The sequence below is a fragment of the Pantoea sp. GM01 genome (assembly GCF_000282675.1).
Lineage (GTDB): Bacteria > Pseudomonadota > Gammaproteobacteria > Enterobacterales > Enterobacteriaceae > Pantoea > Pantoea nemavictus.
Genome location: NZ_AKIU01000005.1, coordinates 1 through 115343, shown reverse-complemented (window position 1 = coordinate 115343; position 115343 = coordinate 1). Strand labels below are relative to the sequence as shown.

Below are 115343 nucleotides of genomic sequence, written 5' to 3'. Positions count from 1 at the left end.
TTACGTGTGCAGGCTGTCGTTTACCGTGGCCAAGAGCGCCCTGGTGGATCTCGGTATTTCACCCTCTGAGCTGGGCATGATCGGCTCCGCGCTATTTTTCAGCTACGCCATCGGCAAGCTGGTTAACGGGTTTATTGCCGACCACGCAAATGTGGTGCGCTTTATGAGCCTAGGTCTGCTGCTCAGCGCAGGCATGAACCTGATGATGGGCATGACCACCAACGCCATGCTGCTGGCCGTCTTCTGGGGCATCAACGGCTGGGCACAGTCGATGGGTGTGGGGCCGTGTGCGGTATCGCTGGCGCGCTGGTACGGCACGAAAGAGCGCGGGACTTTCTACTCGATATGGTCGACTGCCCACAACATCGGTGAGGCCATGACCTACATGGTGATCGCCGCGGTAATTGCCGGATACGGCTGGCACATGGGCTATCTCTCCACTGCCGCGCTGGGCGCAGCAGGCGTGGTGATCATGCTGCTGTTTATGCGTGACTCGCCGCAGAGCAGCGGTTTCCCGTCCATTCATGAAATCAGCAACGAACCTCTGGAAGAACACGAGGCAAAAAGCTCCATTCTGAAAAACCAGCTCTTCGCGCTGCGCAACCCGGCGCTTTGGACGCTGGCGCTGGCCTCAGCCTTTATGTACATCGATCGCTACGGCGTTAACTCCTGGGGCATTTTCTTCCTGCAGCAGGGCAAGGGCTACAGCACCGTGGAGGCCTCGGCTATCATCGGCGTCAATGCCATCGCGGGCATTGTCGGCACCATCCTGGCAGGCGTGCTGTCGGACCGTTTTTTTGCAAAGAACCGCAGCATTATGGCGGGTTTCATCAGCCTGATTAACACCGGTGGCTTTGCGCTGATGCTTTGGTCGCCTCACAGCTACTACACCGACATCATCTCCATGGTCATCTTTGGTGCCACCATCGGTGCGCTGACCTGCTTCCTCGGCGGCCTGCTAGCCGTGGACATTTCATCCCGTAAAGCGGCGGGCGCAGCTTTAGGTACCATAGGCATCGTCAGCTATGCTGGCGCCGGATTTGGCGAGTTTCTCACCGGCATCATCATCGACAAAACGTCGGTGATTGAGAACGGTAAAAAAATCTACGATTTTCACACGTTGTCCCTGTTCTGGGTGGCAGCCGGTCTCGTTTCCGCGCTATTGTGCTTTGTCACCGCCGTAATGGTGGCGAGACGCAGCGCCAGCGAACACCGCACCCTTTCTACCTCTTAATCAGCTCAATAAGGAAGACATTATGATGCCACGCAGACATCAGGTCGCCGCACGCCTGTTCATTGCCGGCGCACTGTGGTTGTGCGCTTCACAGGCGCATGCGGAAGCACAGTATCAGCTGGAGAAAGTCGTCGAGCTCAGCCGGCACGGCATTCGCCCGCCCACGCCGGGCAACCGTAAGGATATCGAAGCGGCCACACATCGCGCCTGGACGACCTGGACCACGCACGACGGAGAGCTCACCGGTCATGGCTACGCTGCCGTGGCGAACAAAGGGCGCTGGGAAGGCGAACATTATCGCGGGCTCGGCCTGCTGGCCGCCGGCTGCCCCCAGCCACAGGATGTATATGTGCGGGCCAGCCCGCTGCAGCGTACCCGAGCAACCGCACATGCCCTGGTTGACGGGGCTTTTCCCGGCTGCGGCGTGGAGGTCCATAGGGTGGAAGGGGATGACGATCCACTGTTCCAGACGGAAGCGTTTCCCGCCACCAATACCGACCCGGCAAAACAGTTCGCAGCAGTTAAAGCTAAGGCAGGGGATTTAACCGCACGTCAGCAGGTATTACAGCCAGCGGTGCAGGCGCTTAAACGTGCAGTCTGCAGCCCAAATGCTGAGTGCTCGTACTTCGACAAGCCCTGGCAGATTAAACAGAGTAAGACTGGTAAAGCCTCAATCGACGGCCTGAGCGTGCTGGCGAACATGGTTGAAACCCTGCGACTTGGTTGGAATGAAAATCTGCCGCTGAGCCAACTGGCGTGGGGCAATGTGACCTCATCTGCGCAGATTACGGCAGTACTACCATTGCTCACTGCGAATTACGACCTGAGTAACGATGTCATGTATACCGCGCAGAAACGAGGTTCGATACTGCTTAACACCATGCTGCAGGGCGTTGAGCAGGGTATATCCGGGACGTCGGATAAACTGCCGGATACGCGTTGGTTGCTCCTGGTAGCCCACGATACCAACATCGCCATGGTGCGTACTCTGATGAACTTTACCTGGACCCTTTCGGGCTACACGCGTGGCAACATTCCGCCGGGCAGCAGCCTGGTGTTTGAGCGCTGGCGCGATACGAAAAGCGGCGAGCGGTTCCTTCACGTCTATTTCCAGGGGCAGAGCCTGGATGACCTGCGACGCCTGCAGGCGATCGATAAGGAACATCCCTTGCTGCGGGAAGAGTGGCGTCAGTCTGGTTGCCGGATAACAGAAGTGGGGACGCTGTGTCCGATGAAGACGGCGCTGAAATCGCTTGGCAGGAATCTGGACTCCGCTTCCATCACGCCGGTAGGCTATCTGTAAGTCATTAGCCGGATGCGGTCAGACAGATATTCTGTCTGACCGTTGTAACCAGGACGCATATCAGATCTGAAATATTCCGGCTAAGCATCCAAACCTCATCATGTACCTGCTTTTCAGCTACTTTCTTTATATTGCGAGTCTTAAGGGAAAAGAGGTGCATGATACTGAAGTTAACGGAAGTTGAGCTCGTCGCACTGGTAGGCAGGCGTTTCGCATCAACTGGAGACTTTGCCGGGGCCAGCGTCACGACAATTCTGGAGGTCAGAATTCAGAATGGCAGGCAACTGGTTGTCCACGAGCTTTACGGTAGACAACGTAAAACGCCCCTCACGGTATTTATGCTCAGATTTCCCTACGCGTTGTCCTGAACACAGCTTGTTTTTTGTACCGGCATGCAATTGCCGTTTGAGGCGTGATGGGCTGCGTGTTTCACATCCAAAAATGCCGGTGCGGACCCTGAAAAGAACCCGCCAGAAGACGGGCTAAATAAATCAGTACAGAAATTCTCGTTTGCAACAGCGTAGCTGTATGTGCACCACGATATTACCCTGCCCAGGGTGGAATTTATATTTACCTTTTGTTACTGGTCATAGGAGTTATCTATAACCAGCGCTTCCGCTTACGCTGCCAGACTAATGCCATCAGAAGGGCAGGCAGGCTCCCCGATGAACAGGGATGAAATTGAAGACCGCTCGGGTTAGGATCGGTAGTTAAATCTGAATATCAACGAAAAATAATCAAAATATGGATACCTCAAACCTCTACGTCGATCACCTTGCCTGGTGCGGACTAGTCGCACTGAACATGGCGCGACAGGCCGGATCCGTCACTTCCGCAGCGCAGGAAAACCTCTTTTTATGCAGATGGCTGGCGACGGCAGAAAAGAAGCGTCTGTTCCGGCGTGAACTGGCTAATGACATACGCTGGCTACTCAGGGAGGGTCGGGAAAAAGGGCTTCGCGCGGATCTTCCGGGCAAGCTGGAATATCTCTGGCGGGCAAGCAGCGGCGATTTGCTGGCGCAGAATGATTTATTCCGCCTCCAGCACGTGATGCAAGCCATTACGCTGACGGGTATTAATTACGGCGTTCTCACGGAGTCTGAATGGGAAGGGCGCCATGCTGTAAAACTTAGCCTTAAAGTGCCGGGGCTATTTTTAAGAAAAAACGATCTGGAAACCGGATTTGATGACGATGGTCGTCAGATTAACCCTCTCGCTGTACGCATCACCGCCGACCTTAATGCCGTGGATGCGCTGCTGAAGCGCGCAGGATGGCAGCGTCACGCCATAACAACGGATCCGCAACGGCATCATTTAATGACATGTTCTCAGTAAAGTTTAGAGACGAACCCACGCGTTGCTGCGGCAAACCGTTAATCACTCCAGAGGCGACTTGACCACAAATGATGGAGTGACCCCTCTTCTGTAGATATTCACTGTCCTCACGACGAGGCTTTTTCGAAGGCCTCTTGACTGACGCCTCCCAGGGGACAGTGGCGTTGGGACCGTTTGTAGAACACTTCGATATAATCAAAGATATCAGCCCGGGCCATGTTCCGGGTTTTATATATCCGCATTCTGATGCGCTCTTCTTTTAGCGATCTGGTTCACGATATTGATGAAGCCAGCAAAATCCTGCCCGCTTCTTTCAACGCCGTCGTTCTGCTGGATAGAGTAACGCCTCCTAAGTGCCGTCTGTCATCCTAATGCGTGGGAGGCCTAAACGTTGTGAACTCTGTCTTCCACATGCCATGGTCGATAAATATGTAGCTCAATTCAGCAGGTGACATAGTTTTAGCAAGGGAGAAGAAATTTCTTTCTCGAAAAGATTTGCAGACATTTTTGTTTTATTACAGTGAGAAGTATGCGACTTGCTCTAATCAGAATGTCGGATGTTAAAGCGACAGGATAGAGGTACGAAGCATTTATTAACTTGTGGAGGCTTAAATTGAAAGCACTATTCAACTGTAAACAGAGGGTGGATTTTTAGGTCGAGCTCCTAATAACTTGCACGGTACAAATTGAATGAAATTGCATGCACTTAACCTGTGCATCCACTGCGTTGAATTGGAACACCGTGAGTTATTGTAGTGCAATAATTAAATGTGAGCCGAAAAATAAGGCTACATGAACATTGCAGATTGGAAAGTTTAAATAAGAAGGTCTAGTTACATGCTGTGTATACACTATCTTAAGGATAAAGGACAATTGAATAACTTTGTTATCATGATAAGACTTTGTGGCATAAGACTTGCTTAATAAAAGTTGATTAGCTTTTAGCTAATCAACTACTTCATTAAACAACATATTCCAAACGGTCTAATTATGACTCACTTCACTTTAAAACAGCTTAAGTATTTTGTCACTGTAGTTGAAACCGAGAGCATCGCTGAGGCTTCACGAGAATTGCACATTGCTCAACCTTCGATTTCCGTGGCGATTAAAAATTTGGAAGATGCCTTTGAGCAGCAACTCTTTATCCGTCACCATGCGCAGGGTGTGTCGCTCACTTCCAGCGGGCGCCGTTTCTATGAAAAAGCGCGTGAGTTACTGCGATTGTCTTATGAATTTGAACAAAGTTCGCGCGCCGATAATGAACTGGTCTGCGGTACCGTTGCGGTTGGCTGCTATGAGTCTGCTGCGCCGCTCTACATGCCGCGTTTGATAGCCGGCTTTAAAAAACTTTATCCAGAAATCACTATTCAACTGTATGACGGTGAGCAACATGAGCTGATGCACGGTCTGCATCGTGGGCGTTTTGATGTGGCATTTCTCTATGATCTAGAGCTGGGTAATGTTATTAAAAAAGAAGCCCTTAATGCGCCACACAAACCCTATGCATTGCTACCTGCCGCACATCCGTTAGCGCAAAAAAATAACGTAACACTACAAGAACTGGCTCGAGAGCCCATGATTTTGCTTGATGCAGTACCGAGTAAGAACTATTTCATCAGCATTTTTAAAGAGAATGGTTACAACCCTGAAGTCGCATATAGCTCGCCTTCAATTGAAATGGTGCGCTGCATGGTGGGCCAAGGCTTAGGTTTTTCAGTGCTGGTTACACGCCCTTATTCAGATATCACCTATGACGGCCAGCGGCTGGTTCAGCTGGATATTGTGGATGAGATGGCTGCTTCCACCTTAATTATGGCCTATCTACAAAACAATGAACCTACTCGACCGACACGGCTGTTCATGGATTATTGTCGCAGCATAGAATTATCTACAGCACCTATGGTTTGATGATTCTCATAAAGGGGTTTACTGGCGATGAATTAGCGAGCCACGGTGTTTTTTATTTCAATCACAACTTTCACCTTGTTCATTAAACCCTATTAATTTTCTATTCAGACGCCAGATTTATAATATTTTACCGCGTTCGTCCGCTCAAATAATCTTAAGCACTTCTTAATGAGTGAAATCCTGGCGCAATGCAGGAAGAAGGACGTGGAAATGACAACATCAGTGACTGAAACAGATACGTTAATCGTTGGCGCGGGTCAGGCGGGAGTCGCCATGAGCGAACACCTGACGCACCTCGGTATTCCGCATATTGTCGTGGAAAAAGATCGCATTGCTGAATCCTGGCGCAGCCGCCGTTGGGATTCACTTGTTGCTAACGGTCCAGCCTGGCACGACCGCTTTCCCGGCTTAGAGTTTCCTGACTGCTCGCCTGACAGCTTTGTGGGTAAAGAACAGGTGGCTGATTACTTCGCCAGCTATGCCGAAAAATATCAGGCACCTGTGCGTACTGGCGTTGAGGTGTTGAGCGCAGAGCGCAATACGGGTCACGCCGGATTCCGGGTGGAAACTTCTGCAGGGGTTTTCAATGTTCAGCGGATTGTGGCTGCAACGGGGCCTTTCCAGCGTCCGGTGATCCCTCCCATTGCGCCGCAAAATAGCGCGCTTTTCCAGATTCACTCTGCCGAATACAAAAATCCGCAGCAGCTTCCACAGGGTGGGGTGTTAGTGGTTGGCGCAGGTTCTTCTGGTGTGCAGATTGCAGACGAATTGCAGCGCGCAGGGAAGGACGTTTGGCTGTCGGTAGGAGCACACGACAGGCCTCCACGCGCCTATCGTAACCGTGATTTCTGTTGGTGGCTTGGGGTTCTGGGATTATGGGATGCAGCCGCAAATCAGCCGGGTAAAGAGCACGTCACTATTGCGGTAAGTGGAGCGCGTGGGGGACACACAGTGGATTTCCGCCGTCTGGCGCAGCAAGGGGTAAATCTGGTTGGACTGACGCAGAGTTTTAACGATAAGTACGTATCGTTCGGCGACGATCTCGCTCAAAACATAGCCAATGGAGATGCCAATTATTTATCATTACTGGATGCCGCTGATGCTTACATCCAACGTAATGGTCTTGATTTGCCTCCCGAACCGCAGGCGCGTGAGTTTTTGCCTGATCCGGCTTGTATCACCGACCCTACGCTGTCACTCAATCTCGCTGAAGCGGGCATTACCAGCATTATCTGGGCAACGGGGTATGTGGCAGATTACAGCTGGCTCAAGGTAAATGCATTTAATGAGCAACAGCGTCCTCTGCACCACCGTGGAGTTTCAAGCGAACCGGGCGTTTACTTCCTTGGCTTACCTTGGTTATCGCGTCGCGGATCGACATTTATCTGGGGTGTGTGGCATGACGCTAAATTCATAGCCGATCAGATCGCTATTCAGCGCCAGTATCAGCAATACCAAACTTCGCACGACTTTTAATTCACGGAGCCGCTATGCCCACTCATAAACGTATTCGCATGTTTAATACTAAAGAAACCTATCCTAACCAGTCTCTGGACAACGATCTTTGTCAGGCGGTGCGCGCCGGTAATACGGTCTATGTTCGCGGCCAGGTTGGAACCGATTTTAACGGTAACCTAGTGGGTCTGGGCGACCCAGGTGCCCAGGCTGAACAGGCGATGAAAAACCTTAAGCAGCTGCTGGAAGAAGCAGGAAGCGATTTGAGCCACGTGGTAAAAACGACGACTTACATCATTGACCCACGATATCGCGAACCCGTCTATAAGGAGGTAGGTAAATGGTTAAAAGGTGTCTTTCCTATCTCCACAGGATTGGTGGTCTCTGCGCTGGCACAGCCACAATGGTTAATGGAGATAGATGTGATCGCTGTTATTCCAGATGAGTGGAATAGCAAGGAGAAGCCATGACAATTTCGATTGCAGCGCGTTGTCCTGAGAGTGGGCAGCTGGGTATTGCTATTAGCTCTTCAAGCATTGCTGTAGGGGCTCGTTGTCCGTGGCTTGTGGCAGGCATTGGTGCTGTTTCCAGTCAAAATATTACGTTACCCGCGTTAGGGCAGCAAATCCTTGCGTTACTTGAAGCGGGTTCAACACCGCAGCAAGCCATGAAAAGTGCCCTGGCAGAAGATCGTTTCAGCGAGTATCGCCAAGTGACCGTTATCGATGCCAATGGCAGCATCATGGCATTCAGTGGTCAGAAAACACTGGGAATTCATCACGTGGTGCAGGGTGTAGATTGTGTGGCAGCAGGCAATATGTTGAAGGAATCATCGGTGATTACGGCAATGGTTACAGCCTTTGAGTCATCGAGTGGTGAGCTGACAAGCCGTCTGGTGACCGCCTTACAAGCGGGTATTGATGCTGGCGGTGAAGCGGGTCCGGTGCATTCAGCTGCGGTAAAAGTAGTGGACGATTATACATGGCCACTAGTAGATCTGCGTGTTGACTGGGCCGAAGAAGATCCGGTAGCCGTTTTAGCTAAGCTGTGGCAGGCTTATGAACCGCAAATGCAGGCCTATGTAACAAGGGCTCTGGATCCGCGCGAAGCCCCAAGTTACGGCGTCCCAGGTGATGATTAACGCGGCGCGTGACATTCTGGCGACGCTGCTGGCATTTGACACCACCAGCCGAGAATCTAATCTGGCGTTAATTGGCTGGATTGAGAATTTCCTAGACCAACGTGGTGTGTCGACAGTGCGAATTACCAATGCCGAGGGCACCAAGGCTAATCTTTACGCACGTATCGGGCCTGAGGGGGATGGTGGTGTGATGCTCTCTGGTCATACTGATGTGGTTCCGGTTGATGGACAAGACTGGCAAGTGCCGCCGTTCGCACTCACCGAGCGCGACGGCCGATTCTACGGGCGCGGATGTGCGGATATGAAAGGATTTCTGGCCTGCGTTTTGGCTTCGCTTGATAACTTTCTGGCGATGCCTCTACGCATGCCATTGCATCTTGCCTTTTCATATGATGAGGAAGTGGGCTGCCTCGGCGTACGCAGTATGATCGAATTGCTCCAGGCATCTAGCGAAAAACCTGCGCTGTGTATTATTGGTGAACCAACCGAGATGCAACCGGTTTATGGTCACAAAGGAAAAGTGGCGATGCGTTGTCAGATACATGGACGCGCCTGCCATTCTGCGTATGCTCCTGATGGCGTCAATGCTATTGAGTTTGCAGCCAAGATGATCAACCACTTGAATGAAAGTCGTGCGCATCTGGCGCTGCAGAAGGATACACGTTTTGACCCACCTTTCAGCACCCTTCAAATCGGCGTGATTCAGGGCGGTAGTGCATTAAATATTGTGCCACAGTATTGTCAGTTTGATTTTGAGATTCGCCATCTACCAGATATCAATATTGATGGCGTGTTGGATGAAGCGCAACGCTATGCACAGCAGCACCTTTTACCGTCAATGCGCGGCGTGGCAGAGGAGAGCGCTATTCATTTTACGCCGCTAAGCCGCTACCCTGGCTTACTCACCGATCCGCAGTCTCAGTTTGCACAGTGGTTATCACAATGGAGCGGCTGCAATCAATTCTCCACCGTTGCTTTTGGCACTGAAGGCGGGTTGTTTGATGAGGCAGGCATCGCCACAATGATTTGCGGACCGGGTAGCATGGAACAAGGACACAAACCTGATGAATTTGTGGCTGTTGAACAAATCGATAAATGCATTCAGATGTTATCAAAACTTGCAGAATGGATGTTGATAAAATAATTACAAGTGAGAAAATTGTAAGTCATTAAATTATATATCAATTATAATAGTACGCCGTATTATGTCAGCTTGAATTATTTACCCTGACGCCATATACAGGGAATTAAGCTGTTCTGAACTTCGCGGCTTCAGGATAAGGGCAGTGAAGATGATTCATGCACCGCCACTCATTAGCTTTCTTCATAGCTTCGAGATGGTAACAGGGGCAACTATAGGTCAAACTCTAATCGGAACCTAAACTAGTCCACGGAAACCGCACTGCGCAAACTGATCTCTGTATCCAGCTTTTGCATTGCACTACCAAAACTCAGCCTCCCTGCAGCTGTGTCAGCAAATTGGTACATATTTAGGTGGCGATCATCGCTAGTTTGAATGAATTTGTCCTTCTGTAAGCTGCTATTATTAATAAATACATCTAACCCACCAACACATTACACTGGGCCATGATAGCGCACCGCTTCAATCAATTTCGAGAACGCCGCGGTGTGCTGTTTGCGGCTGGGATAATACAAATAGTAACCACTAAAGGATTCGCACCAGTCGGTCAATACGCACTGCAACAGACCTCCATCGATATATTTCTGCACGGCATCTTCAGGTGCATAGACAATTCCCATACCGCTAAGTGCTGCTTCAATTCGCGAACTGAGGTTGTTGAAAATAAGCTGCCCCTCAACTTTAACGCGAATATCTTTTTTATCTTTGGTGAACTCCCAGCTATACAACCCACCCAATGTCGGCAAGCGCATATTGATACAGTTGTGATGCTGCAACTCATACGGTGTTTCAGGAATACCGTGATTTCTAAAATACTCGGGCGTCGCAACCACCAGCATTCTCCAGTCAGGGCCGATGCGCACCGCCACCATATCCTTTTCAACCTGCTCGCCTAATCTCACCCCTGCATCAAAACGCCCGCTAACGATGTCGTTTAACGTGTTATCAACAGAGAGTTCAATATTCACTTCGGGGTATTCCTGAAGATAAGGCTTAATTAATGGCCAAAGCGTGGAGTGCAGCGCATGTTCACCGGCGGTAATCCGGATATTGCCCGAGGTCCGCGTCTGGTGTTCGGTCAAAGCCACCAGCGCCTTTTCAATATCTGACATCAAGGGCGCAATATTCCGGATAAGTTGTTCGCCGGCTTCCGTAGGTGCCACACTACGGGTGGTGCGCGTCAACAGCCGCGTCTTAAGCCGCTCTTCCAGGCCGCGCATGGCATGGCTTAGCGCGGATTGAGAGACACCCAATTTGGCGGCAGCACGGGTAAAACTGCGTTCTCGGGCGACCATCACCAGATACACCAGATCGCTGAAATTTTCTCTTAGCATCGCCTACTCACATCTCTGTCCGGGTTCAATGAAACTATCATAAGCAAGCTGAAACATATGTGGCTATTTCACATATCGCTTCTCACCGCAGTCGTTCACTTTGAAGTGGATCACTCTATAGCATCTGTACTACCGACTTGTTCACTTTATGATGCATTACTCATGAAAGAATCTCATAAAGCCTATCTGATTTCATATGCTAATAATCTGTATCTTGTAATGTTACTCTTAATTCAGTCGCAAGAGATGTCGTTCACTGGCGAGATAGATTCGAAAGCACACCATACCGTCTTTATAGCTTATCCGCTCAGTTAAACGGAGCGCCGGGCATTCTATTGCTTTCAATTGTTTCGCCTTTACTTTGACTAAGAATAGAACGGGTGAAATTATGGATCGTTATGAGAAAATTGTTTATGAACTGGCCGAGTGGATTAAAGCTAACATTCATTCTCCGTTAAAAATAGAACAGGTTGCCGAGCGCGCAGGCTACTCCAAATGGCATCTGCAAAGAATGTTTCATCGTATTATGCACGTCAGCCTTGGCCACTATATTCGTGACCGAAAGCTGGAATCTGCAGCCAAAGACTTGCTGCGTAGCCACGAGACGGTTATCGATATTTCAGTGAAATATGGTTATGACTCACAACAGTCATTCACCCGATCCTTTGTGCGAAAATATAACCTCCCGCCTGCCAGATTTCGTCGATTAAATATGCAACACCTCACTATACCAATATAATTTCACTTACAAGGGATCTCAGTAATGCCGATTAAATGGGCGCTAACCCCCAGTGCGCTATTCTGTTCATTTATTGCATTGACGCTTTCAGGTTGTGATAACTCGACGGGCAGTGAAATGCCGGCGAAAAATGCGCCCCAGGTAAACGTTGTTACGCTACACACCCAATCCCTGCCGGTTACCACCGAACTTCCCGGACGTACTTCTGCCTTTCGCGTGGCAGAAGTACGTCCGCAGGTTTCAGGTTTGGTATTAAAGCGTGCATTTACCGAAGGCAGTGATGTAACCGCCGGACAAAAGCTATATCAAATCGATCCCGCTCCTTTTCAGGCAGCTTATGACAATGCGCGCGCCGCACTGGCGGAATCCGAAGCCAACGCCCGCATGGCGCAAGCCACACTGCAGCGTTATCGCCCCTTAGCCGGCACGCAATACATCAGCCGTCAGGATCTGGACCAGGCGGAAGCCACTGCAGCACAGACGCGCGCTAACGTAGACTCGGCAAAGGCAGCACTCAACAGTGCGCGCATCAACCTCAACTGGAGCAGCATTGCGGCTCCCATTGCAGGGCGCATTGGCCGTTCTTCCGTTACCGAAGGAGCACTGGTGCAAAATGGCCAGACGGATGCACTGGCGACCGTGCAACAACTCGATCCTTTGTACGTTGATGTCACTCAATCCAGCCAGGATTTCCTCCGGTTGCAGCAGGAGCTGGCTTCAGGTCAGTTGCAGCAAAACAACGGCAAAGCGCTGGTGCACGTGATCCTGACCGATGGTTCCGTTTATCCACAACAGGGCACCTTAGCCTTCTCTGATGTCACTGTGGATCAGACCACTGGCTCAATCACCCTACGCGCCATCGTACCCAACCCGGATCACGCCTTGCTGCCTGGCATGTTTGTTCGCGCCCGACTCGACGAGGGCACCAATCCACAGGCCATTCTGATCCCGCAACAGGCAGTTACGCGCACGCCACGTGGCGATGCCACCACTCTGGTGGTGAGTCCTGACAATAAAGTGGAAGTTCGCAGTCTATCGGTCTCACAAACCGAAGGCGATCAATGGCTGGTGACGGGCGGTGTTAAGGCCGGGGAACGGGTGATTGTCTCGGGCATTCAGCGCGCGCAGCCCGGTCAACGTGTCGCCCCGGTTGATATGACTGCCAATGCTGCTGCACAAGGAACTGCTCACTGATGTCCAAATTCTTTATTAACCGCCCGATTTTTGCCTGGGTGCTGGCCATTATTGTCATGCTGGCAGGGGCTATTTCCATCATGCGATTGTCGGTGGAGCAATATCCTGACGTCGCACCGACCGCTATTCAGATCCGCGTAACTTATCCCGGCGCCGATGCCACTACTCTGCAAAATACTGTCACCCAGGTGATCGAACAGAATATGAGTGGGCTGGACGGGCTGATGTATATGTCATCGACCAGCGATTCATCCGGCACGCTGGAACTGAAACTCTCCTTCGAAAATGGCACCGATGCGGATATCGCTCAGGTACAGGTGCAAAACAAACTGCAGCTGGCGACACCGCTGCTACCGCAGGAGGTTCAGCAACAGGGGATTACCGTGCGTAAATCCTCCAGCACCTTCTTCCTGGTACCGGCATTTGTCGATGAAACCGGCAAAATGAGCATGGAAGATATCGCCGATTACGTTGGCTCGAATATCAAAGATCCGCTCAGTCGTATCAGCGGCGTCGGTGATTCCACGCTGTTCGGCTCGCAATATGCTATGCGTATCTGGCTCGATCCCAATAAGCTGAATAACTACCAGCTGACGCCGGTGGATGTGATGAGCATGATCGAATCACAAAACGCGCAGATTGCTGCCGGGCAGTTAGGTGGTGCGCCGCCGGTGAAAGGCCAGCAGCTGAATGCCTCTATCATCGCGCAGACGCGGCTCACCTCACCGGAAGAGTTCGGCAATATTCTGTTAAAAGTGAATGCAGACGGATCGCAGGTGCGGTTGCATGATGTGGCGCGTATCGAGCGAGGCGGCGAAAACTATAACTTTGTGGTGAAGGTGAACGGCAAACCGGCCTCAGCGCTGGGGATCCAGCTGGCCACCGGTGCCAACGCGCTGGATACCGCCAAAGCCATCCGGGCCAAAATCGCGCAGCTTCAGCCCTATTTCCCTCAGGGTATGAAGGTGGTGTATCCGTACGACACCACGCCATTTATCAACATCTCGATTCATGAGGTGGTGAAGACGCTCGCCGAAGCCATCATCCTGGTGTTTCTGGTGATGTATCTGTTCCTGCAGAGTTTCCGCGCCACGCTGATCCCGACCATTGCCGTACCCGTAGTGTTACTGGGCACCTTCGGCATTCTCAGCATGTTTGGCTATTCGATTAACACCCTGACCATGTTCGGCATGGTGCTGGCAATCGGGCTACTTGTCGATGATGCCATTGTGGTGGTTGAAAACGTTGAGCGCGTGATGGCTGAGGAAGGCCTCAAACCCAAGGCGGCCACGCGTAAATCGATGGAGCAGATTCAGGGCGCGCTGGTCGGCATTGCGCTGGTGCTCTCCGCCGTGTTTGTTCCCATGGCCTTTTTCGGCGGCAGTACTGGCGTTATCTATCGCCAGTTCTCAGTCACCATCGTTTCTGCCATGGCGCTCTCGGTGCTGGTGGCATTAATTCTCACCCCGGCGTTATGCGTCACCATCCTCAAACCGGTTAAGCCGGGTCAACACGGCCATCAGCGCGGATTTTTTGGCTGGTTCAACCGTAAATTTGATCAAAGCGCGGAGCATTACACCTCTTCCGTGGGCCGCATGGTGCATAAGTCAGGCCGCTATTTGCTGATATACGGCGTGATTGTGGTGGGGATGGCGGTGTTGTTTATGCGCCTGCCCACCTCATTCCTACCGGCTGAAGATCAGGGCGTCTTCGCGACGCAGGCGATTCTGCCAGCGGGTGCGACGCAGGAACGCACGCAAAAGGTGCTCGACCAGATTAATGACTATTACCTGACACAGGAAAAAGCCAACGTTGAAAACGTGCTTACCGTTAACGGTTTTGGCTTTGCCGGACGCGGCCAGAATGTCGGCATCGCGTTTATCGGCCTGAAGGACTGGGAACAGCGCACCGGGGCGGAGAATAAAGTCGATGCCATTGTCAGCCGCGCCACACAGGCTTTTTCCAGCATCGTCGATGGTACGGTCGTCGCGTTCAACCTGCCGCCAATTATTGCGCTGGGTAATGCCACGGGATTTGATTTTGAACTGATTGACCAGGCAAACCTCGGCCATGACAAACTGATTGAAGCCCGTAATAAGCTGCTGGATCTGGCGCGGCAGCATCCCGATGTCCTGACCGCCGTGCGTCCCAACGGCATGGAAGATAACCCGCAATACAAAATTAATATCGATCAGGAAAAAGCCACCGCGCTTGGCGTAACGCTGGACGATATCAACGCCACGCTGAGTGCCGCATGGGGTGGCAGCTACGTGAATGATTTTATCGATCACGGCAGGGTGAAAAAAGTCTACGTGATGAGTGATGCACCCTATCGCATGATGCCGAAAGACATGGGCGACTGGTACGTGCGCGCCAGCAACGGGAAAATGGTGCCCTTCTCCAGCTTCTCAACCGCGCAATGGGTTTATGGCTCACCGCGTCTGGAGCGTTACAACGGTTTATCTTCGGTAGAGATCCTCGGACAGCCCGCGGCGGGACGTAGTTCCGGTGAAGCCATGGCGCTGATGGAGCAACTCGCTTCTCAGTTACCTGACGGCATCGGCTATGACTGGACAGGCATGTCTTACCAAGAACGTCTTTCCGGCGATCAGGCTCCTGCGCTGTATGCGTTGTCGTTAATCGTGGTGTTCCTGTGCCTCGCCGCGCTGTATGAGAGCTGGTCCATTCCCTTCTCGGTGATGCTGGTGGTGCCGCTGGGTGTGGTCGGTGCGCTGGCCGCGACGACGCTCAGAGGCCTAAGCAATGATGTCTACTTCGTGGTCGGCCTGCTTACCACCATTGGCCTGGCAGCGAAGAACGCGATTCTGATCGTGGAATTCGCCAAGGATCTGACGGAGAAAGAGGGTAAAGGCATCATCGAAGCCACCCTTGAAGCCTCACGCATGCGCTTACGCCCGATATTGATGACGTCGCTGGCTTTCATTCTCGGTGTACTTCCTTTGGCCATTAGCACCGGTGCGGGTTCAGGCGCACAGAATGCTGTAGGTACTGGCGTAATTGGCGGCATGGTAGCAGCCACACTTTTGGCGATTTATTTTGTACCAGTCTTTTTTGTCGTGGTGCGCAGCCGCTTTAGTGGGAAAACAAATGATGAAGATGATGAGGACGACCAATAAGAGTTAGCTAAATATTATTTTGATGAATTAGTCAGCTTTTGTAGAAAAATCAAAGCCAGCTTTATAAAAGCTGGCGATATTTCGTTATAAAAGCGCTCGCAATTTAATGAATATTGCTCATAGGTGCATTCTGAACTCAGTAGTAATAATCGTCGTATTGGTTTGTTAAAGTGAACTGACTAATGATTACCGAAATGAGGAACATGACATGTTGAAAATTATTGCAAACGGCTCGGTACCTTCAAACAAAGGTCCGGAACAGTATTTTACTGGAACAGTAAGAATTGATGCACCTTTCAGTGGTACAGAATCCTCTCGAGTTGGCGGTGCCACAGTGACTTTTGAACCGGGAGCACGTACGGCATGGCACACGCATCCACTTGGACAAACGCTCATTATTACACACGGCCAGGGCTGGATTCAGTGTGAAGGTGAAGATACTGTCGTGATGAATCAGGGCGATATCATTTTCATCCCTGAAGGTATCAAACATTGGCATGGTGCTACACGGGATAATTCCATGACACACATTGCTATTGCTGAATCATTAAACGGCAGTCCCGTTGAATGGCTGGAAAAAGTGACCGATGAGCAATACAAAGTCAATTTAACGAAGTAAAAAAATACGCCTAAATCATAGCAACCCAGTGGTTATTGATTAAATAATAAATGTTTATATCCAAGGCCTTTCCAAAGTGGCCTTGGCTCAAGTTGTTCACCGATAATGTTTTTGTAACCTCTCTGGCGATTAAACACCTAAACTCCTGAAACTGACAGTTCTGTTATCTTCAGGTCAGCTTAGTGACAGCTTTCTTAATTACAATTCTAAAACCAGAAGAAATGCCCCCTTAATTTTATTGCTCTAGTGGCAGTGGGGTGGCAACGACTGTTTGAGAGGATTACATGAATATTGTTCTATCCAATTTAATTTTGGTGATGATGTTAGGCACAACTTTTATTTTTAGCAACGTCTCAGCGGCGTCGCCGAGTTCGCAAAATCGTGCTGCAACTGAGACACATGATCAAAAGGAGAATCTCTTGGATAGGCAAAAACCGATTATATTAGTAGTGGGTGCGAGTGGCAGTATCGGCCAACCCGTCGTTGAGCAAGCCTATAGAAAAGGCTATGAAACCCGAGCTCTTGTCAGAGATCCTAAGCAGGCCAGATTGTTTCCCGAAGGTGTCGAAGTTGTAGTGGGTGATTTAACCCGTCCTGAAACGCTTCATGAAGCCGTTATCGGTGTCACTGGTATTATTTTTACGCACGGCATTAGTGGAAACGATCCAAAGGGTGCGGAGCAGGTAAACTATGGAGCGGTACGTAACATCCTTAGTGTGCTTAAAGCGCCAGCGAGAATAGCCCTGATGACAACTGTGGGCGTGACGAAACCGACGGTTGGACACGACTGGAAACGTCGTGGAGAAAGGCTTGTCCGTGCAAGTGGTTTGCCATACACCATTGTTCGGCCCGGTTGGTTTGACTATAACGACAGCGATCAGCATCAGCTGGTTTTACGCCAGGGAGATACTCATTGGACTGGTTCACCATCAGATGGTGTTGTCTCGCGCAGCCAGATTGCCCAAGTTCTTGTTGAGTCACTCACATCTTCATCGGCAAATCATAAAACGTTTGAGTTAGTTGCTGAAAAGGGGCCAGCCCAAACAAATCTGGATCCTTTATTCGCTGCTTTACCCGCTGATCCAGCAGAGCAAATAGACGCAATTAACGACAGAGATAATTTACCTTTGAAAGAAGAGCCAAAAAATGTTTTGCGCGACATTGATTTGGTTCGCGAACAGTTTAAAAAATAAGATCTTTACTCTAAATTACATTTAAACAGGGTAATGAATAATTACCCTTCTTACAGTTTAATTTTGACTTTAAACTTCAGCCTGAACGTGAGGAATACAAAGCATTATGACCTCATTCATTACACTTTTTAATAAAAATAAATCAATGAGGATAGCTGACAATTTCCTTAAAAGCATTGTACGTATAAATCCTGGTGAAGGCAGGGCGTTGCTTTGGTCATGGTTGTATATTTTTTCGCTTTTTTTAGCTTACTACGTACTTAGACCTATTCGCGAAGAAATGGGCGTTGCTGGAGGAGTGAAAAATTTACCTTGGTTATTTAGCGGAACATTGATTGCAATGATTCTGATTAACCCCATATTTGCTTTGGTAGTGAAACATTGGCCTAGAGAAAAATTCATTGCCATTAGTTACCGTTTTTTTATGTTTAATATCGTTATTTTTATTCTGCTTCTTTCGTTTGTCACATCAGAGCAGCGTGTATGGATAGGGCGTGCATTTTTTATATGGGTGTCAGTTTTCAACCTCTTCGTTATTTCTGTTTTTTGGTCTTTTGTAGTCGATATTTTTTCCGCAGATCAAGCTAAACGCCTCTTCGCTTTCTTGGCTTCCGGTGCCACGGTAGGAGGAATAGTAGGTTCTTCAATAACTTCTGTTCTGGTTGAGATTATTGGCCAGAATTGGCTTTTGGTTCTTTCAATCATTCTTTTAGAATTTGCAGTTTTTGCGGCTCGTCGATTGTCATCAATAAGCGATTCCTTCAAACTCCCTATTGAACAAGAAGAAGCACACCGACCATTAAAAGGCAGTCTTTTTTCCGGAATAATTCACACTTTCAGATCACCCTACCTATTGGGGATCGCTATATTCATTCTATGCTATGCCATTACTTCAACAATCCTCTATTTTCAGCAGGCTACAATTGCAGCTCAAAATTTTACTGATTCTTCTTCTCGTACAGCATTCTTCGCCAGTATTAATCTCTGGATAAATGGCATCACGTTAGTTATTCAACTCTTTCTTACGGGCCGAATTATTGCCTGGATTGGAATTGCATTTACCTTATGTGCAATGCCGTTGTTGAGCATTTTAGGTTTTTCTGGTTTAGCTGCGTTCCCCAGCATCGGTATTTTCATCGTTTTTCAGGTCGCTCGTAGCGTAAGTAATTATGCGCTAACTCGTCCTGCTCGTGAGGTGCTTTTTAGTGCTGTCTCGCGCGAAGATAGATATAAGACTAAAAACTTTATTGATACCGTTGTTTATCGCACGGGTGATCAGGTTGCGGCTTGGAGCTATGCCGGAATGCTTGCTGTTGGGTTGAGTTTGACGGGTATCGCTGTAGTAGCTATACCCTTATCAGCAGCATGGCTTTTGTTGGGGCTTTGGCTAGGCCAGCGTCAGGAAAAATGGCAACGTCATAGCAGTAAAGAAGATTTGGTAGAAGCGTTACATGATTAATTAATGTGGCTCATAGCCCCTATCTCAAAACGCGTATTATCTCAAAATTATCTGCATGATACTTTTGAAGATTAGTGTCCGTAAGCCTGAATCGCTGGCATTCATAAATTTAGATTAAAAATATCGCCAGTGATTTTATCAATAACCCATCAAAAACTTAGAAGAACGATTAACATTTTTTTGGAGCATGGTGCGATGGATATTCCCGACATTCAGTTTTCAAGACGCCGTTTTATGGCGGGTGCAGGCGCGCTAATTATCGGAGCCTGGCTTCCTGCAAAAGCGGTTCGAGCGGCTGCAATTACTGCCAATGAACCTCACGCTGTGAATGGGATAGCTGAAAAATTTAGTGCGAATGCTTTTGTGCAAATAGGCGCTGATGACATCGTCACTGTACTCAGCAAGCATACTGAAGTTGGCCAGGGTATTTATACCGCCATGGCGACACTCATTGCGGAAGAACTGGACGCTGACTGGTTAAATGTTCGGGTAATTGCGGCTCCCGTAGACACGAATGTTTATAAAAATCTTAAAATGGGTATTCAAGGGACTGGCGGGTCCAGCGCCGTTGCTAATGCTTACGAGCAGATGCGCCAAATGGGTGCGATTGCCCGTATTATGCTGATTAACGCAGCGGCGCACGAATGGAAAGTGCCCGCTAACGAGATTACCGTTGATAATGGAGTGATTCACCATATTAACAGCAGTCGCTCAGAACGCTTTGGCCATTTTGCCAAGCTTGCCTCTACGCTTAATCCTCCTTCCCTGGATGATATTCACCTAAAATCCGCCGCTGATTTTAAATTAATCGGTAAAGTTGGCGGTACACACCGGGTTGATTCAGACGCGAAGACAAATGGTAGTGCTTATTTCTCTCAGGATATCCAAGAGAAAAATATGCTGACCGTGATAATTAAAAAACCTCCTTACTTTGGCGCAACATTAAAGTCATTTGATGCCAGCGATTCTTTAGAAATTCCGGGAGTTGTAGCGGTTAAGTCTACGGAATCTGGCGTAGCGGTATATGCCCGTTCATCATGGGCTGCGATTCGTGGCCGGGATAAATTACACACTGAATGGGACGAATCTGCTGCAGAAAAACGCAGCACAGATGCACTGTTTACAGAATTTAGAGAAAAAGCCAAATTGCCTGGCGCAGTGGCCGCGCAGCGTGGAAATCCAGATCACATCTTCAATGACATAAATTTAGATAAGGTAATTGAAGCGGAATATACCTTCCCGTGGCTGGCTCATGCACCAATGGAGCCTCTCGCTGCCTATATGCTTTGGGATGGTGAGAGCGTTCAGGCCAAATATGGCTGCCAAATTCAAACGCTCGACCAAAAACAGTTATGCGAATACTTCCAGCTTCCTCCGGAAAAGGTGCATATCGAGACCATTCTGGCTGGCGGCAGTTTCGGAAGGCGTATCGACCTTGGTAATAAAGTGATCGGTCCTGATCTTGCGCTTGACTTATCTGCTGTCGCGAAAGCAATAGGCCCAGGGCAGGGAGTGAAACTTATCTCCACCCGCGAAGACGATTTAACCGGCGGTTGGTATCGGCCGATGGTGTTGCATCGCTTTCGAGCCGCGATTAAAGATAACAAAATTATCGCGTGGACAAATACCATTGCAGGGCATTCATTTACTGTAAACAGCGCCTTTGCAGCAATGATCAAAGATGGCGTTGACCGCACCATGGTGGAGGGAGCCAAGGAGACACCCTATACCTTTGACCATTTTCGCTGCGATGCCCATATTATTCCAAGCAAAGTTCCCGTCACCTCATTGCGCTCAGTTGGTAGTACGCATACCGGTCACGCGGTTGAAAGTTTTATCGATCAATTGTTGCATGAAACCGGCCAGGATCCTGTAGAGGGAAGGCTTGCTCTAATGAAAAATGCACCGCGTGAAGCAGGCGTGCTTCGCGCCGTAGCTAAAGCTGCTAACTGGACTGGTTCTGTGGCTTCCGAAGGCAGAATGCGTGGCGTTGGCGTGGCGAAAGCATTTGGAACAAGTGTGGCGCAGATTGCCGAAGTCTCCATTGGTCCCGGCGGCGTGCCAAAAGTTCATAAAGTCTGGTGTGCAGTAGATTGCGGTATCGCAGTTAATCCTGATGTCATCAAGGCGCAAATTGAAGGCGGTATCGGTTACGGCCTCAGTATTGCGCTTTACGGCAATATTTCGATGAAAGATGGCCGTATAGAACAAACAAATTTCAACAGTTATCGTCCTCTGCGTATTCATGATATGCCTGAAATAGAGGTTGTCATCGTTCCGTCTTCTGAGGCCCCTAGCGGCGTTGGCGAACTTGGTGTACCCGTTATAGCCCCCGCGGTAGGGAATGCACTGGCTTTGCTTGGCCGACCACGCAGCAGCTTAAGTCTTCCTTTCCATCGTATTGGCTCATCGACGTCGCAACCACCTAAGGCATAACCATGACAACACTAACCATCAACAATCAGTCTGTTCAGTTTGATGATGACGAACAGATGCCTCTCCTGTGGTTTCTTCGTGATGAGGCAGGCTTAACTGGCACTAAATTTGGCTGCGGGATTGCCATGTGCGGCGCGTGTACAGTCCACCTTGATGGTCTTCCGGTCAGGGCATGTCAGACAACCGTTGCAGCGGCTAAAGGAAAACATATCACGACGATTGAAGGCATTGGAGAAACCTCGGTCGGTCTGGCGGTGAGGAAAGCGTGGATGGATCTTGATGTAGTGCAGTGCGGATACTGTCAGTCAGGACAAATTATGTCAGCCACGGCTTTGCTCTCACAAAAAGCCAATCCCGACGATAGCGATATTGATGCAGCGATGAGCGGCAACATATGCCGCTGCGCGACCTATGCACGTATTCGCGCGGCAATTCATCAGGCAGCGACAAATATGTCTGAGGAGGCCAAAGGATGAAACCAGTCGTAAAGCGATCGCTCGGCGTACTTAGTCTACTGATAGTGGCAGGACTCATTTATTGCACATATCAGTTTCTCAAGCCTGAAGGGGATGAATCCTCAGCCCCCATAGCTGGCGCGCCAGCATCAATGACCAGCAAAATTGAGCGCGGTGAATATCTGGCAAAAGCTGCCGATTGCGTTGCCTGCCATACCGCACCCGGTGGCAAACCTTTTGCCGGTGGATTCCGTTTCAACCTGCCATTCGGGGCTATTTATGGAACTAATATTACGGCGGACAGAGAAACAGGTATCGGCAACTGGAGCGATGATCAATTTGTTGCAGCAGTAAGACAAGGTATAAGCCCACATGGCAATCTTTATCCGGCCATGCCTTACACCTCTTACACGGGTATGAGTCGGGACGATGTCCTGGCAATAAAAGCATGGTTGTTCAGCTTGCCACCTGTAAAGCAGGCCAACCGCACCAACGAGCTCTCTTTCCCCTTTAATCAGCGCTGGGGAATGAAATTCTGGAACTTGGCCTTTTTTGATAACCACCGTTTTACTCCGGTTACCAGCGAAGATGATGAGTTAAACAGGGGAGCCTATCTGGCTGGTCCATTAGGGCACTGTGCTGAATGCCATACTCCGAGAAACCTTGGATTTGGACTCAACAATAGCAAGCATCTGAGCGGTGAAGTTGTACAAGGCTGGTTTGCAGGTAATATCACGCCAGATCAGGACACCGGCATTGGCACGTGGAGCGATGCTCAACTTTCACAATTCCTGGCGACGGGGCATGCCGAAGGCAGAAGTAGTGCTTCTGGCCCGATGGCAGAAGTTGTGCAAAACAGCACGCAATTCCTGACTCCAGAAGATAATGTGGCGTTAGTAAAGTATTTACGTCATATCACTCCGATCAAATCGGACATCAGTGCCAAAGTAAACTTAGAGCCTGAAGGTGCAAGTCATTCAAACGCTATATTGCCGTCTTCGCAGACGCAATCGCAGGGACAGCAGCTTTTTGCCGGTGATTGTAGTGGCTGTCATTTGTGGAATGGTAATGGACGTCAGACGCCTTATGCGTCGTTAAAAGGCAGCACGGCAGTCAACGACCCGCAGGGAAGAAGCATTGTGCAGGCTATTCTGCGTGGCACCCATCTGAATGTTAAAGACCAGACGCTGATAATGCCGGACTTTGGGGATAAATACTCAGATGAGGAAGTATCAGCAGTAGCTAACTATGTATTACTGCAGTTTGGTGGCAAACAAGGGACAGTCACTGCCAAACAAGTCGCTGAACAGCGTAAAAATTAAGAGTCGAACAAAGTGCAGAATGCGATCCTCATTTTGGCGGCGGGACATAGCCGCCGTTTTCGTCAGGTTAATGGCCAGCATAAATTGCTAACCATGATTAATGATAAACCTGTTTTGCAGCATACGCTCGAGCAGGCATCAGCAACTGGAATGGACGTGTATGTTGTCACCCGACCAGAGGATCGCCATATTCACTCATTACTAAAGAATGCCACGCCGATATTTTGCCACAGTGATGGTATTGGCAGCTCAATTGCTGCAGGCATGAAAGCTTGTGAAGGCTACCATGGTGTAATTATTTCATTGGCCGATTTGCCCTGGCTAAAGACTTCGAGTTATCTGGCCGTCAGTAGTGCACTACAAAATAATGCGTCGGTGAGAGCTATGGTTAATGAAAAGCCAGGGCACCCAGTAGGATTTCAGTGCCACTATTTTCAAGCATTAGCATTACTGCAGGGTGATACAGGAGCACAAACGCTATTGAGAACCTGTCTACCTGAACCTGTCTATTTAGATGACATTGGCTGTCTACGGGATATAGACAGGCCTGATGATCTTTTGGGAACTGAGAGGAGCTAATGATTACTCTCGATCAACGCGTTATTACCGCCGCACTGGACTGGTGCCAGTCTGGACAAGTCGTATGGATTTGTACGGTATTGCGTACCTATGGTTCATCACCACGCGCCAAAGGTACGATTATGTCGGTGAACATTGAAGGGCAATATTGTGGATCGCTGTCCGGAGGCTGCATCGAAGAAGACTTCCTGGCACAGCTTTCTAAAGGGGATTATCGCGAATCTAGCCAGATAGTTCGTTATGGTGAAGGTGGTATGCGACCCGATGTTCAACTACCCTGTGGCGGAAGTCTGGATATTCTCATTGAATACCTTCCAGCAGATGCGAAAAGTTTCGCGTTGTTGCAAGCCATGCAACAAGCCTTAACTGGAAAAACCCCATTGGTAAAAACGGTTGAACCGGGTAAAAGTGCTAGCTGGCACCAGATCTCATCTGATGAAAAACTCCCGCAACTTAAATACGATAATGAGTCTGTTGTTTTACCGGTTGGCGCAGTTCCTGAGTTATTCGTCGCTGGTTACTCTACGGTGGCTTACGAATGTATCCGTATTGGTCAGTTATTGGGTTATCACGTTCGTGTCTGTGAGCATCGCCCTGAAATGCTGAGTGAGCTTGAAGGCTATTTTTCAGGCGAAGATAACATATCTATAGTGCCTCAGCATCCGGCTCGCTGGTTAGAGCTAAATGGCGCACATGCTTCCGTTGCCATAGTGTCATTAACGCATGATCCACGTATTGATGAATTAACAATGATGGAGGCCGTCAATACCTCCGCCTTTTATATTGGTATTATGGGGTCATCTAAAAATAGTCAAAAAAGAAAACTACGCTTGCAAAATTTTGGCGGCATGCAGCCTCATGAATTAGCGCGAATTAAAGCACCTATTGGTTTAAGTATAGGAAGCAAAACGCCCGCCGAAATTGCTCTTTCGGTTATGGCTGATGTTGTGAAAACCCGTAATAGTGCTTGATTTAACTCTGCATTTTGCCAAAAAACTGCATTTAAAGCGTTGATTGATGAATGCCACTCATAGCGTCATTGCAATTACCGGACATTATCTTCTCATCAGCAACGGGTAAAATGAACACCTTCTTTTTGCCTGGATATTAAAATGAATGGCGCATCTCAGCGTATGAATTCCTACACTGTTAAATCGACCGGTTTACCTTTTATTCTTATCCTTAGCGCGTTGATGGCCATCACATCGCTTTCTACCGACATCTATCTTCCCGCTATGCCAATTATGGCGAGAGAACTTAATGGTGATGCCGAGCTAACGATTACTGGTTTTTTAATCGGCTTTTGTATTGCTCAGTTGATATGGGGGCCTTTAAGCGACCATTTCGGTCGTAAAAAACCACTGTTTGTAGGGCTGATATTATTTGTCATCGGTTCTGCCGGTTGCGCCCTATCTGCGGATATGACGCAAATCGTTTTTTGGCGCGTTTTCCAGGCCTTAGGGGCCTGCACCGGTCCGATGCTGGCTCGTGCGATGATACGCGACCTTTTTGGTCGAAGCCGTGCAGCACAAATGCTCTCGACATTAATGGTCGTGATGGCCATTGCGCCAATCGCTGGGCCGCTTGTGGGTGGGCAGATGATCAGAGTGACGTCCTGGCATATCATTTTTTGGCTACTGGCAGGTATCGGCGCGGTTATGTTGGTTTTGATGTGCCTGTTGCCTGAAACCTTGCCACCAGAAAAAAGAATAAAGGCGTCACTATCGGGCGCATTTGCAAATTATTTTGCCTTAATGAAGAATCACCAGTTCATGCGCTTTACCCTGTGTGTGACATTCTATTATGTCGCCGCGTATGCCTTTATAACCGGTTCGCCATTTGTCTACATCACTTATTTTAACATCGATGCGCAGCATTATGGCTGGCTTTTTGCGGTGAATGTTGTGGGACTAATGGCCGTGAGCATGGTGAACCGCCGTTTGGTACATCGTTATCCATTAGAAATGCTTCTTCAGTTTGCCGTGGTGGTTGCGACCGTTGCTGCCGTTATACTCGCGTTCTGCACTAAACTTGAATTTGGTGGCATCACAACGATCATTCTATCGATTTTCGTTTTCTTCTCAATGAACGGCATTGTTGCCGCTACTTCGACGGCAGCAGCGATGGATACTGTGCCCAATATGGCAGGATCCGCTTCGGCCTTCATTGGTTCCCTGCAATACGGTAGTGGGATCATCTCATCCCTGATGCTGGCACTATTGAGTGATGGCACACCGTGGACGATGGGGTGGATTATCGCGTTGTTTACCGTAGCAAGTGCGGTAATGGCGATCGCTGCCGCCAGGGGAAGATCCCAAAGCTAAACATTTTTGTCAAAGAACGCAGCGAGTTGATTCATATCTCCACCCACATATCGAGAACCTTATAGGTCTCGATATGTGTTGTACCCTTAATCAGCAACAGTTTTTGGGGGGGCTGCTGGCTTTCCTAAATGCGCTTTGCACTATGCCTAGGTTCCGGCCATCATGTTTAACCGCTGATTGATGAGGGCTATATGGCTTTGCACACTGAATTCATCAGGCTGCTCATTTTATGAATTCGAGTGCGCGTAGGTTTCCCAGTAATACTTGTAGCCCTGCCGAAAAGGATCGAACGGGTGTTTTACAATATGCTCATCCGTCAGGATGGCATCACCTGAGTAAGTGACCTCACCGGCGGAGGCTTCTTTGATGTGCGTATCCGTGGCCGCGCGCAGGTCTTCCTGAATCGTCGAAAGTTATGAATCCTGATAGCTGTTATGGCGCACCTGTCCGGGACCAAACATACTTAGCGTGGCGCCTGATGAGCTTATAGAATCCGTGCTGTTACCGTCGTGACGGCAGAATAACAACGTGGCCAGTTTTACCTGTTACTTTCCTGACAATTCCGTCAGGAAAATGTCAGCTAAATGTTGGCAAATCTAATGCAAAATAACGTTTATCCGTTGAAACAGGAAATACTTCCTATGCGCTTATTGTTGGTAGAAGACGAAGAAAAAACCTCCTCTTATTTGAGCCGCGCGCTGGGCGAATCGGGGTTTAACGTTGACGTCTCTGCCGATGGCACGGAAGGTTTGCACTTTGCACTTGAGTTCGATTACGACGCCATCATACTGGATGTCATGTTGCCGGGCATGGATGGCTATCGTGTGCTGGAGGGAATTCGCACGAGCAAACAAACGCCAGTATTGATGCTTTCTGCACGTGGTTCGGTTGATGAGCGAGTGAAGGGGTTGCGCCTCGGTGCAGATGATTACCTGCCAAAACCTTTTTCCTTAATTGAACTGGTAGCTCGAATTCAGGCATTGGTTCGCCGACGCACCACGGATGGTGCTGATATTACACAACTGCACGTCCATGATCTGCAACTTGACCTACTGGCACGCAGGGTATTCCGCCACGGCATTCGTTTGGAATTAACTGCGAAAGAGTTTTCGCTACTCAGTTTGCTGGCTCGTCATCAAGGCGAAATCCTGTCGAAGATGATGATTGCCGAACAGGTGTGGGATATGAATTTCGACAGCGATGCCAACGTGGTCGAAGTGGCAATTAAACGCCTGCGCGCCAAGATCGATGCACCGTTCACGGTTAAATTGCTTCATACCGTGCGTGGCATGGGCTATGTACTTGAAGTACGGGGAAATCCACATGGCTAAACGTTCGATCTCCGCACGCCTCGCAGTGCTTTTTGTGCTGAGTATTGTGCTTATCGTCTCAACGATTGGCTTACTGCTGCGCACCTCGTTGCACGACTCTTTGCAAAAGCAGATGCACAACGAACTGCTCTTTCGCGAATCGCTGATGAGCCCTTGGATTAACGCACGCACTTCCAGCGAAGGCTGGCCGGCGCTGGCCAGAAAATTTACCGATTTAACCAGTTCCGAAGGCGAACGTGTGCGTTACTGGATTCTCAGTGATGATGTGCGCTTTAACGTCGGCGGAGCACCACCACTGGGTGTAAGCTGGAGCGCATTGCAGGAAGGATTTAACAAAGTGCCCGGCGCATCAGATGATGCCTGTTCGTTGTTCCTGCTGGTCAAAACCATTCCTGCTCGGGATGAACGTCCTGTACTTCGCTTTGTAGTGGCAATCGACTCCACGCCTTACATGGGCACACTCGATGCATTTACGCGTACGCTACTTGTCATCTCCACGATAGGTGTGTTTATTGTGGCATTGCTGGGATATATCATATCTCGCATCGGTTTACGTCCGGTTGGCGCGTTAAGCCAGCAGGCACATCTACTGGCTCCCGGCGATCATGCTCAGCGGCTCAATCTGGATGCCTTACCGGAAGAGCTCACACAACTGGCTGCCTCCTTCAACGGTGTGCTGGAACGGCAGGAAGTTGCCTGGCGACAGTTAGAAAGTTTCAATGCCGATGTTGCCCACGAGTTGCGCACACCACTCACCAATTTAATTGGTCAGACGCAGCTTGGATTGTCCCGTCGACGCTCGCAGGAAGAACTGGAAGAGTTACTGGGCTCCAATCTTGAAGAGCTGGAGCGCTTAACGTCCATTGTTAACGATATGTTGTTCCTATCTCATGCACATGCGGGCGAACATGCCTCGCAGTTAACACTGGTGTCTCTGCGTGCTGAAACCTCTAAAACGGCCGAATATGTCGAACCCTCTTTCGCTGAGAAACAGCTGACGTTGCAGGTCGAAGGGGATGTAATGGTGCACATTGACCGGCGCCTATTCCACCGTTCACTGGCAAACTTGCTGGAAAACAGCGCCCGACACGCTGCGCCGCTCAGCACCATTACGGTTGAACTGCGTGAAACCGCGACGCAGGCGGTGGTTGCTGTATCGAATTATGGCGTCGAAATCGCGCCCGAACATCTGCATCGCTTGTTTGAGCGCTTTTATCGCGTCGACTCTTCCCGCGCTAAAAGCTCCACTCATCACGGACTAGGATTATCGATTGTGCGCGCCGTTGCCATCATGCATCGCGGTGATATTTTCGCCCGCAGCGAGGGGGGCATCAACACCTTTGGTCTGACATTTTCCTTAGAGCAAGGGCGCAAACTTCCTGAAGAAAACCCGCAGTTGGTGGCTTCGGTATTTAGCGGCAATACGGATACCATTTTAAGCAAACCCACAGCTTGAGGGCATCAACACCAAGGCACTGTTCAAAAAATTTCTTGAGCGCCCGTTCTGGCGCGAATGAACCGGTGCCCGGAGCAAAAAATCTTTGGCATGGTGATAAACAGCGGCTCGGTACCTTAATGGAAACTATAGTTTTCAGTCTCAGTCATAATGTTTCACCGGCAAACGCCGCAAACATTTTCTGGCGGATATGGGCAACCTCATTCCCGGCTGATGTAGGTGCGATGTCGCGCAATACGCTGCGCAACCTGACATATTTTATCGAAGACTGATGCGAGCTGGCAAAAAGGTGAGTTGAGAGGACATATTTTGCCGAGATATTTGCCAGCAGAGAATGGTCTCCATATGGCTTAAGCCGGAAAAAATGCTCTTACACGCTCCTTCCAGCACTATGCTTCTATCTTCAATAACGAGAAAAATAACTGTTGAGCAGACGATCGGCCAATATCAGCCTGAAGGATGGTTATCCATGAAATCAACCATGGCACCGGCGTGCGCATCCACATGGCGGATATAACGCATCACCGTTTCCGGCTTTTTCCAGGTACCTTCCTGCATGATCTGCGCGGTACTGTATTTCTTCATGGCCATATCGACCGCTGCGCCAACGCGCGTACTGTGTCCGGTCCAGCCCCGGTACCGCCCTTTATTGGCTTTGACCTCACCCGGATATCCGGCAGTGTGCCAAGCACGGCCGAAAATATCCTCAATGGCACGGGTAGAAAGCGGATTAACGGTACTGACGACGGCCTGATTTGAGCGATGCACCGGTCCGAAGATGTATGCGTCCGGTTTGGAAATCAGCCCGGACTGAGTTAGCCATTCCGTCAGGCGCGTCGTTGACAGCTCGCCGAGTGCCTTAATGAGTCCCCCGGTTTGTACGATCGTTTTGGTCCAGGCCACGTCCAGAATGATGCGCCCGTCCGATGCCCGGGTCACGTCCCGGACCCTCAGCCTTCCTAGCTCGCTGATGCGCAGAAGGGTTGCATAAGCCACGTGCAGGAAGGCCAGATCTCGCGTCTGCAGAAGACGATTGGAACCAGACCAGGCAGTATCCAGCTTCAGCAGGTCAGTAATACGAAACGGTATGGCCTGGCCGGCGCGTTCGCCCTGAACAACAGCTGTGCGGTTAATGCGCTTTACCGCGCGAAAAACCAGCGGCGAGGTGTTCGGCGGCACCAGACCAGCGTTACGGTGTAACATTGAGATTAGAGCTGCGTGGGTAGACACCGTTGAGGAGGCACGCCCACTGGCCTGCAGGTAGAGGAGATAGTCGCGCAGGCAGGCAGAGGACATGGGTAAAAAGGAGCGGCCATTTTCCTCTGCCCACTTCGCGCAGATCCGCATCACACTGAGCAATTGTCGCCACGTGTTCTCAGAGAACGCCTCCCGATCCTGCACGAACTCGCGCAGCCGGTGGGCAATGTCAGCATCAGAGGCCAGACTCAGTGCGGAAGCAGGGTGTTTTTCGTTCATATCGTCCGGTATTTCTGCCGTCATCGTGGAGGCGTTGCTGTGTGAATTCTGAGGTATGTGCAGGGCAGTAACCCAGCATAATTCACGTAGCGCTGCCGTAAATATGTCCAACGCCGTACGGTGCAGGTTTGCTCAGGCACGATCACGACGGAGATCCCCATCATAACCGGATCCTTTACCGGATCCTAGCTTCATATAATGCTTATTATATGAAGTTAGGATCGTTATAAAACCGTTCAAGTAGCACAAGGCTAGTTACGAAGAAGATAGACTGGTAAAACCTAAATTATATAAGATTATAAATTAGGTAATCTCCAGGCTGAAAGTGGGTGAGATGTTTTCTGTGGGCAAAAGGAGTGCATACAACGCAGAACAAAAATGTTTTCAACAAAAAAATCGGGTGATTCATTGTTCACCCGACAATATGATGTTAATCAAGTGGTTTATGATGAAGGTAAAATGGATAGTGTATTACTTTATATTCAGTGCCACTTTCTGTATGAAGGTGGGTTGTATATTTAATATTCTCATCATTCTTGTCATTTTGATAACTAATTGCTTCAACGTAATTTTCGGAAAGGTGAGTCATCCATCTATTCATTACCAAATTAACTTTTTGTTGACCACAATATAATAAAACCCCACCTGACTTAGAGTTTGAATGGCATGATGAATATCTGTTACATAGTTGAAGAAAACCTGAGAAAATGTGTTCATACCCACTAGCCTTCTTCGCTTCACCTAGCCACTTAAAGCCAGCCAAAGTAATAACTATGTCACAATGCCCAGCACTTTTACCTTCTCTTACTGCAACCAATCCATGTTCATCATATTTATTTAAATAAGGAAGCAGCATATCTGAATATGCATCTTCTCTTGTTTCTTCATAGCTAAACGAGTCTTTTGATGAGGACAATCCTTCCCTAGCTTTATCCAATAGGGAGTATATGAGCTCTTCGAAATGCTCCCATGAGCTTCTAGCTTTTTCAATAAGCTTTATTCTTTTAAAAAAAAGAAATTCGTCCATGCTAATCGAAGAAAGAAAATCGGACTGTTCAATGTTCATTCTTGACAATCCTTAATCAGACTTTCAAACTCTTTAGTGATTCTAAATGTTGGAGCAATATACTCCAAATAGTGATACATAAAATCATCAATAAAAGGATTGTATAAATAACCATCTCGCTCTGCTTGATCCAGCTCTTTTGAACTGACCGGATGATTTTCTTCACCCCATATCAATAAAAATTCAAGATATAAGAAGTCAACATCTGGGTGTAGAAGAGGTTTCAATATATCGATATAGCTGCCATTATAACTTAGTTCCTTTTTCATCGATTCAATGTTGCTTCTGAATAGAACGATGCTTGTAGGGTTAGTGTTGATATCAATAATGCGCCTTGCTAGTAATAAACAATAACTTGAAACACTCTCATATATTTCTAAGCTAAAAATTCTTTTTTCTATTTCCTCCAAAGCTCTTAACTTTGTCATTCTCAATTCACCATCAGGGAAACTTGACTAAAATCAGAGTAACTTAAGCAGTTTGATAAAGTGAAATAATTAGCATTATCGCTAATACCACTTCCAGAAACAGCCCTCTTATATGAACCAGGTATTGACGCTAGCAACTTATATTTATAGCCATAATCAGCCACTAACTTATCTAAGTTAAAAGAAACTTTATAAAAAATTAAATCTTGCTTCGCCTTTTCAAAACCACCAATATGAAAAAGGTCTTTTCTTACATCTGCATGAAAGGGTGATTTCTTCTCAGTATAGCGGGTCATCTCACCACTTATGAAATTCATTTCATGAATAGAGTAGGGAATATCGGTCAAATGACCATCTTCTTGTAAACATATTTTTTCGATGGTAGCGAATAAATCTCTTTTTAATAAATTTGGAGCTTCTTTGAATTTATGAATTTCTTGTTTTATTTTAGGTAGAATAACACGTTGCGCTTCCATACAAAAATCTGCATTATCAGTTTCACTGATATCAATGACTAAGTATGATCGATTATTAGACCTATTAATAAAAAAACCGTCAAAAAATTGCTTCTCTTTCTTCTCATATCCAAAGATTTGATCGAAGTGCCTTAGGCTATCAAAATCATTAGGGTTAATCTTAGTTTTAGATTCAACTTGTTTAAATGAATAGAAAAAACAAGCCAAATAATCCTTGGTTATGAACCACTGGCTATCTTCATCCGTAACAGAGTTGAGCGGTGTGTCAACAAAGTTAAATATTGTCCCTGTTTCCTTTTCGATTTCAGGAATAATATCTTTTATATACTCTTCAGATAATGTTAGTGGGTAAAAAGCTTTTTTATTAAAGGTAAGGCTATTATGAGAATAATAGTTAACTTTAACATAAAATTCATCAAAAGAATCTCTGTCATCTTTCTTTAGAGTATCTAAAACTATCACCATTTTTTCAAATGTTTTATCTTTGCTATTGCTTAAACAATTTTCAAGTTTGCTGGCTGTTATAACTTCCTTAACAAAGAGCCAAGGACATTTTGTGAGAAACACATATAGCGCTCCTTGCTCTTCCTGAGTAAGAAAATCAACTAAGTTATCCTCGTTAGAACTTTGCTGTGTTTCATCAATTACCGAAGCATTGCTTGTAATCATCTTAACATCCATTTGTTTTTTATCATAAGCCGAAGAGAGAAGTTGTATCTTATAACTATAAATTCATATAATTCAATAGGCTAAGACGCTCAAGGAGTAAATCACATAACCGTATGATTTATATCAGCTTAAGTTGGCGCTTATGCTGACACCCTCGATTTCCTCAGTGCTTTAAGTTAAATTTTCTCAATACTGATAAGTAATAAAGGTTAATTGAACAAAAAAGACGCTACATCTTCATGGTTAAACGAACAGATAGAGGCGTAGGGGTCTTAAAGTAGTCCCTTATGAATGCAAATCCCACGATAAGGGAAAGCATCTAGTACACATTTAACATAATCAAGATTACACGAACTTATATTGTTACTCCAAAGCGCTAATGTCGTATGGGGAGGTGCGCCAGCAATACTTGTTGCTTAAACTAACTACGCTCAGGCAGCATGAGGAAAAGGCGGCGTTCCGTGCCACTGCCCGATGCGCAATGTGTGATGTAGTTGGAGAAGTAAAGACGCCGCTGACGTAACGGACTGTGTTACACTCGCTTCGCTTATTTTTTGCTGAGCTTAAATCCAGCGTTCTTTTCGGCAGATAAGCTGAAACCGGCACCGGACAGGGCTGCCGGTTTCTATCTCAGGATGCCGTGATCTCACGAACGATAAAACTCTTATCCGGCTGTCTCGGCCTGCTCGCACAGCTAGCATGCATGACTGCGAGCCTTCCTCTAGGTATCAAAATTCCCGGAACCCAGAAAAGCGCTTAAGGGCCGGCTCTCCGTCCGGCACAGAATAAGGCCTTAGCGCCTTCAATCAGCCTTAGCCCGCAAATTCTAAAAGCGTTATTTGCGTACCTTCAGTTTGAAGTGATCATAATTGAGGTTATCTCGGACCAGACTGCCAGTTAAGAGCCCCCCTCTTGTCAGAGTCGCTCAGATACCATTAGTTATCATTATCTGAGATGGTAGTGCTTGGCGGGCGATCTATATCATTGAAACTCGATCCGAACCAAAACAGTTAGGAGCTGGTTGGTAAAACCATGACAATATCTCCAGATCTGGCCTCATGAGAGGAATGATTGTGTAAAGGTCTGATCTGATTCAGGATGCAGAGTTTATGTTGATGACCATGACAAATAAAGATTTATACCGGCTCGGCATCCAACCATCAGCCTAGAAAAATATTGAATTATTTTAAAAGGTAGATTAAAGAGGAATAGCCCTCTATTTCTAAACCCATAATATCGTCCAGAAGATTATCTTCATAATTATTATCATGCCTAGTGATGCTATGGTAGCTGTAAAATAATTTAACCAAATCGACTTCTGTTATATTTGAATCCAACTCAATTACTGAGGCTATTAATAATTTAAGTAAAAACCACTCTACCATTAAAATCGAAACATTCAACAATGCATCCTTTCCATTTTTGAAAGGAAAAAAATCCTCGTACATGCGATACTGAATATAGTTACTCATAAAGTATGGATGGTTTTTAGTACACTTGTTGACGTTGCCATCCCATGCTGAATTAATAGCAATAAGAAAAGGCAAAAGCTCCTTATATTTCATTCCTTTGCCAATCAGATTGCTTGTTTTTTGTAAGAAAAATTGAAAAGGTTTAGATCCACGCCCTTCATTCTTTTTACTCAAAGATGCTTTTAATCGTGTGAATAGCTCCCCCTGTAACTTGTAATTTGGCGTTATTTTATCAAGACATGCGATTAACTCACCTGAGTCAATGGAGGACATCATGCCATCGAAATAATTAAGTAATTTATCATGCACATTATTATCATTTAACAAATCATCATGAAACGATAAAATCTTCAAAACACCATAAAGCCCCACTTCAATATTTTTCCCGCACCCTACCATAATATTGACGCACATCAAATTTAACAATCTATTTTCTTCAAGAACATCAGGGGCGTCTAAAGCATAATTACTCTTTTTTATTTTCTCGTTAAAGAGCATGGAACCGGTGTTAGTTAAAAGCATTCTGGTAGCTTCAGGGCAAGATAGCGTTAAGTTACTTCTGATTTCATATTTATGACTGGTGTAAACTCGAGGGTAAATAGCACATGTAGGACTTAATGCATCTTCCCCAAGAGACTTCTGTACTTTGCATAGACAATCATTATCCAGAAAGGAACAATTCCCAGTGTCTTTTAATTTCACCCTTCCCCAGTTCCCGTCATCAATCTCAATGTTGATAACATTAACATCTGATATTTTTCGTATTTCAATATCTGAGCTGTTTTTATAAAGATTAACTGTCGATTTATTTAATACTATATCCCAGTCCTTACAACAGTGATCAATGCACGCTCCCCCCACGCATTCAAAAGTTGTAAAAAACTGAGGCTCAACAATGAGTATTTCATTCATATTAAAGATCAACCTGCATGTAAGTTAGGAATACAATCAGAGTACTCATAAAAAAATATACTCAACGTAAGATAAAGATTGTTAAAATCGTCGTATTTCGCCGATAAATATTAACTTGCCAAATAATTATAACCATGGCACAAAAGGGTTAGAAATTAGTTTCTAAAAAGCATTTAATAATATATCGTAAATAATAGCTTACTCGTTACTTAATACCCCCCCCAGTCTTTTATAATAAATTCAAATTTTTAGCCAGATTATTCAACACAGAGAAAATTAACAAATAATCGGCACCCATAATAAGCAGAGCCAACAAATTATTTATTTACAGAAAACTAAAATACAACTTTATATTAATTTTATTGACACTTATCGGCACATTAATTATTAAACCTTTTATTTACCCTGCGATAGACTGCAGGAGGAACTTGATAATACTTCACGAATGCACGTGTAAATGCTTGCTGAGATGTAAATCCATAGTCGAGAGATATTTCTATAATGCTATTTGAGCTATAAATTAATGATTCCGCAGCTAAGTTCAGTTTTCGATTTCGTATATATTCAGCTAATGTTATGCTCATGACCCGAGCAAACATCCTTTGAATGTGCCATTTAGAATACCCTGCACGTAAAGCAACTTCTTGGATTTTCAATGGAGAATTTATGTTCTCTTCAATCCACATTGGCAACTCATAGACAATGCGCTCATCACGTGTCATTACCACCTCTGAGAATCAGTGTTAATATTGAATGACTATAAATGATATGATTTAAGGTGACACACTCAACAAGTGCCACACATTTAAAATCGCACTTTCAGAATATCTCTTTATATAAATAATTAAGTTTTAAATCCGCCTGGTTCAGGAAAAGAAAGCCAGGGAATTTTAAACTAACGTGAATAAGCCCCCCAATTGGAATTTTGTTATTAACGGTCCTCTTGCGTCGCAAAATTTGCCTCGCCCGCAACCACAAATCGATCCTGAAACCATGTTTGTTTTTCTGGCTCCGCATCGATGCTAATGCCTGCTTGCGTTGTAGTGCGGCAACGGCATCATATATTCACTTCCACTTGATCTGTTCAGTGACGGCACACCATGGGCGATGGGCTGGATAACTGCGTCTTTTACGTTAGTCAGCGATTTAATTGCACTGGCCGTTCAGCTCAAAAACAGTGGCTTTTATTGATGCCAGACGACACTTTCGTTTGTGGGAATCCGCCCCTCCCTGTAACTCAGGGAGGGATGCGTTTTGTCGGGCACTCCAAAAGAGATACCGTAAAGTAGCCTGAAATCCTCCTGAACATTTAATATCCTACGCACCGTTTGGGAAAAATAACTCAGGACTGCCTGTGGAACGCCTGCGTAACCGCGAGCTGCCAAAGCAAGCAGGAATGTCTGAGCGTACATTCCTGCATCCGAGGCAACGCGGACGTTGTCCCCAACAACAGGAATGAATAACAGTGCAACATGAGGCGCTCCGAAAAATTTGACGTTACGTTCTAACACTTCTGACCGACTTAAGTTATCACCTCGCGCAACACCCAATGCCTGATAATAAGAGCGCCCCTGCTCAGTAGCCCGTTGCCTGAATGGCTCGGGATATGCTTCTTTATCAAACGTAAAATCAAGGCTGTAGTTCTCAGCCTTCTGATCTTCCTTCAGTGCATTGCTTAATTCACGAAGCTTATCCCCTGCGATGATATGCAAAGACCAGGGCTGAGTATTACAGTTAGAAGGTGCGCATTGCGCTTCAAGCAAAATGTCGCTGAGGATATCGCAGGGAATTTGGGTTGGAAGAAAGGCTCTTGCCGAGTACCTGTTTTTTACTACCTCACTGAATGTTGGCTCTTGCGAACTCATTTGCATCTCCATCTGAACGTAATCTTAAGTGAATTGCTCACTGCCTCCGGAACCATCCTGTCACATAAGGTCATTGTTATCATTCCCTGCAGCAGATTAGGTCTATGAATTCCATTCATAGCGTCTATCTGAAAGGCGCAATTATCTTTGACCTTCACTTCGTTAATCTGGGTGTATCACGTGAATAAGCACCATGAAATGCAGCGGGAAGTGACGACAGCTGATGAGCATCCCCCAGCCTGCAAGGCTGGGGGTGTCATCCTAAGCTCACTAAATGTTCTTATCAAAGAAGACGTCCAACTTTTGCAATACCTGGTCTACGTATTTGGGAACCCAGTACGTTTCGATATGGGTCGCGCCATCGATCAGGAAGAGTTCTTTGTCTTTCGTACCGGTGGCTTTCGCGAACGCATCTTTAGTCATATAGAGCGTATCGGCTTTTGTACCGGCAATCATAAGCAATGGTTTATTGATGAGATTAATATGATCCGTCACGTCAAAGCTCATCAAATCTAACAGGCTGCTGGTAGTGTATTTAAATGTTGAGTTCGGGTGTGCATGGGTTTTCCAGTAATACTCGTAGCCCTCTCGATATAAGGCAAAAGGTAATTTTGCGATCTGTTCATCCGTCAGGTTGGCATCACCGGAATAAAGCACTTCGCCCCCGGCTGCTTCCAGAGCGCGTGCATCAGAGGCCTGCTGAAGGCGCTGCTGGATAGTGTCCAGCTGTGAATCCTGCATACCATTGCGGCGTACTAGACCTGAATTAAACATGCTGATGGTAGCAATCGATTTGAACCGTTTGTCCGTCTCCGCAGCAACAAGTGAATACCCCCCGCCTCCGCAAATGCCAAGCAGACCGAGGCGGGAAGTATCAACCCCCGGATACTGGCTGATGTAATCAGCCATGCCGTGAACGTCCTCGATACGGTTAGCGGGTTTATCAACGCTGCGAGGCATACCACCGCTTCCGCCCTGCCAGGCTGCATCGGCTGTAATCGTGATGTAACCATGCTCGGCCAGGCGTTGCGCATATAACCCGGCGACTTGTTCCTTAACGCCACCATTAGGATGTGCAACCACTACGGCAGGATATTTTTTTGCAGGATCGTAGTTAGCAGGCGTATAGACATTCGCGGCAATCTGGATGCCATGCAGATCGTATTTCACCGGATGAATGTTGACCTTACCTTTGACGTTCTCAGAGATGGCACCGTCATAGACGAGTGTGAATGGATTTTTTTGGTAATCAGCCGCATTGACTGAGGTCACTCCAGCGAGTGCCGTTAGCAGCATTGCACTTATAAGCGTGAATTTCATGGTCTCTCCCGATGAGTGCCAGACTGGTTACCCAGGCTCGCGGAATCAAATTTGCAGGCTCAGATTAGGGGAGGTGGACTGTCAGCATCGTGACCGGGAAATAACATTTTTGTCAGGAAGCAGACTGCTACAGCCAGGTGTTTATGACAAAAAAGTCAGGTAGCTGTCAGCTTTATGTCGGCTATCAGTGGGCAAAATGGTCAGGCATAAATGCGATTCATTTTCAATTTTCTGAGAAAAGGAGCGATCAATGAAAAGCCAGAATGACCCAGCAATGCCAGAGAGGCGCACGCTATTAGTCGCGGGGGCGGGCATTGCCGCCGCCTCATTGATCCCCCACGTATCGGCGGCAAACCAATCCTCACAGGTAGATTCAATAAGACAAAATGACCAACGTCCTGCTGCTCCGGGCAAACGTAAACTTGGGGATCTGGAAGTCTCTGCCGTCGGGCTGGGCGTTCAGAACATGAGTCGAAAATACGACACCTCTGTTCCCTGGCGCCCCGAGATGGTCAATGTTATCCGCCGGGCATTTGATGAAGGGGTGACATTTTTCGATGCTGCTGAAGCCTACGGGCCTTTTGAAGTAGAAAGAATCCTCGGGGAAGGCGTTGCCCCTTTCCGGGACAAAATCGTCATCGCCACTAAATTTGGCTGGAACATTGATCAGCAGACAGGTAAGCGTTTGCCGGGTCTTAACAGCAGACCGGAGCATATCAGACAGGTCGTCGAAAATATGCTCAAACGTTTGCGTACCGATCGCATCGATTTATTGTATCAACACCGGGTTGATCCCCAGGTTCCTATCGAAGATGTCGCGGGTGTGGTTAAGGATTTAATGGATCAGGGTAAAGTCCTGCACTGGGGCTTGTCCGAAATGGGCATAAACACGTTAAAACGCGCCCATGCGGCATTACCGCTTACGGCCGTACAAAGCGAATATTCCATGCTCTGGCGCGGTCCTGAAAAACAGGTCCTCCCGGTATGTGAAGAGTTGGGCATAGGATTCGTGCCGTGGAGCCCACTGGGCGTACAGTTCTTAACGGGCTGGATTGATGAAAAAACCCGATTCGCCACCGGTGATATACGTGCAACGGAAACGCGCTTCTCCTCCGACCACATCACACATAACTTACAGCTGGTTGAATTGCTGAAATCCTGGGCATTAAGAAAAAATGCCGCACCAGGCCAGATTGCACTGGCGTGGCTCTTGGCCCGTAAACCCTGGATAGTTCCTATCCCCGGCACCACAAATAAAGACCATATGCTACAAAACACTGCGGCTTCCGGCGTATCGCTGACTGTTTCAGAAATGACCGAGCTTACCCGGTCACTGGATACCATCTCTATCCGGGGTCAACGCCTGCCGGATGCCGTGCAGGTTTATTCAGATGTTGAAGCGCCGTTAAAAAATTAAGAGGAAGTCTCGTTATCAGCAGAGCACTTACATCGACTTTTGAACGGTTTATATGCGTCGACGCCTCCAGAGCAAAGAGTGATAAATGTCATGGGCTGGGTTTATCAATCGTAATGCCCTCGCCAATATGCACCGGAGAGATGTCTTTGCGCGTAGTGAAGATTTGGCCTCACCTTTGCGATGCAAGCGGAAAAAGGTCAGTAGCGGTTATTGAGGAACCGGGCCGGGAACGATGTTAACTGACAGAATTGTCAGGGTGGCGTCAGCCTGACGTCATTACTCCCCAGATAAAATTGCTGCAGGCAATCCCCACTTTTCATTGATAAGGATGCTTTAAATGATCAGTCGTTTACGTTACCTCGGGCTGTTGCTGCCCCTCTTCACATGTTCACCCTGGGCAGCGGAACAAAATCCCGTTGTCCATGTTACCCCTGCAGGAAGTCAGAGTGCAGTGTATGGGCCAGCCGAAAACTTTACCGGTCGCGCCAGGGTTGATCCTCTCTTCAAACCTGATGGCGACATCCGAGTTTCCGGCGCTTATGTCACCTTTGAACCGGGTGCCCGCACCGCCTGGCATACCCACCCGGCAGGTCAGCGACTGATTGTGACCTCAGGTGTCGGGCTCACTCAACAAGAAGGCAAGCCGGTGCAGGAAATCCGCGCCGGTGACGTTGTCTTTATTCCGGCGGGTGTCAAGCACTGGCATGGGGCTGCGGCAGGCAGCGCGATGACGCATCTGGCAATAACCGGAATTGTGGATGGCAAAAGCGTTAACTGGATGGAGAAAGTGACAGATGAACAATACCACACCCATTAAGACACTAGCGGCAGCGGTATTGCTGACCTTAAGTTTTGGTCTCGCGGCAAATGCTGCGTCCGTCAATAAAGGTGCCTCAGAAATGAACCATGAACAAGCGGTTTCAGATACGCTGTCAGCGCGCCAGCAGGCTATCCCTTTGATTGCGGTATCGATGGCCAGCAGTCAGATGGATAAGCTGAACACGGCACTTAATCAAGGGCTTGATGCAGGGCTTACCATAAACGAATCCAAAGAAATTCTCGTTCAGCTCTATGCCTATACGGGCTTCCCCCGAAGCCTGAATGCGCTTAATGCACTGATGAAGGTCGTCGAAGCACGTAAACAACGTGGCATCGAAGACGTCGTGGGTAATGAACCGGCCGCCCCCATCCCGGTAGGGGACGAGCTTCGCCGTGTCGGTACAGAAAACCAGACTAAAATCTCAGGCACTCCCGTCCAGGGACCTCTTTTTGATTTTGCGCCGGTCATAAATCAATTCCTGCAAACGCACCTTTTTGGCGACATTTTCGCCCGCGATAACCTCGACTGGCAAAGCCGCGAGCTGGCCACTGTTGGTGCATTAGCGGCTACCCCAGGCGTTGAAGCGCAACTGTTATCGCATACGCGAGCAAGTATGCGGGTCGGCATGACGGCAGCACAGCTGCACCAGCTGGTACAGGTCCTGCGTGAACATGGTGAAAATGGTGCAGCTACGCGAGCTGAAAAGGCGCTTCAACAGGCCGTTGCCAGTAAATAGAGGAGTTAGTTATGGAGTACGATCCCACCCGCAGAATGTTGATTACCGCGCTTGCCGGGCTAACGCTGGCGAACGTCTCCCTGGCATCCGCTGCGACCGGAAACGAAAACGTACGGGGTAAAAGCCGTACTCTGGTTATTTATTTTTCACGCAGCGGAAATACACGAGTGATTGCGGGCGTCATACACCGCAGTCTGAACACAGATCTGTTTGAAATCGAACCGGCAGTACCTTATCCGGAAGACTATTTTCAGACCGTTGAACAGGCGAAAAAGGAGCGTGAGCAGGGCGTCAGACCAGCATTAAAAAATAGCGTCGCAGATATCTCACGCTATGAGACCGTGTATTTAGGCTTTCCCATCTGGGGGACCAGCGTGCCGCCCGTAGTGCAGACATTTCTCAGAAACCATAATCTTGCGGGAAAATTATTGATCCCCTTCATTACTCATGGCGGATACGGTGAAGGGGACAGCGACGATATCCTGGCAAGTCTGGCTCCCACAGCACGCAGAGAAAAACCGCTTGTCATTGAATGCGATCAGGAGCGGAGAACCACAGATACAGTCACCAGCTGGTTAGAGACGATACGCAGTTAATCGCCCCCATTCATGAGCCTGCCAAATAAGGGCAATCAGGAGTGCTAAATAATCAACGTCGGCAACTCAGATATGATCAAACGGCAAACATAACAGAGGAAGTAATCTTGAAAACGATCTTAAAAACGCTGGTCGTCTGTGTGATGGCTGGTGGCCTGGTGTCACAGTCGGTATATGCCAAGCCACTGGTCATTCAGGAGCAGGGAAGCTTTTCTGCTGGCGGAACTGTCATCACCGCACCAGGAACATTTGACGCAAAAAAGCCGCTGGACTCATCTGGTCAAACTTATCATGGCGATCATGCGTCTGTATTTTACCAAATCCCTGAGAATCCACATAAGTACCCTATTGTCATGCTGCACGGTGCAGGTCAGTTTTCCCGTACCTGGGAAAGCACCCCGGATGGCCGTGAGGGATTCCAGAACATATTCCTGCGCCGCGGCTTCTCAACCTATCTTGTCGATCAGCCACGTCGGGGCAGCGCAGGACGCACTACAATTGAAGGCACTGTAACACCTAAGCCGGATGAGCAGATGTGGTTCAACCAGTTCCGCGTGGGCGTGTGGCCAGAGTATTTTAAAGGCGTCCAATTCTCTCATGACAAGGAAGCCCTGAATCAGTACTTCCGTCAGATGACCCCGAACACAGGGCCATTTGATAGTAATGTGATTTCTGACGCCATGTCCGCAGTGGTGGACAAATCCGGTCCGGCTATCCTCTTCACACACTCTCAGGGCGGCGGGCCTGGTTGGTATACCGCGATAAAGAACAGCAAGGTCAAAGCCATTGTGGCCTTCGAACCGGGTAGCGGTTTTGTCTTCCCGGAGAAAGAGTTACCTGCACCATTGCCAAGCGCATTCGACACGCTGAAGGGTGAGCCAGTGCCGGTGAAACAGTTTATGGCGCTGACTAAAATCCCAATACTGATTATCTACGGCGATAACATACCGGATAAGCCAGTAGCCCTGCCCGCGCAGGACAGCTGGCGCGTACGTCTGGCAATGGCTCGTGAATGGCGTGACGTGGTGAACAGGCATGGCGGGGATGTGACGGTTACGCATTTGCCTGAAATTGGCATTAAAGGGAATACTCACTTCCCATTCTCTGATCTGAATAATGTGCAGATTGCTGACCTGGTGAGCAAGTTTCTGAAAGAAAAAAATTTGCAGTAGCGCAGCTATCCCAATGCAGGGTTCAGTGAGTATTCATGAATCCTTCTAATTAGCCCTAGTACATTGCCCCCTCTAATCTGATAAACCACTCTGCGTTATGCTCTTTCTACATAACAGCTGAAGGAGAAAGATATGCAAAATGTAAAACTGAACAACGGTATTGAAATGCCCCTGCTGGGCTTTGGTGTCTTCCAGATGACGGATGCCGCCGAATGTGAGCGCGCAGTTATTGATGCCATCGATACGGGGTATCGCCTGATAGATACCGCTGCATCCTATCTGAACGAAACCCAAGTCGGGAACGCACTGAAACAGACCGGTATCGCACGTAACGAACTTTTTGTAACCACGAAGCTCTGGCTGCAGGATACCAATTACGAAGGTGCCAAAGCACAGTTTGAGCGCTCGCTGAACCGATTGCAGCTGGACTATGTTGACCTCTATCTGATTCACCAGCCTTACGGTGATGTCCATGGTGCCTGGCGTGCCATGGAAGAACTGCAACAGGCAGGAAAAATTCGCGCTATCGGCGTCAGCAACTTCCAGCCTGACAGACTTGCTGATCTTATTGCCTTCAACAAAGTTGTTCCTGCAGTGAACCAGATTGAAGTCAATCCTTTCAACCAGCAACTGCATGCCGTTCCGTGGATGCAAAGTCGCAGCATTCAACCGGAAGCATGGGCACCGTTTGCTGAAGGCAGAAATGGTCTTTTCCAGCACCCTGTGTTAACCGCAATTGGCCAGAAATACGGCAAAAGTGTGGGTCAGGTTGTCCTGAGGTGGATCTTCCAGCGTGGCATCGTTTCGCTGGCTAAGTCGGTGCGAAAAGAACGCATGGAAGAGAACATCAATATTCACGATTTTGAACTCAGTGCTGAGGATATGCTGCAAATTGCTGCTCTTGATACCGCAACGAGCGCATTCTTCTCTCATCGCAATCCTGCAATGGTGGAGTGGCTCACTGGCCGAAAACTTGACGTATAAGCCACGACAGAAGAGGTATTAATTAGATGCAAAAACGTTATCTCGGTAAATCCGGGCTGGAAGTTTCAGCTCTAGGACTCGGTTGCATGGGGCTCAGCCACGGCTACGGCCCGGCGATAGATACTCGTCAAGCTATCGAGCTCATTCGCGCTGCTGTTGAACGTGGCGTCTCATTCTTTGATACCGCAGAAGTTTATGGCCCCTTCCTCAATGAAGAGGTTGTCGGTGAAGCCTTAAAGCCGTTTCGTGACCGTGTGGTCATTGCAACCAAGTTTGGTTTTACCTTTGGCGATGACAACAAGCAGCAGATTTTAAACAGCCGCCCTGAGCATATCCGTGAAGCTGTTGAAGGATCATTACGCCGTCTTAAGACTGATGTCATTGACCTGCTGTATCAACACCGTGTAGATCCCGATGTACCCATTGAAGATGTTGCGGGTACAGTGAAAGACCTGATAGCTGAAGGCAAAGTCAAACATTTCGGCCTGTCGGAAGCGGGTGCGCAAACCATTCGTCGCGCGCATGCTGTGCAACCCGTCACTGCCCTGCAAAGCGAATACTCCATGTGGTGGCGCGAGCCTGAAAGTGAGATCCTGCCGTTGCTGGAGGAACTGGGTATTGGTTTCGTGCCATTCAGCCCATTAGGCAAAGGTTTCCTGACGGGATCAATAAAGCCAGGTACAACGTTTGGGAAAGATGATTACCGCAGCAAGGTGCCGCGTTTCGCCGAACAAGCAATTGAAGCGAATGAAAAACTAGTTTCATTGTTGGGTGAACTGGCTGCAGAGAAAGGTGTAACGTCTGCGCAAATTGCTCTGGCATGGTTACTGGCACAAAAGTCGTGGATTGTCCCCATCCCGGGCACCACTAAACTACACCGACTGGAGGAAAACCTTGGCGCTGCAGACATTATTCTTTCACAGGATGACTCACATCAGATAACACGGGCCCTTGAAACGATTAAAATCATCGGCGAGCGTTACTCTCCTGAGCATCAGGCTCGCGTAGGCCGTTAACACCCAGGCGGGTCCACAGCGAATTGCGGACCCGTCATTCCGAGTATCGCAGCATATCAATCATCAGCGCAAAAGCGGGTGGATGCTGATTACGGCTGGGGTAGTAAAGGTAATATCCGGGAAAAGAAGGACACCAGTCCTGCAGAACCTGAACAAGCTCTCCCGATTTTAGATAATGCTGGATCCTGTCTTCAGGAATACAGGCAATACCAAAACCTGATAAAACAGCATCAATCCTTTCCGTCAGCAGGTTAAACGTCACCTGACCTTCAACTCTGACACGTAACGGTTTCCCTTCTTTCTCGAACTCCCAGTGATAAAGTCCACCGGCGGTCGGCAGGCGCATATTGATACACCGATGGTTTTGTAACTCGTGCGGTGTTTCAGGAGCGGGGTTATCTGAGAAATATGACGGTGAGCCAACCACAGCCATTCGCATGTCCGGGCCAATTCTCACAGCAATCATATCCTTATCTACGCTTTCGCCCAGACGGATCCCAGCATCAAAACGCCCATCGACAATGTCGACAAAGCCATTATCTACCACCAGTTCGACATTAATATCCGGGTATTCCCGAAGAAAGGGCTTTAATTTTGGCCATACCAGACTTCGCGCGGCATGCTCCCCGGCAGATAAACGTATATTACCGGAGGCGGTGCCATTCGGTTGAATAAGCGATCCCAACTCCTGTTCAAGATCGGCGATACGAGGTTCAAGACAGGCAATAATCCTCTCACCTACCTGTGTGGGGGCAACGCTTCGGGTTGTTCGCGTCAGAAGGCGGATATTTAACCTCTCCTCCAGCGCTTTCATTGCGTGGCTAAGGGCTGACTGGGAAACGCCAAGTTTGCCAGCTGCTTTGGTAAAGCTTCGCTCCCTCGCCACCATAAGAAAGATTTGGAGTTCGTTGAAGTTTTCTTTGAGCATTGACGATTTCCTTAAGGAAGCGATCCCTTCACAACGTACTCATGAAGGATGTTCATAGACACAATCATATTAACTCCATTACTGAAAATAATGATAATTGATATTCTGAGTATAAAGGAAATAAGTCTTAAGAATCATAAAGATTATCAAGGATAATACTCGTTGCCGGCGTTAAGGATTACGACGGCATGCATAACATTTTGCGAATTTTCTAAGATACGCCCGTTCGCATTGCCTTAATGACCAAGAGTGGCGTTACTAAGCGACTCTGCTCCTGGAATCAACGCTCCGGGGTTCATGACTGTAAAAGACGAGCAGAATGTCGGGTCAGGACTATTGGACTGAATTTGCTGACTGCGGCGATCTCACTCTGGAAAACGGTAGATATTGAAAGAGCCATTGATTACCTGAAAAGGAAAGTGATTCCGATTAATGGGCAATTTGTTTCTCACCTGTCTCCTCTGGGGTGGGAACATCCTTATCTGAGCGTGGATTTTGTCTGGCAAACTAATCTTAATTTGCGGCATGGGAAATATCGTTCATCACGCTCAGTGGATAGTGGACTGGGCAAAATACAGGCTTCGGGTAGGATATTTCCGTTTTCCCGGTGGGACCCCTGCTGAGCCCGCACGCGATTTTCTTAAACAGCAATGCAGGCCGCTGGAAATTTATAGCGGCAAGGCAAATGTGTTCCGCATCAGAAAAAATGTGGCTGACGGCAGTGGTTAGACGCAGTTCTGGTGCGTGATGCAAAAGCTGAACTTTACCGTAATCTGCGCCATGAGCAACTTAGCCTATGGCCGCGTGGAGAATGCGCATTTCACGTTGTAAAACAGGCTGGTCAGGGAAGTCAGACTGCGTGGCGTTAGTGCTCCTGATGAGCTCAACGCCTTTGCCGGTGAGATTTTAAGGCAGACAACAAATATGGGGTTGTGATGGCAGCCAGGCACGATTTTAGCGCGCACGGTCTGCTTGATGTTCACGACAACCTGAACCGGATAGCCATAATTCGAAGCCCATCCTGATAACTAAAGAGCACTCTCGATTTAGGCTATCCAGCTCAGCACTGATGTCCATCCTGTTAATCAGGAGACATATTTAATCCATAATGTCTCTAAGTAAGTCATCATATCGACCAATATTTTAAAGTTTTAAAAGCATGTCAGGATTTAATTCTGAAATTTTACTACATCCTAACTGAGCTAAGGTACGGTCAATTTCCTGAATCATACTTGCCATCGTTTGATTTGCCCGGGCTTCACCACCAGTGGCAACCGCGTAAAGCAGTGGGCGTCCCAGTGATACCGCATCCGCCCCCAACGCCAGTGCTTTAACGACGTCAGTGCCACGACGGAAACCGCTGTCAATGATCAGCTTAAAATCACTACCAACAGCGCGGCGCGTTGCTTCCAGGATCAACATCGGGCTAATGCAGCCATCCAATTGACGGCCGCCATGATTTGACAACACGACCCCATCAGCCCCAACCTGTTTTGCGGTGATCGCGTCCTGCACGGTTGATATACCTTTCACATAAAGTGGACCCGTCCATAATTCCCGGATCCAAGCCAATGTTTGCCAGTTCAACGCCTGGTCCATCTGGCTGGCAAAATAGGCTGCCGCCCCCATCCCCTTCTGGTATTCAGCGGGTAAGTACGGCGTTAAGTTGCCAAACCCTGGCATACCTTGCGGGATCAGCGTACGGCTCAGCCAGCCGGGATGGCGGGCAGCGTCAAACATCGCTTTCCACGATAATTTCATGGGACGTCGATAATGCGCTTTATCTCGCTCACGGTTTCCAAAATGCACGGCATCCACAGAGACCACCAATGCTTCACAACCTGCACGCTGCGCGCGCTCGATAAGATCGCGTGTGACATTGCGATCCTTTAAAACATAAAGCTGGAACCAGCGCGATCCCGATGATACCGCAGCTAACTGCTCTATTGATGCGGTCGACACAGTACTTTGAATATGTCCAATACCCTGCTGAGATGCAGCTCGGGCCAACATGATATCAGCCTGATAGCGCAGCATCCCGTTGTAACCGGTTGGCGCCACCAGAAGAGGCGCAAGCAGCGAGCTACTGCCAAGCTTGATGCTCAAATCTCGCTGGCTGGTATCTTTAAGTACCGCCGGCAAAAACTGCCAGCGGTCAAATACACTTGTGTTGCTAGTTAGTGTTTTTTCATCATCCGCGCCACCGTCTACATAGCTGAATACAAATGCCGGTAGGGAACGTTGCGCCTCATGCCGTAAGGTTTGCCAGTTAATTATCATGGCTCAGCGGCACCGTAGGCAGCATAGTTCCGCTGAATAGCGATTTGATCGGCAATGTATTTTGCATCGTGCCAGACGCCCCAAATAAAGGTCGACCCGCGCCGCGACTGCCAGGGTAAGCCGAGAAAATAGACGCCGGATTCTCGTGCCACTCCTCGTTGATGAATCGGTCGCTGTTGCTCATCAAAGCAGTCAACATCAAGCCAGCGATAATCCGTGGCATAGCCGGTTGCCCAAATGATGCTTTGAATACCTTCATCCGCCAGATTCAATTCCTGAATGGGACTGATCAGGCAATCTGGATCGTCGAGCATGATACGAGCTTCGGGTTCTGCTGGCAGATCGGCACCATTTCGTTCAATCCATGCGTCAGCCGCATCCAACACAGAGAGATAGTTTTCGTCACCTGACCGTATATTTTCACGCAGATCATCAGCAAATCGCACGTTGCCATCTATGAACTGTTGAGTAACACCCGTCAGGTGAACGCCCTGCTGAGCCAGGCGCCGGAAGTCGATGGTTTCACCTCCGCGCGCGCCACTTACCGCAATAGTGACGTGTTCTTTATGTGCCTCTTTGGTCACCGCATCCCATAGACCCAGCACGCCCAACCACCAGCAATAATCACGGCCACGATAGGTGCGCGGCGGTCGATCATGCGGTCCTACGGATAACCAGACCTGACGTCCAGCACGTTGAAGTTCATCGGCGATTTGTACGCCGGAGGATCCCGCGCCCACCACCAGCACCGCCCCCTCAGGTAACTGCTGCGGGTTTTTGTAATCCGCGGAATGCAGTTGATGAATGTGTTCTTTGTCTGGCGCGATCGCCGGAATTAATGGCCGATGAAAGGGTCCTGAGGCAGCAACAATACGCTGTGCCTGAATAAAACCTTCACTGGTTTCGACGGTAAAACCGCTGCGACCATGATGACGAGTGACTTTATTTACCGAGACACCAGTGCGAATCGGCGCGTTAAATTGTTCTGCATATTTTTCGAAATAAGCAGCGACCTCATCTTTGGGCACAAAACTGTCAGGATGTGCGTCAAACAGGCGGTTGGGAAAACGGTCGTGCCACGCCGGGCCATTGGCAACCAACGCATCCCATCGCCCGCTGCGCCATGCTTCAGCAATACGTTTTTTTTCCAACACCAGGTGTGGGATTTTCAGTGCCGTCAGGTGTTCACTCATGGCAATACCCGCCTGACCCGCACCAACGACAAGCGTGTCAATTTCAGTAATGACGTCTGACATTATTCCATCCTCAGATGAATATAAGGTAGCAATATAATAAAATGCTGTCGGATACACAGCGGCAACTATCAGAGATTAATAGTTCCAACAATTAGTGTGTGATTTAATATAAAATTCAAAGAGTGTGATATTGTCTATTAAAATAAAGCAGATTAGTCCCGGTCTGATTATCAATAATATCCAACACCTCGCAGAACAAAACATCATGACTGCCCACCCTGGTGCTGTTCACGATTCGGCAATCCAGTGACATCGCCGCACCAACCAGTGCAGGTGCTTTACCTTCACGGTCTAACCACTCAGTGTTACTAAACCTTTCAGGCATCATAGTTTTTCCGCCGAATATCGCAGAGATCTCTTGTTGTCCGGCACTGAGCGTATTGATACAAACTTGTGCATTACTCACCGTAGCCTGCCATGCGGAGGAACCACGATTCAGGCAAACCAGCAGCGTGGGGGGAGAATCCGTTACACTGCAGACCGCTGAGGCAGCAAATCCCGCCTTACCGCTTTCGCCATCTGTGGTGACGATGTGGACGGCTGCCGCTAGTTGCGCCATCGCCTGGCGAAAGCGTTGCTGGGCTGTTGGGGCTTCAGTAATCCCCTGTAAAACCTCAGTCGGCATAGTCAGGCTCCTCACGATCCAGAATACGTTTCATCTCGTTGAAGTGGGCCAGTGAGAAATCCCGAATACCTTCCCAGTCCTGTGCGGTTTTTTCAGCAACCCCGGCGGACAATACCTTCAGAGGCTGCTGCGTGGCGTAAGCCTGCACCAAAATCTGGCAAGCACGCTCTAACGTATACATATCGTCAAAAGCTTCTCCGATGGTTTCGGCAGTAACCATCACCCCGTGATTCCCCATCATCAGCCGCGATTTGTCTCCCAGCATTGCCACCAGGCGCGCACCCTCATCTTCGGTATCCGCCATTCCTCCAAATTCGCTGTCTACCGCCACACGGTTAAAGTAACGCGCGGTATTTTGCTCTATTGGAATAATGGTGGGATTAGCCAGGGTAGAAAGCGTGGTTGCATAGACTGGATGCAAGTGCATGGCTACGCGAATATGCGGCGCTCGACGATGCAACTGGCCATGGATGGCCCACGCCGTCGGATCTACTGCCCCGTCCTCAATGCTGCTGGGTTCATCTGCATCCAGTAGAATCAAATCACTTGCACGCACAGTGGAAAAATGTTGCCACTTGCGATTCATCAGAAAACGACGTCCATCGGCAGAGACGGCGGCACTAAAGTGATTGGCCACCGCTTCATGCATTCCTAGCCGGGCAAAAATTCGAAACGATGCTGCCAAATCAATGCGAATTTGTTTTTCACTCATCATTATTTACCTTAATTAGACACGCGTTTACTGCGAGGTTTTATTAGTTGCACACCAGCAAACATCACAATTACTACCAACAGCACCATGGTCGATGCCGCTGCCAGTGTTGGACTGACCTGTAACAAAATGTCGTCCCACATCTGTTTAGGTATGGTGGTTTTCATCCCGCCCCCCATAAACAATGCAACTGTCAACTCTTCAAAAGAGGTCAAAAAGCCAATAACAAAGGCAGCCGCCAAACCACCTTTAATTGACGGTAACGTGACGCGACGAAGTACCTGCCATTTATTGGCACCGAGCGTTGCGGCTGCATGGTCCAACCGCCAGTCATGTCCCTGAAAGGTCGTCAGCAGAATGATAAACACCATCGGCAATGCAATTACCACATGCCCTATCGCAATACCGGTATTGGTAGCGACCAGACCTAATTGAGCCGCAAAATAAAACAGCGCAATCGCAATCACGATGGAGGGAATCATCATTGGCAGCAGGAACAGGAAGAACAGCCAGCCACGGGCACGACTCTGTGAACGTGAAACGCTGAGGGCTGCCAGCGCACCGAGCACACAGGTCACCAACCCCACAACGATGCCAATACCAAACGAGCGTATTGTTGCCCCAACCCAGAGCGGCGAATCGAACCAGACTTCAAACCACTTCAGGCTAAAACCTTTGGGCGGGAAGGTAAGAAAGCTGGCACTGGTAAAGGACATTGGAATGACCGCCAGTACCGGGAACAGCAGGACAAAAATGGTGCAACAGGCATAAACACCCAGCAGGTTGATGCGCAGTACGCGACCAATAGTGTTGTCCCAGGCGCGGATCCACATTGAAGACAGTGTTGCCAGACTATTCACCAGCCACAGGCCGAGACACCGGAACATGCGAGTCCGGGAAGAGGGCAACTGCTGGCTCTGGCCAGCCAGCGAAGAGAGACCAAATATCAGGTTGTAGACAATACAGCTCACCAATGCGGCCAGCACCAGTACTACAGCCAGCGCACTCCCCAGTTGCCAGTTTTGCAGTTCATTAATCTGCATAATGATCATCTGTCCCAGCATCATTTCTCTTGGACTGCCAAGAAATGTTGGTGTGATAAAGAAACCAAGACTGCTGATGAACACCAGTAAACCCGCTGCCGCCACACCCCGCATAGATTGAGTGAAAAATACGCGCCAGAACGCATGCGCCCGGTCCGCCCCTAGCGTTGCAGCAGCCATTGTGAGGCGGCGATCGAGTTGATTCATTACCGGCAGCATAGTCACCACCGCGAGCGGCAGTAAGGTGTGCACCATGGCGAAAATCACAATGCCGCGGTTGAACAGAAAATGGATACTGCTGAAGCCCAGCGCCTGCACCACGCTTTCAGCAAAGCCACTACGACCCAGCAAAATCAGCCAGGTGAAATTCTTTACCAGCGTGCTGCTCCAAAACGACAACAGAACAAACAACGAGAGAATCTGCTGGCTGCGTTTCGACAACCCAGCCAGCCAATAAGCCAGCGGATAACCTAGCAGCAGGCACCACGCGGTGGTCCAGAAAGCGATATTGAACGTATTAAGCAGCACACGATTATATACGCCCACGCCAAAAAATCGGGCGAAGGCGGCCAATGAGAACTCACCACTGCGGTCGAAAAGGCTCAGGCTAAAGATGCGCAGTGATGGCCAGATAAGAAAAATCAGCAGAAACAAGGCGCCCGGAAGCGCCAACCACAGCGGGCCTAACCGAGGCAGTTGCAGCGATCTGCGCTCCTTTTTGCTGACTTCAACCAGGCTTGTCATGGTCCTATCCTCCACGACTTAGCGGCTATGGCGATTGGCAGGACGCGCCAATCCCAGATGGTCACGCAGGGTATTGCCACTATAGGCTTTGCGATATACGCCTCGGCGCTGCATCTCCGGGACCACTTTATGAATGAAGTCAGAGAGATCGTCTGGCACTACATGGAAGCTCATCATGAAGCCATCCGCTGCGCCGCTCTCCATCCATTCCATCATGTGATCGGTTATCTGGTCAGGAGTACCGCACAAAGTAACCTTACCGCGCTCATAGCTGGAGTAAAGCTGACGCAGCGTCAGTTTTTGCTCGCGAATCATGCCCGCGATTTGGTTGAAATATGCCTGATGGAAATTGGCTTTCGCCGGGATCATCTCCACTGGAATCGGCTCATCTAACGGCAGCCCACTAAGGTCGGTTTCCAGATCTGCGCTGAGGCGCATGACGCCGACGTCAGGGTGGATGAGACGCTGCAACTCCTGATATTTATCTTGTGCTTCGGCCTCGCTTTCACCCACCATTACCGACAGTCCGGCCATGATCTTCAATGATTCAGCATCGCGGCCAAATTGCGGTAAGCGGCCCTTAAGGTCAGCATAGAATTTCTGCGCTGCGGCCAAATTGGGGTCAGATGCGAACACCACTTCGGCGGTTTCTGCCGCAAAGTTTTTACCGGTCTCGGAAGAACCCGCCTGAATAATGACGGGACGCCCCTGTGGTGTACGACGGATATTGAGGCCGCCAAACACTTTGAAGTATTTACCCTGATGATCAGTGACGTGATATTTCTCAGGATCAAAGTAAGTAACGGATTCACGATCATAAACAAACGCATCGTCTTCCCAGGTATCCCACAGGCTCTCCACCACCCGGTAAAACTCATGCGCTTTGACATAGCGCTCGTCATGCGGTGGCAGCTTGTCGAGACCATAGTTTCGGGCTGCATAATCGTTAGCCGAGGTGACAATATTCCAGCCAGCACGCCCATGAGAAATATGGTCGAGCGAGGCGAACAGTCGAGCAATATTGTACGGCTCGTAGAAGCTCGTTGAAGCCGTGGCACCCAGCCCAATGCGCTGAGTCGCACCGGCGATGGCAGACAGTAAGGTAACCGGTTCGAAACGGTTGTTATATTCCGGATTACGGCTGTGAACGTGCAAATTATTGGTACGCGTCGCTGGGGTATCCGCGATAAAGAACAGGTCAAACAACCCCTTCTCTGCCAACTGCGCCATCGAACGGTAATAGTCTATATCAGTCGCCGCATCCAGTGGCGCACTGCTTTTCAGCCAACAGGCAGGATGGTCACCCTGCGGTTGGGCCAATAAACCTAGGTGAATCTGTCGTTGAGTCATATCTTTACTCCTGAAACAGTGACGAATTAGCCCTCAAGGAGCCATTCCTGGAAACGTTCATTAACGGCGTCATAGTTTTTCGACCACCAGGCTTCGTCGCGACGCTGTAATCCCTCCAGATTTTTTGGATAGGTCGTCAACAACTGTGCTTTGCTTAGGTCCATCATATTCAGAGCCTTCGGATTACTCGGACCATTGCTGGTCATCGCGGAGTAAATCGCCTGCCGTTCAGGATGCATGCAGAAGCGCACAAACTCCTGCGCCTGCTTCAGCTTTGGCGTACCCGCCACAATTGACCAACCATCCACGCTGTACGTCCCCTGCCAGGCGATGTTGACCGGCGCGCCGGATTTAATGGCCGCAATCGCACGAGCATTCCAGGTATCTGACATGTCTACTTCGCCGCTTTGCAGCAATTGGGTGTTTTGAGCCCCGTTTGACCACCAAACTGAAATGGATTGGCGAATCTTGTCCATCGACTTCATCGCTCGTTCGATATCCAATGGGTAGAGGTCTTTAGGCGCGACCCCGTCAGCCAGCAGCGCCATTTCCAACGTACCGCTTGGTGAACGATAGAGTGCACGGCGTCCGGGATATTTTTCGGTATCCCAATAATCTGCCCATCCCTTAGGTTCATCGCCTTTGAACCTGTCGGTGCGATACGCCATAACCGTACCCCACACCGAAAACCCAAACCAATTCGGCGTCACCATACCTGGCAGGATGTCTTTACTTTCTGCCATATCCAGTGGAGCGATGTAGTTTTTATCCTGCGTCAAACGCTGCACGTTATCGGGCGTAACCATGGCCAGATCCCAGATATGTGAGCCTGCATCGACCGCAACTTTGAACTGCGTGACAGGATCGGACTCATGTGCAACGTTGGTAATGCGAATACCGGTTTCTTTTTCAAAAGGATCATAAAAAGCGGCTCGCAACGCAGGGGCCAGAGCACCTCCGTTGTCGGCTATTACTAACGTGTTATCAGCAGAGAAAGCTCGGGGTATCCATAAAGACGGCGCAGAGAGTGCCGCACCGGTAACGGCAACGGTCTTGATAAAATCCCGTCGGCTGGCTGGTTTTTTTAACATCACTCATCACTCCAGATTATTGATATAAAAGGAATTTAATGAAATGTATCACTGTCACGACATTCAGAATCCAATCAGGATCCAATCAGGCGTGCATCGGAGGTTTTCCACTGAAGTGCAACCCGGTCTCCCAATTGACGCGGAAGGTGACCAGCGCTTTGTCGTGCAGTCATCAGGGTGCCACTGGCGAGTTTGATCAGCAGGCGCGTTTCTGAACCGACATAGATGCTTTCCACCACTTCGCCTTCCAGATAGCCCCCGCGTTCAGCCAATTCAATGTATTCCGGGCGAATCACCATCGTGGCGTGCTTCTGACCCGCAGGCAGCTTTGAGGGCAACGGCAATTCGCCATCCTCACAGCGCAATAACCCTTGCTCGGTAACTTCGCCACTGAGTTTGTTAGAGATGCCGATAAAATCTGCTACGAATGCGGTTCGCGGGCTCTCATAGATTTCCAGTGGCGTACCAATTTGTTCGATCTGCCCGGCGTTCATCAGACAAACGCGGTCAGAGAGGGCCAGCGCCTCTTCCTGATCGTGGGTGACAAAGATAATGGTGGCACCGGTTTCGCGATGGATACGCTTGATCTCTACCTGCATGTTTTCGCGCAGCTGACGGTCAAGCGCCGACAACGATTCATCCATCAAAATCAGCGACGGCTGATATACAAGGCATCGAGCCAGGGCGATGCGTTGTTGTTGTCCCCCCGACAGTTCACGTGGAAAGCGATGTCCAAAGTGAGCCAGACCAACCATCTCCAGCGCCTGCGCGACTTTGCGGCGAATTTCCGCTGCAGCAGTTCGACGCATCTGAAGCGGAAATGCGATGTTTTCATCGACGGTGAGATGGGGAAACAGTGCGTAGTTCTGAAAAACCACACCAATGTCACGCTGATGCGTTTGAGCCAGTGTTTTATTGACACCATCAATAAACAGCTCTCCGCCGCTCGGTGTCGTCAGACCACAAATGAGCTGTAACAGCGTGGTTTTACCTGAACCCGATGGCCCCAATAAAGTCAGCAACTCACCGGTACGGACTTCCAGATCGACGGGATGTAACGCAGTGGTTGTTCCGTATACTTTGGTCAACCCTGCAGTACGCATTTTTATTTCTGGCACGGCAACAGAAGAATGTATTCCATCCTGGTGAGAGAAATATGACATAGTGCGCTCCTGATGCAGGTGAACGAAATTAACTTCTAAATATTTTGCACTCACGGGTTGCGCAGTTAATATTGTCGCAACTATTTAATTATGCTACTTCCTGTGGGATACACTATGCATTTAAAAAACGAAACCATGCAATTAGCAATTATCTTCCCTGAGCATTTAAAAAAACTATACCAACAAAAAACCCATTAAATTCATACCTATAAAAAATAAAAAAACACAAAATGTTCATATTTGTTTTAAATAATCACCTGCGAACTCAAGAAAACAAAAAAGAGAGCAATGCCTCATAATGTCGCAATTGACGCGCAATAATGATGCAACCTGACAAATATTAGTGCAAAAGGTAAGGTATAAGAAAAAAATGTATAATTCCGGAAGAAGTTAATCAATAACCCCGTTCTCTAATATAGAGTAATGGTATTGGCTGCCCCGCACGATCAGCTTTTATTACAGCAATCGCATGTTCTGCTTTAGAACGACTCGATATCAAGGAAGCCACGTGGCTGGTGATAATGATCCCGGGATGTCGCCATAACCGATCGTCTGGAGTCAACGGTTCTTGAGGAAACACATCCAAAATTGCACTACACAAGTGGCCACTATCCAATGCACGCAACAATGCTTCACTATCGAGTTGATTCCCACGCCCGGCGTTAATCACACTTGCGCCGACGGGTAATTGATTGAGGATTTCATCATTAATCAGATTTCGTGTTAGCGGCGTGTCAGGTAATAAATTTACTAACACATCACTGTGGCCTAAGAAGGCTGGCAAAGCTGAATATCCGTGAAAAGCGTTAACGCCATCTAACTGTCTAACGCTGCGCGACCAACCATTTACCTTGAATCCATTGGCCAGCAACCTCTGCGCCACCACTGTTCCTAGATTACCCATGCCAAGGATGCCTACTCGGGTCTGACTCGCCATTCCACCTCGGAGTTGATTTGACCAACACTGTTGACGTTGGGCTGCAATGATCTGCGGCATTTGTCGCACCAACATGTATGCAGCCATGGTGACGTAATCTGCCATGCGATCCGACGTTTCGTCGGTCACCATGCGCGTCAGCGGAATGTGTGCAGGTACCAGAGGATCACAGGTAATGTGATCAACACCCGCACCTTCACTAATTATCACGCGCAAATTCGGATATTGCGCCAGCCGCCCCGGTTCAGGCCGCCAGAGCAGTGCATAATGCACCGCAGAAGGATCAACAGTGGCATCATCCCATAGGGCAAGCTGAATACCCGGCACCTCGCGGTCAAAATACGCTTGCCATTCGGCCAATTCACCACGCTGGATAAAGTTCAGCAGTAGTGTCGAGGATGAACTATTCATCACCGTGTGCTCCATTATTTTTTGATTTAAGAGGCTTAAATGCGCTTGAATCGTAAGCATTCATCTGCGGCTCATATGCCTTCATAAGTTGTTTCAACGACTGCCCATGACTCAGGTCAACCCAGCCCACACGCCAATTCACCACCGGCAGGGCATAGCCATTGACTACTTTCACTGCCTCTGACTGCTCTGACTCCACTTCGCCTCCACTATCAATCCCAGCCTGTAATGCTGCCAGCAAACGCGTGGTTATCTCACCCGGAGTTGCTTCAAACACTGTATTAAAGGCATTGATGACCACGCGCCAATATTTTGCCTGCTTCGACACAGTTGTCTCCGTTCCCCACGTTCCGAATACCGAGTATTTGGCTGCCACTGGCGTGCGCAGAATTCCCCCCGCATCAATAACAGCAACCTGTCGATACTTACTGACGCGATTTTCAACCATGCTAATGTTCAGCGCCTGCTTAATGGGTGTGCCTTGCTCCCATTGCCATAAGACTTGCAGACCCGACAGAGCAGTCAGATGTTTTGGTATGACACAGCACTTACGCAGGCCTTCATTTCAGGGCAACGCGCCCCAATTGCAATGCTCGCTGCACTCGATACATAATTTTTCTGATTCAATGCAGCATTCCGAGTTTGAATACGTAATAACTCCTTCCGGAAATACGATTTTCATGAAACAAGCCATGAGATAATTAATTTGAAAAGTGAGACTATGTGAATTGAATCGTGGTTAAAACCATTAAAAATCTAAGCCCCCTATAAGAAAAATATTACTTGCGCTTCATGAATTTTAATTATTCATTAATTTCGCGGGGCTTAACTCTAAGTGACGACAGTATCCTGTAGATAAATGATCCTGATGCGTTGGTGCATTGTTCCCCCGATAGGCTAAGTTTCACCTCGATACTTCCACATCATTCTCATTATCCAGTTGTACTAACTTTTCACCGTCATAAGTTAGATCGGTAAACGGGAGTGTTGTAAGTATCCCGATCAACCGAGGTATTCGCTTTCAGAGATTTACCGAAATATCGACTATATCTTCCTGAGGAGACCGCTATGAGCATCTTCACTTCATCAATCACCAGATTCTTGCTGCTCTGAAGTTTGTCGAAGCCGGATGATCCTGACCCGAAATCCTGCGCCATTTAGAAACAGAATTCCGGCATGATAATGACTCCCCTGAGCGGAGGTTGTGGGTGGTGATATCAAGACGTGTTGCAACGCTGGAAACCGAATAACCACGATCGACAACCTGTTTGACCGCTTCAATTTTAAACTCTTCGGGATAACGCTTACCGCTCATGGGCACCTCTCTTTAAGTCATCTTAAATGACTCTGAGTGTCTAGATTATCCGTGGCGATTCAATTTGGTTTAAAATGGCAAACGCGATAAAAACGACATGCGCTTGATCCTTCAGCGACTGACTGACCTGATTGAGGGAAGAAAGTCTCCGGGCAATTTTCTTCATACCCAGCCGCACGCAGAGCACTTACTATGTTGCAGCGCCAATAGCTCCCAATGCAGCTGTTCACAAATGCATTGTTGCCTTTACAGCACAGAAAGCTCTGTTTCTGTACCGCAGGCTTGTAACTGTTGAATAAGCTCTCTTCCGGTTACAGCATATCATCCATACGGTTAAACTCACCGGCATCAACTGTGGCGCTCTAACATAGGATGAAGGGATATTGCTGGCTGAAGTGTGGCCAAGAGGAAAGTAAAACACGGCAAAACTGTTTTTCAGCCTTAAGTTATTGAGTGCTGTTTCATCCATTCCTGTACTGAAGATGCGGGCTGAGCAGGCTGAAGCAAACATTCTTCGTGCCTGCGATGATGCGGATTTACCTGGGGCAATAACGCAGGATGTTTTTCAAGATGAGCATGTAGACGATGATGGCAACAGATTTCCGTATACACAAACCTACTATACCTGTGGTTCGTGTACCGGCATCGATGCCGATGAGGTCAGACTGGAGTTTAAGCAGCTGATCACACAACTTACCCGCCGTTCTGCTTTTCTTACGATGTACGGTTTGTTTGAGCACTGTATGGTCGGGTGCCTGAGTGTCATGGATCATCTTTTCGGGGAAATTACGGGTAAACCTTTTAAGTATATTGCGGACTGCCACAGGCGACTGACTGGCACTTTTGGTGGCGACGGTATCAGAGATCTTGATCACCTTTCTGCGATCAGAAATATCATGGCCCATAATGACGGTGTTGCTGACGCCTACAGGGATCGGTTAAAGCCGAATTCTAAAACGTCCCCTTCTCAGAAACAATATTTCAGCGCAATACGGCGTGCAATGGATGAAAACGCCGGTATTGCAGTGAACAGCCTTAATTGTGTGCTGATGGATAGCAGGTTTCTGGCCTACGCAGCGGGGGAATTTGAGCGTTATGTTGGTGAGCTTGAAGCTGCTGTATACCATTACCGGGAGCAAAATCCGGGCAGGCCGTAAATATCTGCCTGATTAATGTAAACCTTCCGACAATCAACTTCAGAGCCTTTATGCCTGCCGGTGAATGCTCACCAGTGACTCAGTCCAATCCACCGGCATCTGAACCGGCAAAAACGGTGAGCTGCCATACTGTTTACTGTATGGCTGTGAGGCGTTGGGCAAGCCGCCAGGCGCGGCAGGCTTTGGTTTTTATCAACATATCCACCGGATAGATCAATTCTTTTAAGATCATAAGAAGATCATATTGAGATCATTAGAAGATCAAAAGAGATCACCAGCCTTCTATCTTAATGATCTTATAGGGTAAAACCCCTTTTCTGGTATTCACTTTCATGAAAAAGGTATCTACTTTCATGATAAGGGTCTCCACTTTCATGAAAAAGGTCTCTACTTTCATGGTAAAGGTATTTACTTTCATGCTATAAAGGTATTCACTTTCATGACAATGCGATTTTTCTGACCTGTGGGTGTGGATAAGTGGGAAACGACAACAAAGTCATAGACATAAACAACCCTTTTGCGATCGTTAAAAAGGATTCAGAAACAGTTTATCTACTGGAGCCGAACAGCAACAAAACCGTTCAGCCGGTGGCATTGCTGCGCCTGAGTGTCTTCACACCCGTGGCACCCAAGGAAAAAGGAAAGCGTGACTTTCTGATCGACGCATCAGACGAGCTCTCCAGTCTGGAAGTCGCAAAGCGCGAAGGCTACACGGATATCAAGATACAGGGCGCCAAGCTGAGCATGTCCACGGATTTCAAAACGTGGCTCGGCATAATCATGGCCTTTTCCACTTATGGCTACAGCAGCGAAACCATTCGCCTTCCCTTTACCGAGTTCGCCAAGATGTGCGGCATCAAGTCCGCCGATCTCAACGCCCGCTCGCGCAAGCGCCTGCACGACTCGCTATTCAGCATTTCCAGCGTGACGCTCGCCTTCAGCAGCAAGGATGGCAAGAAATCCATGTTCTCTCACCTGGTGCAGCGCGCAATGCTGAACATGAACACGGATACGGTAGAGATCACGGCGGACAGTAATCTATGGGAACTGTACCGATACGATCACAAAGTGCTGCTGGGCCTCAAGGCGCTGTCTGAACTGTCCCGTAAGGAAGCCGCTCAGTCACTTTATATCTATTTTGAGAGTATGCCCGGCGGTACCCTCTACATCTCCATGAAGCGGCTCAGAGAGCGTCTGGCGATGGGTTCGCCCGTCAAGCTGCAGAACTCGATCATCAGGCGCGCAATGGCCGACCTGATGAAGATAGGCTACATCGATTATACCGAGCTGAAAAAGGGCCGTGAGATCCAGTTTGTTATCAGCAGTCGCTCTCCCAAGCTTCAGGCGTTACCCGGTCACTGATTTCCCGCAAAGGTATTCACTTTCATGTACGGGCAGAGAAGTATGAAGTGAACGCAGAAGGTATCTACTTTCATGAGCGCTTACATGCGGGAATGTAAATCATCCGGGTCCTCCCGAAAGGTATTTACTTTCATGTGTCCCGTCCTCCGGCAGACCCCATCCCTGACGGCAAAGGTATCTGCATTCATGCAGACGACTGCTGAGGTATATGCTTCCATGAAGAATTCGCTGTGAAGGTATCTACTTTCATGGAAAACACACTCCCATCCTGAGGAATCTCATGAAAGTGGTTACCTTTCGACAGGCAATAACTCACTATGCATGAAAGCAGATACCTTTCGGCCAAGCCCCTTCCCGCTGCTGCATGAAAGTAGATACTCTCTGAAGATACACGTTGTGTCGCGTGCGTCTTTCATGCCGGCAGTAAATCAGAGCATGAAAGTAGATACTTTTTAGTCACGCTATTGCGGAAAAGGAATATCTTAAGTTTGTAAGCACACACTTACCATTAAGGCTTTGTAAAACGTGGATATTGAATTCCCCGGCTCGTTTTGTCTTCCACAGTAGTGAAAAGTTGAACCAGGTATTAACGGGCGGGATCGGGTGCAGTGAAAAGGTATCTACTTGCATGTATGCGGCAATATGAGCTCCTACCGTGCATCCCGGTTTTTAAGGTCTTGCATGAAAGTAGATACCCTTTTCCGTCCGGCTACACTGTCACTTTTTCCGCCTGCTGACTCTTTTCATTGCTTCTTCCACGCGAACTCTTCTCCAGAGCATTAAAGGCTTCCACGCGGTCAAACATCTCGCGGGTTGCACTTCTGAATGGGACCATCGTAAAAATCATCCACGGAAGCCAGATGAAGTTGACAAGCATGAATGCAATGACCATGGCCTTCCACGCGATCAGCGCCTTAAACAACAACACCAGAATGGCAACCATCAACCCTGTACTGACAAGGATGTTCAGCCAGGACATCCAGAGAAATCTTTCATACCAGGTATGGCTGAAGTGGATTTTACCGTCCCGTTCGCTGAGCCAGGTACGCCAGAGTGAGAGGTAGTTCGCGCGCACATTCCAGTGCAAGGCAAACTCTACAGCCAGATCCTGCAGCCTGTGATTGAACAGGCGCGTCAGCTTCCATAGACTGCGCTGGCGCAGCTCGCGTTTAAAGAGTGTATCGGCCCCGTCTTTCAGGTAGTCCAGCGTAAGCATGTGATCCAGCCTGCGCTTCTCACTGTTGATCAGGCTGCGGGCGATACCCGCAGGGTCTGCCCTGACGAGCCAGGCGTGCACGACCAGCACTGCCGGCAGAATCAGCCACACTGACGAACACCTTCTCGATCAGCTCATATGCCTTTGCAACAATCGCTTCCATTTTTATCTTTCCTTTTGATGAATGATTTTCAGGCCGGCGGCAGGCTTCTCAGTACGGCCGCCGCTTCGGCGCCCTCTCCGCTGAACGAGTCCGCGAGCGTGGACGCCACGTCCAGCGCAAACACCCTCGTGTACACCTCTATCGATCGCGCATCCTTGTGCCCAGCCAACGCCTGAATCACCTTAAGCGGCTGGCGGTGGTACAGCAGGTGCATGATGTATGAGTGACGGAACGTGTGCGACGTTACCGGCACCGAATAGTGCACGCCGTCTCCTGCGGCGCGCGCGACCGCCGCCTTCAGCCAGTTGCGCATGGTTTCGTCGGTCATCTGCCATAGCGGTTCGCGCCGCTTCGGCCTTTCGCTGGCCAGCCAGATCTCGACCTGGCGGACGTAGGCGGGATCGGTGAGTGGCACCAGGCGCACCGCGTCCTTCGGCGGACGGCCGCGCCGGCTCCTGACCTTCTCAGACAGAATTTTAACGAAAGGCCGGGGCCCGTCGATCACAAACGACTCGGGCGTCAGGATACAAGCCTCGCCGATGCGTGCGCCGGTGTTCCACAGCGTGCTGAACAGAAAGTGGTGGCGCCGGTCGGGCATGTAGTGCAGCAGCGCGGCGACTTCTGGCGCCAGTAAATAGAAAGGCGTCGCGCCATTGGCGGTGGCCATGCGCCTGAGCGCCACCGCGGTGACAAAATCGGCGCCGGGCGCGAAGCTGAGCGCGCTGACGCGTTCTGATGAATTCTACTGGGGAATGAGGCTGTTCATCCGTTAATTATCACGTAGTGATGTCCGGGGGGAATGCACTATTTCCCCGCATCAGGGCTGCGGGAGCCAGACCAATAAATCGCGGAAAAAGGATCCGGCATTTGGTTTTACCCGCAGATTAGCGGGTTATCAAAAGCCCGTAAAGGATCCTTTTTTTCCCCGAAAGCCGCCCTTCCCCTTGCGGCGCAAGGCCTGCGGGCCCGATCCCGCGCATTGGCATAAATGGGGTAATGCCAGGTCAGAGAAGAAGTGATGTAAAAGTGTGCAGTGCGGCGCTAAGATGGGTGGATACAGAATAATCCTAATACTTCAGGGACGGATCAGATGGCACTACAGCGCGCCTTTTACGGTAACGACGGCGACAGGGACTACTTTGAGCGGGTGTTTCAGTCGGCTAATGTCAATTTTCTTATCGGTTCCGGCGCATCGCTGCCTGCCATTCAGGTGCTGGGGACAATTGAAAACGATCTTCAGAAGCTTATCGATGATGAAAAGGAAGACGAGTATTTTGCGCTGGCCGCGCAATTTTTAACGCAGGTCTGGTTGCCGCATAATTGCATGCTGGAACGCGGCGCGGGCGTTCCCTTTGGACCTGATGTAATCACTAACCTGGCGCTTACCCGAGAAAATTACAAAACCTTTATTGCTTCGTTGGAAAAAATACTGACGCGTCGCCGTACTGGCCTGCTTCCACGGCGCATCAATGTGTTCACGACGAATTATGATTTATTCATTGAAGAGGCCGCCACCCATAATAACAATATCGTCTTCAATGACGGGTTTCATAAATGGATGGATGTCTGGGGTAACGTTGAATTTGATACAGGCAGTTTTAATTATTCCCTGAGTTCTACCGGGAACTTATACAACTACAAAGTTGAATTACCCACGGTAAACTTTATAAAATTACATGGCTCGCTTTCCTGGGAAAATTACGACGGAAAAATAAGTTATCGTATACCCGACCAAAAACCGGCCGCTTTTACCTCTCCAGACCAGATGAAAAAATGGGTTCTCAACCACGCACTCATCCTTCCCCGTAAAGAAAAATTTAAAGAGACCCTGCTGCAGAATGTTTATTATGATCTGTTGCGAACGTATTCTAACGAGCTTGATAAAGAGGCCACACTTCTCTTGGTGTTTGGGTTTTCTTTTGCTGATGAACATCTGGAAACCCTGACGAAAAAAGCTCTGCGCAATGCAACGCTGAAACTGCTGATATTTGCTTATGATAAGGCAAGCGCAGACGGATTTATGGAGAAATTCCGGGATTATTCCAACGTTGAGATCATTCATCGCCCGGGAGGCAACGTTGATTTTTTGGAAATGAACAGGATTATTACGTGCTTTCTGGGAGGCACGAAATGAGCGGACATTTTACCGATTTAGAAGCGGTTCTGAGGGTGGGAGAAGTCTGCGAGGTGTCCGGGCGTTCAGTGACCATTCTTGTTGATAAGAACAAGAATCTCAGCGACCTGTTTTTTCAGGGAAAGGTCCTGAGAAACGTGTCTGTTGGCAGCTTCATTGAAATCAAGAAGGGCTTCATGAGCCTGATTGGTAAAGTAGAAGCAGAACGAGTCATTGAGGAAAAGCACCCTACCGGCAGCGGCAGCGATGCCTGGCGTTACCGTCGCTACCTCTCGGCTTCCCTGACGGGGTATATCGATCGTAACGGGAGCTTCATTGGTGGTTCGCGTGAACTGCCTCTTATCGGCAACGAAGCCTTTGTGGTAACCGAGGAGATGATACAGACGGTCCATCAGATAGCTGGCGCCGGCGAAACCGTCATGGCGTTTACCCGAACGGATCTTGAAGATATCAGTATTGCGCTACCGGTCAACGGTCTCATCAACTCACATATCGCTATTTTCGGGAATACCGGAAGCGGAAAATCTAACACGCTTGCCGCGCTTTACCAGGCCGGCATTGAGCAGATAAAAGGCCAGCTCGGGGAGCGTTTCAGGGAAAGATGTAAATTTATCCTGTTTGACTTTAATGGCGAATACACTGGCCCGCAGTGCATAACGGAAGAGAAGACGGTGTACAATCTCAACACGCATCATGCAAATGGCGACAAGCTTCCCCTTCCCAGGGAGGTCCTGCTTGAACATGACATGCTGTCCGTCCTGACCGATGCAACAGACAAAACGCAGAAGCCATTTCTTAAACGGGTGATTGATTTTCGCCTGAGAGTCATGAACAGCGACGACCCGATTCAGTTTATGCGAAATATTCTGAAGAAAAAAGTCAGACAAAATCTCTTCACTGGAGATAAGGCAAAATGCGATGCGGTGCATCAGCTTTTTGGACCCATATTTAAAGATGATCCGGATTTAATTGCTGACTTGGAGTTTCATTCACAGGCAGGCAAGTGGAGGTTACGAGGCGGTAATATTTTTAATGCTGAGGTGGATGCCGAACAATCTTACATTTTCAGGCTGGCATGTAACTTTCAATTCAAAAATGACATGATTGAAGACCTTATTGATTTTATGTACCTTCAGCTAATTCAGGAATATTTATCTAATAAGTCAAATCCTGAACACATCTCACCCGTCATAAACAGAATGAATGCGAACAGGAAAGATATCGCCAAGATTTTTGATACAACGGGTCAGCGGAATTTCTGGAACGATAAAAACTTCGCCATCATAAATCTAAATATGGTGAATATAACAATGAAAAAAACGCTTCCGCTTTTGATAGCTAAATGGGCTTATAACTTAAAAAAATTATCGCTCGTTCCTTCTACGTTACATATGATTATCGACGAAGCTCATAATATTCTGTCTAACACTTCGTTTAGGGAAACGGAAAGCTGGAAAGATTACCGGCTGGAAACTTTTGAAGAGATCATCAAGGAAGGCCGAAAGTTTGGCGTTTTTATCACTATCTCCAGTCAGCGACCCAATGACATTTCATCTACCATCATTTCTCAGGCGCATAACTATTTCATACATAGATTGATTAATCAGAACGATTTGTACGCTATCGAAAAGTCAGTATCCTACATAGACAAGCTGACTGAAGAATCAATTCCTACCCTTTCTACGGGCACCTGTATATTCAGTGGTATCGTCAGTCCAATGCCCCTCAAACTCAGAGTTTCGGAACTCGCTCCTGAACAAAAACCCAGAAGCAAAACGATTTCTTTCATGGACCTACTCGCGGAGCAGGAAAAGGACTGGGACCCTGATGACTTAATATTTTAATCACTAACTGGTGATAATTTTTGAGGTAAAGCCTCCCCTGGCAGTTGGCCGGATGACTTTTGAAGGCGTCGCTACGTGAATTCTGAGTAACTTATGCTGTGCAGAAGAGCCAATTTTTAATTTTTTGGGTGTTCTGCTTTCTGATGGTGATGAACTCATTCTGACTGACTACAGACTGCGCTACTTGTCATGAGATTAGCACCAAAGGTCTGAACCATATGGCGTTAACGCGTGACCAGCGTGAATACTTCCTTAAAGTACGACACTTCTATCAAGAATGTTCCCAGATGCCAGGCAGGTATCTGTTGATTAAGCGGTATCTGGACTTACATAGAATTCTCAACAACCACGGTCGTAACCTGTTGATAGTCTTGAATCTCTATTCTGATTACCTAGAATATTTCGATATTGTATTTGTTCCCGTTAATAGATGCACAACGCGGCAGATTTGTATGGAAGCGTGCTGGCGAGCATTGCTTCGGGGCTTCCTTTGCCCTCTCATCTGGCTGCTCAATTAGCCATACATATGTACTCATTGTCAGCCGTTCATCTCTTAACGGATTGCATGTTCAATTGAGGTTTTTTACAAGAATTGAAGTCTTCAATGGAAATGCCGCATAACGTAAAGCATAAATTACTGACGATGCCTTTAAAAGCGGATATGTTGTAATTGCACTACGGGAATTTCAATGTGAAATATTGATTTTTACTTTCATTAAAACAGCTAGTTATGTGTTATCTGGAGTGGGTATTTTCGGGGCCATCGGAAGCGTGGCCCTTTCTAAATTAATCACTTTTCGATTCAGCGATCATGCGTTCAAGAACAGCTTTAACCGCTTCATCCAGCTGAGCCTGGTAGGCTGCTGGAAGACGCGCGAACTCATAGGTAACCAACCGCTTTTCCGCATCCGTCTTCTTACGTGCATACTGTTTTTTATCTGCAAAATCAGCAAACTTTTCGGTAACGATTTTTTTACTGTCCCGTGTAGGTTTAGTGTCCGCACTTTCTGCGCGAAAGAGGCTAATGATTTTAGTTTTTAGGGACGTGTCATCCATCAGGCCAGTGGTTTCGTTACTCAGACGATCACGTACTCCGTCTGCCAGTGCCTCAGGGCTGATTTTTTTTGCTCTGGATTTCTCAGCAATATCAAGTAGCGTCTGATAATCATTAATAGACAGCTCGCTGACTGATGGGAAAACGGCAATCATTTCATCGGGAACTGATGCAGCCTGGAACGCACGCGTAACTTTCGCGGCGGACAGGCCTTCTGCTTCCGCAATATCGGACTGATTCGTACCGTTTGGATACATTAATTTAAGGCGTTTACCCAACTCTCGCAACGTGTGCTCTTTTGCCGTCTGAATATCTACAGCCAACTGGCGTGCATCAGCCAAAGATAGAGCATCACGTGTTACGAGGACTTCAAATGGCGTGTCATTGAAGATACAGGCTGCGCGGCGGCGCGAGCCATCCAGTATCTCAATCCGCCCTTCCACCTCACGACCAATTGCCGGGAAGAACTGCTGAAGCTTAATCGTGCGGGCAATATCGCTGACCGATTCCTGCGTCAGGAAATTCTGGTCACGGCCATTAACAGACGCATCCACAAAGGTCTGTGCTTCAATGTCATCATGCAGAATCTTTGTGAGCGTAAAGCGCGCCTCTGCACCGGATTTAAGGGTGAAGACGCGTTCATTCTCAGACTCGCTCATCATTTTTGAGAAGCTCGAGTTTCCCAGCTGGCGACCCAGTTTTACCATTTCCTTTTTCATTTGATTCCCCTTACAAACTCGATTCGTTTAAACACCGCCTGCGTAAATCGTTCTGCTTCGCGTTTTGCATTTTTCAGTGCCTCTGTACTACCCGGATATGAGCTGGGGTCGGCGCTGACGATGGTGTCGAAGCTTTCCCCGCAGCGCTCAAACCCATCCAGACGCGGAAGGGTCGCATCGAGAATGTGAGAGGTGAACACATCCCGGGCAAGGCCATGTGTCATCTCATGATCGCGCTTTGAGGTCATCTTGGACATAAAACCAATATTGCCCTTAATCTGCGGCGTGATGCCCTCCTCCTCTAACTGTTCGATCATTTCCGGCAAGCGAGTGAGATATTTGAGCGTAGAGTGAAAATCAACCTGGGCTGGCGGAGTAGGCGTCAGAAGCAGGTCACTTGCAGCCAGTGCATTGAGCATGAATGCATCCAGATGCGGCCCTGTATCAATGAAAATGAAGTCATAGTCTTTGCCTACGCGATTGATAATGGTCTGGCGAAGAACATCCGAAGGAAGCATGTCAGGAAGATGCTGTCTGACGAGGTCATTCCACTGACTCGCGATAAAGCCATCATCAATGGAGGCCGGGATAACGTCCACGCCAGGGATAATGGTGGGCTTAATGATGTCATCTTTTAACTGTTCAACGTCCAAGTCATTCAGCATTGCCTGCGCAGCCGTTTCCATAATTGATCCAATGCTGTTGGCATGATTCAGAAACATTGTGCTGGAAGCCTGTGGATCGAGGTCAATCACCAGAATACGCAGGTCGTGCTGCAGCAGATCCTGATGAACGCGCAGGCCATGAGCCAGGGTAACGGTACTCACTGTTTTTGAGACGCCTCCTTTCAGGTTTACGACAAATACAACAAAGGGGCCTTCACCGGCATGCAGATCGCGATACTTAGGAACCTTACGATGGGCATAGATGTCTACCACGTCCTGAATGGTCAGCGCATAATGCTTTGCATTACCCGCATCCTTTTTCCCGAAAACATGACCCTTCTCTTCCATTTCATCTATTGCCTGCTCAACGGCACGGCGGCTTAACTTAGGAAGGTTGGCAACCGAATTGCGAGTGAAAGTCTGATAGTACTGATCAAGACCAAACTCATTACGTCTCACAGTAATGTCGTCACTCATGCTCCTCAGCATTGCATTTGCTCTGCGTGCCGTCTCGTCTAATCCGCCGTAATTACTCTTCATTCATCCGCTCCGTTGGCAATCAATGAGTTGATTGTACGCAATATAATTGTACGTGCAACATTTAACGTAAATTCATAAAATGTTTGTACGTATGGAATTGGTTTGATCACCCAGTTCGTAAGTTGCTAACGAAATCGAAGTAAATCAAATTGCGACGCTGTTCAGCAGTCTGGATGGCCACTCTCCCCGTTTCCAGCATGGCTCGTTTTGTAAGCCTGAATTTCAATATTACCCGAGAGAATTTCATATTTAACCATATGATTTAATTGAATAAATTCATTCAATTTCAACCTGAAATTCCCGCATTTTCATGATGAGTTTAAGCCATAATCAATGCGAAACTGTTCCGAATAAAATAACAAATGAATGTTATCCTAAAAAAATGCTTGATGTGGGCATCAGCCCTAAAGCTTCTGGTTATCATCTTGCCCTAAGATTCTGCAGTATTCACTACACTTAGGGACGAAAAATGAAATTCGTGACTAAAGCTGTACTCTTATGTCTTGCACTGCCCTGCTCTTCCTGGGCTGTTGCGGCAGTCTGTTCTTCCGGACAAAAAGCTGCAAATCAGATTAACGCCTTAATCCTTATAGACCAGATACCATCGAATGCGGTTCTGAAAAACATGAATATGCAGTTCGAAAGCGATGATGGATTTATGCGGGGTACCGGCACTTTCTCATTTGATCATTGCGGCGGGTTGCTACAGGCCGATTTTGCTCATGAGAGAAGTGACAAATCATTACGAGGCATTCTGGCAACCACCTTTACCTTGCACGTTAGCCGGCGGGTCTATGGATGGGATACAAATATAGCCTTACGTAATTCTCTGACGGAAACTTTGACGCAAAAAAACACCCTTTTTGTTGATTCTCATATCAAAGGAATTTACCTGGTTAACCCAAGGGGAATTATTGAAAGATCCGGTGATATTACTGAAGGAGTTTATGGCACTTTACCGCTAACAAGCAGAGCAATGACCCATTATCGTCATACCTCTGATGGTCACTTAATCAGTATTAAAAGAATAAGCTCTTTAAAGTCCGACCAATCATTTACTCAATTCGGATACAACAATGCTAGCCAGTTGATTGGCACGCAATCTGCTTCGAGAAAAACAGAATACAGTTATGACAAAACAGGCAGCCTTGCAGAAGAAAGCAGCATTCAGACATTTTCCACTATCGAGAAAACGGTAACACGCTGCAATGAATGGGATATGTATGATCAGTGCACCAAGGCATTTGAACACGTTACCGTGATTATCCCAGGTATTGCTGGAGGCAAGGACAAAATTGAAGAGCATGATGTGAACGTTGAGAGCACATTTACCTATTGGGATTAGTTCTCTTAGCGAAGACACAGGTGTGTTGACTGACACGTCGTCGACCACCGCCAAATTGAAAATTTTGCAGATCACTTTGCTTAAGCTCCTGTAGGCAGTCAGATAAGCCACCATCTATCGAATACTGACGCTCATCAAATGCGAAAGCTAAACTAGTAGGTGGCGTGGCAAAGCAGATGGTTGCTGATTAGCATATTCTGGCAATGGGCAGCTCCTTCCAGTTGGTTGTCCACGCTTTACTTAGCATCTCTCGTTTCATCTTCCATTCCGGCTGTATGCCTTTTCCAGCAAAACCTATGCTATAGCGTCCTGAACGGTTCATTGCGTCCATCAGGCTCATCAGAGCTTCACTTCCTGGGCGGGGAACTTCATTATCGAAAAGACTCAACTGTGCAACACCATTCGGTCTTAGCTCATTAAGCATGATGCCGGCTTTGGCATAGCGGAAACCTGGGCGCCAAATTGTGTCCAAAGACTTTACAGCCGCCTCAATGATGCTGCGCGTGTCCTGCGTACCAACGCGTAATCTCACAAATGCCGTGTTGCCATAACCCGGCTGACCGGTATCAAAAGGGGATGTGCGAATAAAGACGGAAACGTGATGGCAGAACTGACGGTCTTCTCGTAGCTTTTCACCCACACGCTCTGCGTAAGTGCAGATTGCCTGACGCATGGCATCATAAGTTGTAATACGCTCACCGAAACTCCGGCTAACCACAATCTGCTGCTTTGGTGGGGGAGCATCTTCCATTAAAATGCAAGATTCTCCGTTAAGCTCACGAAGTGTGCGTTCCATTGTGACGCCGAAGTTTTTGCGGATGAAAACAGGAGATGAGCGAGCCAGATCCAATGCGGTTTTAATGCCGAGCAGGTGCAATCGTTTCCCAATTCTTGAACCTACGCCCCAGAGCTCCTCAACTGGCTGGCGCGTGAGAAGCGCTTCAGTGCGCTTCTGATTTCCCGGAGTAAGCGCAAGCACGCCCTCAAACTGTGGCCATTCTTTACTGGCCCACTGAGCTGACTTCGCCAGGGTCTTCGTAGGGCCTAGTCCGACCCCAACTGTCAGGCCGGTACAGGCTCTAACATGCGCACGGATCCTGTGCCCAAAGTCTTCATAGGGCATGGTCAGTTCCATACCTGAGCAGTCACAAAACCCTTCGTCTACTGAATACACTTCCAGGCGCGGAACCATCTCTTCAATACAGGACATTACCCTAGTGCTCATGGAATGATAAAGCGCGTAATTGCTGGAGAAAAAATGGATCTTAACGGGGAACTGCTGATTTTTAATTTTGAACCAGGGTTCTCCCATGCGTATATATTTTTTGGCTTCTTTGCTTCTTGCTATAACGCAGCCATCGTTATTTGAAAGGATGCAGACAGGCTCATTCCTTAGCGAGGGCTGAAACGCTTTCTCCACGCTTGCATAAAATGAATTCACATCGATAAGCCCAAACACTCAATTTCTCCGGCGCGTGGTGTGAACGAAATGGATGACCACGCCGAAAATCTGAAGCGAATCAGGATCGGGTTTGATTATGGGGTAGGCAGGATTCATTGGCTGCAGAACCGGCCCGTCAGGCGTGATCAGCAGGCGTTTTACCGTAAACTCGCCGTAAACCTCCGCGATGATGATGTCGCTGTGTTCAGGTTTCAGTGAGCGATCAACGATAAGCAGGTCACCGTCATACAGGCCAATGTCCTGCATGCTGCTTCCCTGTGCGCGCAGGAAGAAGGTGCTTGCCCTGTGAGTGATGAGATGTTCATTGAGGTCCAGCTCCTGCTCAGCGTAGTCCTGGCAGGGGGAGGGAAACCCGCAGGGTACACGCTCAAGAAATAACGGCCGGAAACGGGGAGGCGGATTTGACGCCGGGTTTATCAACTCAAAGGCGTTGAACATAAAAAGAGTCTCGCATTAAATGCTGTATATATTTACAGTATTATTAACTGGCTTTCAGGCAGACGCAAGATGCTGTTGGCAGGGGAGGGGAGGTAAAACTGTCCGTTCGTTGATTTTTAAAGCGATATACCTAGCCGAGTGATTAAAAAATAATCGGATGTCTGCGCGCTCCTGACTGCACGGTCTGCAGCAATCTATCCACAGCTTTAGGTATAAGATGTGCAGGGCTGATGTGGATAACGGCCCCTGCCGCTCTCCGGGCGTGGCCTGCGTAACCCGGTTCATCCCCAGATTCGGTAAAGCGACCTCAGCATCCGCGCTCGGGAACGCAGGGCAGGGGAATGACGCCACATATTCAAAACGCTGATCATGCTGGCGATTCTCTGAAAAGGCCGCTACCGGGTTTTAACCCGTTTCGCTTCTGTATGCTTAACGCCGTGCAGTGCTCTGACAGAGAGGGATGACATCTCTACAGTAATGTTATCTGTGCATCGCCGGTTCATCAGGAATTGCCTGGTCGCCTTCATGAAGACAGCGTCTCCTGTGCTCCCGGCTGCTGACATCTACCTCGCGGGAGGATTTAGTTTTTACAGCAATGTTGTCTCCATTGATACGGCTACCCCTTCTGTTCACTTTGTTTAAAACATCTCTTTCCTTGTCAGTTTTCTACACAGCTCACAAAACGACCTGCTCAAATAAAGATCAACATCACGTTAATAATTAATCAACATATCTACCATTGGTATTACCATTAAAGACCACTGGTATTAAGACATGGAAATCAGGCGTGAAAAAGCAGAAAGCGGGAATGGCTACGATCGAGTAGTGAAATTTTTGCGCGAGCAGTTGCTGAATGGGGAACTCACAGCAGGGGACAGCCTGCTGCCAGAGCGCGAGCTCTCTGCAAAGTTAGGCGTAAGCCGGCCAGTACTACGTGAGGCACTCCGCGCACTAGCCATGATAGGGGCGGTTGAGATACGTCACGGTATTGGCACCGTTGTTACCAAGCCCGACGTTTCAATACTGGGGGAATTCTTCACCTTCGTGCTGGCCCACCAGCCCAATGTTGTTGATGACGTTATGCAGGCGCGTATCGCCATTGAACGTCAGGCGGTTCGCCTGGCCTGTCGCCGCGCCACGCAAAGTGACTACGATCGCCTGGCTGCCTGCCTGAGCGACATCATCGACACCATTCGTACGCCTGAGCTGGGTGGCCTGGCGGATTTCCGTTTCCACGAAACCATCGTGAACGCATCCGGGTCGCCAACGCTTATTAACATCTATCAGTCCATCAGCATGCTGATGCGCCGGTCTCACCTGGATCGCCGCGAACAGATCATTCAGGTCGAAGGTATTGAAGAGTTCCTGATTGACCACCACCGCGCCATTTTTTCCGCAATTGTCGAACGTGATGAAGAAAAAGCCGATGAGTTACTTGGCCGCCACTTCGAGATTGGTTCTGATTTTCGCCGCCGCGCCACCATACTCAAGGCCAGCAGCGGTTCATCGCCCCTCAATACCCCCTAAAAGGAAAACAGCAGATGCAGATTGTGATTGGCAGTGACCACGCAGGGTTTCACCTCAAGCAGGAACTGAAGCAGTGGCTGCAGGAGGCCGGCTATCAGGTTGAAGACGTAGGCAGCCATAACCCAGAGCCCGTTGACTTTCCGGATATAGCCCTGGCGGTATGCAGCAAAGTGCGAAGCCATGCAGGTCAGCGCGGCATTCTAGTGTGTGGTACGGGCGTCGGCGCAGTGATCGCGGCGAATAAAGTCAAAGGCATCCGTGCGGCAGTGTGTCACGACGTACATTCCGCTCACCAGTCGGTTGAGCATGATGATGTCAACGTTATGTGTATGGGGGCGCAGATTGTCGGGCCGTGGCTGGCGCGCGATCTGATTGCCGCCTTCCTCGAGGCTGAGTTCGTGTATGACGACGATTTTGTACGTCGCGTAGCGAAGCTCGCTCAGCTGGAACAACTCAATTAACCATCAAACTGGAGCATAACAATGAATAACAATTCTTCCGGCATTGTGGGATTCATCGGCCTTGGCGTCATGGGTCGCGAAATGGCGCGCAATCTGACGCAGGCGGGTTATACCGTACGCGCCTTTGATGTGGTTCCTGCGGCAGGCGAGGTGCTGCGTCAGTTCGGTGTGGACGTAGTGAGCGATCTCGTCAGCGCGACCCGCGATGCCGATATCGTTATTTCTATGCTACCTGATACCCCGCAGGTCGAAGAGATTGTGCGTGGTGAGGGTGGGCTGTTGAGTCATCCGCCGCGTGGAAAGCTCTTTGTCGATATGAGCACTATCGCCCCCGCTGCAACACGACAGTTAAGTGACGCGCTGCTCGCGGTGGGCGTCACCATGCTGGATGCGCCCGTGTCCGGTGGGCCGGTGGGCGCCAAAAACGGCACACTGACCATTATGGTGGGCGGCGATGCTGAAGGTTATTCCCGTGCTACCCCTTATTTGTCTGCGATGGGCACCACGCTTAACCACGTTGGTGCATCAGGGGCAGGGCAAACGGTGAAACTGTGTAATCAACTGATTTGCGGCATCAACATTCAGGCGATTTGTGAAGCGCTGGCACTGGCGCGTGCGTGGGATATCAACCTTCCGCAGATGCGCGAGGTGCTGATGGGCGGCTCTGCGGCATCCTGGATGCTCGACAAACTCGGCAGCTCCATGATTGAGGGCGATGCTTCCGCAGGATTCCGCATTGATTTGATGATGAAGGATCTACGTCTGGTGCTGGAGGCTGCGCAGAAACATCCTGTCCCGTTGCCCGCTACCGCACTTGTCGCCACGCAGTATCAAAATGCCCAGGCCTATGGCGAAGGCGCTAATGGTAATCAGGCACTGTTCAAAGTGTACGACCGCCTGACCGGTCAGAAGAACTCAGCAACGCAATAACCGGGGTTGATTTTATGATGCTCGATTTCACAGCAATTCTCGCGCAGTGGCAGCTCTTATGGAGCGGTGCGCTCCTCACTGCCAAACTGGCGCTGGTGACGACAATAACCGGCTTTTTGATTGGCACGCTGTGCGCCGTTGCGCGCCGTGCTGATGCGTTATGGCCGGCGCGACTGGCGGGCATTTATGTTGAGTCGATACGCAACACGCCCTTTCTGGTGCAGATCTTTCTGGTCTATTTTGGTCTCTCCAGTCTGGGCTTCTCCTTCAGTGCCTTCACGGTCTCCGTCATTGCGCTCACCATCAATGTCGGGGCGTATACAGCTGAAATCATGCGTGCCGGTTTCGAATCCATCCATAAAGGTCAGTGGGAGGCTGCGGAGACACTGGGGCTCAACCGCTGGCAACAGTACTGGCATGTGGCGCTGCGCCCGGCGATTGAACGGGTTTATCCCTCACTGACTAGCCAGTTTATTTTGCTGATGCTGGCATCATCCGTGACATCGCAGATCTCGGCGGAGGAGCTCACCGCAACCGCCAACTTCATCCAGTCGGAAACCTATCGTCCGTTTGAGACCTTCTTTGTTGTGGCGGGGATTTATATTGCACTGTCGCTGCTCATGCGTGTGATTTTCTGGCTGTTTGGTCAGGCGATCTTCCCGCGCCGCCGTCGTCTTGGCACCACGATTTAAGGAGACACGCCGATGAATATTTCTCTTAACTTTGCCCACCTGCAGTTTCTGCTTGAGGGCACAGTATGGACAGTGATCCTGTCGCTGATGGCCTTCGGCGGAGGTGGCCTGGTGGGGTTCCTGATTGCCCTGGGCCGGATTACGCCACTCAAGCCGCTGCGCCTGCTGGTCAGTGCCTGGGTGCAGCTGATTCAGGGGACGCCACTCCTGATAATTATGTTCATGGTCTACTTTGGCCTGCCGCAACTGGGTTACTCAATTTCGCCGCTGCTGGCTGCCGGAGTGTCGCTCACCATCTATGCCAGCGCCTATCTTGGCGAAATCTGGCGAGGCTGTATTCAGTCTGTACCACGTGCTCAGTGGGAAGCAGCCGAATGCCTGGCGCTGTCCCGCACTCAGCGCATGTTTAAAGTGATCCTGCCGCAGGCAGTGAAGCTGGCAACGCCACCTACCGTGGGATTCTCAGTGCAGATCATCAAAAACACGTCGCTGGCGTCGGTCGTGGGATTTGTCGAACTGGCTCGCGCTGGCCAGCTCATTAATAACTCAATTTTCCAGCCTTTTATGATCTACCTGATCGTGGCCGCAATTTATTTCTGCCTGTGTTTCCCGGTCTCGGCACTCAGCCGTCGGCTGGAACGTGGAGCACCACAGAAGCAAGCAAAGCGGCTGCAGACCATTTCGCCACGCGTTAACTGAGGCAAAGGATAAAACCATGTCAATCATTACGTTAAGCAACGTACAAAAGAGTTTTGGCCACAATCCGGTGCTGAAAGATGTCTCGTTTTCGGTCAATCAGGGGCAGGTTGTGGCTCTGATCGGCGCCAGCGGCTCGGGTAAAAGCACCGCGCTCCGGTGCATCGATCGGCTGGAAACCATCAACGGAGGCAGTATCGAAGTGTGCGGGTATAAGGTGGAAGACCCACAGGTCGATTTGCGGAAACTGCGCCAGGATGTCGGCATCGTATTTCAGAGCTACAACCTGTTTCCTCACCTCACCATTGAGCAAAACATCACGCTCGGTCCTGTCACCGTCAAGAAATTGCCGAAGGCAGAAGCCAGAAGATTAGCGCTCTCCGTGCTTGAGCAGGTCGGACTGGCTGACAAAGCGGACAGCTATCCTGAGCAGCTTTCCGGCGGGCAGCAGCAGCGCGCCGCGATCGCGCGATCGCTGGCGATGAAGCCGAAGGTCATGCTGTTCGATGAAGTCACCTCGGCGCTCGATCCTAAATTAACCGGTGAAGTGCTGCGTGTGATTGAGCGTCTGGCTGGCAGCGGTATGACCATGATAATGGTGACGCATGAGATGAACTTCGCCCGCAAAGTCGCTGATAAGGTGATTTTTATGCATCAGGGAAAAGTGCATGAAAGCGGCAGCGCCGCCATTTTGAAAGAACCAGAAACCGAAGCGCTCAGAGAATTTATTGCTAACGATCTCTAATTCACCCGCCATCGCTGTATCCCTCGTACTCAGGAGAATAATAATGAAATACGTAAAATCTATCGCCTTACTCGCCAGCATGATGACCGCCGTTATCACATTGCCTGCTTCCGCCAATGCGCTTGAGGAAATCCAGCAACGTGGTGAGCTTCGCGTGGCAACCGATATGTCGCTCCCGCCCTCAGGCATGCTCGATGCCGCAATGAAACCAGTGGGTTCAGATGTTGAAACGGCAGAACTGCTGGCAAAAGACTGGGGATTAAAGCTGAAGTTTATTGAAACCACGGGGCCAACACGTATTCCCAACCTGCAAACGGGCAAAGCCGATATTGTGATCTCAACGCTTTCTGTGACGCCTCAACGCGCGCAGGTTATTGACTTCACCCGCGCTTATGCCGGTTTGCGTTCGGTTATTGCCGCTCCTGCTGCCACCAAAGTCAGCGACTGGGCAGATTTAAAAGGGCATGCCATTACGGTGACCCGTGGTACCACGCAGGACTCAATGTTGAGTCAGGATGCAATGAAAAAAGGATTCACCGTTCAGCGTTATGACGATGATGCAACGCTTGTCACTGCAGCAGTGAGTGGTCAGGCCTATGCCGTTGCGACTTCAGCCACACTGGTTAATCAGATTAAAAAACAGAATCCCAAGTTAAGCTTTGAGCCAAAACTCACCTTAACGGTATTCGATCTCGCGATTGGTATTAAAAAGGGAGAGCCTGAGCTTAAAGAGAAATTAAATGAGTGGATTGCCACCAACCTGAAAAATGGCAAGCTCAACACGATTTATGAAAAGTACCATGGCGAAGCGATACCGGCTGAAATTCTGAATCGAAAATGATTTATTGGGTTTTAAAATTCTACTATGAAAGAGCGGCGCAGGGAGGTCGGCAAGTTAATCGCTCATTATAAATTAATTATTGAACAGTCAAGTAAATTGCTTTCTGGGGTTATGGATAGCCTTAGATTGTTGATTTCTTTTCTTTTGTTTATAGTATTGCAAATTAAATTAATAATGAAATTTTCATTGTGGTGCATGTAGTTAGATTGTGGGGTTGAATACGAAGAGGTGTTTTTTAAGGCTCAATTTTAGTGAGTTTGGGAGAGTCATTGTTGTGTTTGGCTAATGATTTCGTTATTATCTTTACTAGGGTGATGTTGAATGGTTGTTAAAGGGCTGCTTTTATAACATAGCACATGGTTGTGTGTTCGAGGAAGTTAATATTTAAATGGAAAAATTAAAAATCAGTAATGATGATTTAACTGTTTGGATCAATCAGTAGATCAAAGAAAGCATGTGCGATCAACTACAAATAATGTGTTTCTTCTTGGGTTAAATACACCTTAAATTGTACCCTCTCTTAAAAAACACAACTAAATCTTCCTTCATATATAATCCATGTGAATTCAACGCTAATTTCACTTTAATTTTCAAATGTGATATTTCTAACTTGGAAAGGTTTTTCTTCTTCAGGGAAAGATTGTGTAAATAAATCTATAGTTGTTTTTGGTGGTTTTTGAGTTTAATTTAATCGCCAATTCTAAGGCGGGCTTGATAAATTTAGTTATTTCATGATATTCCATATAAATACTTATTCAGTATTTGTTGAGATGTTTAATAACTTACATCGTCTGATTGACATTCCTACATAATGATTGATATGTTTTCAATTGTTGTAAGCCGCCACAAGGCGGCCACCAATGGTCCGGTAGCTTGAGAGGATCGCCTTCGGGTAGCTACGAAAACACTCCTGTAGCCTGAAAGGGAGAACACATCAGTGTGGTAAATCTGCTCGCTCCTGGAAGCAGATATCGTCAAAACATGCGCACCTACGACGCGACGATGGGAGTACATTAATCACACCAAAGTCAGGCTTTTACATACGCCTACGCCCTCAGACAATGCATCCACAATGATGCTTTTTTCAATTACGTTATGAGATTTGTCAGGGATACGCCCTGAGCTGCATACGACTTTTGCTATGACGCATAAGCCCATTTGGAACATTTGGGCGCTTGCGGAAGACGCATTAGGAGCATGAAGCTGCGCGGCGTCACTTTGGTTCGAGTGAAACGAGAACAAAGTGACGCGCGCAGCGCATAACGGTCAAACCCACGTACAGTGCGGTTTTCAGCATGCCGGTACATTCTGACGTGCACGTATTACGTGTTTTCAGATGCTCAACTGGCTATTTATAAACCATGACGCGACGTTAACGAACAACCCGTTAAGGACGTTTTATTAGAAGGAGAATGATCGACTCGGTATCGATGGCGACATCAGGAAACTGGTGTACGGAGGCAGACTGACTAACGTCAGCACGGCGCAAGCCGCAAACAGGTCAGAGACCTGGGGAGCCTCGCAAGAACTCAACATTTCGCCGCCCCGATGCACAGATACCAGTCGAGACGCAGGAAGCGCAAAAGCAACCGTGTCATCGGGGAAGAGATGTACAGATTCAGAGTCATAAAGCTGTGGGTTTATGGGCTTACAGCTGTAGGTTCTGAAGGAGATAAAAATTGTCTGGTAAATTAGGTAAGCAGCTCGTCACGCTCGCACGTCAGGGCGGAGGAAGTTTTAAAACGGTTTCTGATCGTTCAAAGATTGCCAGTCGCTTTTCTGAGCGACTGGCAACCCTTAATATTCAGATTCGGGACGTAAGCCATATTAAAACCAAGCATCTCGAAAATTATATTCGTAGTCGTCAGGATGAAAATATCTCGTCACGCACCCTGCAAAATGAAATGGCCGCTTTACGTTCAATCCTGTCACAAGGCGGACGTAACATTCTGGCTAATCCTGCACATGAAAAATTAAGTAATCAGGCACTGAATATTTCAGGAGCCAGTCGAGAAGGCTCTAAAGTTGCCATTTCTGATGAACGTCTCAGAGAAATAGTTTTAACGGTTTCAGAAAAAGACAGGGGGATTGCGTTAGGTATTCAGCTCGCCAGATATATTGGGCTGCGTGCAGAGGAAACGGTTCAGTCGGCAAAGTCACTTAAGACCTGGCGGAAAAATTTAGAAGCCGGAAGTAATAATGTTCGCGTTGTGTTTGGCTCTAAAGGAGGGCGTCCACGTGATGCCACCGTTTTTGATAAAGAGAAGGTTGTTAACCTGTTAAATGAAGCTATTCGCTACATAGAAAAAAATAACGGTAAATTAATCGATAAACCAATGCTTCATCAGGCGCTTGATCGTTATCATAACGTATTACGTGAAAGTGGAATGACCGGAATCCATGCACCTCACAGTCTCAGGTATGCTTATTCAAAAGATGCTGTAAATCATCATTTAGAAAATGGTATGAGTCGCAAAGAGGCTGAGGCTTTAGTTTCAATGGATCTTGGACACGGTGATGGACGTGGTGCGTACGTTGCCCGGGTTTATAACCGGATAGATGAGTCAGATGAATAAAAGGTTCTTGTAATTGGCTTTAAGCAAACGCTATTATTAAAACGCTTCTTACGTTGTCTTCGGACAACCACCAATGGTCTGTAGCTTGAGATGACCGCCTTCGGGTAGCTGCAAACAACACTCCTGAAGCCTGAAAGGGAGAACGCATCAGTGTGGTACATCTGCTCGCCTTTGGAAGCAGATATCGTCAATCACGGCTCCTACTGCCTGGCGATGAAGGTACATTCAACCATCCGGCTCCGGCTCCGGCTCCGGCCTTCGTCCTTCGGGGAAACATTCCCGACAGAGCAAATGTTTCTCTGTTTTCTGGAGAAACTATGTCCATAACCCGCTCGTTTCTGAATGAGTTGCGTACACCATTCGATCTGGTCCTTTCCGTTGCAACCCGCGTTGCATCTGAATGTCCTGACCTTAAGGCTGCACTCAGGGGAACATGGTGGCTTGCTTCACCTACCGGTCATTATGAATTTCGTTCCCGCGTCTGGTTTGACGATCAACGTTATCACGCCATTGTTATGGCAAGAACGTTGATTGCAGGCCAGCCAGGCGATGAATTCATCTTCAGCCGGCACGGGGAGCATTTTACCCACAAAGCTGCAGCGAAAGCCGCACAGCATGCCGCGTCTGATGCTGCGACTTTCAGGGTGTTCACCGCTCAGAAATAACAGCGCAATCGTCTGAAGCATACATTCGCTATGCGAATGCCCCCTCGGGAAACATCTTCCCGACAGGGCAGGTGTTTCCCGCTCAACAGGAGAAACACCATGCATACCGTTTTATTACCAACCTCCTTTTCCATACAAGACATTTTTTCAGCCACCTCTGCTGCAGCGTTATCCCTGTGGGATCGCGCCGCTGCCGGTAAAAGAAAAGAAGAGTGGATAACGAACCGGGCTGGCTCACTCTGCTTTAAGGTTCAGGTTCATCAGTTATCGTCAGGAAAATGGACGGCCGGCATACTTACCCGTTCCGGTACGTTTTACGGTAATCACCGGTTTGGTTCTCTGAATAATTCGGATGAGGTATTCCGCTCTTATCGTCAGGCTCGCCGTTTTGCACTAAAGCTGGCGAATCAGATGGCAAACCTGCGTTATGCATATCAGTAAGGGAAAATGGAATATGACTATTTCAACAAACTTTCTGGCAATTGGCCGATTAGAATCTTTCTAATCTGACTTAACCCTGTGGGGATTTATTCCCCATCAGGGGGATAAATCCCCTTTTTTTGAGGATTTATCATGACACCAATTTCCGTACCGCCCCAACACGTTACCTATACCGTGAAGCAGAGCGGATGGATATCCCCGAGCCAGTGGCACAGTTTTACCCTGGCAGTCACTGAAGCATTCTGGCTGTTACCGGTTCATCTCCGTCCGTGCTCGCCAACTGACGGTACACGTCTGGAACGCGCGTCCATGATGTTTACTCACCCCGGGGCTTTTGAATTCGACTGGGGGCTGGTTTCAGAACTTGAGTTCGCGCTCGAAGAACTGAAAACCGACAAACGCTGACTTTTAACTTTATGCACCTGGAGGAGATACCCGCCTCCAGGCGGTATCCCTCCCTGAGGAGATATACCGATGCGATTCTCTACACCAAATGATGTACTCAGCTTCATGCTTCAGCTTGAAAGCGAACTCGTCGGGATCCGTGCACTTGAGAATATCGAGTGTGATTACTATGCAGATCCAGAGTGTATGAGCCTTATACACAACGCTCTTGAGTACGTAGGTAAGCAACTCGGTGAATTTGAAGAGGCCAGTATCCAGGGAGAAACAGCAACCTGCTCAGCGCTCGCGCTGGAGGTGCAGGAAAATCTTCACCTGATAGCGGTGGATATCTACGAATACCACTGGAACCGCTCAATTGAAGAGGGCCGCTGGGAATATCGTTATAACAAAGCTGTGGTTGCATGCGATGACACAGATTTTTTAATGACCATTTAGGGTAAAAACCTTAACCCTCCTTCCGGGATTTACTCTCCGGACAGACCAACTTAACCCAACGGGGATTTACCTCCCTGTGGGCGGTAGATCCCCTTTTTAATGGAGATTTACCATGACACATACACCAACCGAGCCTCTGGTCCTTCCGGGCGTTTACCAGTTTGAGCAGGGAGCGTCCATAAATGATGAACAGTGGTTCAGGTTTACCGACGCAGTTAAAGAAGCCTTCTGGCTTCTTCCCGCTCAGCTCCGGCCTTATAAGCAGCTGGGTTTTGACATGAACCGCGCGTCAGAACTTTTTGACGAAGAGGGTTCGGTCACGTTCAACCATAAGGACGGCGAAGGCTACTGCCTGAATCCGTTCTATCTCAGGCAGACGCTTTCGGATAATTTTCGGCCATACCGTAAAGTGGAGAGCCAGCGATGCAAACAGGATTTATTCGTGCGCATCGTGCTGATTCTTCTGCATAACCTATGCCCAGAAAGCTATTACATAACCAGTTCCTGTCCGCAAAGCTGGCGTTTCGCGCAGCGATGGCTGGCATGGAATATGGATATGTTTACTAAAGCACCTGAAAAAATACCTGCATCGTTTGTTATACCTGGCGCAATTGAACACCTGCTGCTGGTAAAAACCTCCGGTCCCGGTAAGCAGGTCACCACTGAAGAGTGGGAAGCCATATCAGGCATTGAGTTCTGGCTAGCTCAGCAGCACAACAGCTGACCTGTATACCCATCCTTCCGGGATTTGCTCTCCGGAAGGAGACAGATCCCGCTATTACAGCAGGTGATCCTATGTTTACTTTCAACAGTGACGCGCTCGCGCAGCTGTTTCATGAAACCTACTATCAGGCTATGTCAGTCAGGCTTGTTATCTGTTCGCAGGAAGGTTTGTTCCTGGAGTTCAGGAACGGATTACCCGGTCAGCTTTTCTACCGCAAAGAGCGAATTTATGCGCTTGAATACAGCGGTGGGAGTACCGATCCGGGCGTGCAGGTAGAACTGAATTTTGGTCAGATCTCTGAGACGTACGATCTCACTGTAGATGACCCGGCCTTTTTCAGTCCCATAACGCCGGCAGACAGGGTGGTTGTTCTGTCTGTCCGTTCACCCTATCAGCTGAAGCGCAAAACCATCAGCTGGCTCAGTCAGCGTAAACTCGCGCTGTTCTGTGAACGGATCGACCTGATGAGGACTTCGGATTTTTGTGACTGCAGCTGCGACGAAGAGCGGGCCCAGTGGTTCGGTTCGGCAGCTTCAATGCTTGAAGAAGCAATGTTTACTGACAGTAAGCGGCATGACCGCCACGCTTTCTATCATTCCAGGCGGCAACTCCGGTTGCGGCTGAACAGCATAACCGCCGACGGAAAGATTATTTCTCCGGTGCGTTAACCACTTCCCCTGACGGGCGTATTTCTCGCCCGGCAGGGGAGGGATGCGCCCTTTTTTCATTTAAGGAACATCCCATGACCAAACCAACCAAAACTCGTCGCACGAAGAAAACTGAGAGCGTCGATCTGTACCAGAAGGTCACTGACCGTATCGTTGAGGCACTGGAGAACGGCGTCGCGCCATGGAAAAAACCGTGGCGCACTGCTGGCCGCTGCGCCGCAGCGGGTCCGTTACCGGTTAATGCCTTAACCGGTAAGCCTTACAGCGGCGTAAACGTGCTGCTGTTATGGCTGGCCGCAGAGGAAAAAGGATACAGCACCGATCGCTGGGTAACGTATCGTCAGGCGCAGGAGCTGGGCGGTCAGGTTCGCAAAGGTGAAACGTCATCAGAGGCCATTATCTTCAGACCTTTTGAAAAGCAGGCTGAGGATGCCAGCGGAAACAAGCTGTTTGATTCCGACGGTAAGCCGCTGATGGAATCGCGGGCCATGATAAAGCCTAACTTCCTGTTTAACGTCGAGCAGTGTGACGGTTTACCGGACAGTGTTGCGGCTGTACCGCATGAGTCTCCCGTAGCTGAATACCCCGGTACGATCGACTGGCCGACGGAAAAACGGATATGTGAGATTGTGCATATGGCGGGCGTTAAGGTGGAGTTCAGATTACAGAACCGGGCCTGTTACGCCAGACACACTGATTCCATACTGATGCCGAAGGCTGAACAGTTTTTTACCCACGCCGACTACTTCAGCACGCTGCTGCATGAAGTTGTGCACGCCACCGGCCATGAGTCACGACTGAACCGCGAAGGCATAACCAAACCGTCGAAAACCTTCGGCGACCCGGTGTATGCGTTTGAGGAACTGATAGCGGAGATGGGCAGTGCGTTTCTGTGCGCTCAGCTCGGCGTGTTTGGCGACGTTCAACACGACAGCTACATAAAATCGTGGCTTGAGGTACTGAAGTCGGACAAAAAAGCCCTCTTTCGTGCCTGCCGGCACGCGAGAGAAGCATCAGAGTTTTTACTGCAGTTAGATCAACGTGCGGCTGAAGCTGCATAACACACCAATCCGGCATCGTTAAGTAAACGCGTTGCCGTCCCGTGAGGGCATTGTTCCTCACGGGACAGTGCCCTCTTTTTTTTGAAAAAAAGAGGAATTAACCATGTCAGACTGGTGCCATAACCGTTTAGAAATCACCGGAAAATCCGCGCTTATCAGCATCATGGAGGAGTGGATCAGCGGTGAAGCCGTACCGCTTTACCGTCACGCCGTCATGCGCAGCATAAAGCTGTTTCTGGCGGGGTATGGCGGCCTGCTACGTCCGGTTAAAACGGAGTCTTTTCCGCCGTTTCCCGGGTTAATGCAGAGCGGAACGGGACAGGGCACGCCGGCGAACCTGGCGTTTGATCAGTGGCTCGGTTTACTGCGCAATGACGTACCGCTTGACGGGGAGCATCTGCGCAAAATTGAGCGGCTTTACCATCAGTCGGGTATCGACGCGATCCGCTGGGACAGTATTCCGGACGTTTCACGCAGACATATCGCGCGACTCATTGAGGAACGCTATGCAGACTGGTTTGGTATTGCCACGCTTTCCCGGGAAATCGACCCGGGTCAGTGCTGGGAACGACTGAGTCAGCTGCCTGACAGGGCTCAACCATGCGATATGCTGCAGATAATCCCGAGCCGGCTGGCTGCCGAACTGAACGGAAGTGGCGGACTTCTGTCCGGGGCGTCTACGTCCTGCAGCCTCTATTGCCGGCAGTACGGTATGGAGTGGCCGGCAGGTCACAACGTCAGCTGGGAACGTGATGGCGTCAGCAGCATAAAACTTGCGTTTGATTCCGCCTGGTTCCCGCCGGCGGCAGAGGTCATCGCGGCACTGTCATCTACCTTTGACTGTGAAATTCGGCACTGGTACAGCGAGCCGGTTCACGATCTTGATGGTTATGACTGTTACGATCGGGGCGAGCACGTCTGCAGTGCTGAGGCGATTATTGACGAGCTGGACGACGGCAGGCCCGGGCTTCATCTGGTGCCGGTCGTTGAACCTCATGAACCAGAAGGTGCAACATCCGTTCAGCAGGCGGTACAGGGATGAGCGGCAACAGTGAGTACCTTCGCTGTCGGGTTATTTCGACGGCTCACCTCAGCGCAGAAGACAATGCGCTGCTGGATGAAATCACGACCCGTGAAGTCGGAAACGGTGAGTTGGTCCACTATATCGGCGGGGGCTATCTTCTGCGGTTAACCGCGTGTACCGCGCCGGTTCTGCGGCTGAAAGAAGCCGGGTTATCGAAAGAAGCCCGCCGCGTGATCGCTTCATTGGTGCGTTCGGATGCCGTGGAAATCCTGATTTTTGAATCAGAGGCTCCGGAGGCGGAAGGATTCACTACGTACAGCTGGTAACCAAAAAAGGCGGGCCGTAAGGCTTGCCTCATACCCTGAGGGGAACACCTCCTCAGGGGCGTGTTCCCCTTTTTTTATGGAGAACACGCATGACTTATATCAACCATCGCAGCGCATTCCTGAAGATTTTCAACACCACGGCCCGTTATCATCACCGGCACAAAGTGTTTGAGGACTTCGTCAGCTGCGCGGCCATTGCCCTGCACAACGGCGTTGCGCACGATGCAGAGCTGGAAAAGCAGTATCTGAGCATAATTGTCGGCTACGAGAAGGAAGACGTCACCCGGATGGCTGAGTTACTGGGTCACGTCGTGATGGCGCTCGATCAGGAACGTTGTGATTTTCTCGGCAGCGTTTTTATGGAGCTTGAGCTGGGTGATAAGTATCGCGGCCAGTTTTTCACGCCGTGGGACGTATCGCGAATGATGGCATCAGTGCAGCTTTCCGGCATCGATGCGCTGATGCAGGGAAAAGATTTCATTACCCTGCAGGAGCCGGCGAGCGGTGCAGGTTGTATGGTCATCGCCTTCGCTGAAGAGTTTGCTCAGCGCGGTTACACGGTCTCAGAACAGCTGTGGGTATCTGTGACGGACGTTGATCCACTGGCCGCCAGTATGTCCTATATACAGCTCTCGCTCTGCGGCATTGCGGCAGAGGTTGTGACCGGAAACACGCTGACGCTTGAGCGGCGTCGCACGCTTTACACCCCGCTGCACTACACCGCCAGGTGGGCAGCAAAACTCGGCATCGCAGAGCAACGCGCAGCCTGACCATAACGCCTCTCCGGAGGCGTTTTTTTTGCGGGTCAGTATAGAGTTTGCGGTGGATACCGCCTCCCCGGCAGGGCATGGTTCATGGCTTGACGCTGACGGAGGTACTGATTACATGCAACCCACGCAGGAGCAGGCACAGATCATCGCCTGGAAAGGCAGGAAACTTGTCGTTACGGCGTTTGCCGGTACGGGCAAAACGTCCACGCTTGAAGCCTACGCACTGGCAAACCCCACGAAGCGGATGCTTTATCTCGCCTACAATCGCGCGATCAGGGAGGAGTCCGAGCGTCGTTTTCCTTTTAACGTCGAGTGCAGAACGTTTCATCAACTGGCATGGCCGACGTTCGGGCGGCACTTCCAGGCACGGCTAACCACGTCTCTTCGCGTAACGGATATTGCGCGGCTGCTCAACACCCGTCACTGGCTGCTGGCACGGACTGCGCTGGGCACGCTTAACACCTTTCTGTACAGCGCCGACGGAGAAATATCATTTCTGCATCTGCCCGATGAGAGCGATCGGGGCGGACTGGACGCGGGCAAAATACTCGGCGCTGCACAGGTCATATGGCACGAAATGACCCGGATGGATGCACATTTTCCGGTGACGCATGACACCTATCTTAAACTTTATCAGCTGTCAGTGCCGGAGCTGAATAAGAAATGGGACGTGATCCTTTTCGATGAGGCGCAGGATGCTAATCCGGTGACCAGTCAGTTTGTTCTCAGCCAGCCCTGTCGCATCATCCTTGTCGGCGATCGTTATCAGCAGATATATCGCTTCAGGGGGGCGGAAAACGCTCTGGTTTCTCCGCAGCTGGAGACTGCAGACAGGCTGTGGCTGACGAACAGCTTCCGGTTTGGTCCGGCGGTCGCAGACGTTGCGAATACCCTGCTTGCCGGGGCGGGGGAAACCCGCCGGATTTTCGGCCTTGGCGGTGAGGACCAGGTTGTACCCGAACTGCCCGCAGGAACCGCGCACTGCTGCGTAATCAGCCGGACGGTAGCGGGCGTGATTGGTTCCGCCCTGGTGGAGAGCCTGACGGGTAAAAAGGTGTACTGGGTGGGCGGCATGGAGGGATACCGCATTGGTGAACTGGAAGATTTGTACTGGCTTTCGGTCGATATGCCCGATCGCATTCAGTCGCCGCAGCTGACGCGTGATTATTGTGACTTTGAAGAATACCGAACCATTGCCAAAGCCACAAAAGATCCGGAAATGGGGCAGGGTGTACGATTGCTGGACATGTACTTTCCACTGCCAATGCTGCTGGCCGTGTTAAAAAAGCAGGCTGTGACGCGCGAAAGCGATGCTGATGTGACGGTCGTGACGGCGCACCGCAGTAAAGGGCTTGAGTGGAACGCGGTCAAAATCAACGACGATTTTGTTGATATTACCGATCCCCTTTTAAACGCGCGTGAAAAAGAAGATGAGCTTAATCTTCTCTACGTATCGGTGACGCGCGCGCGTAAAATTCTGGTGCCCAATGAGCTGGTCTGTATCGTGACCGGCTGCCTCGATGCATTAAGCGAAGGCTCTGAAACGCCGGACGGAAAGGACTCAGAGAGCGTAGAGGCTGCGCTTAATATCAGCAATGAAGCTGAATTATCAGGGAGCCAGAATGTTCAGTAAGCTCATAACCATGATATCCGGGGGGCAAACCGCGGTTAAGCCAGCACAGGCTGGCGGTAAGGTTCCGCCGGGATATTTCGCGCCACAGCCAGCCGCAGAGCTGCTTTCTTCCCCGCATCGTAAGCACCTCCTCCGGCAAATCTGGGATAACACGTCTTTGCCTGAGGAGATTTATAACCGGCTTTACCTGGCACCGCTTAAGAGACTCGCTGAGGGCGTACAAAATGTGCCGGCCAGCGCTGAAGGTGAATGGAGTAAAGAGGGCGGATACATAGATCTCACCCTGAAATTTACTGCTTGCAGCGTCAGGCTGGCAAAAGGGCATATGTTTCCTCCGGGCGCGGCACCCGAGGAACAGGCCGCAAAAAACACGCTCTGGAATGCGGTCGTTTTCTGGTCAGCGCTTACGGCGCATCTGCCGCAACTGAACAGGATTGAAGGGGAATTGCTGGACGGACAATGCTGGATCCCCGGTATGTCATTGCCGGGTGCACCTTATCGGTTCCGGATAAGCAATCCAGCCGATTCCGGTATGCCAGCAATGATGGCCGCCAGGCTGTTACCTGATGACGGGGTCAGCTGGCTCTGCGGCGATCGCCAGGCCATGCGGGTGATGGCTTCTCTGGCCAGCGGGGATGCGGCGGCCATGCCGCTCATCAATGAAATTCTCAACAATGCGCGGGGCATCATCGGCTCCCCCGCCGGTTCTCCGCCGGCAGGCTTGCCTGCTGTGGCCGCTGCAGTACCGATAGCGGATCCGGGGCTGCCGGCGACGGCTTTCCCTGGCGATATCATCAGTGCGGCCTCAGCACTCGCCGGTATCGGGTCGGAAAGTGCAATGGGTCTGACCTTCGGTCTCGCACCAGTGAACGCAGAACCTCCGTTAACTGCGGATGATGAAACCGGGTCTTTGCCCTCAGCACTTTCAGAAAACTGCGGCGCAGTAACTGAGCAGCCAGTGGCTGAAAAAGCGGCTGATGATGATACGACCGTCCTTCTCAGCATGTTTGCTGCAGCTGAACCGGCGGAGACCAATGTGGATGAACAGGCGGATAGAGCAGTTACGGCTACTTCAGATGAGTGTTGGCCTGTACAGGATATGAATGAACAGGTAATTGCGATCCCGGATGAAAGCCTGGAACTTATTCCCGATGTTAAGCCGCAGGAAATATTGCCTTTTATCGATTCTGTGCTGAATCAAGCCAGCAAAGAAGATGTTGCGTGTGAAAAGTCCGTTACTACCGCTGCACCTGAAAGCAGTGATACAGGTAATCCTGGCGAGCAATTCTTATTGTGGCTTAAAGAGTCAATTAATAATAAATTGCTTAGCGTGAATGAGAAAGACAGTATGCTTCATGCAGTAAGTGGTTTTATGTTTATATCCCTGCCGGGAACGGTATTTAAATTCATTGAAGCCACGGGCATTGATAATGATCGCAGGGCTGTGCAAGCGTCATTTGAAAAGAATGGCGTATTGCATATGCGTAACGATAAGCGTTTTTTCAGGGTGCGAATATATGAATCTGAAGGGCTGGAAGGTAAATATCAGAAGCGGAGTGGATATTTAGTGCGCCTCTCATTATTTTATCAGGCAGGAAAGAATAAAATTAAGGACAGCCGATATATTCTGATTGAAAACTGACAAGGGAACCCGGCAGGGTCCCCTCAGATAATTCAGGCTGGAATAGCATTTTTCACTGCGTCAGGAACGGTTGGTCTGCCATTAGCGATGCAAGTAGCGGTAAATACTGCTTCTGCATACACAACATCGTTAACCAGTATTTGTTGGATAAAATTGACGCGGCTGCGCTTCTCATTTGCCTGAAGGGCGCATGTTACCTGCATTTCATCGCCTTTCTGCAGGCTCTTTTTAAAGCGCATCGTGTATTCCAGAATCATGTGAAGGCGTCCTTCAGCGAACTCCTGTTCGAGATCCAATCCCAGTTCTTCTTTCATAAACGCGTGGCGCGTCCACTCCATGTAGAAGGGATAATACAGTCCATCCACAACACCCTGAAAATCAACGTGCTTTTCGTCTACGGAATAGGTTTTGGTAAACATCATAAGTCCTTAAAATAGTTCAGCAGTGCAAACCGCATTGGCAGTATCAGATTTTCGAATTCCTTTTGCGAGGTGTCAGCCCCGGTACAGATGTTGAGTGCCATACTCAACTCATTTTCAATTCCATAGATAAAGCTAATGCCGTGATAAATGTTGTGTTGCCGACGTTGTTCATCAATAACATTATTTTTGTCATTGCGGAGAGCGTCATCCCAGACCACTGTACTGACGTCCCCTTTTTGGATCTTTGTCAGCTCAATACCAATTTTAATGAGAAGGCTGTCTTTGTATTTCCCATCGTAATAAAACTTGTTATCCCAGTCCGCATAACCATTGCTCTGATGGGCTGAGATAGTATTTTTTTCAATTAGCAACGTGGATATATAGGTCGTTTTTTCCAGCTTATTCAGGAAGTTTATCACCTCAGTACTGCAGCGATGAAAATTTAGTTTTACCTCTTTTGGATCCACTTCACTCTCCGGCACTCGAGAATATCTTCTTTCTTAATGGCCGTGCTTTTTACACCTTCAATAGTGACGTTATCCTCGTCAACTATTTTGACCACCCCAATTACCAAGCCGTTTTTGTGCCTTACATGGCATAGCTTGTTGTTATTAGGGTCCAGAGTTCGTTCATTGGATACAATACAGAACTCTCCGAAACTTATATAAGGCTCGCCGTAGGTACCGCCGACCTGTATGAGTTCTACGTCGGGAATCTGGCGGCTGGCCAGTATGAAAAGGGTATCTTCATCGAGCTGGGTGTATTCAGTGAACTGCGGCGGAAATCCCGCACCCGTCATGATCCAGTCACCTTCAACCTTCAGGCCGCTCTCGCTGAAAAAGCCTGCAATCAGATTGATCACATCAATGCGTCGCGGCGGTACGGTACCGCCAGACTCCCAGCGAGTGTAAGTCGTGTAGGAGAGGTCAGTATTCTTCTGCTGAACGTAGTTCACTACTTCCTGAGGCGACGTTCCGGTTGCCGCGCGGCAACATTTCAACCTCTTCTCAATTGTGTCAAGCATGCGTACGTCCTAAGCGAAAACAATACACATGATTCTAAAGGAAAAATTAGTATTCGTTGTGGGAATAAATACCACTAAATGGGAAATATTTGCACGAAAGTCTTAAGTGATGGTAATATTTAAAGACTTTATAAATAAAACGTTAAAGAATTTCATACTCTTTCATCAATGCTGGCATAGTTTTCATGGAGCGGGCAAGATTTTCGCTTCAGGCATGATGTTTGTTGCTGCTGAGCATTCGGGATCATTCAGGCGCCAGAACAGATGGGCCTGAAAGTAATAATTTGAGTTAAGAAGAAATCCACACTTTGACTTAAGCCGGAGAGACTATGCCCTCAGTAACTGATGCCCAGAACCCTGCACCAATCGTTTACATAGGTCTAGTCAGACGTATGAAAACTGAAAGCTGTGCCGTCAGGCTCACTCAGTCTTCAGGCCGGGTGGTGAGTGCATCAAAAATTGTACAGGGTCTTATTGATCGCTATCTGGACATCTATACAGAAGAGTTAGCGGCTCAATCAGCTAACAGCTAGCACCTCATTCTTCAAACGAATGCTAATCCACGTTTATTTGTGGAGGGATCATCTCATGCCTGAAAAACCATTAGTTACAGAAAGTATTCCTTACCATACCGATGCAGAGCAGTGCGTGTTGGGTGCATTGATGCTCGATAATGAACGATGGGACGATATCAATCTTCTGCTTACCGGAGACGATTTCTTCGTTGGCGCCCATCGGGCGATTTTTCGTGCCATGAGTGGCCTGACCTCCCGCTTACAGCCTTTTGACCTTATCACCCTCAGTGAAATGCTGGAAAGCGAAGGCCGGCTCGATACGGCTGGCGGCTTTGCTTATCTTGCCGAACTCAGCAAAAACACCCCTTCGGCGGCAAATATCCTCTCCTATGCCGGAATTGTTCTCGAAAAGAGCCGGCTCAGACAACTACAGATCATTGGTAACTCTCTTCTGGCAGATATTGGCAGTAGCAGGCTTAATTCCCTTAGTGTTGCCGCCCACGCTGAAGATGCGCTTTTCCGGTTGAGTGAGCAGGGACACCATGCAAACGAGTGCGAAACGGAAATCATGCAGGCGCTGGATCAGCTGCTGAGCAAGTTGGAAGTGGCCACTGCTGCAGACAATGGAATTACGGGAACACCGACCGGGATGGCTGAGTTTGATTTTATGACGTGTGGACTGCAGCCCGGCGATTTGATCATACTTGCTGCCCGACCGTCTATGGGCAAAACCTCACTGGCGCTCAGCTGGGGCATTGGTGCTCTGCAGAGCCGACCCGAAGAGAATGTAATCATCTTCAGCATTGAAATGCCCACCGACCAGTTGACCATGCGGATGCTGTCGATGCGCAGCAGGGTAGAGCTCAACAGCCTGCGCAGCGGCAATCTCAGCGACGCTGACTGGGGCAGGATATGCATGGGTGCACAGGAAATAGCGGACTGGCGGCAAAGGTTAATCATTGATGATAACAGCAATCAGACACCGGCTACCCTTCGTACCCGCGCCCGCAGATACGCCCGAAAATACGGCAAACCCTCTCTCATTATGGTGGATTATCTTCAGCTGATGCGCTGTCCGGACATGGAAAACCGCACGCAGGAAATCGCTGAGATATCCCGATCTCTTAAAGCGCTTGGTAAAGAACTGGGGTGCCCCGTCCTTGCACTGTCACAGCTCAACCGCCAGGTTGAGCAACGCGCGGATAAGCGGCCAAACAATGGCGATCTTCGTGATTCAGGGGCGCTCGAACAGGATGCCGATCTGATTGCGTTTATTTATCGCGATGAGGTGTACCACGCCGATACCGCACATCCTGGTCAGGCCGAAATCATTATCAGTAAACAGCGGCAAGGGCCGACCGGCACTATCAAAACGCAGTTTGACGGCAAATTTACTCTCTTCAGTGAATACCCTGAAGGAGGATATGACCTGGGTTATGACTTCCGGAGGCCAGCACAGTGAAAAAGGCTCAGCAGGTTTTAAGCCCATTGCCAGACCGAGAAAACATCACCCATGTATTCACATTGGATCAGCTGTGTCCCAATCCCGATAATCCACGAAAAACGCGAAACCCCCGTTTTGATGACATCAAATCGTCTATTCGCGCGCGTGGTCTCGAATCCGTACCACTGGTCACCCGCGATCCGCGTCTTCCTGAAGGAATATGGACCTTCAGCGATGGCGGGAACACCCGTTATGCCATTATGCGTGAACTGTGGGACGAAACCGGAGATACGCGTTTTTACCGGATGACCTGCGTGGTGAAACCCTGGGCAGGCCGCTTTCAGTGCCTGACGGGGCACCTGGCAGAAAATGAAACGCACGGACAGCTGACGTTCATTGATAAAGCCCTCTCGGTTCAGGATGCCAGGCAGTTGCTTGAAGAAGAGAGAGGGAAAAAAGTTTCGCTGCGGGAGCTGGCATCTGCACTGACAGAGAATGGGCTACCCGTCCATTATTCCAGCGTCTGTCGTATGGAAGATGTCGTCAGACATCTTTATCCGTGGATGCCTGAACTTCTGCGCTCGGGGTTTGGCGGGCAGGAACTTCGGCATCTGCTCAAGCTTCGTAAAAGCGCTGAATCAGTCTGGGAAAAGTATCAGGCAGAAAAGTTTATTGAAACTGATACAGATTTTACCCCGGTATTTGGCATGTGCTGCAGCAAATTTGACGATCCAGAGCTGTGGTCTCTTGAGATGTTCAGGGATGAGTTAATCGGCGATCTCACGCAAGCGTTTCCCTGTGAAGATCTCAACTACGATGGCTGGCTGCTTGAGTTAAAAGGCAACTCTAAACCTGACGCCAGTGATCCAGACAAAGACTTCTCGGTCGCTACAGCGGACGAAACTGTGCCGGAAGCCGAATTACTGAAAGCTGGCCGTGAAATTCCAATCGGGACTGAACTGCAGCAGTCTGAGCCTGACCAGATTTTTGACGATAATACACCTGATTTTCAAAATCCGGATGATCAGGAAGCATGCGCTGAAAATCGAAACGGTTGTGAGGAGCCTTCTGACCAGGCCAGCGTCATTCCGCATTCTTCCTGTACTGAACCAGATATACAGTCATCCCTCGTAAAAGACCCGCCTGAAGTTGCTGAGTCACAGGAACACGCCGTAACAGACTCGCTGTGGCACGTTAATGCTCTCCAGGATGACATCGACCATCTTCAGAACCTCTCGTGGCGCCTGAGCTGGGAAATTGCCAGCGCCCATGGTTGTGGCAATGATCTTGAACCAGCCTGTGAAAGTGAAACTTCACCAGGTTTCCGGATGGTTTCTGCCAGTGACGCATCTGATGTGGCCATCTTTCTGGCCTCGCTTACCGGCACATCTCATTCTGCCGGAGACGGGAATCTTTCGACAGTTTTGCTGATCGGATCCTTCGAATCAGTCTCACCGCTATTTAATGACGAGCAGACCCTGACTCTCTTCCGACTTATCAGGATCCTTCGTCGCCTCCGCGAACTGCAGCGTTTAAATGCTGCGCCTGTTGTTCCTGTCAATGAAGGGTAAAAGATGAACACCAACCTCTCTCGCGCCGCTAACGGTTTCCTGCTCGATCTGGTCCTGGAGCTGAAAAACGGCTTTATACGCCGCTGCGACAAAATGGGCCTGAATTCTGACGACATCGCCATGCTCAGGGACATGACCGTGGAAGACATTCACTACATCATCAACAGCGAAGTATCCGTGCTGACGTTTGCCATAAACCAGGACAACCTTTCCCGACTGGTCATGCAAGCAAGACTTGAGCAAACGCGAAAACTGCGTATTGACCGGGCGCTTGCTTTAGGCGGCTCAATCAAACTCATGGAGCATTTTTTCGGGCTGATGAGTAATGACGTAGCAGCACGTCGCAGGATCGCCGGCATAAAAATTCGTGCAGGTCGTGGAAGCGTCCTTAACGATGATCAGAGTAAGGAACTATGGGAAATCTGGGCGGCAGATGAAAGTAAAACCTTTCACAGCGAAACGGATGAGGGGCTGGATTTAATGCTGCTTGCCGCTGAACAAATGGATATTTCTTTGACTGCTGTCTGGAACACTGTTCTCAGATGGGAAAATGACAATCTGACAGCGGCCACACGTAGAAGAGCATGACTGTTAACCCGTGTAGAGCGTTCACTGTAATCAGAAGGGGTCAAAGTGCGATTTAAAGAAATCATTCCGGGCCTGAAAGCTCCGGCGACTGTTCCGGCGTCATTGTCCAATAAAGCGGCCAGCGCGATTCGAAGATTCTGGCTCGGAGAGCGTAACTATAAGCGCCTGAATGAAAACCGGACGGGCTATTACAAGATTGATCTCGGCCCGTTCTGGCGATTGCTCAGCCGCGATGAAGGGCGCACCTGGGAGATGATGAACCATGAGCGCTATAACACGGCAATGCGTAACTGAAGCGTAGTCAGAATGCTGAGCGATGAGCCTTTAGCGGCACATTGCTCAGCATTTTTTGTATTCAGAAGGTGAAGAATGACATTACCGGATGACAGCCTGATCCAGCAGGCAGTTTCTAAGATGAGCGATCGGCTAAATGCTCGTGCTTTAGATGAACAAAACAGCTTTGTCCGTGGAGGTCTGCTTTTTACGGGCAACATTCACGATTCCATGCCCCGCCGGTTGCTTCTCGATCAGCGCCTCTCTCCGCTTGATAAAATGGGCTGGATCATTATCCGCCTGCACGCTTTGAGCAATGACGGTGCCGTTTTTCCTTCCTATGAAGAATTGCAGCTGCAGCTGGCAACGCCGGGTAAAGGCAGGGCATCAAAAGAGACCATCAGCCGGATACTTCTTATGTTACGCATCACGGGCTGGCTCAGCCTCTGCAAACGCGTCAGGGATGAAAAGGGAAGGGTAAGAGGGAATATTTATGCGCAGCATGATGAGCCATTGTCATTTGCTGATGCAGAAATATTCGACCCGCACTGGCTTAAAACAGTGGCTGAAGCCTGCCTGAGCAGTAACCGGACCATCAGCGCCACGGCAAAAACAATCATCAGTGAAATCCGGCTTGATCCCACAATGCTCCATCATCGCAGTCATCTCCAGATGATTGAGGCCCGTCTGGGCTCAGCCCAAAGCCCTGAAGAATTGACCAGCCGTGCCGCACCCGGACAGGCAGGGCGCTCGCCGGGTTCGGATTCCGAACTCAGCTTAAAAATGCTTGTTCAGCAGCCCGGTTCGGATTCCGAACACAGTGAGAGTACCGGGAATGACAACTGGGTTCGGAATCCGAACAGTTACGTACGTAGTTTTACTAATAATACAGATAAAACACACGTAACCGGTTCGGTTTGCCTGCCAGATGATTTCGGCTCACTGCTGAAACCAGAAGATCGGGACATGGTTAATAGCCAGCTGCAGGCGCTGTCACCTGAGCGATCCGCCCTGGTACTGTCGAATGTTATTCGTGCACAGCGTGAAGGCAGCCTGCAAAACCCGCTTGGCTGGTTGCTGACGGTGCTAAAAAAGGCCCGGAAGGGGGAGCTTTATCCTGCAGAAAACGTACGAAAAGTACCTGATTACATGAGCCCGTCACCGCGCCCTGAACTGCGCCCTTTTAAGCCTTCTCGTCCTGATAGCCGGCAGACGTGCAGTGAAGAGCGCGTAAGAGAAATCGTTCAGAGTCTTCGAATGTCTGTTGGAGCTCAGAGAAATGATTAGGCACCCAGCGGGGTCACAAAAGCGAGCAGTGTTGCACGGTGCAACAGAGGTCAAAAAGTGAGCAATGTTGCACCGTGCAACAGAGGTCATTAATTAAGCGTCATAAGCAGCGAACAAATTTTACGTTTCGAATATCTGATTTCGAATTGTTTACGGTCCTCTCAGGAATGAGGATCGCCACTTAACTTACGAAAGCCTTTGCCAATCAGGAGACAGCTATGGCCGAACAGACAACCCCTCAAACAGCGTCCCGGCGATCTGGCGGATTAGTATCTACGCTGACTGTCGAGCTGCACTCGCATTATGCAATCAGGCTCTGGGAAGGGCGTAATCGATCAGATGAGAAATCAAAGGCTGAAAAACGCCCCAAAATTCTGGGGATGCCGGAAGCGATTTCGCGGGCAGGGTTCGCCGGACGTGATGCTGCGGCCGGCAACCCCTATGGTGATGAGTTGCTGGTCAATCTTGAAGAGGCCATTAAGCTGGCGACTGACAAGGTTGAAGAGCAGGTGAGGATTATCGATAACATTACGTCTTGCGTTCCCGCCGGTATCACCATTTCAGACGTAACTTCCTCCGAGCCGTTGAACCTCGATGTGTTTAGTCGATCACCTCTGGGCTATCGCTGTGTCTGGCTGTTAGTGCATTACGACCAGCTGGCGCTGAAAGCCTTCCGGGCGTTCCACTACGGCATGGTTTCCCGTGCACAGCGCGACCAGTTTCTGGAAAAAGGCAGTAAAGCGATACGGGTCGTATACGGATTGATTCAGAATTACCGGACCGTGCCGGTGACATACGAGGATATTCGCCATAAAACGGCGCGGGGTCTGGCTGCTATCGAGCGTCTGGGCGAGCCCGATCCTAGCGTTATGTCGGGTAAAAAGCGCTCTTCATTCTCTCCACTTAGGGCCGTGACCCCAGAGGACAATTAATTTGAACCGGATGATTACTTCGGGCGTTATCTGCGCCCTTCTCAGCGGTTGTGCCGGCACTGACTTTTACAGCATCAACAAAAATATCAGCGATACTGCTTTCAGTATCAGTAAAACCCTGCGCGGCAGCGATTCGGATTCCATGGATTCCGGCAACGGTATGCCTGTACTGACAAAAGCATCATCATCTGGCGGGAAAAGTGTCAACAAACAGTTTAGCGTGCCGGTTGATATAGACACGGCCGCCGCGAGATTAAAGCGCCACTATGGCTATGTGAGTGCGGATGAAATTGAACGTATTCGCTCCAGAGATCATAACAGCCGCTGGAGTGCCGCTGCCATTGAGGATGCCCATCCAGTGTGGGAAGCCGTTCCGGGGAGCTCCTATCGTATGGGCAGCGACGTGGGTGACAACGACCATATGGATATTGAGCTTGAAAAGAACGGTTCCGGTACGCGGGTATATGTGACATACAAATCACCCGTGGCATCGCACCTTACCGGCAGCGCGTTCAACAACGTTATGTCTCAGGTCCGCCAGGTTGCTTCTGGTCAGGCACGCTAAAACCGGAGGCCGGCATGCAGCTTTATCTATGTGAAAAACCCTCTCAGGCCAAAGATATTGCCCGCGTGCTGGGCGTCAGCCAGCGCGGCCAGGGGTGTATTACCGGTGGTAATATTACGGTCACGTGGGCAATAGGCCATCTGCTGGAAACGGCCACGCCCGAAACCTATGACGAGCAGTTTGGTCGCCCGTGGCGCACTGAGGTGCTGCCGATCATCCCGGACCGCTGGCAGATGACCGTCAAGAAAGACACTGCCGATCAGTTTGGCGTTATCAAAAAACTGCTGAAACAGGCCAGTGAGGTAGTCATAGCCACCGATGCCGATCGCGAAGGTGAGGTGATCGCGCGTGAGCTGATGGATTACTGCAATTATACCGGTGCCGTGCGCCGGCTGTGGCTTTCCGCGCTGGATGAAGCCAGCATCAAAAAAGCCCTCAGTGAAATGCTGTCAGGCGACAAGACCGAAAAACTGTATCAGGCAGGTATTGGCCGCTCGCGTGCGGACTGGCTTATCGGGATGAACCTGACGCGGCTTTATACCCTTAAGGCCGGTGAAGTCGGGTTATCGGAGGTGTTTTCCGTGGGCAGGGTGCAGACGCCCACGCTCGCTATAGTGGTTAACCGGGATCTTGAAATTGCCGGCTTCACACCAAAGCCCTGGTGGAAAGTCAGAGCGCAGCTTGAAAAAGACGGTGTCCGTTTTGAGGCTGAATGGGTTGCTGCGGAGCAATACTGTGATGATGAAAAGCGGTGCGTAAATCAGCAGATTGCACAGGCCGTTCAGCAGCTCTGCCTGAAAGCCGGGAACGGCAGCGTGATTTCCGTTGAGAAAAAGCGTGCTAAAACGCCAGCACCACTCTGTTTTTCCCTCGGCAATCTTCAGGAAGCCTGCAACAGGAAATGGGGTTTCGGCGCTAATGAGGTGCTGTCTATAGCCCAGTCGCTGTATGAAACGCACAAAGCGACGACCTATCCGCGAACAGACTGCGGTTATCTGCCGGTATCAATGCGGGAAGAGGTCAATGACGTTCTCCAGGCTGTACAGCATTCTGATCCAGCTATCGGCAGCGAGCTTTCCCGACTTGATACCGCATTTACTTCGCGCGTCTGGAACGACAAGAAAATTACTGCGCACCACGCCATTATTCCGACGCGACAGCCATTCGACATAGCAAAGCTGAACGCAAAAGAGCTCAAAGTCTACTCTCTAATCCGCCTGCACTATCTGGCTCAGTTTATGCCGCTGCAGGAATCCGATGTGACGGATGCCACCTTCAATATCGGTAATCAGCTTTTCCGCACGCGCGGTCGCGTGATGGTTCATGCCGGGTGGAAATCCCTGTTCAGAGGGGAGCTGGCTGAAGAGGAAGAGGGTGATAAGGAATCTGCCGCGCAGCTGCCCGTGCTGGAACAGGGCAATGTCTGCAGCGTCACCGGTGCAGACGTCAAAGATAATGTGACAAAAGCGCCGCCGCACCACACGGAAGGAACGCTTATTGCCGCCATGAAAAACGCCGCCAGCCTGGTCACGGATCCCCAGCTCAGGAAGGTGCTCCGCGATAACGCGGGACTCGGTACGGAAGCAACGCGCAGCGGCGTGCTGGAAACGCTGTTTAAACGGGGCTTCCTGGAGAAAAAAGGGAAATTCATCATTGCCACGCAGATGGCGCGGGAGCTGATCGCTGCTTTGCCAGAGACGCTGACCAGTCCGGGCATGACGGCCCTGTGGGAGCAGGCGCTGGATGACATTGCCCAGGGAAAAAGCGGGCTCAGTGATTTTATGCAAAAGCAAAGCCAGTGGACCCGGCATCTGGTCGAAAAAGGGCGGGACACTGCCTTTAAGGTCACGATTCCGGTCGGCCCTGTCTGCCCGCTGTGTGGCGGAAAGACCCATCAGCGTAAGAGTAAGGAAGGTAAATTCTGGGGCTGTGTGAAGTACCCTGACTGTAAGGGAATTGTTGGTGAGACAAACCGTAAAACCCGACGCCAGGCTGCGGGGAAAAGCCGGGGCACTGGTAAAGGCCGGAAAAGTCCGGCTTCTGCGCCGGCTACCCTAAATCTGCAGAGCCAGAAAGGTTGACAGTCGTGAAATTTGGCTTAAAAATAAACGTGCTTGTCCGTCGTCTCTGACGACCACCAATGATTCACCGGCCTGAGAGAATCGCCTTCGGGTGGCTGAACATAACACTCCTGTAGCCTGCAAGGGAGAACACATCAGTGTGGTAAATCTGCCCGCCTTTGGAAGCAGATATCGTCAATCACGGCTCCTACTGCCTGGCGATGAAGGTACATTCAACTATCAAGACAGTCAGAATTTAGCTGATTCTGACTCCCCGACGGGAATACTTCTCCCGTCCGGGCAGAAGTTTTCTCCGTCGAACCAAATTTGACCTCCATGGAGAAAACATCATGTCTGTAAACAACACCTCTAATGCCAGTAACACCGGTAAATCTAAAGACTACTTCAACCTGACCATCAACGGACTGGGCTATCTCAGCAACGTTCGCCAGGTTAACGCTCAGTCCGGCACCTTTATCAGCTGCGTTATTAACGCACTGTCAGGTCCGAGCGACAGCCCTTCTTATGTGCGTTTTGACGTCACCGTTGCCGGCAAAGAAGCCAGCAGCCTCATAAACCGCTGCCAGAAAGCGGTGGATGAGGATAAGAAAGTGCTGATTGGCTTTGTTCTGAGCAACCCATCAACGGACATTTTTCAGCTGAAAAATGGTGAGCACGCAGGTGAAAGCCGCGTCAGTCTGAAAGCCCGCCTGATCAAGGTGGACTGGATCAAGATAGGCCAGGACATGGTCTTCAAGACTGAACGCGCCGAACCGCAGCATGCGCAGAGCGCCGCTTCCCAGCAGCAATCCTACGCAGAAAACTCATTCTGATTGTTCACCATAGCCTGCTCTCTTCTGAGCAGGCTTCCCCTCATAAGGAGCATACTTATGTCCTCACGTGGCGTAAACAAAGTCATTCTCGTTGGCAATCTCGGTCAGGATCCGGAAATCCGCTACATGCCTAACGGCGGCGCTGTCGCTAACATTTCACTGGCAACGTCGGAGTCATGGCGTGATAAGCAGACCGGCGAAAATCGTGAAATCACCGAATGGCATCGCGTTGTGCTGTTTGGCAAGCTTGCAGAAGTTGCCGGCGAATACCTTCGTAAAGGTTCTCAGGTCTACATTGAGGGTCAGCTGCGCACCCGCAAGTGGCAGGATCAGAGCGGGCAGGACAAATACTCGACGGAGGTCGTCGTGAACGTTGGCGGCACTCTGCAGATGTTAGGTGGCCGTACACAAAACAGCGACCAGCAGCAGTACAGTGGCAACCGGGGACAGCCTCAGCAGCCGCCGTCACAGCCTGATCCCGCTCCGCAACAGAAAAACAGTGGAAATAACGGAAAAGGAAATCGTGGTTCGCAGCGTAACAATGCCGGCCAGCCCACGCCTCAGCAGCCAGCGCCACAGTCGCAGCCTGCTGGAGAATGGGATGATGACATACCGTTCCTCGGACACGGTTACGGCATGGCGAAACACGCTTCATTCTCTCTCTGACCCTCCGCTGCGTTTTGACCGCTGCACTAAATTTCACCATAATCCTTTAAAGGTTACTGACGATGCCTGCCATACTACGGCTGAACGGTTTTCGGTTCTTTTTCTACTCCAACGAAGGCAATCCGCGCGAACCTGCTCACATTCATGTGATAAAGGCCGGTACAGAAGCAAAATTCTGGCTGGAGCCGGTTGTAAAACTGGCAAGTAACGATGGATTTGACTCCCGGACGGTAAAAGAGCTGATGACAGTGATAAGGCAACACCAACCCATGCTTCTGGAGGCCTGGAATGATTATTTCAGCTAAGAACGTTCGGTTCGATCATCACATTATGTGGGTCGAACTCTCGGACGAGCGGATAATCGGCGTACCGCTTTCATGGTTTCCCCGGCTTCGCAACGCGTCTGCCGAACAGCTGAAAGATTACGAACTGTCTCCCCGTGGTATCCACTGGGACGCACTGGACGAAGATATCTCAATCGATGGCCTGTTACAGGGGCGCGGTGATGTAACGCACCCGCCTCATCAGGTCGCCTGAAGGTGCTGATTAAAAAACGCTGACTCCGGTCGGCGTTTTTTTTTTGAAATCGCAAAAAGAGTTGTTGATAGAAGCATGCCGAAGAGTTGCGCACAGTGAAGCCTGTTCTCACTGTACAGGAACTTTTCAGATGAAATTTAACGCCGTCTTTGCCGCTTTACCGCTTGCGCTGCTGGCGGGGTGCGTTCAGCAGCCCCAGAAGCTGCAGGAGCGGGCACCTGCTGAACCGGTTGCCCCGGTCAGCGTATCCCGCAATATCCAGGCATCCGCTGATGATGTATATGCGCGGACGCCGGAAGTGGTTCGCTACGATCGCTACCTGCTGGTCAGCACGGATCCGCAGGCGGTGCAGCGCGACCCTCTCTCCCAGATTATTGACGTCCGCATCCCCTCATCAGTGCAGCCAACCGTGGCTGACGCCATGCGCTATGCCCTGAAGCAGTCCGGCTATTCGCTTTGTCAGACCGGTCCGGCTAACGGCGTGTTATACCGTCAGCCGCTGCCGGCAGTCCAGTTCCAGCTCGGCCCGATGCGTCTTCGCACCGCGCTGCAGGTACTGGCGGGCCCGGCATGGGAGCTTGAAGTGGATGACGTACAGCGTGTGGTCTGTCACAGCCTGCGCGCCGGTTATCAGTTGCCCGTGACACAGCTGCCGCCGCGTCCTTCCAGCGCCTACGCACCGGCTGCAGGCGCTCCATCTTCTGCCAGTTCCTCTCAAGCGATCGCCCCTCGTCCCATTCAGGCCCAGCCTGCTCACGGAGGGTGGCTGACAAAATGACCACAGAAACTTCCTTCCCTCACGAAAACGCTGATGACGTTGTTCCGTCATCAGGCGGCAGGTTTAGCGCCGTCAAACGCCGGCTGCCGGCTATAGGACTGACCACGCTTTCCGTTGCCGCGCTTGGTCTCGCATTCATATCGCTTCGCGCCGGTGTGTCGCAGGAAAACCGTCTCAGCTACGTCGAGAAGCAGCAAAACGTGGTTTACACCCAGGCACTGGCTAAAACCGATCTGGAACCTCTCCAGGCAAACATCAACACGCAGGCCGAAGCGATAAAAAGGCAGCAGGTTCAGCTCGATGCGGTCCGTAAATCTCTCGAAGCCTGGTCTGCCAGAGGCTTATCTGAAGCAGTCGGTCAGGTTCGCCATTCGATCGATGAGCTGAATGATTCGCAGACTGCACTGCAGAGCCGTCAGGCTGCACTGGAACAGTCAGTTACCGCAATGCAGCACCCGCCTCAGAAAGCCCAACAGGCCACAGCTGAAGCCAAAGCGGCAACGCCTGTAAAAAAGCCGGCACCCGCTAAGCCGCACCGTGCAGTCAAAACCGTGGCCCGCAAAGCGCCATTTGTACTGACCGGCGTTGAAAAGCGGGGCACGGAGTCGTTTGCGGCCATCGCGCCGTCGGGATTCAGCTCGCTGGCTGAAATCCGCCTGATCGGCGAAGGCCAGACCGTTAATGGCTGGACACTTGTTCACGCCGGCTACGGGCAGGCGCAATTTCGCGTAAACGGACGCTTAACGACTATCAACGTTCGCTAACGGAGATGATATGAAGCTAAAAATAGCCAGTCTTGCAACGATTATGCTCTGCTGCTCTGCGCAGGCCAGCGTTCATGTTCAGAATTCCAGGGGCGAACCGGTGGATGCGCCGGCTCAGAGCGTGCAGCAAAGCAGCGTGCAGGATCTGAAACAGCAGGCCGGTCAGTGGGGGCTGAGTCAGGACGATTATCAGCGCTTTCAGTCGCTGATGAACGGTCCGCGCGGCATTCAGTCACCGGGTCTGGATCCGTTGTCAGCGCTGGGTATCGAGGCGCGGAGCCAGGCTGAGCGTCGTCAGTATGCTGAGAAATGGGTAAAGGAAGAGTTTGCGCGTACGCAAAAAGAGCTGGATTTCCAGCGCGAAGTTACCGCTGCATGGAAGCGGCTCTATCCGGAAACGCTTGCGGTAAATATGGGCAACGCAGCCGGCATTGCGCACGACACCGGCGGGCGGCTGGCGCTGTTCATTAAGTCAGCGGGCTGCGGGCAGTGTGACGCCCGGCTGGCAGCGGTATTAGCCGATAACAGGCCGGTTGATATCTACCTTGTGGACAGCCAGGGCGATGACGGGAAACTTCGCGGCTGGGCAAAAGACCATCACATTCCGCTGGACAGGGTGCGCAGCCGTCAGATCACACTGAATCACGACGGCGGTCGCTGGATGCGGTTCGGTAACGGCATCATGCCGGTCGTTCTGCAGCAGGGGGAAGACGGATGGCAACTCGCTGCATTCTGACCGGAGCGGCGCTGCTGCTGCTTTCATTTTCCACGTTCGCCGGTGGTAAACAAACCGTTCCGGAGGGATACGTGCGCGTGGCGCAGGCTCACAGCGTGCCGCCGGAATCGCTCTACTCCGTCAGCCTGCAGGAATCATCGCGCAGGTTGCCGCAGGGCGAACGCCCGTGGCCGTGGACCCTCAACGTCGCGGGTAAGGGCTATCGCTATAAAACCCGTCTTGAAGCATGGCAGGCGCTGCAGGTGTTCATGAAAACGAACTCACTGAAGCGCATCGATGTCGGTATCGCCCAGGTTAATCTCGGCTGGAACGGCCAGCGCTTTACGTCAACCTGGGAGGCGCTGGATCCTTACGTGAATCTCAACGCCGCTGCCGCCATCCTGCGTGAGTGCTGGGACCGCAAACCCGGAAGCTGGCTCGATGCAGCCGGTTGTTATCACCATCCCGCAGGCGGCGCACCCGCAGCCCGCTATCGCGCTTTCGTTAAAAGCAAGCTCGCCATGCTCCAGTCCTCGCCGCATCTGCCGGCGGCTACCGCAGTTGAACAGACAGCGTCCGCATCGGTGCCGGATAACGGCCTTGTCTGGATAGATCCACGGAGTCAGTGATCATGAATCTGAAAAACCTCATCGTTACCGCATTTATCGCCTTTTCGCCAGCCGCACTGGCTGAGCTCAACGTCATTGCAGACCTGGGCGGACAGAGCACGCAGGCTATTTTCGAGGCCGTAAACCGCCAGGATACGCCGCCTGCGCCTGCTGTAGCTCCTGAACAGGGGGAAGCGGCCATGCTGCCCGTTATTACGCCAGAACTTTCCCCCGGAAACGTGACCCCCCGGGCGCTGCAGCTGCCGGGCATCGGAGCGCTGTTTATCATGGGTGATGACAGCTATTCACGGCAGTGGCTGCAGCAGAACGCACAGCAGCTTTCGGCCAGAAATGCAGCCGGCCTCGTTGTGAACGTTGAAAGCCTGGCATCGCTGAAATCTCTGCGCGGTCTCGCGCCCGGTCTTCAGCTGGCCCCCTCATCGGGATCTGAACTTGCGCGCCGCCTGCAGCTGACCCATTACCCCGTACTTATCACGGACAGCGGCCTGTCTCAGGAGGTAGGGCAGTGATATCAGCTCCTTACGTCGCGGCACTGCTGATGGCAAATCCGGTTCTCCTGGCCGTCCTGCTGGCCGTGATTATCTTTCTGCTCTGGCGCTTTCGCCGGCAGTCGGCCAGCGAGCGGCGGCACCGCCGTTATCGCGCCACGGCAGAACGCGTCTATACCCGCCTTCGCCAGCTCAGCGGAGACGGGCAGCGCATGAGCTATCTGCGCAAAATTAATCCCTACGTCTTTGAGGAGTTACTGCTGCTGGCATTTGAGCGTCAGGGCTATGCCGTACAGCGCAATGCGTCATACAGCGGCGACGGCGGACTGGATGGCCGGGTACACATTAACGGTGAGTGCTGGCTGATTCAGGCCAAACGCTACAGCCGGGAGATCGCGGCGGCGCGCGTTCAGGACTTTGACGCGCTGCTGACGCGCATGGGGCAGCGCGGTCTGTTTATTCATACCGGCAGGACCAGCCAGAAAAGCAGGGATTTCAGCAGCGGTTCACAGCAACTGATGATTATCAGCGGACAACGCCTTCTGGCTCTGCTGGCAGGTAAAGCCTTAAAGGAGTTTTCTTTGTGAGTGATAAATACGTAATTGAAGCCCTTCTGCGCCCGGCTGTGGAGCTGAATACAGCGGTCGCAGCGGGCACTGCCGCCATCGTCTGCGTGACAGCGCCCTGGGCAGTCGCCCTGGCACCCTCCGTCAGCTACGTCACCGCCGGCGGATTCGCCGTGCTTTCTGCCATACGCGCGCGTCAGGGAATACAGGTCATTCGCTACCGCCGCAATCTTCGCCGTTTACCGCGCTACGTCATGACGTCAAAACAGATCCCCGTCAGTAAACGCCGGCTTTTTCTGGGCCGTGGGTTTCGCTGGACCCAGAAACACACCCAGCGCCTGCGCGATACGCTGCGCCCGGAAGTGGCCCACTACCTTAAGCCGTCGAAGTTGTATCAGCTTGCCCGCCAGTTAGAGGAAGCGACAGAAAGCAGTTTACCGGCGATCGGCAGACTGCTCAGTGCCGATACGCCAGTCAATCCGGTTCGCCCGCTTCCCCCGGTTGGCGGTAATCCGGCCGTACACGGCATTGAACCGGATGAAACTGACGTTACGCTCGATCTACGTGAGCGGGTCGGTCACACGGTTGTCTACGGTACAACCCGCGTGGGCAAAACGCGCCTCGCTGAGCTGTTAATCACTCAGGATATACGTCGTGGTGACGTCACCATCGTGTTTGATCCGAAAGGTGATGCGGACCTGCTGAAAAGGGTCTGGGCGGAAGCGCACCGGGCAGGCCGGGGCGATGAGCTGACCGTTTTCCACCTGGGCTGGCCTGATATTTCCGCGCGGTATAACGCCGTAGGGCGCTTCGGCCGCGTATCAGAAGTCGCTACCCGCGTTGCCGGCCAGCTCAGCGGCGAAGGTAACAGCGCAGCGTTTCGCGAGTTTGCCTGGCGGTTCGTGAATATCGTTGCCCGGGCGCTGGTTGCTTTAGGTGAACGCCCGGATTACACCCTTATTACCCGCTACGTTAACAACATCGCCGACCTGTATCTGCGTTACGCCGAAAAAATCATTACCGAGAAACTGCCCGAACTGAACAGCCAGATCGAGAACAATGCCAACGCGTTCAGTGAGGACGACGTGCCGCGCAACATGCAGGGGCAGCCTGAAGCTATCCGGATTTGGGCCGTTGAAGTAGCGCTGAGTTCGGACGCAGGAAACGCGCTGTATGACCCGATACTTGACGGGTTGCGCTCTGCAGTACGCTATGACCGTACCTACTTTGACAAAATTGTGGCGTCACTGCTGCCGCTGCTGGAAAAACTGACCACCGGTAAAACGGCGGAGCTGCTGTCTCCCGATTATCTGAATATGGAAGATCCGCGCCCTATTTTTGACTGGGAGCAGGTTATCCGTAAAAAAGGCATCGTTTACGTGGGGCTTGATGCGCTCAGCGACAGCGAGGTTGCCAGCGCCGTAGGTAACAGCATGTTTGCCGATCTGGTGAGCGTGGCCGGGCACATCTACAAGCACGGTATCAACGGCGGCCTGCCGGGTTCAAAAGAGGGCAAGGACCCTATTAACCTGCACTGCGATGAATTCAACGAACTGATGGGCAATGAGTTTATCCCACTCATCAATAAAGGCGGCGGGGCTGGCATGCAGGTGACAGCCTATACGCAGACCTCATCTGATATTGAAGCCCGGATCGGGAGCGCGGCCAAAACCTCACAGGTTCAGGGTAACTTCAACAACCAGATCATGCTGCGCGTGAGAGAAAACCGGACGGCAGAGCTGCTGACCTCACAGCTGCCGCAGGTTGAAATCTACAGTAAAACGCTGGTCTCAGGTCATCAGGATTCAGCTGACGTCACCGTCAATCACGATTTTACCTCCAGCACCCAGGATCGCGTCGGCACCATTAAAGTGCCACTGCTTGAACCTGCCGACATTGTCACGCTGCCTAAAGGTCAGGCATTTGCGCTGCTTGAGGGTGGTCAGCTCTGGAAAATTCGTATGCCGCTGCCGGCGGGTGATGCAGGTGACGTGCATATGCCTGAGAACATCGCGCGTCTTGCAGAAGAGATGCGCCGGAATTATCACAGCAGTGAAGGGTGGTGGGACAGCCGCAGTTCAGCAGCTGCGCCAGTGAAGGGAGATAACAATGGCTGAGGCTCGTCGTACCGCACCGCAGCAATATCCGCAGCAGCACCCCGCGCAACCGCGTGAGCACGGCCTGCTCTACAACCTGGTCTGGGGCTGGCCGTGGAAACTCGTTGGCGTGATCCTGGCTTCACTGATGGTGAGCCTTGTCATTGAATATGCCGGGATTGCGTTCTTCTGGCCTGAAATGGGAGCAGCGCACAGCCAGGCGGTGATGAATACCGAGTTTGGCTATCTGTCTTCTGATTTTACCCGCAGCCTGCTGCTTTCCGAGCCGGCTGCGACGGTGACGCGCTGGATAACGGATGCCTGGCAGTGGGCGTTTGTGGACAGTGGGATCATCGGCTGGATACAGGAAAAATATCAGGCAGAGATGAACAGCGGCAATGAGGTATCGCGCAATCTTAAGGGTGCCAGCAGCTGGCTGGGGAATTATCTGCAGCAGTACATGCTGGCAACGATATATGTCTCTATCGTGACGCTGATCCGTGTCACTATCATTGCCCTTTCTGTTCCGCTGTTCGTACTGGTTATATGCGTCGCCGTGGTAGAAGGGCTTGGCCGTCGTGATCTGCGTCGGTTTGGTGCCGGTTACGAGTCATCTTTTCTGTACCATCGCGCAAAAAGGTTGATTAAACCGGCTGTGTATCTGCCAGTGATGGCCTACCTCTCCTGGCCTTCTGCGGTCTATCCAAACCTTCTGCTGCTGCCCGCAGCGTTAATGCTGGGGCTTACCATTACGGTTACAACTGCTTCGTTCAAAAAATATCTTTAGTCGCCTAAAACCAAAGCCTGTGTAATGCAGGCTTTAGTTATTCACGCCGCTACAATCGATTAAATCTGGATCGGATAGGACGTCCGCTTTGAGCGAGGAGCAGACGTTCGTACCCTAAAGTGGATGTCTGCGCTTCCACTCATCAACCACATCACCCAGATTTTTTGGTACGTCATCTCGAATCCAGGCCATAAACTCGCGATCAAACCGGAAATCTGGACCGCACTCATCCACCATGAAACGGCGAACGTTTTGTGTGTTTTTGTAGTCTTTATCCACGATTGTAGAACGTGTTAATGAAGAACTATGCCAGTCGGTTTTCACTTGTTAAATCCTTTTTTAAACAAACGATAGCAGCGTTCAAATTTAACACGCTGAAATTAAAATGCTCGCTTTAGGCACAAAGTGGACTGACTGAAAGACCGATGTCATCTATGAGCGAACAGCAGACGTCAAAATTCTGGGGATAGGGATGTTACGCCACATTAAACATACCACTCCAGAAACGAATTCAATGAATCTGTGCTAACTTCAACCACCAAACGGTTGCTGCAAAAGGATTTTATTATGAATTTAGTTGATGCTCTAAAGGCGAAATATCCGGGTTCCCAGGCTTGGCAGATCGGAGACAATGCTGACATGGCTAACGAGCTGGCGGACTTGGTTATGAAAGGGATTAAAACCGCATCCTGTGGTTCTTTGGCCTCATACTTGGCAGAAAAATCGCCACCAAGAATAGGCAGTCACAATATTATCCTCGACGGTCGGGATGAGCCGGTATGCGTCATCAGAATGACTTCAATGCGTCTGGTTCGCTTCTCTGACGTTACTGAGGAATTAGCCCGCAAAGAAGGCGAAGGAGATTTGAGCCTCGAATACTGGAGATCTGAGCATAAAGCCTTTTTTACCAGAGCTGGCTTTTACGCTGACAACATGGAGCTTGTCGCAGAAGAATTTGAGGTCGTTGAGGTCTGTAACAGGACTGACCATGCCTAGCGCTCATATTTAATATAACAGTTCTGTAGCGCGCTTCCTTGACTGTATAACAGCTTTAAGTTAAGGAAGCTCTTTGCGCATAAAAACACTCAACGGATCTGCTTTATACGGGGGAAATGCATCGCATATCTCGTATCCGCACCTGCGATATAGCGCTATAGCCGGTTGCTGGTGAATCCCTGTTTCAAGCTGCAACAGCCGCGATTTCTTTTCTGAAGCAATCACCTCAATTGCACTGACTATCTTCTCCCCAAGCTTCCTTCCCCGGTATTCCGGTCGAATGTAAACCCGCTTAATCTCGGCTGAGCCGTCTTCGTGAAATAGCAAAGCACCACAACCTGCAGGTGCATTTCCTTCATCACGTACGATCACGCATCGGAGTTGCTCGCCACTGACTGCTGAAAAATCTAGGCAGTGGTTACTTTCTGTAGGATACAGTTCGCTCTGAAAGGCATCGAGCTCGCTAACCAACCACGTCAGGTCAGAATTCCCTTTTTCGACTTCTGAAATGTTGAACATTCACTATCCTCAGCTGAGTTTTAACAACTGAATCTACCATGCTGTTCTAACTATGACGCCTATAAAGATTAAACATACGCCGCAGGCGCTAAATGGTGGATGACCGTAACCTCTGAATCCATCTCAATGGGCGGGTAGTGCTCACGCATCCCTTCCAACAGTTCAGCATCAGGCCATTCAGCACTTTTTCCAAGCCTGGCCGCAACGTCAAAAAGCGGCATTTTTTCGACGTGCGTGACACACACCATGACCGTGTCAAAGACATCCTGCACGTTTACGTAAAGCATAGGGCCCGGCACAATTTCGCGTTCCCGCCATCGAATGGAATGACGCTTCCTGCCTGCGCGAACGTCCGGCAGTAGGCGAGGCACGATTTCAATACTCTGCAATGACACATAACCTCCGGTGACCTGCTCCGGTATTTAAGACAACGATCAGTAGTAATACTGGTTTTTAACTAATGGATTTAATTTAATCTTGAGCAGGTTAGTTTTGTAGCAAAGAGTATCTTTTAAACGTCCGCTTCTGGCACTTTCCGTACATTTAAATTCACGCCTTATTGTTCTCCCTTGGCCCCTCTTCAGAACCGTATTTTCAACCTGATGAGCTTATCGTCTGGACACCAATTAACATCATGAGCAACATCTTCAGCTTGCAGGGATTTATGCGTCGCACGACCTTCAAAGTCGTGAATGCCATAAGTGCAACGGTTATCCGCTATCGATAAATCGTTGCGGCATCGGGAAGTTGCTTTCTTAAAAGAGAGCATAATCCGCAAAAGGTAAATGGTATCGTGTCTACACTCATCCCACGCTGGCATGCTCACGCCAGCCTACATCAGGATAAAACGGCATGATCAGCAGGCCCACACACTCTTCCAGCCAGGATTGTGAGAGTAACACCTGAGATACTCTGACAGAATTCTGGCGCGATCCATCTCTGGTTTTTATGGAAAGTCGTCGTGCCTGTCACAGCCGCGCTTGTTATAAGCCACACAGTCATCCCACTTTTTCTATTGGCGCAGTTGATGCGGGTGCCAGCCTGTTCACAGGAGCGGCAGATGGCTCTTGTTCTTTGCGGCCAGGAATGATGGTTTTTATCCCGGCCAACGTTGTTCATTCCTGTAATCCCTTGCCCGATCAGCACTGGAGTTATCAAATGCTGCATCTGGATGCTGCGTGGTTAAGTGCTTTAGTTGCCGAAATGGCCGATATATCAGGTGGCTTCATCAGTGAAAATGAAGTTCGGATAACTGATAACGCGGACCTCTACCATCGTTTCTGTGAGCTTAATACCACGCTGTTTTCAACTGCGAGTGCTGAAGATAAAGCGGTAGCGCTGATAGAATTTACCGGCGACTGTGAACGCGGTGTCAGGCTGATGGAGGCGTTTCCTGCCATGACATCTGAGGTCAGCCAGGCGTTACAAAGGGTAATTGAAGCATTAAAGCAGACCGAACGGCAGCCGTGGTCTTTAATGGAGCTGGCAAATCTCTCAGGCATGTGTCGTTATCAACTTATCAGGACGTTTCGCACGGCGACCGGAATGACGCCGCACGCTTACCAGCTGAATGTACGTATTAATCAGGCGCGTCGCTGGCTTCTGTCAGGCCATGGAATCACCGATATTGCTTACCGGCTGGGCTTCGCTGACCAGAGTCATTTTCAGCGCGTATTCAAGGCGCATACCGGCGTAACGCCAGGCTGCTACCGACCCTGACACGTTGCAATTTTTTTCAATACAATCCTGCGCGGGTTGGGCACCCTGTTAAAAATTTTTTAAGAGGGTACAACTGTGATGCAGCAATTTCTTTTTGTGGCAATAGCGCATTTTTTGGCGTTGCTGTCGCCCGGTCCGGACTTTTTTCTCGTGGCACGTACTTCAGTCAGAGCCGGATGGCGTCACGCTGCGAATGTCTGTCTGGGAATAGCGATAGCGAACGGGGTGCTCATTCTTGCCGCCTTGAGCGGTATCACGCTGTTTAGACCTGACAGCATCAGCTTCATCGTTATTCAGCTCACGGGCTGTGCTTATCTGCTCTATATCGGTGTGCTTTTTATTCGCTTTGCAGGAGCAAACTCTGTTTCTGAATACAATGTAAAAAAACATGGCTCAGACACAGAGTCTGCTGGCGTATGGAGACACTGCCGTGAGTTCAGCATGGGATTTTTATCCGGTATTCTCAATCCAAAAAATGCACTCTTTTATGTCAGTCTGGCCACGCTTATTGGCGGTACAACCGTGATTAGTCTGAAGGTCGTCTATGGCGTATGGATGTTCAGCATTGTGCTGCTGTGGGATTTACTGATAGCTATCTTCATTGGCAACCGTGTCATACTGAAATACTTTTCACAGATATTGCCCTGGTTGGAGCGTGTTTCAGGCCTCATTCTGATCGGTCTGGCATTAAGTGTCATCATGATCAATCTGATCGCACTGGCCTGACAGCCAGTGGCTGGCTTCAATTTTGCGCGAAATCGTAAAGGCCGCTTCTGGCACAAAACGGACTGACGTGAAGCTAATGTCCGCTAAGAGCGAGAAGCGGACTTTGT

The 115343-nt window shown here is 49.8% G+C and carries 109 protein-coding genes and 4 pseudogenes (1 of these 113 running past the window's edge); 79 read left to right on the top strand and 34 right to left on the bottom strand.

What is annotated here, in order from left to right:
* The 3 genes from PMI17_RS02170 to PMI17_RS02155 all read left to right on the top strand — a co-directional run.
* A protein-coding gene (locus PMI17_RS02170) for an MFS transporter (RefSeq protein ID WP_036620010.1) crosses the window boundary here: on the top strand, nt 1-1234 show its 3' portion. Its footprint begins 125 nt before the window's first position; only the last 1234 of its 1359 coding nucleotides appear in the window; its start codon lies beyond the left edge, outside the window; its stop codon occupies nt 1232-1234.
* A gap of 22 nt (nt 1235-1256) precedes the next feature.
* Entirely contained in the window at nt 1257-2537 is a 1281-nt protein-coding gene (locus tag PMI17_RS02165; protein WP_007885594.1) for a histidine-type phosphatase, read from the top strand.
* Nucleotides 2538-3281: 744 nt separating this feature from the next.
* The gene (locus PMI17_RS02155; protein ID WP_007885590.1) at nt 3282-3872 is read left to right on the top strand and encodes a DUF2913 family protein; all 591 of its coding nucleotides are present in this window, start codon (nt 3282-3284) and stop codon (nt 3870-3872) included.
* A 107-nt stretch (nt 3873-3979) separates the two neighbouring features.
* On the opposite strand, the pseudogene PMI17_RS24635 reads toward PMI17_RS02155, so the two are convergent.
* Nucleotides 3980-4138: pseudogene (locus PMI17_RS24635) on the bottom strand (IS3 family transposase); the annotation flags it as partial.
* Between the two features lie 724 nt (nt 4139-4862).
* On the opposite strand from PMI17_RS24635, the gene PMI17_RS02150 reads away from it, so the two are divergent.
* From PMI17_RS02150 to argE, 5 genes are all read left to right on the top strand, one after another.
* Nucleotides 4863-5780, top strand: a complete 918-nt coding sequence (locus tag PMI17_RS02150) for a LysR substrate-binding domain-containing protein (protein WP_007885582.1) — start codon at nt 4863-4865, stop codon at nt 5778-5780.
* Nucleotides 5781-5990: 210 nt separating this feature from the next.
* Entirely contained in the window at nt 5991-7256 is a 1266-nt protein-coding gene (locus PMI17_RS02145) for an NAD(P)/FAD-dependent oxidoreductase (protein ID WP_007885581.1), read from the top strand.
* A gap of 14 nt (nt 7257-7270) precedes the next feature.
* The gene (locus tag PMI17_RS02140) at nt 7271-7705 is read left to right on the top strand and encodes a RidA family protein (protein ID WP_007885577.1); all 435 of its coding nucleotides are present in this window, start codon (nt 7271-7273) and stop codon (nt 7703-7705) included.
* Nucleotides 7702-8376, top strand: coding sequence for a DUF1028 domain-containing protein (locus tag PMI17_RS02135; RefSeq protein ID WP_007885575.1), 675 nt, complete (start codon nt 7702-7704; stop codon nt 8374-8376). The genes PMI17_RS02140 and PMI17_RS02135 overlap by 4 nt, the downstream gene beginning before the upstream one ends.
* Entirely contained in the window at nt 8369-9520 is a 1152-nt protein-coding gene (gene argE / locus PMI17_RS02130; RefSeq protein ID WP_007885573.1) for an acetylornithine deacetylase, read from the top strand. Before PMI17_RS02135 ends, argE begins: the two co-directional genes overlap by 8 nt.
* 431 nt (nt 9521-9951) lie before the next feature.
* On the opposite strand, the gene PMI17_RS02125 is transcribed toward argE, so the two are convergent.
* Entirely contained in the window at nt 9952-10851 is a 900-nt protein-coding gene (locus PMI17_RS02125) for a LysR family transcriptional regulator (protein WP_007885572.1), read from the bottom strand.
* 388 nt (nt 10852-11239) lie between these two features.
* Here PMI17_RS02125 and PMI17_RS02120 point away from each other — a divergent pair, with 388 nt between their 5' ends.
* The 14 genes from PMI17_RS02120 to PMI17_RS02060 all read left to right on the top strand — a co-directional run bounded on the left by PMI17_RS02120 (nt 11240) and on the right by PMI17_RS02060 (nt 29095).
* Nucleotides 11240-11590 (top strand): helix-turn-helix domain-containing protein, encoded by a 351-nt coding sequence (locus PMI17_RS02120; protein ID WP_007885571.1) that lies wholly within the window; start codon nt 11240-11242, stop codon nt 11588-11590.
* A 24-nt stretch (nt 11591-11614) separates the two neighbouring features.
* Nucleotides 11615-12784, top strand: a complete 1170-nt coding sequence (locus tag PMI17_RS02115) for an efflux RND transporter periplasmic adaptor subunit (RefSeq protein ID WP_007885570.1) — start codon at nt 11615-11617, stop codon at nt 12782-12784.
* Nucleotides 12784-15921 (top strand): efflux RND transporter permease subunit, encoded by a 3138-nt coding sequence (locus PMI17_RS02110; protein ID WP_007885569.1) that lies wholly within the window; start codon nt 12784-12786, stop codon nt 15919-15921. Before PMI17_RS02115 ends, PMI17_RS02110 begins: the two co-directional genes overlap by 1 nt.
* Before the next feature lie 208 nt (nt 15922-16129).
* Nucleotides 16130-16540 carry a cupin domain-containing protein gene (locus tag PMI17_RS02105; protein WP_007885568.1) on the top strand — a complete coding sequence of 137 codons (411 nt, stop codon included), beginning with the start codon at nt 16130-16132 and terminating at the stop codon, nt 16538-16540.
* A gap of 284 nt (nt 16541-16824) precedes the next feature.
* The gene (locus PMI17_RS02100) at nt 16825-17733 is read left to right on the top strand and encodes an SDR family oxidoreductase (protein ID WP_007885566.1); all 909 of its coding nucleotides are present in this window, start codon (nt 16825-16827) and stop codon (nt 17731-17733) included.
* A 106-nt stretch (nt 17734-17839) separates the two neighbouring features.
* Nucleotides 17840-19192: an NTP/NDP exchange transporter gene (locus PMI17_RS02095; RefSeq protein ID WP_007885564.1), complete on the top strand. Its 1353-nt coding sequence runs from the start codon at nt 17840-17842 to the stop codon at nt 19190-19192.
* 195 nt (nt 19193-19387) lie between these two features.
* On the top strand, nt 19388-21628 hold the full coding sequence (locus tag PMI17_RS02090) for a xanthine dehydrogenase family protein molybdopterin-binding subunit (RefSeq protein WP_007885562.1): 2241 nt from the start codon (nt 19388-19390) through the stop codon (nt 21626-21628).
* Nucleotides 21629-21630: 2 nt separating this feature from the next.
* Nucleotides 21631-22104 carry a (2Fe-2S)-binding protein gene (locus tag PMI17_RS02085; RefSeq protein WP_007885560.1) on the top strand — a complete coding sequence of 158 codons (474 nt, stop codon included), beginning with the start codon at nt 21631-21633 and terminating at the stop codon, nt 22102-22104.
* Nucleotides 22101-23405, top strand: a complete 1305-nt coding sequence (locus tag PMI17_RS02080; protein WP_007885558.1) for a cytochrome c — start codon at nt 22101-22103, stop codon at nt 23403-23405. Before PMI17_RS02085 ends, PMI17_RS02080 begins: the two co-directional genes overlap by 4 nt.
* Nucleotides 23406-23417: 12 nt before the next feature.
* Entirely contained in the window at nt 23418-23984 is a 567-nt protein-coding gene (locus tag PMI17_RS24630) for an NTP transferase domain-containing protein (RefSeq protein WP_007885556.1), read from the top strand.
* On the top strand, nt 23984-24955 hold the full coding sequence (locus PMI17_RS02075) for an XdhC family protein (RefSeq protein ID WP_007885554.1): 972 nt from the start codon (nt 23984-23986) through the stop codon (nt 24953-24955). Before PMI17_RS24630 ends, PMI17_RS02075 begins: the two co-directional genes overlap by 1 nt.
* Nucleotides 24956-25096: 141 nt before the next feature.
* Nucleotides 25097-26308 carry a multidrug effflux MFS transporter gene (locus PMI17_RS02070; protein WP_007885553.1) on the top strand — a complete coding sequence of 404 codons (1212 nt, stop codon included), beginning with the start codon at nt 25097-25099 and terminating at the stop codon, nt 26306-26308.
* Nucleotides 26309-26949: 641 nt separating this feature from the next.
* The gene (locus PMI17_RS02065) at nt 26950-27639 is read left to right on the top strand and encodes a heavy metal response regulator transcription factor (protein ID WP_007885552.1); all 690 of its coding nucleotides are present in this window, start codon (nt 26950-26952) and stop codon (nt 27637-27639) included.
* Nucleotides 27632-29095 (top strand): heavy metal sensor histidine kinase, encoded by a 1464-nt coding sequence (locus PMI17_RS02060; protein ID WP_007885551.1) that lies wholly within the window; start codon nt 27632-27634, stop codon nt 29093-29095. Before PMI17_RS02065 ends, PMI17_RS02060 begins: the two co-directional genes overlap by 8 nt.
* A 447-nt stretch (nt 29096-29542) precedes the next feature.
* On the opposite strand, the gene PMI17_RS02055 is transcribed toward PMI17_RS02060, so the two are convergent.
* The 8 genes from PMI17_RS02055 to PMI17_RS02020 form a co-directional block, all read right to left on the bottom strand.
* On the bottom strand, nt 29543-30571 hold the full coding sequence (locus PMI17_RS02055) for a tyrosine-type recombinase/integrase (protein ID WP_036620004.1): 1029 nt from the start codon (nt 30569-30571) through the stop codon (nt 29543-29545).
* 430 nt (nt 30572-31001) lie between these two features.
* Nucleotides 31002-31637: a hypothetical protein gene (locus PMI17_RS02050; RefSeq protein ID WP_007885549.1), complete on the bottom strand. Its 636-nt coding sequence runs from the start codon at nt 31635-31637 to the stop codon at nt 31002-31004.
* A complete protein-coding gene (locus tag PMI17_RS02045; protein WP_036619956.1) occupies nt 31634-32065 on the bottom strand; it encodes a hypothetical protein in 432 nt (143 codons plus the stop codon). The genes PMI17_RS02050 and PMI17_RS02045 overlap by 4 nt, the downstream gene beginning before the upstream one ends.
* 2 nt (nt 32066-32067) lie before the next feature.
* Nucleotides 32068-33210 carry a hypothetical protein gene (locus PMI17_RS02040; RefSeq protein ID WP_007885546.1) on the bottom strand — a complete coding sequence of 381 codons (1143 nt, stop codon included), beginning with the start codon at nt 33208-33210 and terminating at the stop codon, nt 32068-32070.
* Between the two features lie 1181 nt (nt 33211-34391).
* Nucleotides 34392-35594 (bottom strand): flagellin lysine-N-methylase, encoded by a 1203-nt coding sequence (gene fliB, locus PMI17_RS24420; protein ID WP_007885545.1) that lies wholly within the window; start codon nt 35592-35594, stop codon nt 34392-34394.
* Between the two features lie 380 nt (nt 35595-35974).
* The gene (locus tag PMI17_RS24625; protein WP_007885544.1) at nt 35975-36316 is read right to left on the bottom strand and encodes a helix-turn-helix domain-containing protein; all 342 of its coding nucleotides are present in this window, start codon (nt 36314-36316) and stop codon (nt 35975-35977) included.
* Between the two features lie 462 nt (nt 36317-36778).
* Nucleotides 36779-37459: a nitroreductase gene (locus PMI17_RS02025; RefSeq protein ID WP_007885543.1), complete on the bottom strand. Its 681-nt coding sequence runs from the start codon at nt 37457-37459 to the stop codon at nt 36779-36781.
* 270 nt (nt 37460-37729) lie between these two features.
* Complete coding sequence (locus PMI17_RS02020; protein WP_007885542.1) at nt 37730-38779, bottom strand: alpha/beta hydrolase; 1050 nt, start codon at nt 38777-38779, stop codon at nt 37730-37732.
* A gap of 250 nt (nt 38780-39029) precedes the next feature.
* On the opposite strand from PMI17_RS02020, the gene PMI17_RS02015 reads away from it, so the two are divergent.
* The 8 genes and pseudogenes from PMI17_RS02015 (at nt 39030) to PMI17_RS01985 (ending at nt 45520) form a co-directional block, all read left to right on the top strand.
* Entirely contained in the window at nt 39030-40196 is a 1167-nt protein-coding gene (locus tag PMI17_RS02015; RefSeq protein WP_007885541.1) for an aldo/keto reductase, read from the top strand.
* Nucleotides 40197-40208: 12 nt separating this feature from the next.
* A pseudogene (locus PMI17_RS25830) lies at nt 40209-40410 on the top strand (hypothetical protein); the annotation flags it as partial.
* A 123-nt stretch (nt 40411-40533) separates the two neighbouring features.
* Nucleotides 40534-41013, top strand: a complete 480-nt coding sequence (locus PMI17_RS02010; RefSeq protein WP_007885540.1) for a cupin domain-containing protein — start codon at nt 40534-40536, stop codon at nt 41011-41013.
* On the top strand, nt 40991-41752 hold the full coding sequence (locus PMI17_RS02005; protein ID WP_007885539.1) for a carboxymuconolactone decarboxylase family protein: 762 nt from the start codon (nt 40991-40993) through the stop codon (nt 41750-41752). Before PMI17_RS02010 ends, PMI17_RS02005 begins: the two co-directional genes overlap by 23 nt.
* A gap of 11 nt (nt 41753-41763) precedes the next feature.
* Nucleotides 41764-42348, top strand: coding sequence for a flavodoxin (locus PMI17_RS02000; protein WP_007885538.1), 585 nt, complete (start codon nt 41764-41766; stop codon nt 42346-42348).
* A 107-nt stretch (nt 42349-42455) separates the two neighbouring features.
* Nucleotides 42456-43520, top strand: coding sequence for an alpha/beta fold hydrolase (locus tag PMI17_RS01995; protein WP_007885537.1), 1065 nt, complete (start codon nt 42456-42458; stop codon nt 43518-43520).
* 132 nt (nt 43521-43652) lie between these two features.
* On the top strand, nt 43653-44504 hold the full coding sequence (locus tag PMI17_RS01990; protein ID WP_007885536.1) for an aldo/keto reductase: 852 nt from the start codon (nt 43653-43655) through the stop codon (nt 44502-44504).
* A gap of 26 nt (nt 44505-44530) precedes the next feature.
* Nucleotides 44531-45520 carry an aldo/keto reductase gene (locus PMI17_RS01985; protein WP_007885531.1) on the top strand — a complete coding sequence of 330 codons (990 nt, stop codon included), beginning with the start codon at nt 44531-44533 and terminating at the stop codon, nt 45518-45520.
* A 34-nt stretch (nt 45521-45554) separates the two neighbouring features.
* Here PMI17_RS01985 and PMI17_RS01980 read toward each other — a convergent pair whose 3' ends face one another.
* The gene (locus tag PMI17_RS01980; RefSeq protein WP_007885529.1) at nt 45555-46448 is read right to left on the bottom strand and encodes a LysR family transcriptional regulator; all 894 of its coding nucleotides are present in this window, start codon (nt 46446-46448) and stop codon (nt 45555-45557) included.
* Nucleotides 46449-46687: 239 nt separating this feature from the next.
* Here PMI17_RS01980 and PMI17_RS24620 point away from each other — a divergent pair, with 239 nt between their 5' ends.
* Nucleotides 46688-47071 (top strand): Tn3 family transposase, encoded by a 384-nt coding sequence (locus PMI17_RS24620; RefSeq protein WP_255348770.1) that lies wholly within the window; start codon nt 46688-46690, stop codon nt 47069-47071.
* 520 nt (nt 47072-47591) lie between these two features.
* Here PMI17_RS24620 and PMI17_RS01975 read toward each other — a convergent pair.
* From PMI17_RS01975 to PMI17_RS25285, 11 genes and pseudogenes are all read right to left on the bottom strand, one after another.
* Nucleotides 47592-48728, bottom strand: coding sequence for an alpha-hydroxy acid oxidase (locus PMI17_RS01975; protein ID WP_007885528.1), 1137 nt, complete (start codon nt 48726-48728; stop codon nt 47592-47594).
* On the bottom strand, nt 48725-49984 hold the full coding sequence (locus PMI17_RS01970; protein ID WP_007885527.1) for an NAD(P)/FAD-dependent oxidoreductase: 1260 nt from the start codon (nt 49982-49984) through the stop codon (nt 48725-48727). Before PMI17_RS01970 ends, PMI17_RS01975 begins: the two co-directional genes overlap by 4 nt.
* Before the next feature lie 115 nt (nt 49985-50099).
* Complete coding sequence (locus tag PMI17_RS01965) at nt 50100-50609, bottom strand: flavin reductase (RefSeq protein ID WP_007885522.1); 510 nt, start codon at nt 50607-50609, stop codon at nt 50100-50102.
* Entirely contained in the window at nt 50599-51324 is a 726-nt protein-coding gene (locus PMI17_RS01960; protein ID WP_007885520.1) for a class II aldolase and adducin N-terminal domain-containing protein, read from the bottom strand. The genes PMI17_RS01965 and PMI17_RS01960 overlap by 11 nt, the downstream gene beginning before the upstream one ends.
* A gap of 8 nt (nt 51325-51332) precedes the next feature.
* Complete coding sequence (locus tag PMI17_RS01955; RefSeq protein ID WP_007885519.1) at nt 51333-53108, bottom strand: ABC transporter permease subunit; 1776 nt, start codon at nt 53106-53108, stop codon at nt 51333-51335.
* 18 nt (nt 53109-53126) lie between these two features.
* The gene (locus PMI17_RS01950) at nt 53127-54458 is read right to left on the bottom strand and encodes an LLM class flavin-dependent oxidoreductase (protein ID WP_007885518.1); all 1332 of its coding nucleotides are present in this window, start codon (nt 54456-54458) and stop codon (nt 53127-53129) included.
* A 26-nt stretch (nt 54459-54484) separates the two neighbouring features.
* Nucleotides 54485-55549: an extracellular solute-binding protein gene (locus PMI17_RS01945; RefSeq protein ID WP_007885516.1), complete on the bottom strand. Its 1065-nt coding sequence runs from the start codon at nt 55547-55549 to the stop codon at nt 54485-54487.
* A 74-nt stretch (nt 55550-55623) separates the two neighbouring features.
* Entirely contained in the window at nt 55624-56712 is a 1089-nt protein-coding gene (locus tag PMI17_RS01940) for an ABC transporter ATP-binding protein (RefSeq protein ID WP_007885510.1), read from the bottom strand.
* A gap of 394 nt (nt 56713-57106) precedes the next feature.
* Nucleotides 57107-58120: a glyoxylate/hydroxypyruvate reductase A gene (locus tag PMI17_RS01935; RefSeq protein ID WP_081496519.1), complete on the bottom strand. Its 1014-nt coding sequence runs from the start codon at nt 58118-58120 to the stop codon at nt 57107-57109.
* Nucleotides 58053-58514, bottom strand: coding sequence for a DUF1028 domain-containing protein (locus PMI17_RS01930; protein ID WP_369751405.1), 462 nt, complete (start codon nt 58512-58514; stop codon nt 58053-58055). Before PMI17_RS01930 ends, PMI17_RS01935 begins: the two co-directional genes overlap by 68 nt.
* Before the next feature lie 744 nt (nt 58515-59258).
* A pseudogene (locus PMI17_RS25285) lies at nt 59259-59375 on the bottom strand (transposase); the annotation flags it as partial.
* A 449-nt stretch (nt 59376-59824) separates the two neighbouring features.
* Between PMI17_RS25285 and PMI17_RS01925 the strand changes: the two are divergent.
* Together PMI17_RS01925 and PMI17_RS01920 are read left to right on the top strand one after the other, a co-directional pair.
* A complete protein-coding gene (locus tag PMI17_RS01925; protein WP_238541525.1) occupies nt 59825-60532 on the top strand; it encodes a hypothetical protein in 708 nt (235 codons plus the stop codon).
* A gap of 477 nt (nt 60533-61009) precedes the next feature.
* Entirely contained in the window at nt 61010-61894 is an 885-nt protein-coding gene (locus tag PMI17_RS01920; protein WP_007885504.1) for a RepB family plasmid replication initiator protein, read from the top strand.
* Nucleotides 61895-62603: 709 nt separating this feature from the next.
* Here the strand turns inward: PMI17_RS01920 and PMI17_RS01915 are convergent.
* On the bottom strand, nt 62604-63221 hold the full coding sequence (locus PMI17_RS01915) for a hypothetical protein (protein ID WP_007885503.1): 618 nt from the start codon (nt 63219-63221) through the stop codon (nt 62604-62606).
* Nucleotides 63222-63301: 80 nt separating this feature from the next.
* Nucleotides 63302-64039 (bottom strand): annotated as a pseudogene (locus PMI17_RS01910) (tyrosine-type recombinase/integrase).
* A gap of 324 nt (nt 64040-64363) precedes the next feature.
* Between PMI17_RS01910 and PMI17_RS01905 the strand changes: the two are divergent.
* Both PMI17_RS01905 and PMI17_RS01900 read left to right on the top strand, forming a co-directional pair.
* Nucleotides 64364-65407, top strand: coding sequence for an SIR2 family protein (locus PMI17_RS01905; RefSeq protein WP_007885501.1), 1044 nt, complete (start codon nt 64364-64366; stop codon nt 65405-65407).
* On the top strand, nt 65404-67251 hold the full coding sequence (locus PMI17_RS01900) for an ATP-binding protein (protein WP_007885498.1): 1848 nt from the start codon (nt 65404-65406) through the stop codon (nt 67249-67251). The genes PMI17_RS01905 and PMI17_RS01900 overlap by 4 nt, the downstream gene beginning before the upstream one ends.
* A 786-nt stretch (nt 67252-68037) precedes the next feature.
* Here PMI17_RS01900 and PMI17_RS01895 read toward each other — a convergent pair.
* Both PMI17_RS01895 and PMI17_RS01890 read right to left on the bottom strand, forming a co-directional pair.
* The gene (locus tag PMI17_RS01895) at nt 68038-69024 is read right to left on the bottom strand and encodes a ParB/RepB/Spo0J family partition protein (protein ID WP_007885492.1); all 987 of its coding nucleotides are present in this window, start codon (nt 69022-69024) and stop codon (nt 68038-68040) included.
* Nucleotides 69021-70229 carry an AAA family ATPase gene (locus PMI17_RS01890; RefSeq protein ID WP_007885489.1) on the bottom strand — a complete coding sequence of 403 codons (1209 nt, stop codon included), beginning with the start codon at nt 70227-70229 and terminating at the stop codon, nt 69021-69023. Before PMI17_RS01890 ends, PMI17_RS01895 begins: the two co-directional genes overlap by 4 nt.
* 469 nt (nt 70230-70698) lie before the next feature.
* On the opposite strand from PMI17_RS01890, the gene PMI17_RS01885 reads away from it, so the two are divergent.
* Entirely contained in the window at nt 70699-71574 is an 876-nt protein-coding gene (locus PMI17_RS01885; RefSeq protein WP_007885484.1) for a hypothetical protein, read from the top strand.
* Between the two features lie 187 nt (nt 71575-71761).
* Here PMI17_RS01885 and umuC read toward each other — a convergent pair whose 3' ends face one another.
* Nucleotides 71762-73033: a translesion error-prone DNA polymerase V subunit UmuC gene (umuC, locus tag PMI17_RS01880; protein ID WP_007885483.1), complete on the bottom strand. Its 1272-nt coding sequence runs from the start codon at nt 73031-73033 to the stop codon at nt 71762-71764.
* Entirely contained in the window at nt 73034-73474 is a 441-nt protein-coding gene (umuD, locus tag PMI17_RS01875; protein ID WP_007885482.1) for a translesion error-prone DNA polymerase V autoproteolytic subunit, read from the bottom strand.
* A gap of 774 nt (nt 73475-74248) precedes the next feature.
* On the opposite strand from umuD, the gene PMI17_RS01870 reads away from it, so the two are divergent.
* From PMI17_RS01870 to PMI17_RS01775, 20 genes are all read left to right on the top strand, one after another.
* Nucleotides 74249-75001: a FadR/GntR family transcriptional regulator gene (locus PMI17_RS01870; RefSeq protein ID WP_007885481.1), complete on the top strand. Its 753-nt coding sequence runs from the start codon at nt 74249-74251 to the stop codon at nt 74999-75001.
* A 14-nt stretch (nt 75002-75015) separates the two neighbouring features.
* Nucleotides 75016-75462 (top strand): ribose 5-phosphate isomerase B, encoded by a 447-nt coding sequence (gene rpiB, locus PMI17_RS01865; protein ID WP_007885480.1) that lies wholly within the window; start codon nt 75016-75018, stop codon nt 75460-75462.
* A gap of 21 nt (nt 75463-75483) precedes the next feature.
* A complete protein-coding gene (locus PMI17_RS01860; RefSeq protein ID WP_007885479.1) occupies nt 75484-76392 on the top strand; it encodes an NAD(P)-dependent oxidoreductase in 909 nt (302 codons plus the stop codon).
* A gap of 14 nt (nt 76393-76406) precedes the next feature.
* Entirely contained in the window at nt 76407-77084 is a 678-nt protein-coding gene (locus PMI17_RS01855) for an amino acid ABC transporter permease (protein WP_007885478.1), read from the top strand.
* 12 nt (nt 77085-77096) lie between these two features.
* Entirely contained in the window at nt 77097-77783 is a 687-nt protein-coding gene (locus tag PMI17_RS01850) for an amino acid ABC transporter permease (protein ID WP_007885477.1), read from the top strand.
* Nucleotides 77784-77799: 16 nt separating this feature from the next.
* Nucleotides 77800-78525: an amino acid ABC transporter ATP-binding protein gene (locus PMI17_RS01845; RefSeq protein ID WP_007885476.1), complete on the top strand. Its 726-nt coding sequence runs from the start codon at nt 77800-77802 to the stop codon at nt 78523-78525.
* 43 nt (nt 78526-78568) lie between these two features.
* On the top strand, nt 78569-79366 hold the full coding sequence (locus tag PMI17_RS01840; RefSeq protein ID WP_007885475.1) for a transporter substrate-binding domain-containing protein: 798 nt from the start codon (nt 78569-78571) through the stop codon (nt 79364-79366).
* 1679 nt (nt 79367-81045) lie between these two features.
* Nucleotides 81046-81942: an integrase domain-containing protein gene (locus PMI17_RS01835; protein ID WP_007885472.1), complete on the top strand. Its 897-nt coding sequence runs from the start codon at nt 81046-81048 to the stop codon at nt 81940-81942.
* A gap of 317 nt (nt 81943-82259) precedes the next feature.
* Nucleotides 82260-82607 carry a hypothetical protein gene (locus tag PMI17_RS24610; protein WP_007885471.1) on the top strand — a complete coding sequence of 116 codons (348 nt, stop codon included), beginning with the start codon at nt 82260-82262 and terminating at the stop codon, nt 82605-82607.
* Nucleotides 82608-82706: 99 nt separating this feature from the next.
* Nucleotides 82707-83048 carry a hypothetical protein gene (locus PMI17_RS01825; protein ID WP_007885470.1) on the top strand — a complete coding sequence of 114 codons (342 nt, stop codon included), beginning with the start codon at nt 82707-82709 and terminating at the stop codon, nt 83046-83048.
* Nucleotides 83049-83180: 132 nt separating this feature from the next.
* Entirely contained in the window at nt 83181-83453 is a 273-nt protein-coding gene (locus PMI17_RS01820; protein WP_007885469.1) for a hypothetical protein, read from the top strand.
* Between the two features lie 69 nt (nt 83454-83522).
* On the top strand, nt 83523-83888 hold the full coding sequence (locus PMI17_RS01815) for a hypothetical protein (RefSeq protein WP_007885467.1): 366 nt from the start codon (nt 83523-83525) through the stop codon (nt 83886-83888).
* Between the two features lie 112 nt (nt 83889-84000).
* Nucleotides 84001-84612, top strand: a complete 612-nt coding sequence (locus PMI17_RS01810; RefSeq protein ID WP_007885466.1) for a hypothetical protein — start codon at nt 84001-84003, stop codon at nt 84610-84612.
* Between the two features lie 71 nt (nt 84613-84683).
* Nucleotides 84684-85280, top strand: coding sequence for a hypothetical protein (locus PMI17_RS01805; protein WP_007885465.1), 597 nt, complete (start codon nt 84684-84686; stop codon nt 85278-85280).
* Nucleotides 85281-85354: 74 nt separating this feature from the next.
* The gene (locus PMI17_RS01800) at nt 85355-86341 is read left to right on the top strand and encodes an ArdC family protein (RefSeq protein ID WP_007885463.1); all 987 of its coding nucleotides are present in this window, start codon (nt 85355-85357) and stop codon (nt 86339-86341) included.
* Nucleotides 86342-86444: 103 nt separating this feature from the next.
* Nucleotides 86445-87383 carry a DUF1281 domain-containing protein gene (locus PMI17_RS01795; RefSeq protein ID WP_007885462.1) on the top strand — a complete coding sequence of 313 codons (939 nt, stop codon included), beginning with the start codon at nt 86445-86447 and terminating at the stop codon, nt 87381-87383.
* Complete coding sequence (locus PMI17_RS01790) at nt 87380-87691, top strand: DUF5983 family protein (protein WP_007885461.1); 312 nt, start codon at nt 87380-87382, stop codon at nt 87689-87691. The genes PMI17_RS01795 and PMI17_RS01790 overlap by 4 nt, the downstream gene beginning before the upstream one ends.
* Nucleotides 87692-87780: 89 nt before the next feature.
* Nucleotides 87781-88461: an N-6 DNA methylase gene (locus PMI17_RS01785; RefSeq protein ID WP_007885460.1), complete on the top strand. Its 681-nt coding sequence runs from the start codon at nt 87781-87783 to the stop codon at nt 88459-88461.
* A 115-nt stretch (nt 88462-88576) separates the two neighbouring features.
* Entirely contained in the window at nt 88577-90094 is a 1518-nt protein-coding gene (locus PMI17_RS01780; RefSeq protein ID WP_007885459.1) for a UvrD-helicase domain-containing protein, read from the top strand.
* Nucleotides 90084-91736 (top strand): TraI domain-containing protein, encoded by a 1653-nt coding sequence (locus tag PMI17_RS01775; protein WP_007885458.1) that lies wholly within the window; start codon nt 90084-90086, stop codon nt 91734-91736. The genes PMI17_RS01780 and PMI17_RS01775 overlap by 11 nt, the downstream gene beginning before the upstream one ends.
* Before the next feature lie 32 nt (nt 91737-91768).
* Here the strand turns inward: PMI17_RS01775 and PMI17_RS01770 are convergent, their stop codons facing one another.
* The 3 genes from PMI17_RS01770 to PMI17_RS01760 are packed head-to-tail and all read right to left on the bottom strand — an operon-like array spanning nt 91769 to nt 93182.
* The gene (locus PMI17_RS01770; protein WP_007885457.1) at nt 91769-92155 is read right to left on the bottom strand and encodes a thioesterase family protein; all 387 of its coding nucleotides are present in this window, start codon (nt 92153-92155) and stop codon (nt 91769-91771) included.
* Complete coding sequence (locus PMI17_RS01765) at nt 92155-92625, bottom strand: hypothetical protein (RefSeq protein WP_007885456.1); 471 nt, start codon at nt 92623-92625, stop codon at nt 92155-92157. The genes PMI17_RS01770 and PMI17_RS01765 overlap by 1 nt, the downstream gene beginning before the upstream one ends.
* Nucleotides 92607-93182, bottom strand: a complete 576-nt coding sequence (locus tag PMI17_RS01760) for a hypothetical protein (RefSeq protein WP_007885455.1) — start codon at nt 93180-93182, stop codon at nt 92607-92609. The genes PMI17_RS01765 and PMI17_RS01760 overlap by 19 nt, the downstream gene beginning before the upstream one ends.
* Nucleotides 93183-93770: 588 nt before the next feature.
* On the opposite strand from PMI17_RS01760, the gene dnaB-PI reads away from it, so the two are divergent.
* The 20 genes from dnaB-PI to PMI17_RS01660 all read left to right on the top strand — a co-directional run bounded on the left by dnaB-PI (nt 93771) and on the right by PMI17_RS01660 (nt 111276).
* Nucleotides 93771-95159: an SPI-7-type island replicative DNA helicase gene (gene dnaB-PI / locus PMI17_RS01755; protein WP_007885452.1), complete on the top strand. Its 1389-nt coding sequence runs from the start codon at nt 93771-93773 to the stop codon at nt 95157-95159.
* Complete coding sequence (locus tag PMI17_RS01750; protein ID WP_007885450.1) at nt 95156-96712, top strand: ParB family protein; 1557 nt, start codon at nt 95156-95158, stop codon at nt 96710-96712. The genes dnaB-PI and PMI17_RS01750 overlap by 4 nt, the downstream gene beginning before the upstream one ends.
* 3 nt (nt 96713-96715) lie before the next feature.
* Nucleotides 96716-97300 (top strand): DUF2857 domain-containing protein, encoded by a 585-nt coding sequence (locus PMI17_RS01745; RefSeq protein ID WP_007885449.1) that lies wholly within the window; start codon nt 96716-96718, stop codon nt 97298-97300.
* Nucleotides 97301-97345: 45 nt separating this feature from the next.
* Nucleotides 97346-97594: a hypothetical protein gene (locus PMI17_RS01740; protein WP_007885448.1), complete on the top strand. Its 249-nt coding sequence runs from the start codon at nt 97346-97348 to the stop codon at nt 97592-97594.
* Nucleotides 97595-97669: 75 nt separating this feature from the next.
* Nucleotides 97670-98860: an STY4528 family pathogenicity island replication protein gene (locus PMI17_RS01735; RefSeq protein WP_007885447.1), complete on the top strand. Its 1191-nt coding sequence runs from the start codon at nt 97670-97672 to the stop codon at nt 98858-98860.
* A 218-nt stretch (nt 98861-99078) separates the two neighbouring features.
* Nucleotides 99079-99792 carry a PFL_4669 family integrating conjugative element protein gene (locus PMI17_RS01730; RefSeq protein WP_007885446.1) on the top strand — a complete coding sequence of 238 codons (714 nt, stop codon included), beginning with the start codon at nt 99079-99081 and terminating at the stop codon, nt 99790-99792.
* Between the two features lie 10 nt (nt 99793-99802).
* A complete protein-coding gene (locus PMI17_RS01725; RefSeq protein ID WP_036619935.1) occupies nt 99803-100357 on the top strand; it encodes a hypothetical protein in 555 nt (184 codons plus the stop codon).
* Nucleotides 100358-100371: 14 nt separating this feature from the next.
* Entirely contained in the window at nt 100372-102438 is a 2067-nt protein-coding gene (locus PMI17_RS01720) for a DNA topoisomerase III (protein ID WP_007885442.1), read from the top strand.
* A 329-nt stretch (nt 102439-102767) separates the two neighbouring features.
* A complete protein-coding gene (locus tag PMI17_RS01715) occupies nt 102768-103250 on the top strand; it encodes an STY4534 family ICE replication protein (protein WP_007885441.1) in 483 nt (160 codons plus the stop codon).
* A gap of 57 nt (nt 103251-103307) precedes the next feature.
* Nucleotides 103308-103916, top strand: coding sequence for a single-stranded DNA-binding protein (locus PMI17_RS01710; RefSeq protein WP_007885440.1), 609 nt, complete (start codon nt 103308-103310; stop codon nt 103914-103916).
* A 62-nt stretch (nt 103917-103978) separates the two neighbouring features.
* A complete protein-coding gene (locus PMI17_RS01705) occupies nt 103979-104221 on the top strand; it encodes a DUF4160 domain-containing protein (RefSeq protein ID WP_007885439.1) in 243 nt (80 codons plus the stop codon).
* A complete protein-coding gene (locus tag PMI17_RS01700; RefSeq protein WP_007885438.1) occupies nt 104205-104453 on the top strand; it encodes a DUF2442 domain-containing protein in 249 nt (82 codons plus the stop codon). The genes PMI17_RS01705 and PMI17_RS01700 overlap by 17 nt, the downstream gene beginning before the upstream one ends.
* A gap of 130 nt (nt 104454-104583) precedes the next feature.
* Nucleotides 104584-105231 carry a PilL N-terminal domain-containing protein gene (locus PMI17_RS01695; RefSeq protein WP_007885437.1) on the top strand — a complete coding sequence of 216 codons (648 nt, stop codon included), beginning with the start codon at nt 104584-104586 and terminating at the stop codon, nt 105229-105231.
* Nucleotides 105228-105995, top strand: a complete 768-nt coding sequence (locus PMI17_RS01690; RefSeq protein WP_007885436.1) for a hypothetical protein — start codon at nt 105228-105230, stop codon at nt 105993-105995. Before PMI17_RS01695 ends, PMI17_RS01690 begins: the two co-directional genes overlap by 4 nt.
* 10 nt (nt 105996-106005) lie before the next feature.
* Nucleotides 106006-106731 carry a TIGR03759 family integrating conjugative element protein gene (locus PMI17_RS01685; RefSeq protein ID WP_007885435.1) on the top strand — a complete coding sequence of 242 codons (726 nt, stop codon included), beginning with the start codon at nt 106006-106008 and terminating at the stop codon, nt 106729-106731.
* Entirely contained in the window at nt 106710-107339 is a 630-nt protein-coding gene (locus PMI17_RS01680) for a lytic transglycosylase domain-containing protein (protein WP_007885434.1), read from the top strand. Before PMI17_RS01685 ends, PMI17_RS01680 begins: the two co-directional genes overlap by 22 nt.
* Before the next feature lie 2 nt (nt 107340-107341).
* The gene (locus PMI17_RS01675) at nt 107342-107848 is read left to right on the top strand and encodes an integrating conjugative element protein (RefSeq protein WP_007885432.1); all 507 of its coding nucleotides are present in this window, start codon (nt 107342-107344) and stop codon (nt 107846-107848) included.
* Nucleotides 107845-108414 carry a restriction endonuclease gene (locus tag PMI17_RS01670; RefSeq protein WP_007885431.1) on the top strand — a complete coding sequence of 190 codons (570 nt, stop codon included), beginning with the start codon at nt 107845-107847 and terminating at the stop codon, nt 108412-108414. The genes PMI17_RS01675 and PMI17_RS01670 overlap by 4 nt, the downstream gene beginning before the upstream one ends.
* Nucleotides 108411-110510, top strand: a complete 2100-nt coding sequence (traD, locus tag PMI17_RS01665; RefSeq protein ID WP_007885430.1) for a type IV conjugative transfer system coupling protein TraD — start codon at nt 108411-108413, stop codon at nt 110508-110510. Before PMI17_RS01670 ends, traD begins: the two co-directional genes overlap by 4 nt.
* Nucleotides 110503-111276, top strand: coding sequence for a TIGR03747 family integrating conjugative element membrane protein (locus PMI17_RS01660; RefSeq protein ID WP_007885429.1), 774 nt, complete (start codon nt 110503-110505; stop codon nt 111274-111276). Before traD ends, PMI17_RS01660 begins: the two co-directional genes overlap by 8 nt.
* 114 nt (nt 111277-111390) lie before the next feature.
* Here PMI17_RS01660 and PMI17_RS01655 read toward each other — a convergent pair whose 3' ends face one another.
* Nucleotides 111391-111600, bottom strand: a complete 210-nt coding sequence (locus PMI17_RS01655) for a DUF6434 domain-containing protein (RefSeq protein WP_007885428.1) — start codon at nt 111598-111600, stop codon at nt 111391-111393.
* A gap of 243 nt (nt 111601-111843) precedes the next feature.
* On the opposite strand from PMI17_RS01655, the gene PMI17_RS01650 reads away from it, so the two are divergent.
* The gene (locus tag PMI17_RS01650; RefSeq protein WP_007885427.1) at nt 111844-112272 is read left to right on the top strand and encodes an ASCH domain-containing protein; all 429 of its coding nucleotides are present in this window, start codon (nt 111844-111846) and stop codon (nt 112270-112272) included.
* A gap of 60 nt (nt 112273-112332) precedes the next feature.
* Here the strand turns inward: PMI17_RS01650 and PMI17_RS01645 are convergent, their stop codons facing one another.
* A complete protein-coding gene (locus tag PMI17_RS01645; RefSeq protein WP_007885426.1) occupies nt 112333-112791 on the bottom strand; it encodes a GNAT family N-acetyltransferase in 459 nt (152 codons plus the stop codon).
* Nucleotides 112792-112859: 68 nt separating this feature from the next.
* Nucleotides 112860-113186, bottom strand: coding sequence for a hypothetical protein (locus PMI17_RS01640; RefSeq protein ID WP_007885425.1), 327 nt, complete (start codon nt 113184-113186; stop codon nt 112860-112862).
* 553 nt (nt 113187-113739) lie between these two features.
* Between PMI17_RS01640 and PMI17_RS01635 the strand changes: the two genes are divergently transcribed.
* Nucleotides 113740-114510 (top strand): AraC family transcriptional regulator, encoded by a 771-nt coding sequence (locus PMI17_RS01635; protein WP_081496517.1) that lies wholly within the window; start codon nt 113740-113742, stop codon nt 114508-114510.
* A 78-nt stretch (nt 114511-114588) separates the two neighbouring features.
* A complete protein-coding gene (locus PMI17_RS01630) occupies nt 114589-115236 on the top strand; it encodes a LysE family translocator (protein WP_007885423.1) in 648 nt (215 codons plus the stop codon).
* The last annotated feature ends 107 nt before the right edge of the window (nt 115237-115343 follow it).

What these genes read in the sequence shown, in the direction of transcription:
- PMI17_RS02165 (WP_007885594.1), top strand. Translation starts at nt 1,257, where the DNA reads ATGATGCCACGCAGACATCAGGTCGCCGCACGCCTGTTCATTGCCGGC.
- PMI17_RS02155 (WP_007885590.1), top strand. Translation starts at nt 3,282, where the DNA reads ATGGATACCTCAAACCTCTACGTCGATCACCTTGCCTGGTGCGGACTA.
- PMI17_RS02150 (WP_007885582.1), top strand. Translation starts at nt 4,863, where the DNA reads ATGACTCACTTCACTTTAAAACAGCTTAAGTATTTTGTCACTGTAGTT.
- PMI17_RS02145 (WP_007885581.1), top strand. Translation starts at nt 5,991, where the DNA reads ATGACAACATCAGTGACTGAAACAGATACGTTAATCGTTGGCGCGGGT.
- PMI17_RS02140 (WP_007885577.1), top strand. Translation starts at nt 7,271, where the DNA reads ATGCCCACTCATAAACGTATTCGCATGTTTAATACTAAAGAAACCTAT.
- PMI17_RS02135 (WP_007885575.1), top strand. Translation starts at nt 7,702, where the DNA reads ATGACAATTTCGATTGCAGCGCGTTGTCCTGAGAGTGGGCAGCTGGGT.
- argE (WP_007885573.1), top strand. Translation starts at nt 8,369, where the DNA reads ATGATTAACGCGGCGCGTGACATTCTGGCGACGCTGCTGGCATTTGAC.
- PMI17_RS02125 (WP_007885572.1), bottom strand. Translation starts at nt 10,851, where the DNA reads ATGCTAAGAGAAAATTTCAGCGATCTGGTGTATCTGGTGATGGTCGCC.
- PMI17_RS02120 (WP_007885571.1), top strand. Translation starts at nt 11,240, where the DNA reads ATGGATCGTTATGAGAAAATTGTTTATGAACTGGCCGAGTGGATTAAA.
- PMI17_RS02115 (WP_007885570.1), top strand. Translation starts at nt 11,615, where the DNA reads ATGCCGATTAAATGGGCGCTAACCCCCAGTGCGCTATTCTGTTCATTT.
- PMI17_RS02110 (WP_007885569.1), top strand. Translation starts at nt 12,784, where the DNA reads ATGTCCAAATTCTTTATTAACCGCCCGATTTTTGCCTGGGTGCTGGCC.
- PMI17_RS02105 (WP_007885568.1), top strand. Translation starts at nt 16,130, where the DNA reads ATGTTGAAAATTATTGCAAACGGCTCGGTACCTTCAAACAAAGGTCCG.
- PMI17_RS02100 (WP_007885566.1), top strand. Translation starts at nt 16,825, where the DNA reads ATGAATATTGTTCTATCCAATTTAATTTTGGTGATGATGTTAGGCACA.
- PMI17_RS02095 (WP_007885564.1), top strand. Translation starts at nt 17,840, where the DNA reads ATGACCTCATTCATTACACTTTTTAATAAAAATAAATCAATGAGGATA.
- PMI17_RS02090 (WP_007885562.1), top strand. Translation starts at nt 19,388, where the DNA reads ATGGATATTCCCGACATTCAGTTTTCAAGACGCCGTTTTATGGCGGGT.
- PMI17_RS02085 (WP_007885560.1), top strand. Translation starts at nt 21,631, where the DNA reads ATGACAACACTAACCATCAACAATCAGTCTGTTCAGTTTGATGATGAC.
- PMI17_RS02080 (WP_007885558.1), top strand. Translation starts at nt 22,101, where the DNA reads ATGAAACCAGTCGTAAAGCGATCGCTCGGCGTACTTAGTCTACTGATA.
- PMI17_RS02075 (WP_007885554.1), top strand. Translation starts at nt 23,984, where the DNA reads ATGATTACTCTCGATCAACGCGTTATTACCGCCGCACTGGACTGGTGC.
- PMI17_RS02070 (WP_007885553.1), top strand. Translation starts at nt 25,097, where the DNA reads ATGAATGGCGCATCTCAGCGTATGAATTCCTACACTGTTAAATCGACC.
- PMI17_RS02065 (WP_007885552.1), top strand. Translation starts at nt 26,950, where the DNA reads ATGCGCTTATTGTTGGTAGAAGACGAAGAAAAAACCTCCTCTTATTTG.
- PMI17_RS02060 (WP_007885551.1), top strand. Translation starts at nt 27,632, where the DNA reads ATGGCTAAACGTTCGATCTCCGCACGCCTCGCAGTGCTTTTTGTGCTG.
- PMI17_RS02055 (WP_036620004.1), bottom strand. Translation starts at nt 30,571, where the DNA reads ATGAACGAAAAACACCCTGCTTCCGCACTGAGTCTGGCCTCTGATGCT.
- PMI17_RS02050 (WP_007885549.1), bottom strand. Translation starts at nt 31,637, where the DNA reads ATGAACATTGAACAGTCCGATTTTCTTTCTTCGATTAGCATGGACGAA.
- PMI17_RS02045 (WP_036619956.1), bottom strand. Translation starts at nt 32,065, where the DNA reads ATGACAAAGTTAAGAGCTTTGGAGGAAATAGAAAAAAGAATTTTTAGC.
- PMI17_RS02040 (WP_007885546.1), bottom strand. Translation starts at nt 33,210, where the DNA reads ATGATTACAAGCAATGCTTCGGTAATTGATGAAACACAGCAAAGTTCT.
- fliB (WP_007885545.1), bottom strand. Translation starts at nt 35,594, where the DNA reads ATGAATGAAATACTCATTGTTGAGCCTCAGTTTTTTACAACTTTTGAA.
- PMI17_RS24625 (WP_007885544.1), bottom strand. Translation starts at nt 36,316, where the DNA reads ATGACACGTGATGAGCGCATTGTCTATGAGTTGCCAATGTGGATTGAA.
- PMI17_RS02025 (WP_007885543.1), bottom strand. Translation starts at nt 37,459, where the DNA reads ATGAGTTCGCAAGAGCCAACATTCAGTGAGGTAGTAAAAAACAGGTAC.
- PMI17_RS02020 (WP_007885542.1), bottom strand. Translation starts at nt 38,779, where the DNA reads ATGAAATTCACGCTTATAAGTGCAATGCTGCTAACGGCACTCGCTGGA.
- PMI17_RS02015 (WP_007885541.1), top strand. Translation starts at nt 39,030, where the DNA reads ATGAAAAGCCAGAATGACCCAGCAATGCCAGAGAGGCGCACGCTATTA.
- PMI17_RS02010 (WP_007885540.1), top strand. Translation starts at nt 40,534, where the DNA reads ATGATCAGTCGTTTACGTTACCTCGGGCTGTTGCTGCCCCTCTTCACA.
- PMI17_RS02005 (WP_007885539.1), top strand. Translation starts at nt 40,991, where the DNA reads ATGAACAATACCACACCCATTAAGACACTAGCGGCAGCGGTATTGCTG.
- PMI17_RS02000 (WP_007885538.1), top strand. Translation starts at nt 41,764, where the DNA reads ATGGAGTACGATCCCACCCGCAGAATGTTGATTACCGCGCTTGCCGGG.
- PMI17_RS01990 (WP_007885536.1), top strand. Translation starts at nt 43,653, where the DNA reads ATGCAAAATGTAAAACTGAACAACGGTATTGAAATGCCCCTGCTGGGC.
- PMI17_RS01985 (WP_007885531.1), top strand. Translation starts at nt 44,531, where the DNA reads ATGCAAAAACGTTATCTCGGTAAATCCGGGCTGGAAGTTTCAGCTCTA.
- PMI17_RS01980 (WP_007885529.1), bottom strand. Translation starts at nt 46,448, where the DNA reads ATGCTCAAAGAAAACTTCAACGAACTCCAAATCTTTCTTATGGTGGCG.
- PMI17_RS24620 (WP_255348770.1), top strand. Translation starts at nt 46,688, where the DNA reads ATGACCAAGAGTGGCGTTACTAAGCGACTCTGCTCCTGGAATCAACGC.
- PMI17_RS01975 (WP_007885528.1), bottom strand. Translation starts at nt 48,728, where the DNA reads ATGATAATTAACTGGCAAACCTTACGGCATGAGGCGCAACGTTCCCTA.
- PMI17_RS01970 (WP_007885527.1), bottom strand. Translation starts at nt 49,984, where the DNA reads ATGTCAGACGTCATTACTGAAATTGACACGCTTGTCGTTGGTGCGGGT.
- PMI17_RS01965 (WP_007885522.1), bottom strand. Translation starts at nt 50,609, where the DNA reads ATGCCGACTGAGGTTTTACAGGGGATTACTGAAGCCCCAACAGCCCAG.
- PMI17_RS01960 (WP_007885520.1), bottom strand. Translation starts at nt 51,324, where the DNA reads ATGATGAGTGAAAAACAAATTCGCATTGATTTGGCAGCATCGTTTCGA.
- PMI17_RS01955 (WP_007885519.1), bottom strand. Translation starts at nt 53,108, where the DNA reads ATGACAAGCCTGGTTGAAGTCAGCAAAAAGGAGCGCAGATCGCTGCAA.
- PMI17_RS01950 (WP_007885518.1), bottom strand. Translation starts at nt 54,458, where the DNA reads ATGACTCAACGACAGATTCACCTAGGTTTATTGGCCCAACCGCAGGGT.
- PMI17_RS01945 (WP_007885516.1), bottom strand. Translation starts at nt 55,549, where the DNA reads ATGTTAAAAAAACCAGCCAGCCGACGGGATTTTATCAAGACCGTTGCC.
- PMI17_RS01940 (WP_007885510.1), bottom strand. Translation starts at nt 56,712, where the DNA reads ATGTCATATTTCTCTCACCAGGATGGAATACATTCTTCTGTTGCCGTG.
- PMI17_RS01935 (WP_081496519.1), bottom strand. Translation starts at nt 58,120, where the DNA reads ATGCTTACGATTCAAGCGCATTTAAGCCTCTTAAATCAAAAAATAATG.
- PMI17_RS01905 (WP_007885501.1), top strand. Translation starts at nt 64,364, where the DNA reads ATGGCACTACAGCGCGCCTTTTACGGTAACGACGGCGACAGGGACTAC.
- PMI17_RS01900 (WP_007885498.1), top strand. Translation starts at nt 65,404, where the DNA reads ATGAGCGGACATTTTACCGATTTAGAAGCGGTTCTGAGGGTGGGAGAA.
- PMI17_RS01895 (WP_007885492.1), bottom strand. Translation starts at nt 69,024, where the DNA reads ATGAAAAAGGAAATGGTAAAACTGGGTCGCCAGCTGGGAAACTCGAGC.
- PMI17_RS01890 (WP_007885489.1), bottom strand. Translation starts at nt 70,229, where the DNA reads ATGAAGAGTAATTACGGCGGATTAGACGAGACGGCACGCAGAGCAAAT.
- PMI17_RS01885 (WP_007885484.1), top strand. Translation starts at nt 70,699, where the DNA reads ATGAAATTCGTGACTAAAGCTGTACTCTTATGTCTTGCACTGCCCTGC.
- umuD (WP_007885482.1), bottom strand. Translation starts at nt 73,474, where the DNA reads ATGTTCAACGCCTTTGAGTTGATAAACCCGGCGTCAAATCCGCCTCCC.
- PMI17_RS01870 (WP_007885481.1), top strand. Translation starts at nt 74,249, where the DNA reads ATGGAAATCAGGCGTGAAAAAGCAGAAAGCGGGAATGGCTACGATCGA.
- rpiB (WP_007885480.1), top strand. Translation starts at nt 75,016, where the DNA reads ATGCAGATTGTGATTGGCAGTGACCACGCAGGGTTTCACCTCAAGCAG.
- PMI17_RS01860 (WP_007885479.1), top strand. Translation starts at nt 75,484, where the DNA reads ATGAATAACAATTCTTCCGGCATTGTGGGATTCATCGGCCTTGGCGTC.
- PMI17_RS01855 (WP_007885478.1), top strand. Translation starts at nt 76,407, where the DNA reads ATGATGCTCGATTTCACAGCAATTCTCGCGCAGTGGCAGCTCTTATGG.
- PMI17_RS01850 (WP_007885477.1), top strand. Translation starts at nt 77,097, where the DNA reads ATGAATATTTCTCTTAACTTTGCCCACCTGCAGTTTCTGCTTGAGGGC.
- PMI17_RS01845 (WP_007885476.1), top strand. Translation starts at nt 77,800, where the DNA reads ATGTCAATCATTACGTTAAGCAACGTACAAAAGAGTTTTGGCCACAAT.
- PMI17_RS01840 (WP_007885475.1), top strand. Translation starts at nt 78,569, where the DNA reads ATGAAATACGTAAAATCTATCGCCTTACTCGCCAGCATGATGACCGCC.
- PMI17_RS24610 (WP_007885471.1), top strand. Translation starts at nt 82,260, where the DNA reads ATGTCCATAACCCGCTCGTTTCTGAATGAGTTGCGTACACCATTCGAT.
- PMI17_RS01825 (WP_007885470.1), top strand. Translation starts at nt 82,707, where the DNA reads ATGCATACCGTTTTATTACCAACCTCCTTTTCCATACAAGACATTTTT.
- PMI17_RS01820 (WP_007885469.1), top strand. Translation starts at nt 83,181, where the DNA reads ATGACACCAATTTCCGTACCGCCCCAACACGTTACCTATACCGTGAAG.
- PMI17_RS01815 (WP_007885467.1), top strand. Translation starts at nt 83,523, where the DNA reads ATGCGATTCTCTACACCAAATGATGTACTCAGCTTCATGCTTCAGCTT.
- PMI17_RS01810 (WP_007885466.1), top strand. Translation starts at nt 84,001, where the DNA reads ATGACACATACACCAACCGAGCCTCTGGTCCTTCCGGGCGTTTACCAG.
- PMI17_RS01805 (WP_007885465.1), top strand. Translation starts at nt 84,684, where the DNA reads ATGTTTACTTTCAACAGTGACGCGCTCGCGCAGCTGTTTCATGAAACC.
- PMI17_RS01800 (WP_007885463.1), top strand. Translation starts at nt 85,355, where the DNA reads ATGACCAAACCAACCAAAACTCGTCGCACGAAGAAAACTGAGAGCGTC.
- PMI17_RS01795 (WP_007885462.1), top strand. Translation starts at nt 86,445, where the DNA reads ATGTCAGACTGGTGCCATAACCGTTTAGAAATCACCGGAAAATCCGCG.
- PMI17_RS01790 (WP_007885461.1), top strand. Translation starts at nt 87,380, where the DNA reads ATGAGCGGCAACAGTGAGTACCTTCGCTGTCGGGTTATTTCGACGGCT.
- PMI17_RS01785 (WP_007885460.1), top strand. Translation starts at nt 87,781, where the DNA reads ATGACTTATATCAACCATCGCAGCGCATTCCTGAAGATTTTCAACACC.
- PMI17_RS01780 (WP_007885459.1), top strand. Translation starts at nt 88,577, where the DNA reads ATGCAACCCACGCAGGAGCAGGCACAGATCATCGCCTGGAAAGGCAGG.
- PMI17_RS01775 (WP_007885458.1), top strand. Translation starts at nt 90,084, where the DNA reads ATGTTCAGTAAGCTCATAACCATGATATCCGGGGGGCAAACCGCGGTT.
- PMI17_RS01770 (WP_007885457.1), bottom strand. Translation starts at nt 92,155, where the DNA reads ATGTTTACCAAAACCTATTCCGTAGACGAAAAGCACGTTGATTTTCAG.
- PMI17_RS01760 (WP_007885455.1), bottom strand. Translation starts at nt 93,182, where the DNA reads ATGCTTGACACAATTGAGAAGAGGTTGAAATGTTGCCGCGCGGCAACC.
- dnaB-PI (WP_007885452.1), top strand. Translation starts at nt 93,771, where the DNA reads ATGCCTGAAAAACCATTAGTTACAGAAAGTATTCCTTACCATACCGAT.
- PMI17_RS01745 (WP_007885449.1), top strand. Translation starts at nt 96,716, where the DNA reads ATGAACACCAACCTCTCTCGCGCCGCTAACGGTTTCCTGCTCGATCTG.
- PMI17_RS01735 (WP_007885447.1), top strand. Translation starts at nt 97,670, where the DNA reads ATGACATTACCGGATGACAGCCTGATCCAGCAGGCAGTTTCTAAGATG.
- PMI17_RS01730 (WP_007885446.1), top strand. Translation starts at nt 99,079, where the DNA reads ATGGCCGAACAGACAACCCCTCAAACAGCGTCCCGGCGATCTGGCGGA.
- PMI17_RS01725 (WP_036619935.1), top strand. Translation starts at nt 99,803, where the DNA reads ATGATTACTTCGGGCGTTATCTGCGCCCTTCTCAGCGGTTGTGCCGGC.
- PMI17_RS01720 (WP_007885442.1), top strand. Translation starts at nt 100,372, where the DNA reads ATGCAGCTTTATCTATGTGAAAAACCCTCTCAGGCCAAAGATATTGCC.
- PMI17_RS01715 (WP_007885441.1), top strand. Translation starts at nt 102,768, where the DNA reads ATGTCTGTAAACAACACCTCTAATGCCAGTAACACCGGTAAATCTAAA.
- PMI17_RS01710 (WP_007885440.1), top strand. Translation starts at nt 103,308, where the DNA reads ATGTCCTCACGTGGCGTAAACAAAGTCATTCTCGTTGGCAATCTCGGT.
- PMI17_RS01705 (WP_007885439.1), top strand. Translation starts at nt 103,979, where the DNA reads ATGCCTGCCATACTACGGCTGAACGGTTTTCGGTTCTTTTTCTACTCC.
- PMI17_RS01700 (WP_007885438.1), top strand. Translation starts at nt 104,205, where the DNA reads ATGATTATTTCAGCTAAGAACGTTCGGTTCGATCATCACATTATGTGG.
- PMI17_RS01695 (WP_007885437.1), top strand. Translation starts at nt 104,584, where the DNA reads ATGAAATTTAACGCCGTCTTTGCCGCTTTACCGCTTGCGCTGCTGGCG.
- PMI17_RS01690 (WP_007885436.1), top strand. Translation starts at nt 105,228, where the DNA reads ATGACCACAGAAACTTCCTTCCCTCACGAAAACGCTGATGACGTTGTT.
- PMI17_RS01685 (WP_007885435.1), top strand. Translation starts at nt 106,006, where the DNA reads ATGAAGCTAAAAATAGCCAGTCTTGCAACGATTATGCTCTGCTGCTCT.
- PMI17_RS01680 (WP_007885434.1), top strand. Translation starts at nt 106,710, where the DNA reads ATGGCAACTCGCTGCATTCTGACCGGAGCGGCGCTGCTGCTGCTTTCA.
- PMI17_RS01675 (WP_007885432.1), top strand. Translation starts at nt 107,342, where the DNA reads ATGAATCTGAAAAACCTCATCGTTACCGCATTTATCGCCTTTTCGCCA.
- PMI17_RS01660 (WP_007885429.1), top strand. Translation starts at nt 110,503, where the DNA reads ATGGCTGAGGCTCGTCGTACCGCACCGCAGCAATATCCGCAGCAGCAC.
- PMI17_RS01650 (WP_007885427.1), top strand. Translation starts at nt 111,844, where the DNA reads ATGAATTTAGTTGATGCTCTAAAGGCGAAATATCCGGGTTCCCAGGCT.
- PMI17_RS01645 (WP_007885426.1), bottom strand. Translation starts at nt 112,791, where the DNA reads ATGTTCAACATTTCAGAAGTCGAAAAAGGGAATTCTGACCTGACGTGG.
- PMI17_RS01635 (WP_081496517.1), top strand. Translation starts at nt 113,740, where the DNA reads ATGGAAAGTCGTCGTGCCTGTCACAGCCGCGCTTGTTATAAGCCACAC.
- PMI17_RS01630 (WP_007885423.1), top strand. Translation starts at nt 114,589, where the DNA reads ATGCAGCAATTTCTTTTTGTGGCAATAGCGCATTTTTTGGCGTTGCTG.